This is a genomic window from Niabella terrae (assembly GCF_054783135.1).
Window position 1 is genome coordinate 57672 of the sequence record NZ_BAAGRD010000041.1, and the last position, 83545, is coordinate 141216.

Consider the following 83545-nt stretch of genomic DNA (forward strand, 5'->3'; position numbering starts at 1 on the left):
GGTAGACAGGGGGCCGGCTTCTGACATGGGAATATCAAGGCTTTTGGAAAACAGGGTAGGCAGCCAGTTCTTGGTCGCCCAGCCCGGTAGACTGGGTGCCGCAAAATAAAACAGAATGATCCAGAAAGCGGTGGTCGTAAACAGGATGGAAAGCCCTTTGGTAAAAGGGATTTTGGCGGAACGGCCCGGGTTCAGGCGCGGTTCCCGGTGTTTGTCTTTTAAAAGAAAAACCAACAGCAGGGCGTAACCAATTCCGATGATACCAAACCAGTGAAAAGCCGTATGCCAGCTGTAAGCCGCCGCAACTGTGGCACCGAAACCGCCAAGTGCCTGACCTGCATACAGACCTGTCATATGGATACCCACTGCCAGAGATCTGGTTTTTTCACTGTGGTAATCAGCGATCAATGCCAGCGCCGTCGGTATGTACAAAGCTTCACTGATACCCATGATCCCCCTGAGCCAGAGCAACTGCTGATAGCTGGTCGCCAGACCCATACCGTAGGTGACGGCCGACCATACAAAAAGGCTGGCCACGATCAGCCATTTACGGTTCAGCCGATCCGCGATACTGCCGGCTACAGGGCTCATAAATCCATAGATGTACAGAAAAATGGCCATCAGAAATCCGAAACTTTCGGCGGACTTTAATTCGGCGATGTCCAGCTGCATGGCTTCCTGCATGGTGCTCAGCATCTGCCGGTCCATATAATTCAGTAAGGCCACGACCCAGAGCAGTCCTACAACCACCCAGGGATAAGCGGATTTATTTTTTCCGGAATCTGTCATTGCATGCATCATTCTGTAATGGGTTGAGTGGGTGAAATTTCCTTTGTTTCATCCGGCATCAGGATCCTGCCTTCCATAATCCGGGGGGTACGGACGCCTGCCCGGATCTCACCGCCGGAAATGAACATTCGCTGGTTGGTTCTTACGGCGGTCGTGGTCACGGCGGTCGTGAATGGCAGGTCCGGCCCCTGAATCCAGTGATCCCGGCGGATATCATAATAGAGCAGTTCCCTGCTGAATCCGGGATGACTGGCCTGCAGGGCAGCCTTGCGTTCCAGCAGTTCCTGCTGCTGCAGGGAATCGGAACTGTTATGGATGTCCCGGATGAGTAATTCCGTCTGATGGAATGTTTCGCCCCGGTCGCCACCGAATAAGGCGATAAAATCTTCATCGATCCGCAGCGCCGTACCGGCACTCAGGCTATAAGGCAGGGGGCTTCGGGCCGTCCAGCGGTTTTCACTGACCGAATAGGCGTCTACCTGTTGATATAGGGTACTGACGCCGTCCGGATTGGATTTCCGGCCACCCATCAGCAGGAGCTGATCTCCGGCAGCAATCAGCAGGCCATGGGTGACCGGCCGGGGCAGGCGCGCCAATTGCTGCCAGCCGGCCGTCGGTTGATCGAGATCCAGTTTCAGGAACAGGGTCGTACTGCCTTCCGGACCTTGACCTCCTGCAAGATACAATACCCTTCCGATGGCCGCGATCGCGGCATTGCTGAGCGGGAGGGGGAGTGCGGGCAGCCGTTCCCCATGCAGGGAATCGCCCTGCCAGCGCAGGAGCAGCACCTGATCCAGTGGCCCCGATTCGTTTTCTCCGCCGGCACAAACAATGCCGTCTGCCAGACTACAGTTGGCCGCATAAGCCAGCGGATAAGGCAGGCGGCCCTGCAGGAAAGCATCTGGTGGACCGTCCAGCGGCAGCATAAACGCCCGGTCATAATATTTTTTATGACCGCCTTCCCAGGGCATGGCATCCGGAAAATTGGCACCGCCGGCCGTCAGCAGCATATGATGATAAATACCGGTGACCGGTCCTGCATAACCCGGCGAAGGATGACCATCCTGGCCAGGCAGCTCGCTATACACGGTCCATTGAATCTGTGGGATCTTTTCAGGCATAGAACTACAGGCATTTAAAAGGAATACCATTCCGGCGATCAGACAGGGCCGGATACCAAAGCAGGGATGGGAATTACCCTTCATTTCCCGATGTTTTGGAACAATAATTTTCAAAACCTAAAGCCAGGGCATCTTTTTTGAATGCTGCAAAGGCAGGTTCATCCATATTGAGTACCGGTAACCTGAAGCTGCCGCAATCCATACCGATCAACTTCATAAAAGCCTTTCCGGTAGCGATGCCGCCATATTTACCCAGGAGCCGGATCATTTCAATCGACTGATGCTGCAGGTCCCGGGCCCGGTCGAATGCGCCGTTCTTAAAGGCTTCGATCAGTTCCAGGTATAAAGGTGCAGCATAATTATAGGTACTGCCTACTGCACCAAAGCTGCCCAGTATCAGTGCAGAGAGCATGTTTTCGTCGCGCCCCCAAAGCATATCGTATCGGCCATTTTCCAGGTAGATACAGGAGAGAAAATCCATAAAATCCTCATGGGTATACTTGATACCCGCAAAATTGGGAATCCTGCCGTTGACGGCCTGCAGCAGCTCATACATGGAAATATGACAGCCGGTAAGTACCGGAATATGATAATAATAAAAAGGCGTTTCCGGTACAGCGGCCGCCACTTCGGCACAGCAGCTTGCCAGTGCAGCTGCATGGGCAGGCTTAAAATAATAAGGCGCCGTATAGGCCACGCCAAAGAGACCGATTGATGCGCTGTGGGCCGCCAGTGTCTGACTGCTTTTCAGGGAAGTGCCTCCCACGAGATTAATGACTTTAAAGGCCGGATCCTCCCTGGTGGCATCCGCCCAGGCTTCAGCGACCGCTTTTTTTTCGTCATCGCTGAGGGCGACACCTTCCCCGGTGGAGCCATTGATAAAAGCGCCAATCACTTTGTTCTGCCGGAGCAGCCGGAAATAGGCCGGAATCAGATCCGTATTCAGACTTCCGTCGGGGTGCATGGGTGTAAAGGGTGCGGCAATAAGGCCCACCAGCTTTTCTGTATTCATATTTGATAATATAGCGCGTGAATGATTAATTTTTTAGTACCTGTCTGTTTATTCAGGTTTTGCCGTGGGATAACCCGGCGTCTGATTGACCAAAGGATCATTGGTCCAGATCGCGGGTTCAATAGGCCACAGCACTTTATAAGCTTCCGTACTCTTGTCCAGCACACCATAAGGCTGATTGACAGTTTTGAATACCAGCGGTTCGTTGCCCAGTTTCATACGGCGCAGGTCATACCAGCGTTTGCCCTCATGAACAAATTCTTTGCTGCGTTCCGCAAATATAGCCAGTTCGTTGGCATCTTTTCCGCCATTGACAAAGGGATGGGGATCTGCATTTGCAAAAGCCCGGTCCCGGATGGCCTGGATATAGCTGGAAGGATCTCCTCCTTCGGCATTTACAATTTCAGCGAGCATCAGCAAACGGTCCGCTTCACGATACACGGGCCAGTCGTCGGAAAAATACCTTTTGTTGGCATCGATGGTTCCCAGGAATTTGACCAGTGCGGTATTTCTGACGGTGACCAGGGGCGGGTTTTTACTTTTATCCACTTTGTAATAGTCGTAAAAAGTGGCGTCCCTGCGTTGATCGGCGGGGTCATAAGCCTGAAACATCTCAAAAGTGTAACCATAGCGTTGAATGATCTGCCGGGAATTGGTAGCGGCGATTTCAAGGGGATCTACCAGGGTAGAACCGGTCCCTAAAGAATCCTTATAATGCTGGCCATCGAAATTGAATGTGGAATAAAGGAAGGCTGCGACATTGGTCATTTCGGCTTCCCCCACCCGGAACCGGATCGACATGATAACCTCATTATTGTTTTTATGGGCATAGTCGAAAACAGTGGAGAAATCGGATTGTAATGCCGGGCCGGAGATCGCCGTCAGTGCTGATTTAGCTTCTGCAAGATCCGCCGTGTTATTGTACACTTTTGCGGACCAGAGATAAACTTCTCCTTTCAGCATCTTTGCTGCCTGAGGGTTCCAGGTACTTTTCTCTGCCGGGCCGGTTGCCGTGCCAAAAAAGCCGATGGAACTGTTGATATCATTTTTAATGACATCCAGTACTTCTGCCTCTGTAGCCCGGGCTTTGCGCAGCTCCACGGGATCAGTCGTGCCATTCAGTACTTCCGGTTCCAGCCGCAACGGAACGCCGCCATAAGTCCGCAACAGGTGGAAATAATAATAAGCCCGCATGGCGTATGCCTGTCCCAACAGGTAGTTTTTACGGTCTTCGGCCAGAAAACTGATTGCTGTAACTTTCTGTATAAACAGGTTGATTTGCAGAATCGGTCCGTAAAAACCGGCCCAGGAACCGACGCCTGAGGAGTTCTCATCTATTCTTTGTTCAATGATCGGTAACTCGTTCAGTGAAGTATTCTGCCGATCCACATTACTGAAGCCACCGCCCCGCATTTCACCCAGCCGGACAAACTGGAACTGGTTATTGCGGAATTGATTGTGCAGGCCGACCATAAAATTGGAAACCTGAGATTCGTTCTGCCAGAAATTACCGTCACCAAAATAATCTTCCGGCGAGATATCAAGCGCTTTGCGGCAGGACAGGATCGAGCACATCAGCAGCAGGACCCCGAGCGTATATTTAATTTGTTTCATGTCAAAAATATTTATGCATGTTTTAGAAAGTAAGTTTGGCGCCGAAAATCAGCTGCGTGGGAATGGTATAGGCACTGTTCTGATTGCCCGTACGTTCCGGCAGGTTCAGTAAGCTATTGGTGATATAACCCAGATTCTGACCGGTCGCATTCAGCGTGAGACCACTGATAACCGTATTTTTCAGCAGCGAAGCCGGCAGGGAATAACTCAGTGAGACTTCCCGGAAGGCCAGATAGCTGGAGTTCACCCAGAACATACTGCTGGGGCGGTCATAGTTCTTGGTATTGAGCTGGTCCGCCCAGGTATACCTGGGAAATGCGGCATTGGGATTTTCGGGTGTCCAGGTATCTTTTACAATATCTGTCGCATTAAATTCTCCCTGAAAGCTGCCGAGTGCCCACATTTGCATCATGTCCTGCTGCACATGACCCAGGGCAAAATCCAGTCGCATAAAGAGGCTGAGTCCCTTGTAGCTCACAGTGGTATTAAAACCACCGGTCCAGCGGGGCAGGGTGCGTCCCAGGGAAGTCATATCCCGGTAATCGATTGTATCATTCTGATCAAAGTCCTTCCATTTCATATCCCCCAGCTGGGTGGCAATAAAGTTGAAGCCGCCGGCATTCAATCCCCGCTGATCAATGAGCTGCTGACTGGCGACCCTTTTTCCGGCAGAAGCGCCATACCATACCTGTCCGGCAGCCAGATCGACTTTGTTGTAATTGGCCAGGTCTTCCGCAGTGCGGATAATGCCTTCCGATACAAAGCCAAATTGTTCGCCCCATTCCTGACCCTCCTGCAGACCGCCTACCCAGATGATGCGACCGCTGGCAGGGTCAAAGACCTGTTGTCCGCCCTGGCGGTTCCGCTCATTGCCGTTAAAGGGCAGTTTCAGGACCGTGTTTTTATTCCAGGCGGCATTCGCTGCTACCTGCCAGCTGAAGTTTTCGCGTTGGATGAGTTTATAGCTGAGTTCGAGTTCCACCCCTTTATTGCGCATGCTTCCGTTATTGGTACGGATGCTGCTGATACCGGAGGACGTCGGCAGTACTACATACGCCAGTTTGTCGTCAGTTACCCGGTTATAATAGGCCACAGAACCATTGAGTTTGTTTTGCAGCAACCCGAATTCCATACCAATTTCCCTGGTATTGGTGCTTTCCCATTTCAGGTCCGGCAATCCGATACCGGTCTGCAGAAAACCAATGGTGCCGTTATAAGGGGTCTGGGAACCATAGGAGCCCTGTACCTCATAAAGTCCGATGGCATTACTGGTTCCAATACCGATATTCCCACTCTTACCCCAACTGGCCCTGAGTTTCAAATAAGATAACCAGCTTTTTAAAGGCGACATAAAATCTTCCTTGCTGATAAGCCATCCCAGTGAAGCTGCGGGGAAAGTTCCGTATTGATTATTACCGGTCAGCCGGGATACACCTTCCCGTCTCAGGGTGAAAGAGGCCAGGTATTTGCCGTCCCAATTATAATTCAGGTGACCAAAACCCGACATGATCCGATCCCGGTTATGATAGGAATCCGTGCCCCGGGTCTGGGTCGTGGCATTGTTCAGGGTTAAAGCCAGATCAGCGAAATCATCCGTGGGCGCCAGGCTGCCGCTGGCAGATAATCCCCTGGAATAGGCATTGTAGTACTCCATACCCACCATCGCGTCGATATGACTTTTACCCAGGAAATCCAGGTTATAATTCAAAATGGCATTATAGGTCTGATACAGGGTTCTGTCAAAGGAAGCCGAAGAAGCACGATCTCGGTTCCAGCCCCGGTTGGGATCTGTGGTGCTCATGATGCCGGTACGGAAATCATGGTTAAAGGATTCCAGGTATTGCTCATCATATTTCCAGATACCGCCGACCCGGGCATATAGATTCCGCATAAAGTCAATTCTGAAGAACTGATTGATCGTAAACTTGTCGGACTGATAGTCTCTTTCATATTTATCTATATTCATGATGGGATTACCATCACTGGCGTCACGTCCTAGGATGAGCTCCCCATTGCTATTATAGCCCCGCATGGTAGGTGGCGCAGATAACATCCGGCCCCAGTAATTGGATTCTCCGTTAAACAGGGACTGGTCGCGCCAGTTGGCTTTATTGAACTGCAGCGAACTTTCGGATTTCAACCAGGGTTTGATCTTATAATCTGCATTCAGCAGAAAACTGAGCCTTTTGTAAAAAGTCTTCAATGAAAGGCCGTCTTCATCATAATAGCCCAGATTGGCATAGTAGGCTCCTTTATCGTTGCCACCCGTCATACTGATATTATAGTCCTGCAGCACGGATCGCTCCTGCAGCCCGTAATCGCCATAATTGAAATCGCGGAAAATAAGGTCCGCATAGCTGCCATTTGGATCATAGTTGCCGTCCATATTGGTCAGCACTGCATCCTTCATGGTCTTCCAGCCGGGCTGGCTGAGCAGTTCCCGGTTCTCATCTGTCAACCGCATGACACTCCAGATGGCGCGAGAGTCATAATTACCGTCCAGGATGGCACCGGTATTCGGATCCTTATACAGGTTCCCGGTACCCCGGGGGCCTACTGCTGCCAGTGCGGAGTTGGAAGCTACCGTACCGAAAGTACCGTTGATAATGGCCTGTACCACACCTTTCCGGGTCCAGCGGATATAATCCTCCGCACTTAGAAAATTATAGGGAAGGTTCAGGAAATTGGTGCCCCGGTTGGCTTTCAGGGTCAGTGATGAAGTTCCGGCCTTGCCTTTTTTGGATGTGACCAGAATGACACCGTTGCTGGCCCGGGCTCCGTAAATGGCCGTAGCGGAAGCGTCTTTGAGGACTTCCATACTGGCAATATCCTCGGGATTAATATCACTTAGGGAGTTCCAGACCTGGCCGTCCATTATAATCAGCGGACTGCCGGAACCGTCAAAATTGGTACCGCCCCGTAAAACAATAGAAGCAACAGATCCGGGCCGGCCTGTTCCGGCCGCCACCCGCAGACCGGGTATGGTGCCCGCCAGCGCCTGTGCCGGGTTCGACCGGGTGCCGGTTTCCAGAATCCGGTTATCCAGTTTGGAAATGGAACCTGTTAAAGTCGACCTTTTCTGGGTGCCATATCCTACTACCACAACTTCATCCAGCTTCGTGGCTTCGGCGTTGGCAAGGGTGATAACAATGGGCGTGGGGCTGTTTGCAGTTACTTCCCTGGAAGTATAACCTGCATAAGAGATGACCAGTACATCCGATGGAGATGCATTAATACTAAACTGGCCTTCACTATCCGCCCGTACAGCTGTGGACGTGTTTTTGATGGCGATAGTCGCTCCGGGTAATGCGGCACCGGTGCTTTCGTCAAGCACGCTCCCGGTGATTTCCTTCGTCTGGCCAAAGCCCGCCAGTGAAGTAAGCAGCAATAAAATGGCCAGACCGTATCGCAAGCAATTTCGCAGCATAAAAGATTTTTTAAAATTTGAAAGTATTATGTATGACATAATAAAAGTAAACCCTTAATTTTACCAAACCAAATTTTTTTCCGTATTTTTTTCCACTGGGTCGGAAAACAGGGGACCGGTTGCCGCGGCGCCTGCCTTCTTTTCGACTGATTTCAGCGGATTCATGCGGTTGGAGTCCATTAAATATTAGGAACTATGTCTTTTAAAATGTTTAGATCGATCAGTTGGCAGCCCATCGCGGTACTGGCCATCATCCTTCTTGGTTGCAGCGCCTGCCGGTCTACAAGAATCGGCGGGGCACAGCAGGTGACAAAAAACGGGCGCCAGTTGATATTTCAGGATGAATTCAATGGTTCGGGCCAGTTCGATACCTCCAAATGGTCCTTTGCCGCACCTGGAAAGCCCGCCTGGATGCTTTATTTAAAGCCGGATACCCAGTTTGCCAGGGTTTCGGAGGGCCGGTTGCGGTTAAAAATGGATAAAACCCCGGCCGGCTACCAGTCGGTAGGCATAGAAACAACCGGCAAATTCAGTTTTCAGTATGGCAGGCTGGAAGTCCGGGCCCGTTTTAACCGGGGAAAAGGCTCCTGGCCGGCGATCTGGATGATGCCGGAATTTCCCGTGGCCTTCGGTGACTGGCCGGCCAGTGGCGAGATTGATGTTATGGAACATGTAAATAATGAAGACCAGGTGCACCAGACCATCCATAATGCCGCTGTCACGGATCTCAATTCCGGCAGCAGTACCGCCACCAGTCAAATGCCGTACCGTACGGAGGACTTTAATGACTATGCCATTGAATGGACGCCGGAAGCAATCATTTTTTTTGTGAATGGCATCAGCCGCTATTCCTATAAGAAGGCAGCCGGTGCTGACAGCCGACAATGGCCATTTGATCAGCCCTTTTATATCATATTGAATCAATCGGGTGGCGCAGGATGGCCTGGTGCGATAACAGATGCAGACCTGCCCTTTTGGATGGAAGTCGATTATGTACGGGTGTACCAATAACCCACAGCAACACCCACCCGGCGGGCAGTAAAGAATTAAATATTACATAATTTTTTCAGTTTTGAACCACAGCCGTTAAATTTACCAACCTTTTATTCATCTTACTGGACATATGGAGAACGTTTTTAAATCAATAGATACCAAGAGTCTTGTCGAAAAAGTAGAAGCCAGACTGATAGAATTATTACACCAGCGAAAGTTGAAAGTGGGCGATAGCATACCCAAGGAACTGGAGCTGGCCAGCGCATTGGGTGTCAGCAGAACCGTGATTCGTGAAGCGTTAATGCGTCTGCGGCTGATGGGGCTCATTGATTCTAAAAAGAAGAAAGGGGCTGTCATAACCAATCCCGATATTTTCGGTACCCTGGCCAAGAGCATGAATCCTTTTATTCTTAGTGAGGATACGCTGAAGGAAATTTTTGAGATCCGGCTGATTCTCGAGATCGGCATGGCGGACCTGCTATTCAGGCATATTACGGATGCGGATATAAAGGAACTGAAACAGATCGTCAAAAATGAGCCGGCTTCTTCCAGGAATCGTATGTTCGACCCTTCCTATGAGATTGCTTTTCATGGGAAATTATACGAGATCTCACATAATGAAACCTTAAAGAAATTTCAACAGTTATTATTTCCCATATTCGGATTTGTTGAAAAAAGTTCGCTGTTTAAGTCGGTCAGCAGCCCGAAAAAGTTTGTTTCACATAAGCAACTGGTAAGCATCCTGGAGAAAGGCGATCCGGATGAATTCAGAAAGGGCATGCGGAGTCACCTGGATAACCATTTTTTGCGTTTGTCAGAATAACCGGGGAATGCAACCGACGCCGCCACCTTCTTTATGCGCGAAGGTTTTGTTACAGCAGGCTGCTTGGTGGTCAGGAATAAGCCTGCCAAGAACCATTTTTAATTTTTTGAAACTGATCATAATTCTGGTAAACTATGCGTCTTTTAAATTTTAGCAAGCCGAAAGGATATTTTCTATTGCTACTGTTGATTACCGTGGGCAGGTTATCCGCCCAGGAGCAGCCCAATATTGTATTTATTATTTCGGACGATCATGCTTTTCAGACCATCAGTGCCTATGGCAGCCGATGGATGCAAACCCCCGGAATTGACCGGATCGCCCGGGAAGGGGTTTTATTTACCGGCGCCTATGTGACCAATTCCATCTGTGGCCCCAGCCGGGCTTCGATTATGACCGGGAAATACAGTCATAAGAACGGATTCAGGGACAATGAGAATTCCAATTTTAATTTTAACCAGGATATCTTTTTGAAGGGCCTGCAGCAGGCAGGATACCAGACGGCCTGGATCGGTAAAATGCACCTGGGTGACAGTATCCCCCAGGGCTTTGATTACTATAGCATCCTGCCTGGTCAGGGACATTATTATAATCCCGATTTTATCGAAACCGGCAACCTCAGGAAGCATTATACCGGTTATGTGAGCAATATAATTACCGACCTGTCCGAGCAATGGCTGGAACGACGGGATGAAGACAAACCTTTTTGTCTGGTAATTGGCCATAAGGCCACCCATCGGACCTGGATGCCGGATCTGGAAGACCTGCATCGTTTCGATAGCGTGAAATTTGAAATGCCGGCCACTTTCTATGATGATTATGCGACCCGCCAGGCAGCTGCTGTTCAGGATATGAGCGTTGCCAAAACCCTGATCATGGGTTATGACCTGAAAATGTTTAAGGATCCTGCCGAAGTCGACAAACAGGGTTCTATTGCCCGCATGAATGCGGACCAGCGCCGGGTATTTATGGGTTACTATGACAGTATCCGCCAGGTCCTGGACCGGCAGCAGCTGCAGGGCGACGAGTTGATCCGATGGAAATACCAGCAGTACATGCGGGCGTATCTGTCCACAGCAGCCTCCCTGGACCGGAATATCAGCCGGGTACTCGATTATCTGGACCAGCAGCAACTGACCCGGAACACGGTAGTAATATATATGTCGGACCAGGGTTTTTATATGGGAGAACACGGTTGGTTTGACAAACGTTTTATGTATGAGGAATCCTTCAGAACCCCCCTGGTGATGCGTTATCCCGGAGTGGTTCAACCAGGCACCCGGATCGATGATTTTGTAATGAATATTGATATCGCCCCGACCTTACTGGATCTTGCCGGCGCCCAGGTCCCCGCGGCCATTCAGGGGAAATCCTTTCTGCCCCTCCTGCGCCATCAGCCCTATAAGAGCCGGGAAGCCATGTATTACCACTATTATGAGAACGGCGAGCATTCGGTGTCACCGCATTTCGGGATCAGGACAAAAAGATACAAGCTGATCCGTTTTTATAAGCGGGTGGAGAGCTGGGAACTGTTTGATCTGGAGAAAGATCCCCGGGAATTACATAATATTTATGACGATCCGTCTTCGAAGAAACTGGTTGCTGATTTGAAAGCCCGTTTGCTCGGACTTATCGAAGACTACGATGACCAGGAAGCGAAAACCCTTTTTTACAAAGATATCTGAGCTTTTAGAAGTAGTCGAAAAGCAAACCGGACCAGGGCAGGGCTCGTTGGCACAGATGCGTCAATTGAATATTACAGCCAAGCTCCGTTACCTGAAAGTTTTTCTTATTGTCAAAATACAGGATATGAAAAAATTTTGGTTTTTAAGCGTTCTTTTTGCCGGACTTTGGAATGTTTCGGCCCGGGGCCAGTTGGCGCCGGCATCGAAACCCAATATCGTATTGATTCTCGCGGATGACCTGGGTTATGGCGATCTGGGTTGTACAGGACAGCGGATCATCCAGACACCCCGGATAGACCAGCTGGCGGCAACGGGCATGCGCTTTACCAATTTTTATGCAGGTACGTCTGTCTGTGCGCCTTCGCGGTCTTCGCTGATGACGGGACAGCATACCGGCCATACCTATATACGGGGCAATAAGGAGATCCAGCCGGAAGGGCAGGAGCCCCTGGCCGATTCCGTGGTGACCCTGGCGGGACGACTCAGACAGGCGGGTTATACTACCGGTGCTTTTGGTAAATGGGGTTTGGGAATGGTGGGCAGCAGTGGCGACCCTATTAAAAAAGGATTTGATGTATTCTTTGGCTATAACTGTCAGCGCCAGTCACACAGCTACTATCCGGATCATCTCTGGAGCAATCAAACCCGTGTGGAACTGAAAGGGAATAGCAGTGAAAGCCGACGAACATATGCACCGGCACTGATCCAGGCCCAAACCCTGGCTTTTATTGAAGAAAATAAAGACCGTCCGTTTTTTCTATTCGTGCCTACGATCCTGCCACATGCGGGTCTGGAAGGGCCGGATGACCAGTTTTATAAAATGTATGCCGGAAAATTTCCTGAGCAACCTTACCAGCGGGGCGGTGGCAGCTATGCCTCCCAGGCGGAGCCACGGGCCGTATATGCGGCGATGGTAAGCAGAATGGATGCCTACGTGGGCCAGATTCTGGATCAGCTCGAGACACTCGGCCTTGCTTCCAATACCCTGGTGCTTTTTGCCAGCGATAACGGCGCCCACAAAGAAGGCGGCGCCGATCCCGCTTTTTTTAACAGTAATGCGGGGATGCGGGGACTGAAAAGAGATTTGTATGAAGGGGGCATTAAAACGCCGTTGATCGTACGCTGGCCGGGCAAAATTAAAGCAGGCAGCCGGTCCGGCTTTATAGGCGCTTTCTGGGATATCATGCCCACTTTACTGGAAATAATCGGTGCCGGGACTGATCCCCATACCGATGGGATTTCCTTTATGCCCACACTTCTTGGGAAACGCCAGGCGACGCATCCCTACCTGTATTGGGAATTTCATGAAGGCGGTGGTCGCCAGGCGGTGCGTTCAGGAAAATGGAAAGCCGTCCGTCTGAATGTTTCCAGGGACCGGAACGGGCCGGTTGAATTATATAATCTTGAAAAAGATCCGAAGGAACAGTTCGACCTGGCGAAGGCATACCCTCAGGTAGCCGCTCGCCTGGAAGGCTATATGCGCCAGGCACACCGGCCCAGTCCGCTCTTTCCATTTTAAGAAGCTGCCCGGAAAGATCCGCATGGTATTTCGATGGGGTTGCTGAAATCAGGTCCCTGCATTTTTAATAACTATCTATCAAGAAAAGAAATGATGGCCATTTTTTCCATCACATCCATAAGAAAAAGAAAACGAAGGTCCACCTGCTTATTATTGGCTGTATTTATTTTCAGCAGCGGGCTGTTCAGCACCCTCCGCGCCCAGTTACCATTGCCGCATTGGCCGGACAGTTTGTTTTCACCCTACTATCACCAACGGGTAAGTCAGTTTGAACTGTTGCCCGCAAGCAGGGGTGCTATCATTTTTCTGGGCAACAGTATTACCGATGGTGCGGAGTGGACGGAGCTGTTTGGAGATGCCCGCATCCGGAACCGGGGTATCAGCGGTGATCTCAGTGCCGGCGTACTCAACCGGCTGGGAACAGTTTTGGACAGAAATCCCGCCAAGGTTTTTCTGATGATCGGAATCAATGACCTGGCCCGCGGCATTACCGAAGACAGTATCCTGAACAATATCAGCCGGATCGCGGCCCTGGTGCACGCGTATCGTCCGGCTACCCGGCTCTATATTCAAAGCCTGCTGCCGGTCAATGCTGCCTTCGGCAAATTCAGCAACCATACGAATAAAACCGCTGCTATCCGGCGGATCAACAAGGTACTCTCCGCCCGGGCCCGGGAAGGGCATTATGTTTTTATTGATCTGTATACGCATTTCTGTGATCAGGCGGGACGCCTGCAGCCGGCTTATACCAATGACGGCTTGCATTTGAAAGGCCGGGGATATATGGTATGGAAGCAGCTGATTTTTCCCCATGTTTTCGATCTGCAGGAGAAGCCGGCATTGATTCCCGCACCCCGGGAACTGGACTGGAATAAAGGATTTTTTCCGCTCTATCAATGCAGGGACCTGGTAGTGACCGATACGGCCCTGAAATCAGAAGCCCTGCAGTTGCAGCAGGATTTGGCGCAGCGGGGCATCCGGGTGGCGGTGCGAGACAAGAAAAGGGCCGGACAACCCTTTATCGAACTACGGCTGGATCCTACTTTGAAAGGAGAGGAAGCCTATCAGTTGCTGGTGGATACCGCGTATATAATGCTCCGGGCAGCTACGGCCCATGGGGTATTCAACGGCATCCAGACCCTGCGACAACTCTGTCGCAACGGGACTACCGTGGATGCCTGCCGCATTAATGATGCGCCGGCTTTCTCCTGGCGCGGTTATATGGTTGATGTCGGTCGCAATTATATGTCAATGGAATTGCTCAAACAGCAGATTGATGTAATGAGCCGCTACAAGTTTAACGTCTTTCATTTCCATGCGACCGAAGATATTGCCTGGCGTTTTGCCTCCGATAAATATCCCCAGCTGAACCGTCCGGAGCATATGCTCCGCAATAAGGGCATGTATTATACAAAAGCCGATTTGCAGGAACTCATCAGTTATTGTCGGCAAAAACATATCACACTGGTACCAGAGATCGACATGCCCGGCCATAGTGCTGCCTTCAGGCGGGCCATGCATACAGATATGCAATCTGATACCGGGATGCACTATGTCAAGGAGCTGATCCTTGAATTTTGCGAGAACTATGACTTGCCCTATATACATATGGGTGCCGATGAAGTGCATATCAGCAATCCCGATTTTGTGCCGCAGATGACCCGGCTACTGGAAAGCAAAGGCAGAAAAGTGATTGGTTGGCAACCGGGAGGTAATTTTCCTTCCACCGTTATGCGACAACTGTGGATGCAGGATGAAACCCATCTCAGAAGCGGCGACAGCATCCAATGTATTGACTCCAGGCATTTGTACCTGAACCATATGGATCCGCTGGAAGCCGTCGTAACCATTTTCAACCGACGTATCGGCGATGTGGACCGGGAGACTTCATCCATGAAAGGGGCTACCCTCTGTATATGGCATGACCGTGCAGTGCGATCGGAGCTGGATATCTTGCGCATGAATCCGGTGTATCCCGGTATGCTGGCATTTGCCGAAAGAACCTGGGAGGGTGGGGGAGCGCCCCATTGGATTTCCAATATCAGTGAAGGAGACGTCACCGGATTCCGGGATTTTGAAAACCGGTTGCTGGAGCATAAAACCCTGTATTTTCAACATCAACCATTTCCCTATCAGCGGCAATCCATGCTGCAATGGGAACTTATTGGCCCTTATGACAATGATGGCCTGCTCAGCCGGAGCTTTACACCGGAGACCCTATCAGAAGCTGTCCCGGCTGCATCGGCCAGGGCGATGGGTGGCACGGTGGTGCTTCGACACTGGTGGGCACCATTGATCCAGGGCGCCTTGAAAGAACCCAGGGAAAACAGCACCTGGTATGCCCGAACCCGCATCTGGTCCGATACCGCCGGTACCGGAAAATTCTGGGTGGGCTTTAATAATCTTTCACGATCCACAGCCACCGACAGTCCTCCTGCAGGTGCCTGGGATGAAAAAGGCAGCGCTGTCTGGGTTAACGGGCAGTTAGTGCCGCCGCCGCAATGGGCGCATCCGGGCTGGAAAGGCCATGCAGAAATACCGCTGGCAGACGAGGATTATGCTTACCGGCCGGCCACCCGGATCCCGCTGAAAAAAGGCTGGAATCAAATCCTGTTGAAAATGCCGGTGGGCAGCTTCAGGGGCCGTGACTGGCAGCATCCCGTAAAATGGATGTTTACCTTTGTGCCCGCAGCAGATGACGAAATTCATTAAAAAGAAATCAGAGACCCATGTTTAAAAGAATCCGGATTTTTATAGCCCTGACGCTCTGCATGTCAGGCGCGGCGATACAGGCCCAGGAACTGCCGATCATTCCGGCACCGGTATCCCTGCAGCGTACCGAAGGACAGTTTACTATCAACCAGCAGACCCGCCTGAATTATGACCAGGGGAATGCGGCGCTACAGGCGGTAGCCGGTTATTTGTCGGATTATCTGGGAAAGATATCCGGCCTGCATCTCAATACCGGCACCGGACAGCAGAATGCGATCGTATTGGAGCTGACGGCCCTACCGGAAATCGGTAAGGAAGGTTATCTGTTGGATATCAGCGCGAGGGGTGTGCGCATCCGCGCCAGCCAGAAGGCGGGTATTTTTTATGGCATACAATCGCTGCTGCAGTTGCTGCCTGCCATGCGAACCAATCAAGACCTGACATTGCCGGCAGTGTCGATTAAGGATTATCCACGATTTGGCTGGCGGGGCCTGCACCTGGATGTGAGCCGGCATTTTTTCGGTCCGGACTTTATTAAGAAATATATCGACCTGCTGGCAACTTATAAACTTAACAGCTTTCACTGGCATCTGTCGGATGATCAGGGCTGGCGGATCGAAATAAAAAAATATCCCCGGCTTACGGATGTCGCTGCCTGGCGGGTAGACCAGAACCACCTGCCCTGGAGCAGCCGGCCACAGGCAAAACCGGGCCAGCTGGCTACTTACGGCGGATATTATACCCAGCAGCAGATCCGTGATATTGTACAATATGCTGCGGACCGGTCGGTCAATATCGTACCTGAAATTGATATGCCCGGCCACAGTGCAGCAGCCATCGCCGCCTATCCAAACCTGAGTTGTAGTCAGGTGCCGCAATTGCCCATGACGGGTGGTGATTACCATCATATGAGTTCCAATTTCTGTATCGGCAATGACAGTGTATTCCTATTTGCGGAAAACGTTTTGAAGGAGCTGATGGAATTGTTTCCTTCCCGGTATATCCATATCGGCGGAGATGAGGTGGATAAAACTTCCTGGAAAAATTGTCCCAGGTGTCAGGCCCGAATGAAGGCGCTGGGGCTGCGCAATGAAGAAGAACTCCAGAGCTATTTTATCCGGCGGATGGAAAAGATCATTGTTGCCCGGGGAAGGACCATGATTGGTTGGGATGAAATTCTGGAAGGTGGCCTCGCACCCGAGGCGACCGTAATGAGCTGGCGGGGCGAAAGAGGGGGCATAGAAGCAGCCAAAATGAACCATGATGTTGTGATGACACCCGGAAGTCCCCTGTATTTTGACCATTACCAGGCAGGACCGCAGGGAGAACCCCTGGCTTTCGGGGGTATGAATACACTGGCGGCCGTGTATCAGTATGATCCCATACCTGCGGAATTGCCTGCCGATAAACGGCGGTATATCCTGGGCGCCCAGGCCAATCTCTGGGCGGAGCATATTACCAGCGGTTTACATGCCGAGTACATGATACTACCGCGGATGCTGGCTTTGGCGGAACTCGACTGGACGCCACCCGCCAGGAAGAACTGGGATGATTTTAATGCCCGGGTCCAACAGCATTTCAAGAGGTTCGATCAACAGGGCCTGAATTACAGTAAAGGTAATTTCACGGTTCGGATACAGCCCGGATTTCAGGACGGCCGGCTCACCGCCACGCTGTCTTCGGAAATTCCCGGAACGATTATCCATTATACGACGGATGGCCGTGAGCCTGATCTACAGTCCGCCATATACAACGGACCGATACCCATTGACAGTTCGATGCTGTTGAAAGCATCCATAGAACAATATGGCGTCATAAAAGGCAATGAGGCGGCACGTCAGAATTTTGTGAAACATCAGGCCATCGGCGCGGAACTGCATTATATCCATCCGGTCAGCAATTATTATAAGGCGGAAGGACCTTCAACGCTTGTAAACGGCATCCGGGGCAGTATGGCCATCAACCGATTCTGGCATGGCTTTTCAGCTAAGGATTTCGAAGCCGTCATCGATCTGGGCAGGGAAACCGTACTCCATGAGATCAGCCTGGGTTGTCTGCAGAAATACAAGGACTGGATTTTCCTGCCCGGGCAGGTGCAGTTTTCGATTTCATTGGACAGCCTCAATTTTAAACAATTACCGGTGGTAGAAAATCCCGTAGATATTCACACCCCCGAACAGATTTTTGATTTTACCAGTAAGCTGGAAAAGGGAACCCGGGCACGGTATATCCGGGTGCATGCCACCCATACCATTTGCCCGCCGGGACATAGCGGTGCCGGCCAACCCGGATGGATCTTTGCCGATGAATTCATGGTCCGGTAGGGGTGCCGGAGGTGCAGCCAACAAAAGCGCAGCTCCGGTTTCACTGTTTTTTAATAATTTCCGGTTTGTAAAATACTTGTCAATGAAAAATCAGATTTCCCGAACCCTGTTGCTTTTTTTGGCCCTGCTGGTCGTCTGTACCGGACTGCGGGCTCAGGAAAAACGTCCCAATGTGATCCTGATTTATGCGGATGACCTGGGTTATGGCGACCTGAGTTGTTACGGTGCCACCCAACTGCGTACACCGCATCTGGACCAGCTGGCCGCCGAAGGCCTGCGCTTTACCAATGGACACAGCAGTTCTGCCACCTGTACACCTTCCCGGTATGCCCTTATGACCGGACAGTATCCCTGGAGGGTGGGTGCCGCCATTCTGCCGGGCGATGCCGCCCTGATCATTCCCGTGGATAAGATGACCCTGCCCCGGATGTTTAAACAGGCCGGTTACCAAACAGGCATCGTAGGCAAATGGCACCTGGGGCTGGGCACCCAGGTCGCCAAGGACTGGAACGGCGAAGTCCGCCCCGGACCCCTGGAACTCGGCTTTGATCAGAGCTTTATTTTTCCGGCGACAGCCGACCGGGTTCCGACGGTATTTCTGGAAAACCACAGGGTGGTAGGTCTGGATCCCGGGGATCCCATTGCGGTAGATTATCAGCAAAAAATCGGTCATGAGCCCACCGGCCTGGAGCACCCGGAATTACTGAAACTCCTGTCTTCTCACGGGCATAATAATACCATCGTCAACGGCATCGGCAGGATTGGATTTATGACCGGTGGAAAGACCGCCCGCTGGACGGATGAAGAGCTGTCGCTGACTTTTCTGAACAAAGCGCAATCTTTTATTGAGACCCATAAAGCACAGCCATTTTTCCTGTTTTTTGCCCTGACGGAGCCCCATGTTCCCCGCATGCCGGCAACCATATTTAAAGGCAAGAGCGGCATGGGACTGCGGGGCGATGCCATTCTTCAACTGGACTGGACCGTGGGTGAGATCATGAAACAACTCAGGTACCTGGGCCTGGAAGAAAATACCCTGATTATTTTTTCGAGTGATAATGGTCCCGTCCTGGATGATGGGTACCAGGACCAGGCCGAAGAACTGGTAGGCACCCACCGTCCGGCGGGCCCCTTAAGGGGCGGTAAATACAGTTCCTTTGAAGCCGGTACCCGGGTTCCCCTGATCATTCGCTGGCCTGCCGTCATACAGCCCGGAATTTCTGATGCCCTGGTCAGCCAGATGGACTTTCTGGCATCCTTTAACCGACTCCTGCAACAACCCGCCCTGCCCTCAGGTCAGGACAGTGAAGATCATCTGGCGGCTTTTCTAGGTAAATCCAATACGGGACGACAGGACTATGTGCAGCAGGGGCCGAGTCTTTCGATGATCCGGGGACATTGGAAATATATCCCGCCAAGGGCAGGGGTGGCCATGACCAAAAACACCCATACAGAAACCGGAAATTCCAAAAAAGCCCAGCTCTATGATCTGCGTAAGGACCCCGGTGAGAAAAATAACCTGGCAGTGCAGTATCCGGAAAAAGTCGCCGAACTGGCGGCGGCACTGAAACAGATCCGACAGCAGTGAGGGGTAAAGGATGGCCCGCCTTTTAGTAAAATTATTCAGGGTGAAGTTGGGGACGGCAGATAAAAAAATCCGGCTATGCATGCATAACCGGATCAGGTATTTTTAGCGAAGTTTGTTATTTGTTGATAATATCAGCCATGGTTTTCCCAATATCTGCAGGGCTGCTGACCACATGAATGCCGCATTCGGTCATGATTTTCATTTTTGCCGCAGCGGTATCATCAGCGCCACCTACGATAGCACCCGCATGACCCATCCGGCGTCCGGGAGGCGCTGTCTGCCCTGCAATAAAGCCTACTACCGGTTTTTTATTGCCACTGTCCTTAATCCAGTTGGCGGCTTCAGCTTCCATACCACCGCCGATTTCTCCAATCATTACGATGGCGTCGGTTTCAGGATCGTTCATAAAAAGTTCTACGGCTTCTTTGGTTGTAGTACCAATGATGGGATCCCCTCCGATGCCGATGGCTGTGCTGATACCCAGACCTGCTTTCGCTACCTGATCGGCGGCTTCATAAGTCAGGGTGCCTGATTTACTAACGATGCCAATGCGTCCCGGGATAAATACAAATCCGGGCATGATACCTACTTTACAGGCACCTGCTGTAATAACGCCCGGACAGTTGGGTCCGATAAGGCGCACATTTTTACCCTGCAGGTATTGCTGTACTTTAATCATATCCTGTACCGGAATGCCTTCGGTAATACAGACGATCAGTTCGATACCGGCATCAGCAGATTCCATAATGGCATCAGCGGCAAATGCCGGCGGAACAAAAATAATGCTGACATCGGCGCCTGTATTTTTTACACAGTCTGCAACGGTATTAAAAACAGGACGGTCCAGGTGCGAAGTGCCGCCTTTACCCGGCGTTACGCCACCAACGACATTGGTGCCGTATTCTATCATTTGAGAAGCATGAAAACTACCTTCAGTGCCGGTAAAGCCCTGCACCAATACTTTTGAATCCTTATTAACTAATACTGCCATTGTTGATTTTTTTCAGATTGGCTGCAAACGTACATAAAATTTTTTAAGGTCAGGGATACTTTATGAGACGGTGCCTGCCGCCACAGGGTCCGTCCGGACCGGACCAGCAGAGGGCTTCGCTGAAAAATCGATTTTTGGCGCAGTTTTTTCCCTGCCATGGGCAGGGCGGACTCCAGCGGAACGCCTATTCCGTGAAATCGGCGTCATGGCGGGAAAATTTCAGGGGGATCGCCAATGGTGTTTAACTGGTACCTACAATCCCGTCTCCATCCATATCGGTCCGGAATTTATCTTCCAGAATGTCACGGACTTCACTGCTGACGTTTTTCGGGATTTCACCGGTTTCCTGAATGGTGCGCATATTTTTGGCATCCTGGAGAAACTCAGATGCAAAAATAAATTCGTTCAGCTTTTTATTGTCACTGTAGATGATTTCCTTATTGGTGCCTTCCCATTCCTTTTCCCCTTTATGCATATAGACAATATGGTCGCCGATCTCCATCACGCTGTTCATGTCATGGGTGTTCATGATTGTCGTGGTATTGAACTCCTGGGTGATTTCCTGAATCAGCTTATCAATGACCATGGCAGTTTGGGGGTCCAGGCCGGAATTGGGTTCATCGCAAAAAAGGTATTTGGGATTCAATACGATTGCCCGGGCCAGCGCCACTCTTTTTTGCATCCCGCCGCTGATTTCGGAAGGGAATTTCCGGTAGGCATCCTCAGGGATTTTTACCCGGTCGAGGACTTCCTTGATCCTTGCTTTTTTTATCGCATATTTATCATGGGTGAACATATCCAGCGGAAAAATGACATTCTGTTCCACCGTCTGGCTGTCAAAGAGTGCGGATCCCTGAAAAAGCATGCCGATATCTTTACGGATCGCTTTCCGGTCTTCCAGTGACATGGTAATATAATTGCGGCCGTTATACAATACTTCTCCTGAGGAAGGCGGCATCAGACCTACAATGCATTTCATCAGCACGGTCTTTCCGCTACCGCTGGAACCGATAATCAGATTGCATTTACCGGGGTCCAGGACGGCATCAACCTCTCGAAGAACTACTTTGTCGCCAAAACTCTTCTTAATATTTTTTAATTCGATCATACAGGTTGTTTTAATATTCCGGCTGCCGGAAAGTACAAGCGCCGGTGATGCCGGTAATGCTTAGAGCAGTAAGGCCGAAAGCACATAATCAGCCAGGAGCAGCAATACACAGGATACCACGACCGCCCGGGTACTGGAATGACCGATTTCCAGGGCGCCTCCTTTCACATAGTAACCATAGAATGCCGGCACACTGGTGATGATAAAGGCAAATACAAAACTTTTGGTTAAAGCAAAGAAGATATTATACGGGTTGAAATCCAGCAACAATCCTTTATCATATATAGAAGCATCGATAATCCCGGCCGCAGTGCCGGCCAGACGGCCACCCCAGATGCCCAGGGCCATTGACAGAACGATGAGCAGCGGAATCATCAATACACCGGCGGTGATCTTGGGCAGGATCAGATAGGCCTTGGTATTGATACCCATGATTTCCAGGGCGTCAATCTGTTCGCTGACCCGCATATTACCCAGTTCACTGGCGATCTTGCTGCCCACTACGCCCGCCAGCACAATACAGCTCAGGGTGGGTGCAAATTCCAGGATCACGGTATCCCGTACAATCTGGGCAATGGTCTGTTTGGGAATCAGCGGGGAGACCAGCTGATAGGCGGTCTGTACCGTGGATACCGCACCGATAAATACCGAAATGATGCAGATAATACCCAGTGAACCAATGCCGATGTCATTGCACTGCAACATGAATTGTTTCCAGTACATCCGCTTGTTCTCCGGCATTCTGAACATGCCCCTGAACATCAAAATATAACTTCCGAATTCCTTTAATAATTTCAAGTACTGCTGATTTACCGATTATGGATTTTTCATTGTTTTCGGCCGCGTTTTCTGGTTGTCCGGGCGGCGGATTTCATCTGGGCATCCGTAACGGCGATAACCGCCATATTGACGATATTATTGACGCTGCTGCCCAGCTGTAACAAATGTACAGGTTTTTTAAGTCCCAGCAGGATAGGTCCGATGGCGTCGGTGGAACCGATTTCCCGAAGTATATTATAAGCAATATTACCTGAGGCCAGGTTGGGGAAAATCAAGGTATTCACTTCCTTGCCGACCAGTTCACTGAAAGGATACATTTCCTTCAGCAGCGCATTGTCGAGCGCTACATTGGCCTGCATCTCACCATCCACGATCAGCGAGGGCTGCTGTTCCTTGACCAGCGCACGTGCCTTTGATACAAGCTGGGCTTCCTCGGTATTGCTGCTGCCAAAATTGGAATAACTCAGCATCGCCACCCGGGGCTGGATATTGAAAGCTGCCACTTCCTGGGCGGTGAGCCGGACTATTTCCGCGAGTTCTTCCGGGGTGGGGTAGATATTTACCGTGGTATCTGCCAGGAACAAGGGGCCACGGGTCGTCATCAGCAGGTACATACCGGCAACCTTTTTAACGCCCGTTTCCGTTCCAATGATCTGGAGTGCCGGGCGGATGGCATCAGAATAACGCTTGGTCAATCCTGAAATCATACAGTCGGCATCATTGGATTCCACCATCATACAGCCAAAATAGTTGCGGTCTTCCATCAGTTTGGCCGCTTCGTTATAAGTGTAGCCTTTACGCGACCGGTTTTTATAGAAAACATCAATATAGGCCTGCCGCTGTGTTTTTACTGCTTCGGCGCGGGGATCGATCAGTGGCATTTCACTGATATCAATCTGGTGTACCGCCGCCAGATCCCGGATTTTTTTCACGTCTCCGAGCAGAGTTGGAAAACCGATGCCTTCATCAAGTACAATTTGCGCCGCCTTGAGGATATTGATATTATCGCCTTCTGCGAAAACGATCCGTTTGGGGTTGCTTCTGGCCTGGGTGCCCAGCATCCTGAGCACATGATTGTCCAGACCCAGTCGCTTGTTAAGGTCTTCGGCATATTGATCCCAGTCATCGATGGTCACCCGGGCCACGCCGGAATCGATGGCGGCTTTGGCAACAGCGGGTGCTACCGTAGCCAGCAGTCGCGGATCCAGGGGTTTGGGAATAATATATTCCGGTCCGAAATGCATGCTTTGCTGGTTGTAAGCCAGGTTGACCAGATCAGGCACCGGGGTCTTGGCCAGTTCCGCCAGGGCCTGCACTGCCGCCAGTTGCATCTCAATATTGATCTGTGTGGCCCTGACGTCCAGGGCACCCCGGAAGATATAAGGGAAGCCCAGCACATTATTAACCTGGTTGGGATAATCACTGCGTCCGGTGGCCATAATCACATCTTTGCGGGCTTTGGTCGCTGCTTCCCAGGTGATTTCCGGATCCGGGTTCGCCATGGCAAATACGATCGGATTCTTGGCCATGCTTTTGACCATATCGGATGTCAGTACATTGGGGGCACTGAGCCCGATAAAAACGTCGGCACCCTTAACCGCTTCCGCCAGGGTATAATCTTTTTTAGCCAGGGCGAAGGGTGCTTTAAATTCATCCAGCCCGGTACGCCCCTGGTGCAGCGCACCCTTACTATCGAACATGATAAAGTTCTCCGGTCTGGCACCCATCTGCTGGTAGAGCAGGGCACAGGCCATCGCGGCCGCGCCGGCCCCATTGATCACAAATTTTGTTTTTTCTATTTTTTTCTTCTGTATGATCAATGCATTCTGCAGGGCGGCCGCACTGATAATCGCGGTACCATGCTGGTCGTCATGCATGACCGGTATATTCAGCCTTTTTTTCAGTTCCCGCTCGATATGAAAGCAACCCGGCGCCTTAATATCTTCCAGATTGATGCCGCCGAAAGTAGGTTCCAGTGCCTGGATGATTTCCACCAGTTTTTCCGGATTTTTCTCATTGATTTCAATATCAAACACATCTATATCGGCAAATATTTTAAACAGAACGCCCTTACCTTCCATCACCGGCTTGCCGGCTTCAGGACCGATATCACCCAGTCCCAGCACGGCAGTACCATTACTGATGACAGCGACCAGATTGCCCTTGGCGGTGTATTTATATACGTCTTCTTTGTTTTTGGCGATCTCCAGACAGGGAACAGCGACGCCGGGGGAGTAGGCCAGTGACAGGTCTCTTTGTGTTTTGGCTTCTTTGGTGGGAATGACCTGTATTTTCCCCGGTCGACCCTTGGCATGATACTCCAGGGCCTGGCTTTTTCTCAGTTCGTTTTTGCTCATATTTAATCAATTAAAAGCGGCCCGAAAAGTAAACCAAATTGGTGTAATGGGCAAAAGTTAATTAATTTCAGTTTAGGATTGATTATCCGGTAATTTTAACTAAGTTTAATTTGTTAAAATCACCGCATATATGAAAAAAATCATTCCGGCACTGGTGGTGCTGATGATCACGCTGACTGCCTGTCCTGATAAAAAAGATGTCATTGATAATCGTCAGGATAGAAAAGTAGGTTACCTGTTTTATACCGAGTTTATTGATAACTATAACAGCAGTCTGGAAGCGGCATTTGCCCGGTTTAAAAAAGCGGGTGTTACCGACCTGATCATAGACCTGCGGTATAATCATGGCGGTTCCCTGAACGCGGCCAGTTACCTGGCTTCCCTGATAGCCCCCCAATCCGCGGTATCGGGCGAGTCTGTATTTACCCAACTGGATTTTAACAATTTCATGAACGATTTATATGGCACCCGTAATCGTCAGGTTCGACTAAAGCCGGATGCACTGGCCTCGAACCTGGACCTCGAGACCGTATATATTATTGCAACCGATGATTCCTATTCGGCAGCAGAGCTCCTGACTTATTGCCTGCGGCCGTATATGAATGTGGTCCATATCGGCAGCGAGACAGGGGGTAAGTTTACCGCTTCGGTTACGGTAACCGCCTACGATGACTATAATGATGCCGCCTGGCCCACCTATGATCCGGAAGATTTATCTGCCAGTGCCAAAGACTCGCTGAAGGATTGGGCGATGCAACCCATCGTGGCCATTTATAAGGATTCGCGGGGCAATGATTTCTCTGAGGCCGCCACTCTGGTGCCCGATATAAAAATAACTTCTCAGGAGAATGATCCCAGTTATTACCTGCCCCTGGGCGATACGGAGGACTACCTGCTGGCAACTGCCCTGGACGAAATTAAAGGCACACCGCTTGTCGCAAAACAGCGGGCGGTAACCCCTGCGGGTGGCAGAAAGATTGGTGTGGCACCCGCTCGGATTTTTAGTAAGAAAGACCAACTGCTGACCCGGAGTGTGCTAATGGCACCGGTCTTTGCGGCTGATGCCGGAACAACTGCCGCGGGCATCAATACCGTTTCCCAGTTTGTTTACGATGGCCTATCTGTATATTATAAATGGTCGGATTATGTCGTAGACAAGGCGCCCAACAGCGCAGATAATGACCCCGAAGCCTATTTTTATGATATCCTTTATCCCCTGGATACCGATCATGGATGGTCCTGGATTACCGATGATGTCTCCTCTTTATTTGCAGATTTCTCCGGCGAACCCAAAGCCTTTGGTTGGGGACTGGCTTATTTCTGGACCAATAGCGATCGGACCCAGCTGGTAGCGGTCGTCAAATATGTATATCCCAATACGCCGGCTGCACAGGCAGGCATCAAAAGGGGTGACGTTCTGGAACAAATCAATGGCACCATTATTACCGCAACACCCGGTGATGCGGGCTTTTATGGAAAGCTCTCCGGTCTGGATCCCATCAGTGTAGGTGTTTCCAGAGGAGCATCTGGCCAGACAATCAATATTGCTCCGGTAACCATCAATACCAATCCGGTACTCAAAGACACGATTTATACCCTGGGCAATTCCGGGAACTAATCTGAGGTCAAAACTCCGATAGCCTAAATAAATTCTTTCGGTGATATACGGTCAGGCCCGGCATTAGTTGGATCTGATCGGTACATTGGGGTTGGGCCCGCCCTGTTCCCATATTTTCCATTGGAGGTATTGCTGGTGACTCAGTAATTCCCTGAACTGATCGGCGCGCAGTTCCCTGATTTTTTTCAGGGCAGGTGCATCGGTGGCCGTATCTTTTAATTTTTTTGCCTGGGAGAGGTAATCTGTCTGTATGGCCAGCGCTTTGTGGGTCTGATCCGCCCGCAGGTCGATAAGGGTAGTGAGTTGATCTATGTCTTTTTGGGCCTGCTTTCTAATGGCGGCTTCCCTTGATCCGGTGCAGGAACAACAATACAGCAGGAAGGCGATCAGTGATCCGTAAATGATACGCATAGGGATATGATTTAATCTGAATACAATCGCTGGTCGTACCAACTGCGGGTGAGGTCGCCAGACGGACCGGGTATCTGTTTAATGAGCAATCCATACCGTCTTCCCGGAAAGCGCCGTCAGGGAGTCCTTGACATGGGTGGTATCTGCTCCGGCTTTGGGCAGTAACATATATAAGGTGAAATTCACCGAATCCCGGGTTTCGAGTTGTACCGGCCAATTTATGGTCTTCAGTTGATTGAATCTTTTGGAAGCCCTGGGCTCCTGCATGATTTCCAGAATATATTTATACTGGTTGGCCGGAACACCGGGTGTAGTTGCCTTTGGGGTGGTGGTTGACGGGCTGGTCGCCGCCGTCGCACTGGTATCCGATGCCAGCGCTGATTCGGTAATATCTTCCAGTTTCTGTTGATCGGTCTGCGAATTTTTGACGTAAAACCAGATGATGGCTACGATGGCCAGCAGGACCAGGGTCATGATCAGTGCGGCCGGTTTATTATTGCGCGGCCGTCTGGAATTGTCTATATAGCTCTGGGGGATCGAATTTTTTTCGGTAATGGCGGATTCTCTTTTCTTCTCTACATGATGGTATTTTTCCTTATGAAATTCATAAGTGCCATCCGGTTTTCGGGTCAGGGTGCCGATTCCCTGAAGGAAATAAGGCTTTCCCGTATTTAAAAAATCGATCATCCCATCAGTCTGTGACCGGATATCGGATTCTGACAGCACTTTCATTTTGCCTGTTTCCTTGGCAACAAAACTGATCAGTTCATCGTCCAGCTCGCTGACCTTATTTTGTTCAAAGTTGACACTCAATAGGGTAGCGCCTTTTTTCCCATAATCTATCTCAGGATCATAGGCGTTTTCCGCACTGAAGGTACCAATGCCGGGTAAATTTAAAGTTTTGTGGATAGCCAGGTATTGGGCTAAGACAGGGGCAAGTTTCACAATTAATTGATTATTTGTAGCAATTTGAAACAGACACACGCACATTTCGGTTGGAAGGAATTGCCGGGTTGTTTGTTTTGCAATGAGAAACCCGCCTCATGTAAGTCCATTCCTTCCGCGTTCACTCTCGTTACCACCAGGATTTTGCTGCCTGGAAGGGTCCCTGCGAATATACAATAGTTCTATTGAATTTAATTTTTCTGAAGGGTTTAAAAGGGGGCAGGCAGTTGTTTTGTCTTTCAAAATGGAGCATTTTTGCAATAAATGGACCTGAATTTCCGGTTTTCGATGAATTTTATGCATTCCGTCAGCCGGGTTCAACAGTTTTCCGTGGGAAAGCCAGTATTTTTGCGGCGATGTATACGGAAGAAGAAGCAGCCTTTATTAAGTATTGGGAGGCCAACCGGCTGAAAAAGAAGAAATATTTTAAACAGTTCTGGCTTGGGCTTCCTGCCGGCCTGCTGATCATGATCGGGATATTAATTAATTTCTTCAGCGGCTGGTACAAGCGGGCCACCATGCAGGCCAATGCCGACCCTTCTTTTTTAATAATATTATTGATTGCTGGTATTATTATTGTTGCGTTTGCGGGTGTCTTTACGTCCCATCACAAGTGGGATATTAACGAAACCCGCTATCAGGAATTATTGGCCCGAGAAGAAAAAGAAAACTTTAAAAACTAAAAAAAAATTAATGAAAAGAAAATTTTGGATTCCCTCTTTGGTACTGGGATCTGTGTTAACGCTGGTTGCTTGCATCAAAAATGAAGATACAGTACAATGTACACCAAATACAACAGCTCAGGATCAGCATGTCATTGATTCATTCCTGAATGCTACCGGTCAAGGGGCTTATATCAGCTATAATTCAACCTATGGCGCTTACTACGGCATCACCAATCCCGGTTCCGGCCAGACAGCCGCAAGCGATTCCATCGTGGCATTCAAGAGGACCATCAGCACTTTTAGCGGCAGTTCTGTTGTAACCCTGGGTACGGATAGTCTGTCTCAGAGTGCCAGCAACGGCACTTATCTGCATTATTCTGATTTTTCCAATGATGTGGCCTTGAAACATTTTCTGGACAATGCCGGCGTTGGCGGCAAACTTCGGATCATCTATCCTTCGAATACAAATGTGCTGGGTTTCTGGGGCTGTCAGCAACAAAGTCTGACTTCGGGTGAAGTTATACCTGCCTATTCCCAGGTAATGATCGATTATGAATTGACCGGCGTAAAATACGGCAACTAGTCCCCACCATTAAAATAGAAAGAAAGATGAGAAATTGGATAGGAGTGCTGTTCACCGCCCTGACGGTGACCGCAGCAGGTTGTCTGAAAACTGAAACCGAGGAGCCCTGTACGCCCAATACCGTTGAGGAGGAAATGCCTGCCATGGAGCAGTTCGCAGCAGACAGCTCGATTACAACGACACAGGACGCTACCGGAATATTGTATGAAATTATTGAACCAGGGGATGGAGCTATTCCATCGGCGACCAGTAAAATTACGATTCATTATACGGGTAGACTGCTCAATGGACAGGGATTTGATTCTACAACGACAACACCCAGAACCTTTCAGTTGAACCAATTGATTGCAGGCTGGCAAATAGCCATTCCGAAGATCAAGGCAGGAGGAAAAATCAAAATGATCATTCCTTCCTCGCTGGCATATGGATGTGACCCTTATTATGGTGTCGTTGCTGACCGGCCGCTATATTTTTATGTAGAATTGCTGGATGTTGAATAATGTATAGCATCCAGGAATTTTTAAAAAGTCCCCAACCGGGGACTTTTTTTTAAGGCTCATTTCAATGAAAAGTCGGTGACCGGTATTGATATATCCTGCTGGTCTGCACCGCAATCAAAAATCATCCGGGTATGGTTATCTTCGCATGAATATTTCGGGATAAAGATGCAGTACGAACCAATATCGGTATTTGATATGTTGAAGATCGGGGTGGGACCTTCCAGTTCTCATACCCTGGGACCCTGGCGTGCGGCAGAACGGTTTTTGGAGGAACTGCGCACGACGGACCGGCTGTTCCGGGTCAAAGCCGTCAAAGTATTGCTCTACGGTTCGCTGGCCAAGACCGGGGTAGGACATGGAACCGATATTGCGGTCCAATTGGGCCTCTGCGGACTGGATCCCGTCAGCTTCGACCTGGAACAAATCCAGCCCAGGATCCAGACCATTGCCGACTGCTGCAAACTGCTTCTGGGTGGGGTTTCAGAAATCAGTTTTGATCCTAAAAAAGATATTGAGTTTTTGGTTACCGAAACCCTGCCTTATCATTCTAACGGCATGAGTTTTCTGGCGACCCTGGACCAGGGTGAGGCCGTAGCTTCCACCTATTATTCAATTGGCGGTGGATTTGTAAAAAAAGAGGGTGAAGAACCGGGGATGGCCGGTTCTGTGAGTCTGAGTTTTCCCATCGATGATGCCGATGATTTGTTGAAATGGTCTATTAAGACCGGGTTGGCCATTCATGAGATCGTATATGAAAATGAACAGGCCTGGCGTAGTGAAACGGAGATTCAAACCGGCTTGTCGGATATATGGCAGGTAATGAAAGACTGTGTTTACCGGGGTTGCCATACCCAGGGTATTTTGCCGGGCGGACTGAATGTGCGACGTCGGGCAGCTGAGCTGAACCGAAAATTATTGGGGAGTCAGTCCTATGACAATTATGATTCCTGGATAAGGGCCATCAGGTCAGGTGGCAGTAGCTTCAAATATATTCTGGACTGGGTAAGTTGCTTTGCACTTGCCGTCAATGAGGAGAACGCCTCCTTTGGCAGGGTGGTAACGGCTCCCACCAATGGGTCAGCCGGTGTGATTCCCGCAGTACTCCATTATTATACCGTTTTCTGTAATGGGGATCAGCCTGAACAGGTATTTCATTTCCTGATGACGGCTGCCGAAGTGGGAAGTATTTTTAAGAAGGAATCCACCATTTCGGCCGCCATGGGCGGTTGTCAGGCAGAAATCGGTGTATCTTCTTCGATGGCGGCAGCCGCACTGACGGAAGCCATGGGGGGTAGTCAGAAACAGGCTTTAATGGCAGCTGAGATTGCGATGGAACACCACCTGGGCATGACCTGTGACCCCGTGGGGGGCCTGGTGCAGGTGCCCTGCATCGAACGTAATACCATGGGGGCCATCAAAGCTATTACGGCTTCGCAACTGGCGCTGCAGAGTACGCCGGATTTTGCCCGGGTATCCCTGGATGAAGTCATCAAGACAATGTGGGAGACAGCCCAGGATATGAATTTCAAATACAAGGAAACTGCAGATGGGGGATTAGCGGTGAATGTGCCTTTAAGTCTTCCGGAGTGTTAGTGGATATACAAAAATGAACTTTTAAAATTAGTAGATTAATGACAGCAGCACAATTAGTAGCACTAATTAAAGACCGACAGACATATCTCTGTGTCGGACTGGATACCGACCCCAATAAAATCCCGGATCATCTGAAAGGGGATCCTGATGGGGTTTTACAATTCAACAAAGCCATTATTGATGCCACCCGGAAGCACTGTGTGGCCTATAAAATAAATACTGCATTTTACGAAGCGCAGGGAGTGAGGGGTTGGGAAATCATGCAGCGGACTGCCGAATATATCGGCGGCGACCATTTTAAGATAGCGGATGCCAAAAGGGGAGATATCGGCAATACTTCCGATCAGTATGCCAAAGCTTTTTTTGAAGCCCTGCCTTTTGACGCTGTTACGGTAGCGCCTTATATGGGGAGCGATAGTGTACAGCCATTTCTCCAATATAAAGGGAAATGGGCAATTGTGCTCGGATTGACATCCAATAAGGGTGCGGCTGATTTTGAACTGCAAAGCGCCGGTGAGAGCGGGCTATTATATGAGAAAGTCCTAAGGACGGTTGCTGGATGGGGCACGGCTGAGAATACCATGTTCGTTGTAGGGGCCACCCAATCCGAAGCGTTTTTGAATATCCGCAGTATCATCCCGGACCATTTTTTGTTGGTTCCGGGGGTAGGCGCCCAGGGGGGGAGCCTAAAAGATATTTCTGAAAAAGCGATGAATGACCGATGTGGCCTGTTGGTAAACGTCAGCCGGGATATTCTATATGCTTCTTCATCCACGGATTTTGCAGCAGTTGCCGGGGCCCGGGCCGCCTTATATCAGGCAGAAATGGCGAAGTATTTGGAAAAGCTTCCTTGAAAATAACTATATTTGCGCCTCAGAATTAAAGGGTCCGGTAGCTCAGCTGGATAGAGCAACTGCCTTCTAAGCAGTAGGTCATTGGTTCGAATCCAATCCGGATCACTTGATGGGACAAATTCAAAAATGATGAGTTTGTCCCATTTTTATTTCCATTTAAATCTTTGTCAATCAGTGTGATATACTTGATTGCTTCATTAACCCGGGTGGTTCGATATTCAAATCCGTCAAAAGTCAGATTTTCAGGAAAGACCGAACCAATGATCTTTCTTTTTTGTGTAATCGTCCCGGTTTCATACAAGTAGCCCAACTGTGAAAGATTGCTGATCGCCTTGTCCCACAGGGGTTCTACGTTTTGAGTGTCGGTTATCGTGCTTGTCAGTTTAGCTTCCAGCCTGTTTATTTTTTTATCGGCATCCGCTTTCATCATTCGGTAATCATCCGCTTCAATATCACCACACAAAAGCAATTCCCTTGCTTTACTCAGTTTATTGTTTTCGTCCTGTAAACGGATTTTCAACTGCTGTATATTTCCAATCCTGTCTCTGGTTTTTGTTTTATATACCGAAGTAATGACTTCTTTAAATAGATTCAGCTTAGGAATGGAATACACATATTTCCCAATTTCGGAAACGATCTTTTCATTCATATCTTCAGCCTTGTGTCTGAATTTACAGCCACCAGAGCAATGGTAATAGTAATAATACTGGGAACGCCCTTTCGACTTGCTACCGGTCAGCATACGTCCGCAATCCGGGCAAATCACAAATCCACGTAATGGAAAATGACCATCCACCTTCATTTTAGCCCGCATCACTTTTTTACGACCGTCAAGCACATCCTGTACATCATAAAACAAGGCTTCAGATATCAGGGGTTCGTGTTGCCCCATTACCAATTGACTTTCTTCATCTTTGTATTTAGGAATAAATATTTTACCGCAATACATAGGATTACGGATAGCTGTCCAGAAATTATTCTTACTGCATTTCAGCCCCTTTTCCTTTGCCATTTTCCAAACCTGCTCGGTACTGAACATATTTTTTGCCAACTCTTTGAACGCCCATTTCATAATATCGCTCTGAACTTCCCTTGGGGCAATATATTTTTTACCGCTTTCGTTGGTTTTATTGACGTATCCAATCGGCGCTGTTCCCATCCAGCGACCTTCTTTTTTAGCCATGCGCATCCCATGAAATACATTCAATGCCCTTCTGTCATTTTCCACTTCAGGAGCAGCCAAATAAAAGGCGAGCATCATTTTATTTTCAGGGATTGATAAATCGAGCGGTTGTTCGACTGCCTGCGGTTCTACCCCCAATCTTCTCAACGTGCCGATCATCTGATAAGCATCTCCCGCATTTCGGCTGAACCTGTCCCATTTGGTAAATAATATCAAATCGGACTGCCCTCTGGATTTACGAAGGATGCCCAACAGTTTTGTCCAGGAAGGACGTTTAAAGGTTTTTGCAGAATGATCCTCATAAATCACTTTCCGTACCTGAATATGGTTGATTTCACAATACTTACGCAAACGCTCTTCCTGATCCCGTTGTGAGTATCCCTTATCGGCTGTCGTTATGAGAGGTGTGTTTTTGGGAAACAATCCTCAAAAAATACAGATATATGGAGCGGTGTTATCGCTCTATGTAAACCGGTTAATTAAGCTGGTGAACAAAAAAGGAAAGCTAAAGAGCAGTCTTATTTTTGATGAGTTCCCAACTATCTACCTGAACAATATGGATAGTTTGATTGCCACTGCCCGGAGCAATAAAGTTTCTACCTGTCTGGGAATTCAGGATTTTAGTCAGCTTCGTAAAGATTATGGCCGTGAACAGGCAGATGTGATTATGAATATTACGGGGAATATCGTTAGCGGTCAGGTTACAGGTGATACGGCCAAACAACTATCGGAACGCTTTGGGAAAATCATGCAGGACAGGGAGAGTTATTCCATCAATAGTGGGGACACTTCTATTAGCCGATCCAAACAATTGGAAGCAGCCATACCACCTTCCAAAATATCGGGGTTAAGTTCCGGTGAATTTGTGGGTATGGTGGCCGATAATCCCGATTGTAAAATTGATTTAAAAGCTTTCCATTGTGAGATTATAAATGACCATGATAGCCTTAAGAGTGAGGAACAAAATTACCTGGATATTGAAGTGATTCGAAAGTTGGATTCCGGTATGGTGCAGCGAAATTATTTCCAAATCAAACAGGATATTCAGGACATTATACAATCAGAAATGGAGCGGCTACTGAATGATCCGGGATTGAGCCATTTGGTGGTAAGGAAATAATAGCATATTCGTTTTTTTATCCTTGGGTAAGAATCATTACTTTGTAGAGTTTTCATATTTGAAAAACTCTACAAAGTAATTTTATTGAATATTGGGTATTTTTTATATATTTGTATCAAATTTGAAATAAGCTACAAATTAAATGAAGGTAAAATTAGGGGATATCGCTCAATTACAATTTGGTTTATACGTGAAGCCTAAGAGTATTGGTGATGCGGTCTATTTGCAGGCTAAGCATTTTGATGATTGGGGGAATCAAACGGATGAGGTTGACACTTTTGTTCAGATAGATCAAAAAAAGAAAGCTCACCTTCTTGAAGATGGAGATATTCTGTTGGTTGGAAAAGGAATGAGGAACTTTGCTTGGACTTATAATAAAGAATTCGGTCCAGCAATAGCGTCTTCAATTTTTTTTGTTATCAAACCTGATCCTTTAAAAGTAATACCTGAATTCTTGACTACCCTATTTAATATGCCACAAACGCAGGCTTATTTTCAGACTCTTGGTGCAGGGAGCTCTATTCCTTCCATTCGTAAGTCTGAATTGGAGGCTTTTGCAGTGAAACTTCCTCCTTTGGAGTTACAACAAAAAGCAATAGCTATTAAGTCCTTGCATTATAGAGATATGGAAATATCAAAACAGATCATTTTAGAAAAACAAAAAGTATATCAAGCTATCATTAAAAATATAATTTATAAAAAAGCATGAGTAAAAAACCAATTACACAAAACGAGATTAACAATATTGTTTGGAAGGCATGTGACACCTTTAGAGGGGTTATTGATCCATCACAGTATAAGGATTATATCCTTACTATGCTTTTTGTGAAATATGTATCAGATGTATGGAAAGATAAAAAGAATTTCTATGCAGAAAAGTATAGCGGTGATGAAATCAGAGTGCAAAGAGCTTTGAGGAATGAGCGTTTCCAATTGCCCGATACCTGTACTTTCGACTATTTGTTTGAGAATAGGAATGCGGCAAATATTGGAGAATTGATCAACACTGCACTGGAAAGCATGGAGGATGCCAACCGAAGTAAACTGGAGCGTGTATTCCGAAATATTGACTTCAATTCAGAAGCAAATCTTGGTCAGACTAAAGATAGAAACAGAAGACTCAAAAATCTATTGGTTGACTTTTCTGCGTTAGATTTACAGCCTTCCCATTTAGAGGATAATGATGTTATTGGTGATGCATATGAATATCTAATTGAAAAATTTGCTAGTGATGCCGGAAAGAAAGCGGGGGAATTTTACACGCCAGCACAAGTATCAAATCTATTAGCCAAGCTACTCAACCCACAGCCTGGCGATCGTATCATAGACCCCACCTGTGGTTCAGGTTCGCTATTGATCAAACTGGCAAAGCAGGTAGGTAGTAAAAACTTCTCACTTTTTGGACAGGAAATCAATGGAAGCACCTGGGCACTCGCTCGTATGAACATGTTTCTGCATGAGATTGATGACGCTACCATTGAATGGGGTGACACCTTAAACAATCCAAAGCTACTTGAAGAAGATAGCTTACTGAAAGGAAACATCGTTGGGGCAAATCCTCCATTCTCTCTTGATAAATGGGGAGCAGATGATGCTATGGCAGACCAGTTCAATCGCTTCCACAGAGGTATTCCACCGAAAAGCAAAGGAGATTATGCTTTCATTTCTCACATGATCGAATCTACCTATCACGATACAGGTCGTGTAGGGGTCATTCTGCCTCATGGGGTACTCTTTAGAGGAAGCAGCGAAGGCAAAATCAGGCAACAATTGATTGAAGAGAACCTATTGGAAGCAGTGATTGGCCTACCTTCAAACCTCTTCTTTGGTACTGGTATTCCTGCAACCATACTCATATTCAACCGAGCCAAAGGTGAGAATAAGGACATACTCTTTATAGATGCCAGTGAAGGCTATGAATCTGGGACCAATCAGAATCGCCTGCGGGACAGGGATATTGACAAGATCGTCAACACTTACCGTGCATTTCAAGAAGCCACTCCTTTGACTACTGAGGAAGGTGAAGTAGTAGAGGAAAAATATGCCTACCGTGCTACTATTCAGGAAGTAGAAGAAAACGAGTACAATCTTAATATTCCTCGATATGTGGACACATTTGAAGAGGAAGAAGAAGTTGACATCCCCGCTGCACAAAGCAATATCAACGAATTGAAAAAGGAGTTAATGTTGGTTGAACAAACGATGAATAGTTACCTAAAAGAATTAGGATTTTGATGAAAGAAAATGATGGAAATACAATATTGAAATCGACTGATTTCGGTGAAATTCCAAATCACTGGAAATTTGATCGCTGCGAAAAAGCAATTACATTTTTTGGGGGAGCGGCATTCAAAAGCACAGATCAGGTCGAAGAAGGCATTCCATGGCTTAAAATAGCAAATGTTGGAATTAACAAAGCTGTCTGGGATTCTAAATCCTTTTTACCTACATCATTCATTGAAACATCCAAAAGATATTTACTTAATGAAGGAGACTTGGTTATGGCTTTAACCAGACCTGTATTAAATGGAAGGCTAAAGATCACTAAACTAAAAAAAGAGGAAACCCCAGCCCTTCTAAATCAAAGGGTTGCTAAAGTGATTGTTAAGAACGGCAATGATCTTGACTTTATTTATCAATTATTACAAACGCCATATTTCTCCTATAATATGGAGGTAAGAATGGCTGGTACAGATCCTCCGAACATTGGAAATAAGGACTTGTATCAAATAAAAATTCCACTCCCTCCACTCCCTGAACAACAAAAAATAGCCGAAATCCTCAGCACCTGGGATCAAGCTATTTCTGCTTCTGAAAAGCTGATAGAAGAACTTAAGCTCCGCAATAAAGGGCTTGCTCAACTATTGTTTACTGGGAACAAACGGTTGAAGGGATTTGATAAAGATTGGAAGAAGTACCACTATTCTGATATACTCAAAAAAATAAAAAGACCGATAGAGTGGAATGATGAAACGCTTTACAACCTAATAAGTGTGAGAAGGCGTTCGGGTGGCATATTTTATAGAGATGCTCTCTATGGTCATCAGATAAAAGTCAAAAACTTGAATACGGCCAAGACAGGAGATTTTCTTTTCTCAAAAATGCAAATCGTCCACGGTGCGTCTACTTTGGTTACACCTGAATTTGATGGAGCTAAAATATCTGGTTCATATATCTCAGTAAGAGCTAAAGATGAATCCATTTTGTCAATGGAGTTCTTCAACTGGTATTCAAAACTACCAAGGTTTTACCATCAAACTTTCATTTCTAGTTATGGTGTGCATATTGAGAAAATGACCTTCGACTTTGAATTGTTTCTTACTGAGACAATTCATCTCCCCTCGTTAGAAGAACAACAAGCTATTGTGTCAGTGCTAAAAGAGGCGGATAAAGAGCTTCAACTAAATCAACAACAGTTAGACACCCTGAAAGAGCAAAAGAAAGGCTTAATGCAAAAACTATTGACAGGTGAGATTAGAGTTAAACCCGGTAATGAATGATGGATAAGAAGAATTTTAAAATATTGTCCATAGACGGAGGTGGGATTAAAGGTCTCTATAGTGCTTCGGTACTTGCTCGTATTGAAGAGAAGACTGGCAAGCAGATAAAAGACCACTTTGATATGATTTGTGGCACTTCAACAGGAGGATTAATTGCACTTGGACTTAGTATTGGTATTTCTGCTCAACAATTAGCCGACCTGTACTACAAAAGAGGGAATGAAATATTCCCTGTCTCTAATGTAAGACAAGTAAGATTTATCCAGCGTAAATGGCAGTTTATCAAACAACTTATACTTAGAGGTAAGTTTTCTAACCATGCATTAAGACGCATTCTTGAGGAGGTTTTTGAAAATAAAACAATGGGGCAAGCTGAAACTCTATTATGTATCCCAAGTTTCAACCTAATCAAAGGCGAACCAAGAGTTTTCAAATTTCCTCACAAAGAAGGAAAATTTTTCATGGATAAGGACATTCCAATGGTAGATGTAGCATTGGCTACATCTGCTGCGCCCACATATCTGCCCATTCATGAGTTAAATAATATTCTCTATGCTGATGGTGGTATTTGGGCTAATAATCCTTCCTTATGTGGCCTTCTTGAGGCATTAGACCATTTTGTGGGTGACGGAAAAGCATTTGATAGCTTCAGCATACTTTCAGTAGCAAGCGTTGAACAACCGAGTGGCTGGGCGTCTACTTCGAAAAAATCAAGATCTTTTAGACACTGGGGAAATAAACTCTTTCAAGCATCAATGGATGGTCAAGCCTTCTTTAATGATTTCTTTCTGAAAAAAGTCATTAAAAACATAAATCCGCCAGGTAAATATTATCGAATCCCGTCACCCAAACTCTCAAAAGAACACACCGGAATTATCGACATGGATGGAACCGACCAAAAAGCATTAAAGACCCTCAAAGGAATGGGCGATCAAGATGGCTATCACTACGCCATCCAAGATGAAATTCTGGAATTTTTCAATGAAGAGAAACTTTACAAAACCCAATAAGATATGTCAAACTGCCACAATCTTTTTCAAACCTTTAACGGTAATCTGAATATCACTTCAACCAAGAAGTCTAAACTCATGACTTCTCGGGACACATTACGGGACAAGATTCGGAATTATTTTAAGGAAAAGCATCCTGACTACAAACCAAAATTTCGTGGACAGGGCTCCTATTCTATGGGTACAATGATCCGAACTAAGGAGGACACTTGTGACCTGGATAATGGCGTTTACTTTTTTCCCAAGCCCAAAGAAACCGCAACTACTATGCAGAATTGGATTTGGGATGCTGTGGAAGATGCAACATCTGAAAAACCTCAGCACAGATCAAAATGCGTAAGAGTCATTTATAAAGGAGACTATCATATTGACCTTCCAGTTTACTACAAGGAAAGCGAAACTAATGATACCGAAAATCCACATCTGGCGGTTAAAAATACCGGATGGTCAAAAAGTGATCCGAAAGAGTTTAAAGATTGGTTCAGTAAAAAGAAAGATACGAAAGGTCAGCTTGTACGAACTGTTAGGTTCCTAAAAGCATGGTGTGAGAATAGGGCTGAGAAGATGCCGAATGGACTAACTATGACTGTTCTGGCAAGCAACCATATCAAATACAATGATCGAGACGACATTGCATTGAGAGACACTCTCAAAGAAATTAGAAGCACGTTAAAATCGTCTTGGACATGCATAATGCCAACAACACCAAAAGACGATCTTCTTGAAAACTACACCGGAGACAAGGACTACTTTTTTGAAGCGATTGATGCGTTTATCGAGGATGCAGATAAAGCAATTGATAAAGAAACAAACCAATTGAAGGCAAGTAAGCTATGGCAAAAACATTTGGGTTCATACTTTCCTGATGGTGAGGATAAAGATGTTGACAAGCAAGCCAATTCATTGGCCGCCCTTGCAACGAGCATACTGGATAAGCGTGCCAAAACGGATAGAGATGGTAAAATTCAGGAATCACAAGGAGTTGATCACAAACCACATAGGAATTACGGAGGATAAATGGCTTTTCACCAAAAATATCGCCCTAATCCAATTGTAATTGTCAATGTCGAGAAAAAGCTCATTGAAAAGCATTATGATTTTCTAGACTGCAAGATCAACAACGGCATCCTTTATTGTTATGGAAATTATCAGCCTACTGAGGAATCAATCACTTATTCCTACAGAATAAAGTATGCCCCATTAAGTAAGCCAAAGGTTACGGTTACTAGCCCCTTAATTGCATACAATGACGATATACACATGTATACCGACACAAGTTTATGTCTTTATTATCCTGAAGATATGACTTGGAATTGCTCTTCACATCACTTGTATGATACTATAATTCCCTGGACTCACGAGTGGTTCGTTTTTTACGAACTGTACCAGTTCACAGGTAAATGGTTGCATCCTGAAGTACGACACAAAAAAGGCGAGAAAAAATGAATCCTTGGTTAATACGACTTATAGTTCTAGGAATTGCCTACGTGGTTGGTAAAGAGGTATTTAAATCTGATGAAAAATTCGAGATAACAGATGACTCAGATTGTGATGACTTGTTCAAAAAGTTCAATCAGGCCATAACCATACATCCTGATAAAGTAGCCAATCTAAGACGTGCGCACAATACAATCCGTTCAAAGGTGAGTACTTACTTTGAAAAGTATACGAACCTTCCAATCCCAAATTTCTACATACAAGGTTCTTATAAAATGGGAACTGTCATTGAAATTAGAAGCACAATTTGTGATGTCGATCTCGGTGTGTTTTTTCCTCAACACCCAAATATGAATGTTGAAACCATTCAAAATCACATAAAAAAAGCTCTAATAGGGCATACCAGTAAAGTAGTGACCATTAAAGCGAATTGTGTACGATTAAACTACGTTCGAGACTTTCACATTGACCTTCCTATCTACTACGTAGATTCCTATTCAAACAAAACATATTTTGGATCAAGGGGATATGAATGGGAACATTCCGAGCCGAAAGCCTTTATTGAATGGTTTAAAAAAGAGACCAGCAATAAGCCACAGCTAATTCGGATCATTCGCTACTTGAAAGCATGGTCTGATCACACTAAAGCTAAAACTGGGAAAAAGTTCCCGAGTGGTCTTGCATTGACTCTTTGGGCTATACAGTGCTATGAAAAAAACGGTCGTGATGATGTAGCATTTTTTAATACGTCATCAGCGATCATGGAGTATTTACTCAATAAGAAGACCTGGAATGCAATTATGCCTGTCCCCCCAGGTGATGACGTTATGCATCGTCTTACTTCATCTCAGAAGGACGCATTTTATGAGGAAATAGGCGAAATGGTTTCATTGGCAGCAGATGCTGTTAGTGCTCCTAATAAATTAAAAGCCACAACTAAGTGGCGAAAAATATTTGGTAATCGGTTTTAAATAACTTGACAAAAGTGTTTCTATGAGTAACTGGAAAGCATATAACACATCAAATCCAAAAAGTAAGTATCTCCTAAGATTCTTATCAGAGGAGAAATTGAATTTATTCTTAAAATCCGGATCTATTTGGTTTCCAAGAGCCATTGATTTTGGAGACCCTTTAGAATGTATAACTGCTCATGATCTTAAATCATATGGAATTGACTTTAAGAAAGTTGATTCCAGAAAGAAGAAATATTTAGTAAGCTGCTGGCATGAAGCTACTTATGAATCTGTCGCCATGTGGGACACATATTCAGTATCTAAAGAAGGGAGAAGAAGGTATGCCATTAGATTTAAGAAAGACCAGCTAATACAGTATGTAACATCCACTTCATCTAGCAAATACCCAAATATAAAAATTGATGAGTTCATGCATGGGTCAGTTCGATATAAAAACATGATAACTCAAAGCCCTGATCTTAGTCAACAAAACCTGATGAAAAGGTCTGTTTTTAGAAAAGAATACGCATTCAAGTATGAGAAAGAATTTCGTTTTGTATTTAGACTTCATAATGAAGCAGAAAAAGGGTTTGCATTGAAGATTGGTAATATTGATAATTTACAGTTCGATATTCTAGTAAATCCCTTGTTACCAGATAACGAATACATAGAAGCAAAAGATAGTGCACCAGCAATTACCTACAAAAACAAGGTCATTGACTCCAGACTCACAAAATGGTTTAAACCACATCTCAATAAGTAAAACTATGACAGTACCATCATTCAAAGAAGACCATATATCGCAGCTTCCCGCACTTAAGCTGCTTATTAATATGGGCTGGAAATACCTCTCTCCCGAGCAGGCTTTAGAAGCCCGTGGAGGTAGGACATCCAATGTGCTGTTGGAGACCATTTTGAAGGATCAACTTCAAATTATCAACACCATTGAATATAAAGGAAAAGAGTTCCCCTTTTCTGATGCCAATGTAAACAACGCCATTCTCGCCATTCGTGACCTACCGGTTCAGGATGGTTTTATCGCTGCGAATAAAGCCTTTTATGAACTGATCACATTAGGCAGAAGCTTTGAGCAATCTATTTTAGGAGACAAAAAAAGTTTCTCATTTCATTATATAGATTGGAAACATCCTGAAAACAACACTTATCACGTATCAGAAGAGTTTAGTGTGCTCAGAAGTGGCAGCAGTGAACATTACCGCCCTGATATTGTATTGTTTATCAATGGTATTCCAGTTGTGGTTATTGAGTGTAAGAGTCCAAAGATCAAAGACCCAATCGACAAATCAATTGAGCAACATCTAAGGAATCAGCAGGAAGATGGAATACGTGCATTATATCAATACTCCAACTTGGCCATGGGACTGGCCACCCATGAAGCCAAATACGCCACAACTGCCACTCAGAAAGAGTTTTGGAGTTTTTGGAAAGAACTCTTTAAAACAAAAGCGGAAGAAACTGCTTGGCTCGATAAGCTCCAAGCTTTAAAAAATCAGCCACTACCTACCAACGAAAGAACAACGCTTTTTCAAGAACGGTATAAAAACGTTTGGACTTTCCTCCAGAACCTCGAAAAGGAAGAACAGGCGGTAACAGAGCAGGACAAGCTACTATTTAGCATTTGTCAGCCAGAGAGACTTTTAGACCTATTCTTCAACTTCACTCTCTATGATGATGGCATCAAGAAAGTCACTAGGTATCAGCAATACTTTGCTGTTCACAATACCTTGGATAAGGTTGTAAAAACAGATAGCGAAGGATTAAGAAAAGGCGGTGTAATCTGGCACACTCAGGGAAGTGGCAAATCTCTCACTATGGTCATGTTGGCTCAACTGATTGCTACGCATCCTCAAATCAAGAATCCTAAAATCATCTTAGTTACTGACCGTATTGATTTGGACGATCAAATCACAGAGACGTTTAAAAAATGTCAAATACCAGTAGAGAGTGCTCAAACAGGCAAGCACTTGGTAGAGCTTCTTTCCGGCACAGGTGATACAGTTATCACTACTTTGATTCATAAATTTGAAGCGGCTGTTAATCAGGCCAAAGAAGGGTTTGATTCACCCGACATTTTTGTTTTGGTAGATGAAGGGCATAGAAGTCAATATGGTACATTCAATATCAAAATGCAAAAGGTATTTCCTAAAGGTTGTTTTATAGCCTTTACAGGAACCCCTTTAATGAAGAAAGAGAAAAGTACTGCAAATCGCTTTGGAGGTTTGATAGATGTTTACTCTATTACCGATGCAGTTGAAGATGGAGCAGTAGTCCCCCTACTTTATGAAGGTCGCCACAACTTAATTGAAGTGAATGAAAAGCCTTTGGATAATTATTTTGATCGAATATCCGAACCTCTAACCCCTTACGGTAAAGCTGCTCTCAAGAGAAAGTTTAGTTCCACCAATCAGCTTAATAAAGCGGAAGAGATTATCTACGCCCGTGCTTGGGATATTTCAGATCACTACGAGCAAAATGTTCAAGACATACTTTTTGGAAGTTTAAAGGCTAAAGGTCAGTTAGTAGCTCCAAATAAGACGACGGCTATACGATACCGTGAGTTTATCAGGCAAATAGGCAAAATAACCTGTGAAGTCCTCATTTCCCCTCCTGATGTTCGAGAGAATTACGAAGATGCCTTTGAAGAAAGTGACGACTTAATATTAAAGTTTTGGAAGGCCATGATGGATAAATATGGTAGTCCTGAGAATTATGAAAAGTCACTAATAAGTTCATTTAAGAAGCAAGATCAACCAGAAATCATCATAGTAGTAGATAAATTACTTACTGGATTTGATGCTCCTAATAACTACGTTTTATATCTCACCCGACAACTTAAAGAGCATACTTTACTTCAAGCTATTGCTAGAGTGAATCGTTTAGCTCCAGGCAAAGAGCATGGATTGATTATTGACTATTATGGTAATTTGGAAAATCTGGATATGGCATTAGAGAGCTACTCTGGAGCAGATAACTATGATGCAGCGGATTTGGAAGGGACATTAACCAATATTAGTGAAGAAATAAAGAGATTACCTCAGGCTCACTCAGAAGTATGGGATATTTTCAAGGAAGTGAAAAATAAGTATGACGAACCTGCTTACGAAGAACTATTGCAAGATGAAGCTATTCGACACATTTTTTATGAAAAAGTATCGGCTTTTTCTCGCTTGTTAAAGCTAGCCCTATCGAGTTTTGAGTTTATCAGTAAAACTCCGGAGCAGCAAATAAATAAGTACAAACAGGATGCTAAATTTTTCCTTGGATTAAGAATTGCGGTCAAACGAAGATACTTTGACGATCTGGAATATAAGGAATACGAGCCACAAGTTCAGAAACTCATTGACAAGCATATTACCACAGAAGGTGAAATTCTTCGTATTACTGAAATGGTCAATATTTTCGATAAAGAAGAAAGGGATCGAGAAGTTGAGAAGATAACAAGTAAGGCAGCCAAAGCCGATCATATTGCTAGCAGGACTATAAAAGCTATCAATGTGAAAATAAATGAAGACCCAGTTTACTATAAAAAACTTTCAAGACTTATTAGAGATACTATTGAAGACTATCACCAGCATCGTATTTCAGAAGCTGACTATTTAAATAAAGCGAGAGAATATGAAGATCGATTTCATAATGGTAGACAGGACAATGTACCAGAGAACCTTACTGGAAATGATACAGGTATTGCCATTTACAATTTAGTGAATGAGATTTTTAAAGGAAACTTAAAGCGTTCGGAAGGCTCACAAAACATTGCAGCATTGATGGCTGAAGGTATTGACGAAGTTATTAAGTCTATTGTTTTTGAAAACGGGAAGCCAATAATTGATTGGGTAAATAAATCAGATATTGAAGGAAGAATAAAAATTGATATTGATGATTATTTATTCGATTTAAAGACGAAGCAAGGTATAGAATTGCCCTTTGTTCTAATAGATGAATTGGTTGAAGAAGGAATTAAAGTAGCTAAATTGAAATATGTCTGAAACACTTAACATACAATCTATAGATTTTGGTTCGAGAAAAATCACCTTTGAGCTTTCTTATCAGGATCGTAAAACCCTTGGTATTAAGGTGTATCCTGATTGTAAAGTAAGGGTGATTGCTCCATATAATACCACAGAGGAAAAACTGGATGGCAAACTTCGGGAAAAAGCACCTTGGATTATTAAACAGCAGCTTGAATTTTTATCCTATCATCCATTAACACCACCAAGAAAATATGTTAATGGAGAAACTCATCTTTATTTAGGTAGGCAATATAAACTTAGAATAGAGAAGTCGGAAACTAATGAAGTAAAGTTATTTAGAGGAAGATTATTAGTGTTGAAAAAGGATAATACATCCGCTAAAAGTCTATTGTCTGAGTGGTATAGAGAAAAAGCATTCGTTCATTTTGCGGAAACATTAAAAAAAACAATTCCACTTTTTAAACGATTTGAGATTGATGAACCTGAGCTCCAAATTAGACTAATGGCCACTCGCTGGGGAAGTTGTACCTCTCAAGGCAAAGTAATTTTAAACCCTGAATTGATAAAGGCTCCTAAAGGAAGTATTGAATATGTCATTATTCATGAATTATGCCATTTGGTTCATCATAATCATACCCGAGCATTTTATGCTTTACAAGAAGCAATCATGCCAGATTGGAAAAAATGGAAAGAAAGACTTGAAACGTCTTTGATATGATTTTAAGAGATTTATAAAATGAAATTTATGGGAAGTATGCTTTGATAATAGTACTAGGGTTAATATAAACAAAGAGCCATGATTTTTGAGGTATCTACAATGTTATTTATTTGAATCCTTACAAAATAAGTTAAACATCTACATTATGAAAATAACACTACCGTCTTTAAAACGTATAGTTTATGAGCCGCTGGTTTTCGTTCGATAGAACCGGGTGAAAATGCTGTTTTAAGCTGTGACTGTTTGCCTGTTAGCGGCAGCCACAATCTCATTTTGAAGATATTGCTTATAGATCACTTATTGACAGGATAAGACTTCAGTCATTCCCAGTTTTTTTTCTGCCATTGGGTACAAAAAAAACTGCCTGCTCGGTTTGGAGCAGGCAGTTTGGATAAAGGCATTTGAGCTACTCTTTGGTAAACCTGAAATTGGCGAAATAATAAGTGATTTCTTCGGGGCCGGGCCAGGTAAGCGACGGCTCCCCGCCGATATTTATCACGATGACCCGGTTATGCCGGCCCACCGCTTGTGACATATCCACGGTTACATCCACCCAGGTTTGTAAATTGGCATCGCTGATGGGGTGACTATCTTTGCCGGGATCCCAGATTTGCTGTCCATAGGTACTTTCTCCGGCATAATTCCACAGATAGTTCATGAACCGGGGCCAGATACGCTGGTAGACGGCATAGGTACCCGTCACTGCCGATTTGGGCGGCCCGTAGACTTTAAATTTTAGGAATTTATAAGTATTGACATCGAGTTCATAATCTTTGGGCAGACTCAGGGCGAATGAACTGTTTTTGGACTGCAATGTAGCCTTGATAACATTTTCCAGCCCGGTGCCGGCAGGGTAGGTGGTGGCGGGTGTTTCGAGTCCCATTTTCCAGGAATTGGTCTGAATCAGACCGTCCAGTAAAAACCGGAAATCTACCAGTATTTCATCCGGTTTTTCTATCAAATCTACGATACCCGATTCCACAAACGGGGCCAGTTGCTCGTCAATACCCAATGAGTGCGGCAGATAAGTAACTTTTGTCAAAGTGCCTGACTCCAACAGGTCAATCAGGTACTGGGCACTGGAGGCCGGCATATCACCCACCCGGCGTGCGAAAGGTGCCAGGCTGCCACCGCCGATCACATCGGTTACGCCATTGGCGGTGTAGCTTTGAGATTTCATTTCAAAAAGACTACCCCCTGTCAGATCAATTTCTTTCAGGTTGGAGAAGTAAAACAAATCCTGCAGGGTAGTGGTGGTCACCGGAAAAGTAAGTTTTTCAACGTTCGATACCGCATCGGCAGTAAATGTGCTGATACCATTGGCGAGCAGGGTTGTTTCTTCTGCCGGACTGAAGGAACTGCTGCCGGTGGGAATATTTACCGGCAGGGTCTGGGACAGTATCAATGTATCAATAATCGGCGTTCCATTCACCTTCGGAATTATTTTATACTGGATGTTGAAATCTACCGCACTACCCGAAGGCAGATTAGCGGCGAAAATCCTGGGATTTGCGTCCCGCTGGCCCGTCTTTTTAACGCCGTTATTATCAGTGTATTCAAATATAAGACTGTAATAATCCAATAATATGGAAGACAGTCCTGAGGGCCAGCTTAAAACGGCTGAAACCGGGGAAGTAAGCACCTGGGGTGATTGCACTACCAGGGCGTCCAGATCGGTTTGTGTATAGGGAATTAGCGCAATTTCCTGAGGAACAGATTTATTGCCCTGGTCATCGAGTGTGTAGACATTAAAGCGATACAGTTTGGACATCTTCAGGTCGGTAATATTCACCCAGGAGACCAGCGAGTCGATAACGAGTTCCTTATTGTCGTACTCGATCACGGTTTTGATGGCTTTCCCCATCCGGATGTCCCGGGAAGGAATTCTGCCGGCTTTCATCAGGTCGATTTCCACGCGTTCGTAGCCAACATGCCCGATAATGGTATCATACCTACCCGGATAAACGGTCTCTCCGGTATATTGTTCTATATTGTCATACATTTTACCGCAGGATACAATACAACCCAGTAAGGCAAGCAGCAGTAAATAGCGTTTCTGATACATAAGATCTACTTTAAATGTTTTTATTATTGTGCTTTACGACCGTATAAAGTGATTTCTGAAAGACAGTTGGCATCGTCCAGGGTGTAGTTGCCGTTAAAGCTTTTCAATGCTTCATACCGGAACCAGCGGGTACGCTTGGTATAAGCCGGATTATCAGGGAACATATAGGCAAGGTCCCCCGCTTCTCCCTGTTTTACAAATTCCAGTTCTGTCAGGCCGGTGGGTACCGGGATTTTGTGTTGGGTTATATATTCCCAGGAAGAACTGGCATCGTCCCAGATATAAACATTATAGAGTCCCACATTTTCATTGCGATAATACTGACCGCGATTGACATTGGCCAGTCCTCCGGAATGGCGCTGAACGGTAATAATCCGGCTGATTTCATAATAATCACCCAGATCGATGATAAAGTTCCAGGGCATATTGCCGTTTGCTTTCAGTCCGGTACGACCGCGACTGTTGGTATGCATGAAGTTCAGGTTATCGCCTCTGTCAATCATGCCATCGATGACTTTGGCATTTCTGCCTTCCAGGCCATCTCCAAATACCATGGGCACACCGCCTATGGAGTCATTGGGGTTGGGCAGCACCCAATTAGTTTTGGGTATTTCTATATCTTCCAGTAGCGTCAGTTGTCCTTTGTCCAGGGTCTCAGTAACATTGCCAAATGCATCCTGTACCCGCACTTTTACATTAACTTTTCCATTGGTACCCAGTCTGAGGTTATTGACAAAGCGGCGGTCTGCCGGCAGGTTGGAGGAGAAAACTGTAGTCAGGTTGCGTTCCTGGCCGTTCTGGGTGAAATTGTAGTCAACATATACATTTACATTCTGCTCCAGTTCATTGATCCAATCCAGGAAAAAGGAGCTGAACCCGGCTTTAGCCGTGATGGTCTGTGCCACCCTTTTATAGGCAGGTTCCAATGGTGTAATATTGACTTCAATGGGTTCCGACTCATTTCCGGCGCGATCGACCGCATAGAGTTTCACCATGTATTCATCGGTACTCGCAAAACCATATACATCGATAGAATCCACAAAATAGGAGGCCAGGAATTCGAAGGATTTATTGGCTTCATTCGTATAGACCGCTTTGACGCCCAGGAGGTCTTTGTCCGGGGGAATGGTATAATAGAAACGGGCGCCGCCGTAGAGCGGCATATCGCCCCGCAGGGTTACCTTACCCGGAGGCGTACTGTCGCCTTTTTCAGACTGGTAGCGCTCCGATTTTTTGCAGGCGGCCAGAAGCAGCAGTAATACCGGCAATATGAAGATATTTTTTTTCATTCGTCGAAGTTTAGTTTGTTTGACGCATAGCTGCCGGCAGCATCCTGAACTTTGGAATATGGCCGGATGACCAGGGTCATGGGTTTGTGGTCGCTTGTTTTATTTATAATTCTTGGCACTCGGTTTATTTTTACTATTGCCATCCCGGATTCTGAATCAGATTACCGTTGGTATTCATTTCATTCAGATCAATCGGCGTCAGGCAGTCCGTGATGGTAAATTTCCGTTCCTGCTTGATGGACAGGACAAAGAAACTACTGGCCGTGGTGCCCGTATGATCCCAGCCCCAAACGGGAGCCGAGAATTCAGATACCGCCCTTTTGTGACGGATCATATCCCAGAAATGCTGTCCTTCGAATGCAAATTCAATGGCTCTTTCGTCCAGTATGATATCCCGGAGGCCTTCCTTGGTCAAGTGTTTGTTGGGTGTTCGCGCCAGCGAAGGGTCGCTCCAGACGGTTTGCAGATCGGGGATCCCCGCTCTGCGACGCACGAGATTCACCGCTTCGTACGCTTCAGCTGAAGGACCGGAATATTCATTCAATGCTTCTGCTTTCATGAGATAGAGATCGGCCATCCTAATCAGCGGATAAGGGAATTTAATGGTCCGTTGCCAGGCATTGGATTGGGATTCCGGATGTACCAGTTTCTGCACACCGATACCCGTACAAAGGAAGTCGGTCGTATGCTGCGAGGAATTAAAGCCGCCATCGGTATTGGCAAACATGATGGTATTGATCCGTACCGTATGTGCGCGCCAATAACCTCCGGTAATACCCAGGTTGGCGTAGAAGCGGGGCTCCCGATCCAGGTATAACCGAACCGTCTGCACACCTGGTTGCATGATGCCGTATAAAGGGATATAAGCTTCTTCGCTCTGGCCAGGCGTCGTGACCAGCTCATTCTTCTTACTGATATCAAAGGTCAGGTCTTCGGTAATTGGTAGTCCGTTTTTGGTATAATAACGTTCAGCCATTTTATAGGTAGCGGCCATCCACTGCCAGGAATAGGCCGGCGTATTGACCACCCCATCTCCGTAGCCCTCAGGGAGGCGGATATTCGAACCATGGGAAAGTTCCCCCTGGTTGTAATAATCCAGGTTGGAATAGCCCCATACAACTTCTTTATTCCAGGGATCGCATATCAGCATTCTCAGGTCGTAGATTTTTTTCATGTTCTCGGGATTCTTTTCCAGCGCTTCCCGGTCGTAGAGATAGGGTTCACCCTGGAATGTATAAAGTCCCTTGCCATTGGATTCGGCAATCGTGATGGCTTCATTGATGGCATCAATCGCCTCTTTCCATTTTTCCTTATCGTATTGAATGGGGAAGAATGGCTGGCCATCATGATCCAGGAAATCCCCAAAATACTCCTGATTGCCATTAAAGAAAGGACTGGCCCTGTAAAACAGTACCCGGGCCTTGATGGCTTTGGCAACGACCTGATCGATTTGGCCCAGCTCAACTACGGTCACGATTTCTTTTAGATCCGGAATGGCTTCATTCATCAGGTTGAGGATATAATTGAAACAGTCGTCGACCTTGGAGCGGGGAATAAATAACTCATCCTTGTCGGACTCCGGCGATGCGGCTACGGTAGGTATTACTATGGGGCCGTATCTTCTTACCAACAGGAACATATAATAAGCTTTGAGCATCTTGACCTGGGCTTTCCAGTCTTTCAGTTCCACTTCAGTCATATCTTTTACCTGATCAATATTGGCCAGGAAGACATCGGCCTGCCGGATGGCTTCGTATAGTCTTTTCCCTCCCTGGGTACCTGACCAGACGCCTAATTGCGGTGAGGATACCGTCTGCAGACCACGCATGATGCGCATAGCGCGCAGATCGCCGGTATTATTATTCAGATCCAGACGACCCACCCACTCATCGCCCAGGGTCCAGGTAGTTAAATGCACTTTATCGTCCTGTGGCATATAGCTGTAAACCTTGGCCAGGGCATCCCAGGCGTTTTCTTTGATATTGAAAATGCTTTCCAGCCTGAGTGTATTGTCCGGGACAATATCCAGGTATTTTTTACAGGATATTGATAGCGTTAAGAGTAGTGATGCGACAATTATTTTCGTGCGGCTCATTGTAATTAATTTTAAAAGTTCACTTGAAGGCCAATATTGTATCTTTTATTCGGAGGATAAGCCAGACCGTTCTCTCTGACTTCCGGATCCCATAATTTAAATTTGGAGAACACCACCAGGTTTTCACCTGAGACATAAATCCGGCTGCCCTGCTTGATGCCCCAACGCTGGAAGATCTTGGGACTGTAGCCGAGCTCTACCTGTTTTAACCGGGTAAAGGAACCGTCGCGCAACCACCAGGAGGATCGCCGGGTATTGTTGTCAATAGGTTCGGTTGAAAGCCGGGGCCAGAACGCATGTACATTGGGATCCGTTTCACTCCAGTAATCGTTTCCAATGATGGCCAGTGCGTTTCTCCGGTTGGCAAAGGGGGCAATACCGTAATTGCCGTTGGAGGCAGAAGCCGTTGCATCAATAAAGAAAGAGGTCCGGGCACTTCCGTTAAAGAAAAAGGAAAAATCCACCAATTTGTAAAGAACGGAGGCCCCAAAACCGTACTGGATCTCCGGAACGGTCGGGAAGCCCATGGCTACCCGGTCATTATCATTAATGACACCATCATTGTTGATATCCTTGTACTTGATGTCTCCTGCCAGATAAGGACCAAAATCCTGATAAGGGGAGTTCTGTATTTCGTATTCATCCACAAAGAGCCGTTCCGCCACAAGACCCCATTGCTGATTGATATTACTGCCGAGCCGTTTCAGGTACTCATCAGGGTAATCTTTCTCATCAATCTTCACCAGCTTGTTGGTGGCATAAGTGAAATTACCTCTGGCCGATACCCAGATATCAGGGGTAATGTTTTTTGAATAATCGATAGAAGCTTCAAAGCCTCTGGACTTTACTTCACCCACATTGCCGCTGATGGTTGCTTCCAGCCCGGCGGTAGCAGGAAAGTTCTGCCGGACCATGTATATTTTACTACGGGTGTCATGATACAGATCAAAAGTGGTTTTCAGTGATTCATGGAAAAGATTCATTTCCACACCGAAGTTGATTTTTTCAGATTCTTCCCAGGTGATATTCGGGTTGGCATAGCGGTTGACGGAATAACCGCTGTAAGAGTTCATAAAATCACCGCCCCAGCGGTAACTGCCACCACCCAGGCTGATATCAGAAAGGTAGAAGAACCTGCCCGAACGGCCTGCAATGGCATCATTACCCACAATTCCCCAGGATCCTCTGAATTTCAGGGTACTGATGGTGTTTTTGATCGATTCCCAGAAAGCTTCGTTGGATACCGTCCAGCTGCCTCCGACGGAGGGAAAGAAACCGTATTGTTTGCTACCGGTAAATTTCTCGGATCCGTTATAGGCATATGCGAATTCCACGGCATAGCGACGGTCATAAGAGTAAGTCGCCCTGCCTGAATTACCCATATTACGCTGGGGGAGGGTCTCATAGATCGAAGTATTGTTACCTCCTGTCAGTAGTTCTTCCTGCATCATGCCCACAGTCATCAACGATATATTATGTCTGTCGATGATCTTGTCCCAGTTGAAGCGCATTTCGAAATAGGTCAGGCCATTGGCATCCCGACCCGGAATGACATCGCCCAGGAAAAGATTGGTATTGGTAGGGTTCAGCGGGAAAAGGGTGTGTTCCTGGGTGACCTGATCATAGGATTCCAGATCGTAGAAAGAGGGGGAATAGTACCGAAGGCCGGCGTATTTACCCCAGGTCTGGATTGAAGCTTTACCCTGGACTTTCAACCCTTTTAAGATAAAATCCAGGTCCTGCATCAGGGTCGCCTGTGCGATAATGGTACTCTCATTTCTTTTCTCATAACCCCGGATCATTTCTGCATAGGGGTTAACTTTTATATTGCCATTCACAAAGGAACTGCCGAAGAGAATGTTCTCGGTATACAGATTGGCACTGTCCGGCTCGTAAACCGCCGGGAAATCAACGGGGTTGCTCTGCATGACCATACGGAATACATCACTTGCGCTACGGTAGGGGCCGTTATAATTCTCGAAGCGTCCGCTGATCCTAGTGTCCAGTTTGGTCGTTGGCGTGAGTTTGAAAATAACATTGGAACGGATAAAGGACCGGTTGATCTTAATATTATTATTGAAATTACTGCGCTGGTCTACTTTGAGCAACCCCGATTCCCTGTCAATACCGGCAGATACATAGTAGGTGGCGACCTTGCCGCCCCCGGTAAAATTGATATTGGCTTTCGCGTTGGTGACTGAAGGATTGAAAAGCTGGTCGTACCAGTCCACGTTGGGGAAAACCATCGGGTTTTCACCGGAAGCGGTAGACTGTATTTTCTGCTCTGAATAATAAGGTCCGAGAATCGGATCCCGGGTAAGCCGGGCTTCATTGTACAGTTTCATATACGTCACCCCGTCCAGCATTTCTATCCTGCGTACCGGACTGGTGACATTCACATCCACCCTTGCGCTGACACCCAGAGGTCCATCCCTTCCGGATTTGGTATTGACAATAATAATACCATTGGCGCCGCGGGCGCCGTAAAGTACCGTAGCCACCGCATCTTTCATGATGGAAAAGGATTCGATATCATCGGGCTGGAGCCGGGCCAGGTTGTCAGTGGTTGATTCAAATCCGTCGATCAGGATCAGCGGCGAGGCCTGATAGCCGAAGGTCGTAACCCCCCTGACGAAGAACTGGGCGTTGTCAGCACCAGGTTCACCCGATAACTGATAGGATATCATCCCCGGAATCCGGCCTGCGAAGGAGGCGGTCAGGTTGGAAGAGGGGATGCGCAGGTCTTTGGCATTTACCGAGGTGATGGCGCCCACCACACTGGCTTTTTTCTGTTTACCGAAGGCCACGACCGCAACTTCTTCCATCTCGGCCTCATCATTGTAGAGCAGCACTTCGATGATGTTTTTCTCACCGACGACCTCCTGTTGGGTTTTCTTCCCTACAAAGGTGAAATTAAGGGTATCGCCTGGGGCAGCCATAATGGTAAATTCCCCGATATTATCGGTCTGGGTTTGTATCAAAGTGCTGCTGACGCTGACACTAACTCCCGCGATAGGGGTGCCGTTATCGCCATTTTTGACGATCCCTGAAATCGATTTTGCATTTTGAGAAAAGCAAGCGGTATGCAATATCCCGCATAGCAGAATTCCTAGAAATCTCTTTCTCATTTAGATAATTATTAAATTTTAGTTTAAAGCGGTCCCATCGATTTTCCGTAGCAAGTCGAAAGAACGGTTGGGCTACTCAAGTTTTTCCTGCAATCGTTACAGGGCTAAAGATAGGATAAAAAGAATATTCGCCAACAAAAAGTTAAATTAATTTTTTGTAAACTGAAAGAAAATGTAAGTAGAAGAAAGGATATCCGTAAGGTTTTTACTGTTTACGGGCATCTTAGGTAGTCGAACTTTCGAAAGTTTTTCTTTTGTTGGTCATCCAGCCGGGAAGCAGCATATGAATTCCTATAAGACCCGGAACCCGGATGGGGCGGCCTTGCGGCCATCTGGTCTAAAATGAACAGGAGATTCCGATCCTGTAAAGGGTGATGGGGTGTAATGCTGTGGATTTTCTCATCGGCCTTTTAATATTGTAGAACCCGAGAACCCGGTCGGCCGCTGAATTGTTGAGCGGTTCTTACTAAGCTGATTGGAATTTTCAATAGCTCATAAAGCTGATCCGGCCGTATTCAGGGTAAGGATCGTTTATGACAAGATAATTGTCAGGCGCTGATATTTAATTTTTTACAGATATACATCAGTTCTTCCAGTTTATGGATGCCGTTAATTTTCACGTCATTCACAAAGACGTCAATAACCCTGTTTTCATCGATCTGCACTTTTACCAATCCATTGATATAATGGTTATAAGAATTGGAATAATCTTTCTGAAAGCCGATACTTTGAATTTCATTGGTAGTCATAGTAGTAGATTTAGGCAGTATAGTTCAAAACGAATGCCATTGTCGTCCAAAATAAATTCAATTTCTCTCAGTCCCTTGCCGGATTCGATGAATCGGGGTGTTTTTTCGTTAAAAGCGAAACCGGATCCAATCAGATAAGCGAAGAAGGGTAGTGGCTGTTGGCGCCGATAGCGTTGATGATCAATGGTTATGATTTCCGGTTCGCAGTGTAAACAAATAACGACTGCATTGCAGGGCAGATCCATCCCTGTTATAGGGTTGCATAACGGAAAAAACAGCCAATCATGAGACCGGAAAGCCGGAACCTGCCAGATGCGGCACCGCTGTGGTAGCAGACGGCACCTATCTTTCTTTAGCTGATCATTATTTCAGCGGATTGATCTTTACCCTGGATCCTTCGCTATGCGCGGTAAACTCAGGCGCATACATACACTGTATACTGGTTATCCCGTTACTGAAGTTTCCGGCAGTCGATGCCCGCAGGGTATATTCAAAAACATAGCTGCCTTTGGAAAGATGATTGATAAAGAAATTGGTACTGGCATCCCTGGTCGTTTCATAGTAACCCAGTCCTCCCTGCCAACGGTAACTACTCAGCACATTGACGGGTTCAAATCCGCTGGCCCGAAGGTCTTTCATATGCAGGTATTCCATTTCCCTGTCGGCCCGCAGTTCGATGCGCACTTTTATTTTGTCGCCCACCCGAATGCGTGTTTGCGCTGTGACCGGTTCCAACTCGGGGCCGCGATCACCTACGGTTTCTATAAAAAGTTGTTTGCGCAGTTGCAGGGGCGTTTCAGCAAAACTGATTTTATCCATATTCTCATGGTATTGCCAGTAGACGGCGCCCCAGCTTGGCAGCCGGCTTTCGGTGGCCTGCGCTGCAGTATCGGTGATCGTCACTTCAATAGCGCCCATGGTCGGATTTACTTTACTGCCCGGAATCACCCTTTTGAAATATCCCGTACCGGCCGTGGAAGCTTCCGGGCTGATGGTGGTATTTCCCAGTTGAATCCTTACACGGGGCTCCCGGTTCAACCAGTCATTGCCGTTTAAAAGCAGGGCATAACAGGCTTCCGCTGTCGCACGGGTACTTTCCCAATGATTGGTTTGTTTATTTTTCAGCAGCCAGGTGCGCAGTGCATCTGTAGTCTGCCGGTCACCGGCGATTTCATCAAAAGCCTCAATGATGAGCGCCTGTCTTTCAACCGGTGCGTCGTACCACCACCAGCTATGTCCCTGCGACTGGTAATACATGCCCATTTCCTCATCATGAACTGCGGTCTCTTTCAATGAATTCAGAATGGCGGTCGGGGTGACCCGATCCTGGTCCCGGTGCCGGACCAGGGCAATCATGGCCTGCATATATTTGTTTTGCTCCACCCAGGTAGCAGCGGCCCGTTCTTTGAAATAGGCTACCGCTTTGGTGGCAGCAGCCGGAATGGGAAGATCGGGGAAAAAACTGCGCATGTAGAGGTACTGAATCACATAATAATCAGGGCGGTATTTTTTCAGGTCGGTTTTCTTACGGATCAGACGAGCATAATTTTCATTGATCCGTTGATCCAGATAGGGCAGGGCCGCCTGCACCAGCGCATGCAGTTTTGTTTTCTGAGCCGCCGGTATGGCTTTTAACTGCTGTAAATGGCCGATGCCGGTAACAATATACTGCGTCATGTACTGATCGTCCGGCCCGCCTTTGAACCACACAAAGCCACCATTGGGACTTTGCAATTCCTTCAGTTTGTCATAAGCCTTGTCCAGCTCGCGGCTCATGCGCACCAGATCAAAGAGCAGGGCGATATTTTTTTTCTGGGCTGCTTCGGTCCTTGCCTCCAATACCCAGGGAGTTTCTTCCAGCAGCACCGAGCGAAGGTTTTCATTTTTTTGCAGGTTGCTCAGTAGTGCTGTCGTGTCTGCTGTGGCCCATTGTTCGAATACCTTTCTGATTCGCGGTGCGCTGTTAGCGACCCTTGTGGCCAGGCTATTGGCGTAATATTTATTCCAGGTCTGCTCCGCACATTCATAAGGATACTGCATCATATAGGGCAGGGCCTGCACCGCATACCAGGCGGGGTTCGCGCTGTATTCAATGGTAAGGGATTCGGTGGTCAGGGTCTCACTGACGGCGCTGTTTTTCAGCTTGTCAAAACTGAATCTATGTGTGCCGGTTCCCCGGACCGCCAGCGGCAGGCTCTCAGTGACCAGCATGCGGTTGCTCAGCACCGGAAGAACATTGGTCTCTCCGTCAGAAAGCGCAACAGTCTTAGGGTCGGTGACACGGGCAATAATACGCCAGCTCAGAGCCTGGCTGAATTGAAATGGTACTTCCAGCGGGAAGTTTACAGCCTGGCTCTGACCGGCCGCCAGGGTAAAATACTGTTGCGGAATTACATTTTTGAACCAGCCGTCAACAGCTTCTCCGGTCGAGGTATTAAAGAGTTCCAGGCTGGCAATACCGGTAATTTCTTTATCGGAAAGATTGACAATCTTGGTACTGAGTTCGAGTCGGTCGCCTTCCCGCAGAAACCGGGGAATATTCGGCTGCACCATGAGTTCTTTCTGGGTTACCATTTCACGACTGCTGTATCCAAAAGCCAGTTCCGGGGTATGGGCCAGTGCCTGGAATTTCCATCGGGTCAGTGCTTCGGGCATGGTAAAACTGAAACTGATATTACCCGCGCTGTCGGTCTTGAGTTCCGGAAAGAAAAAAGCGGTTTCATTAAAGTTCTGCCGGATTTGTGGTTCATCAGCCGCGGCTGTTTCGGTTGGCGATTCGGTATCCAGGCCGGCTGCCTTACCCTCCAGATTATCTGCCATTTCGGGTGCCGGGGCGGCTGCCATATCGACGCTTCCGGTAATGGCCATCTTGCGTTGTGCGCCATATCCGACCACCATTACTTCGTTCAGGCTGGTGCGGCGGTCAGCCAACAGGTTCAGCGCATCATATTCCTTGTCAAAATGCACCGAAGACTGGTTGATTCCATCATTGGTGCGGGACTGGGTATGAATGAAATTCTGGGTGCCCGTCCAGTGAAAGTCCGACCGGTTGGGGTTCCAGAGTGCGGGGATAGACCAACGGTGCGGATAGAACTGATCCAGTGAGGCATCATACATGCCGGCCAGCATTTCAGCCGCCAGTTTTTCGTTCTTCTTGCCGGCAATATGGACCGTCCATTTTTCAGCAGCACCGGGCAGGGTCTTGTCTCGGAAACTGCTGTAGGTTATATTGAGTTCTTTATTGGTCCAGGGGACTTCTATGCCCGGGTTCAGGGTAAATACCCGGTTGTTTTTGACGAAAATATAACTCAGTCCATAGCCGCCACGATCCGCTTCCGTGGCAGTAAAATCAAAAGTTTTGGCTTTCCCGTTGAGCCGGTAGAAACTGTATTCCGAGCTGCCCTTGTCGATCCCCTGAATCAGAAATACATTGGTGGCGGCCGTACTGATATTGACCCGGGTATGCGCGCCGGGTTCTATCGGTTGCGGCCCCTCAAAGTTGAGGTAACGGGGAACGATAGCTGTACTGCTGCCCGGCTGATACAATTCCAGGTGGCGGACAATCTTTACCGGTGCGGCTGAGGATCCCGGATTGAGGGCGCTCAGTTCTATGGCATAGTATCCCGGCGGCAGTTGCTGCTGCAGGGACAACTGACCGGCCGAGTCCGTTGTGAATTCACGGCTCAGCAGTTTTTCTCCTCGTTTCCAGCTCGAAGGCTGGTCTTCATCATCATAAATATCATGGGGGAAATAACGAATATAATCCTGTTTGGACAGCACAAAAGTATCCGGCGCTTCCCAGTATCGTGGGCGCAGGAGCCGCTGTTCGGGTTCCAGGCGGTAGATCTCTAAACGGACCGGGGTCTGCAGTCTTTGCCCCGACATATTTTCACTGTGCACCGTCAGGGTCTTAAGACTGTCGGCTTCCATACGTTCGGGCAATGGCAGCTGCAGTATATAGGGTTGATACCCTACGGCCAACTGTCGGGAACTACTACGGGTTTCGCCATTGATATCCGTTACATCGGCATAGATCATATAGTTGAATATCGGGCTCAGCGCCGGATCTACGGAAGCATCGGGCAGGGCTTTGAAACGAACCTGGAACCTGCCCTGCTCATCCGTTTGCGTACTGCCGCTGGAGATTTCTGTCGGACTGACCCGTGGCCACCAGCCACGATGGAACAGCCAGGGATAAGGAAAACGGGCCTGCCGGACGACCCGGTATTTTACCATGGCGGCATCGAGCGGATTACCCGCGTAGGCCATGGCCTGTCCGGGAACTGTCACCGAATCATTCAATTGATAACCGTCTTTATTCTCTTCTAGTTCCACATAGAATTTCGGGCGTTTGTACTCTTCCATCCGGATACTGGTCCTGCCGGTATTTCCCGGACCCTGAAGTTGCAGCAAGCCGTTTAATCCGGACTCGGGTAGCCGGAAACTGCCATTAAAAGAGCCATAGGCATTGGTGCTGAGCCGTAGGCTGTCTATACGCTGGTGATGGGCATCGAATAAGGTGATGGTGGTGGTATGATCGGGAAGGACTTTCGCATTTTTGCCATCCTGCCCGCGACTGATCGTGATCCCCTTAAAGAAAACCGTCTGGCCGGGGCGGTAGAGGCTTCTGTCGGTGAACAGGAAAATATGGGTACTGTTTTTGGAACTGGCATCGGGCGAACGGTCCCCGTTATAATAATAATAATGTGCGGCCTCCTCATCCAGGAAAAGACGGTCATCGCCGTGGCGGATATCGAACAGGTATTCTGAACTGCTGACAAGCCCGTTTTTCGAACCTGCAGCCATCCGAAAATATCCCTGCTGATCCGTGTGATACTTGCCTTTCCGGGTATAGGTATATTTTCTTGTATCATAATCGTAGGCCCTGGTATAAGTTTGGATCGCCGCCTCGGCCAGCGGCTGGCCACTGTCCCGGTGCAGGACAAAAAAATCCCGCCCTGTATGTACAAAGCTGATATTGGAACTGTTGATCAGGGATCGACCCAATATATTATCCGCGATACTGAAATCCGGTTTCAGGGAGCCCAGCAGATAATAGGCGCCGACAGGCAGCCCATCGGCTTTGATTTCCACACGGTGTTCGACCAGGTCTCCGCCGTCAGGTAGTTCCTGCTCCCAGGATTTGAACGATGGCGCGGCTGCTAGCTGTTGAAAAAACCGATGCTGCTCGCGCTGCTCCCGTGCTGCTTTTAAAGCCGGTGTTTCACGAACCACACGCAGGTACAGTTTGTCCATGTTTTTAAACTTCACCAGTACGCGAAAAGGTTGTTGGGGAATATTCACTTTTTCTGCCTCGAACTCAAATTGTGGCCGGACCAGCTGGTGGTAAAGGTTGGCGGCATTGGCCCTGCCTTCGGAAGCGCTGTCGGCATGCATAAGCCCTAAGGCCAGTTCCCGGGCCCGGATCAGTTCCGCACTTTTTTTCCGGGGGGATCCCTCGGGTTCCGATCCTTGTTGCTGGTGCCATAAAGCCATCAGGTATACCGCCTGATCAACGGCCGGCTGGCCGGTATAGCTCGCTGCGAGCTGCTGTAAGGCCTGATAATATAAACTGTCCTTATCGGGATGTACGGCATTTTCATAAACAAACTGCAGCCTTTCTATATCGAGATCGATCAAGGCTGCCGGATCCCGGTCTTTCAAATGAAAGGCCAGTAATTGCTGGTAGAGCTGCAATGCTTTATGGAAGAGTGAAAGAGAATCTGCAGTTTCGAAATGAGCAGTTGCAAATTCCCGGGCGGAGCTGAATGCAGCCGCGTCCCTGATTTCGAACTTATAGGCTGGTCGGCTCAGGTCCCTTTCATTGTTCTTAAAATAGTCAAGTGCCAGGTGCGCGAGCAGGTCATAGAGGGTAGGGCGCAGGTTCCGGCTGTTGCCCTTTTCGATCAGGGCTTCCCAATCTGTGAGTCGGGTCTGCTGCAATACAGTCGCATCCTCCAGTGAAGCCAGGTATCCGGCGCTTATTTTCCTGTGAAAGTCATCGATCGTCCAGGTGGCCGGGTCTTCTTTGACAAAATCCACGGTATTGGTACGGTCATACAATAGGTAGCGGTGTTGCTGAAAATATTGCAGGTACAGGCCTGCCAGATAGCTGTTGAGCAGGGAACGTACCGGCGGACGGGTCTGTGCGATTTCTTGTTCCGTTTCCCGGATACTGGCCAGGAGGTTGTCTTCCCGGTTCTCTTCCTGTAAGGTACTCATGTATACCAGGGCCTTTACCAGCTGTGCACCCTGCTTGTCTTTTCGGGCCTGGTCATAGATCTTTTTGACGGTCTTCAGGGCAGATGCCGGCAGGCCTTTTCGGATAGCCGAGTCCGCTTTTTTCCAATCGGCTTCGTAATTTTTTATTTGTTGTGCATTGCTGGTCATTGTTAATAACAGGGTACTTATAATCAGTAGTAGGTATTTCATGCGTTTTGCTTGTGTATGATTTGTTATATACCGGAACAAAGATGCAAGATGCATTAAAAATACACAAATTCTGCTGGTGGCCGGTCGGCAGGAGCGGGGCGAAAAAAGGAGCAGGCAGCAGTAGCTGATCCCAACGGATGGTGCGCGGGGTTAAAAAGGCCCGGGCAGCGGGCAGGTGCTCCCCGGACGGTCCGCCCGGGGAGCTGGATTTTAACTGCGGATTTCCCGGCGCATGAAACCGTAATAAGCGCCTGCGAAGCAGACGGCCGTTGCCGCCAGCAAGCCACTGATCTGCGGCCAGACAATCATCAGGCTTTCCTTAAAAGGCAGGGGGGCAGGGATGGCGCCCACCATCTGTTCCATGGTCAGGGGCCCCAGACTGCGGACCGATGGTATCAGCAGGGTCGCCGTGGCGTCGGTATATAACTGGCTGGGTGCGATCCGCAGCAGGTTCAGAAACATATTATTGTATTCAAGCATCTGCGCCTGGGAAAGATAACCCGGGTCCGGCAGGATCAACTTGACAATCAGGTTGACCAGGATGGGATAGAAAACGGTAAAGAAAAGCCAGATGCCAATCGCTGTCAATGCGGAAGTAGCGGCCTGTTTGAATTTCACCGATAGCAGGATGGAAAGGCTGAGCCAGAAAGCCACATACAGTATGCTGATAGCGGTGAAAGCCAGGATGCGCAGGACTTCCTGTGCTTCAATGCGGACACCCGTTAACAATAAGCCGGCGCCGATCATCAGCAGGGACAGGGAAACAAAGAGCACCGTCACCAGGATCAGGGCACTCACGAATTTTGAGAGCAGCAGGTTATCACGGTATACCGGCTGCGCCATCAGACGGGTCAGGGTGCCGCTGTTATATTCCGAATTGATGGCGTCGAAGCCCAGTCCGATTCCCAGCAGCGGACCCAGAAAACTCAGAAATACATGAAAGGGCGGAATGGAATTGTCGGTGGTGGTCAGCAGTTTCAGGTACAGGAAACTGTGATCCGGATCCGCGGTATTGGTAAAAGCCGCCGCAATATGACTGAGGGATACATACAGCGAGGCAAAGAAAGTAAGCAGAATCAATGCCATCAGCACTATAAAACGCCAGCTGCGGATATTATCTGCGATTTCCTTAAGGACCATGACCCGGAAAGGAGTCGGGATCCCGGCATTGGGTTTATTTTTCCTTGCTGAACTTTTTAAAAGACCGTTGAATAAAACTGCCTGACTTTTCATGAACGGGGTTTTCAGTTGAATTGTTTTCAAAATATTTTTGGTAGATATCATCCAGCCCATATTCTTTTCTGTGTACGCCGGTTATCTCCATCTGGTTTTCTACAAGAAAACGTACGAGTCGGGCTGTGATGTCCTGACTGCATCCGAAAGTGACTTCGTTTTCAGTAAGGGTCAGTTCCCGGATTTCCTCCCAATCCTGCAAACGGGATTCCGGTTCCCAGGGCCGGGGCAGGGGACTGGCAAAGCGGATGGTGGTCACCACGCCGTCTTTCTGGAACAGATTCCGGGACAGGGTATTGATATTGCCTTCGACCAACAGCTTACCCTTGACGAATATGCCCACACGGTCACAAACCTGCTGCACATGGTGGAGGTGATGACTGGAGAGCAGTACCGTCAGGCCCTGCTGCCGGCTCAATTGCCGGATCAGGCTCAGAAATTCCCTTACCCCGCTGGGATCAATACCCAGGGTAGGTTCGTCCAGTATGATGACTTCGGGATTTTTTATCAGGACCTCGGCCAGTCCCAGTCTTTGTTTCATCCCCCGGGAAAAGGTAGCTGCTTTCTTATGCAGGACCTCTGAAAGGCCCACCTGGAGCAGCATTTCCCGGGCTCTTGACTGCAGTTCCTGCTCCGGTATGCGGTTCAGACGACCGATATACATCAGGTTCTCCAATGCCGTCATGCCATCGTAAAAGCCCACGCTGTCCGGCATATAACCGACTTTTCTCTTTACTGAGATCGGGTTTTTGGTCGCATTGTAACCGCAAACATAAGCGGTACCGGCACTGGGATCCGTCAGCCCCAGCATCATCAGGATGGTGGTGGTCTTGCCCGCGCCATTGGGTCCCAGCAAACCGAAGATTTCCCCTTTCTGAATATTCAGATTCAGGTCATCGACGGCTTTCAGCGTCTTGTATTGCTTGGTTAAACCCTTCAGTTCTATGATAGGTTGTTCCATTTTTTTTGATTAATGACAGGTAACAGGTATTGGAAGCGATCTTTCGGGATAGATTGCCGGCCGCTGAACGGCATCAGACTATCGCCTTCCATATTTACGGATCAGGTAATAGACCAGCGCCACCGCCAGCAGGATGACCAGAATACCGATCCAGCCGGAAAGTAAGGAGGTTTTAACTGTTATCCGGAAAGTCGTGTCGCTGTTGGCATTGGCATTCTTGGCGGTAAATTTGGCTTCGTAGTCGCCCGCTATCGTTTTGTCGGGAACGGTTAGTGTTGCAGTTACCGCCGTCGTTTTACCCGGATCCAGCTGTGCTATTTTGGCGGGTTCAAAACTGCTTTCCCATTTTGAAGGCGCCTGACCGGAGAGGGTGATATCCTTCAGGGCAATGGTACCCGTATTGCGGACTTCCAGCTGTATCTTCCGGTCACTACCGGAAGTGACATCGTCGCTGAGTCGCCCTGTCGGCGTCGTCAACTCCAGCTTATAAGTCCCCTTAACCACGGCTTCCAGATTCAGGGTCAGGCTGTTGTCCTGGCTGACCGCTTTTACCGGTATCTGGAATTTGCCCGGTTTGGCATCGGCACTGGCATTGATCTCGATGACAATATCCTGGGTTTTGCCCGGATCCAGGTTCAGGGAAGTCACCTGGCTGCCATCCACTTTGAAAGCGGCCATCCAGCCTTCGGGCAGACCGGCAGATAACTGGTAGAGCCGTACGGTTGCGGCGCCATTGTGCAAACTGGCATTATAGCGGAAGGTTTCGGTGGAAGCCGCTTCCAGATTAATGAGCTTGGCAGTTAGGGTCTGCTGGTTATCGATTCCCGGGGTCCCTGACTGGGCGCGCCCATGGTAGGGTGCCAGGCCCACAGCGGCCATCATCAATACTGCAGCAAAAAGCTGTTTTAAACTGCTGAAACGCAAGGAAAAAGGTTCTGGTAACATAAAGACTAAAAATAAATATTAAACAATCTGTTATCTAAAAATACGGGCAATGCTTAAAAACGAAATTGTTCGTATTGGTGCGCTAAATTATAAAAGGCTGCCAATTTTCAAAATGGTTAAGTAAATTTTAACATTCAGAAAACACTTGACTGCCTTCATCGGAAGGGTGGCGGAACTGTTGTTCCGGTTCGGGGATCAGTGGGACTGGCGGTTGATTTAAAAGGACATTTCCGGTACCTGGGCGGGTACCTGTAAGCGACCTGCAGTGGCTGCCTGGATGGTTTCGATACTCACGCCTGGTGCGCGTTCCAGAAGTTCAAAGCCCGCCGCTCCGACGGCCAGAACCGCCAGATCGGTGACAATTTTTTTGACACAGGCGACGCCGGTCAATGGGAGGCTGCATTGTTTCAGTAGTTTGGAAGCGCCATCCCTGCTTGTATGCTGCATGGCGACAATAATATTTTTCGCTGCGGCAACCAGGTCCATGGCACCGCCCATCCCTTTCACCATTTTTCCAGGTATTTTCCAACTGGCGATATCGCCCTGTTCGCTGACTTCAAAAGCGCCCAGTACCGTCAGGTCGATATGGCCGCCACGGATCATCGCGAAACTGGTGGCGGAATCAAAAAAGCAGCCGCCGGGCAGCAGGGTAACGGTCTGTTTGCCCGCATTGATCAGGTCCGGATCTGCCTGTCCCTTGTCGGGGAAGGGACCCATGCCCAACATCCCGTTCTCGGATTGCAGGACGACTTCTATTCCCGGGGGGATAAAATTGGCCACAAGAGTAGGAATGCCAATGCCCAGATTTACATAATAGCCATCCTGGAGTTCCCGGGCGATCCTTTGAGCAATTTGTTCTTTTGTCAGCGCCATTTCAATCGGATTTGGGTTCTTATTTTTCGGTAAGTTTTTCGATTCTTTTTTCATAGTCCCTGCCCTGGAAGATGCGCTGGACAAATACGCCAGGCGTGTGTACCTGCGCCGGGTCCAGGCTGCCCGCCGGCAGCAGTTCTTCCACTTCGGCAATCGTGATGCGGCCTGCCATGGCCATCGGCTGGTTAAAATTATTGGCGGTTTCCCGGTAGATCAGGTTGCCGTAGCTGTCACCTTTCCAGGCTTTGACAATCGCGAAATCCGCCACCAGCGCATATTCCAGTAAATGCGGCTTTCCATTGAACGCACGGACTTCCTTGCCTTCGGCGACTTCGGTGCCATAACCTGCCGGGACATAAAAAGCCGGGATTCCCGCACCGCCTGCCCGGCATCGTTCCGCCAGGGTGCCCTGGGGTGTCAGGGCAACTTCCAGTTCGCCGGCCAACAACTGTCTTTCGAATTCCTCATTTTCACCTACATAGGAAGCAATCATTTTTTTGATCTGCTTTTTCCGCAGCAACAGCCCCAGACCGAAATCGTCGACACCGGCATTATTGGAAATGCAGGTTAATTCCCTGATGCCGCTGGCGGCCAGTGCTGCAATACTGTTTTCGGGGATACCGCAGAGCCCGAAGCCGCCGACCATCAGGGTCATTCCGTCCCGGATGCCGTCAATGGCTGCTACTGCGTCCCTGACTGTTTTATCCATATGAACCTTGTTTCGTTGGGATAAAGGTAGCGTATTTGAAAGTGAAAATAACGGTTGTTAGTTTTTTGGCTGGCAGCCCTGCCTGGAACAGCAGGGGGCGAGGGGATTGGCAGTTCGTCTCCATCAATCAGGAAGTCTGACTGGTACCGATCATTACCGACCGGATTCGGCGTACCGCCTGCTACAAAAAAAAATCCGCTGAAAGCGGATCTTATTAATTAGATGAGAGAACAGGTCTAGCGACCGGTATAGGACCGGACCACTTCATTCGGATTGAAAGTGACCTTTCTTAAAATAACTTTTTTCTTATAGGGCATTAAGTAACTGTTCTGCCCCTTCTGATAACTGATAGAAGTATTGAAGTTGACATAATTGGTGGCCGGTGCTGCCTGAATCAGGTTTTCGCCTTTAAAAGACATATTCGATCTAAGCGAAAAAGAAGTTAAATGTTTTTCCTGTTTATTGTCCAGGGAAAAACCTGATTTAGGTTTCTCCTTTCCGTCTTTTCCTAAATCATTTATATTACCTTCCCCTTCCGCGCGTGCTACGCCGGAAATCGCAAGGGCAAACACCATATTAAGTATAATAGCTTTTAACATAATGTTAAGTGTGGTTAATGTTTCCTAGCAAAGATACAAAATATTAAGAATAATTAACAAATCCTTTAGCATTTTTTTAACACCCACACTTTTAATACCAAAATACGGGCCAAAAAAGTTTTGCACAACAGAGGAAAACTAAATAAATCAGGAATTGTTATTAAGTTCTATATTGTTAATGGAAATCGTATACGGACAGGATTTAAGTTATTTAAACGTTTAGTTATGAGAGAGTTATCGCAGCACAGTGAAGGAAGATCAGACGAACTGGAAGAATTGTTACAGCGGTTTGAGAATCTGAAAAGGGGCCGGTCCAATGCATATTTAGAAGAAGAAGCTTTTGAAAGGCTGATCGAATATTTTGAATCCCAGGAAGAATTTGCCAAAGCAGGGCAGGCGGTGGCGCTGGCAATGGCCCAGTATCCCTATTCAGCCAGCTTCCTGATCCGCAAAGCGGACCTGCTTTTAAACAGCCGGCAATATGACAAGGCCCTGGAGCTGCTGGAGCAGGCTTCGATCCTGGACAGCAGCAGCATCGATATTTATATCCTGAAGACGGAAGCTTACCTGGCCCTGGATAAACAGGAACAGGCAGTGGTCCTGCTGAATGAAGCCCTGGAATTATTTTCAGGAGAAGAGAAAATTGACCTGCTGTTTGAACTGGCCGATGTCTATGATGACTATGAGGATTTTGACAAGGTCTTCGATTGTCTGAAGACCATTCTGCAGCTGGAACCTTCCAATGAAGAAGCTTTATACAAAATTTGCTTCTGGACCGATTTTATCGGCCGGAATGCAGAGAGTATTGAACTACATCAGTGGATCATCAATGAGCAGCCTTATTGTGAGCTGGCCTGGTTCAATCTGGGTGCGGCCTATCAGGGATTAAAGCTGTATGAGAAAGCCATTGACGCTTATCAGTACGCCCTGGCCATTGATGAAAAAATGGACTATGCCTACCGCAATATCGGTGACGCCTATATCCGGCTGCGCAAGTACCGGGAAGCGATAGAGCATCTTGAAAAAGTACTGGAACTTTCCAAACCCGAAGATGTGATCTTTGAAGCCATCGGCTATTGTTACGAAAAGCTGAAAAACCACGCCCAGGCAAGGTTTTATTACCGGAAAGCTTCGCACCTGAACCCCGAATACGGACACCTGTTTTATAAAATTGCTTACTCCTATTACCGCGAGGATAAATTTGAACAGGCCAGCCGGCAGCTGGAACAGGCATTGAAAATAAAACGCAACAGGGCAGAGTATCATTTACTGATGGGTGAATGCAAGATGCAGCTCGGTTCCTATAAGGAAGCCTTGCAGTGTTTTCTGACCGTCGTAAAACTCAAACCGAAATCCGTGACCGGTTGGGAGGCGCTGCTGAAATGCTTTTACGACGAACATTTCTATGATGATGTGCTGGAATTTGCAGACAAGGCCCAGGCCCTGATCGGCAACAAGCCGGTATTGCTTTATTTTAAGGCCATGGCCTGTTTTGGTCTTGGTAAGAAGAAAGAAGCGCTTCTTTTTCTGGAGGCTGCCTTAAGAGAAGGACCACAGCAGCTTAAGAAAATGCTTCAGCTCAATCCGTCTATCCTCCAACAGCCACAGGTGGCTGCACTGATTCTTCAGTATAAGAAAGGCCGCCATAAATAAGTCGGCAACTTCAGGAGTGGCCGGAGTACCCTCAAAATGATAGTTTGGGCAATAAATGATACATTTGCCGCCGTAACAATCGAATCCTGCATGACAAAATTCAATTTATCCCAGTTACCGGAAAGAAAACAACAACCACGTAACTCAGGGCTGACCATGGTGATGGATAAAGGCCTCAGCCTGGAAGAAGCCGGTTTTTTTATGAGTGCTTCCGCTCCACATGTGGATATTGTGAAATTGGGATTCGGTACCGCAGTCGTCACCCCGAAGCTGGAAGAAAAAATCGCCCTCTACAAATCTCATGGGATGGCGGTTTATTTTGGCGGAACCCTGTTTGAGGCCTATCTGGTCCGCAATCAGATACAGGATTATATAGCGGTTTGCGGATCACTGGGAATCGATTATATGGAAGTGAGTGACGGCTCGATCGTTATTCCCCATGCCGAGAAATGCGGCTATATCGAGAAAATGACCCGGTATGGGACCGTGCTCAGTGAAGTGGGCAGTAAGGATGCTACCCATATTATACCCCCCTATAAATGGATCGAACTGATGCGCGCCGAACTGGAAGCCGGTTCTTCCTATGTGATTGCCGAAGCCCGCGAAGCCGGGAACGTTGGTATTTACCGCGGCAGCGGCGAAGTCCGGGAAGGCTTGGTGCAGGAGATCCTGACCCAGATCCCCGAAGAAAAAATTATCTGGGAAGCGCCACAAAAAGCCCAGCAACTTTACTTTCTGGAACTGATCGGTTGCAATGTGAACCTGGGTAATATCCCGCCCAATGAAGTCATTGCGCTGGAAGCCATGCGTATCGGACTGCGGGGGGATACCTTTGAATTATACCTCGATAAAAAAAATAATTCCTGATGCGGCTCTTTGGTCTGATCGGCATGCCCCTGAGCCAGTCTTTTTCCAAGAAGTATTTTACGGAAAAATTTGCGCAGGCGGGCATCAGCGACACCGTCTATGAATTATTTCCCCTGGATGCCATTACCCAATTACCGGCGCTGCTGGAGCAATATCCGCACCTGGAAGGACTCAATGTGACCATTCCCTATAAGGAAAAGGTTCGTGCTTATCTGGACAGCGAAGATGCCCCGGCCGCAGCGATAGGCGCCGTTAATTGTATCAAAATCGAAGCAGGACGCCTGAAAGGCTATAATACGGATGCACCTGCATTCCGGCATTCCCTGCTGCCCCTCCTGCAACCCCACCATAGCAGGGCCCTGATTCTGGGCACCGGCGGCGCTGCCAAAGCGGTACACTGGGTATTGCAGGAAATGGGGATTGAGACCGCTTATGTATCCCGCAGTCCCGATAAGGGCTACACTTATACGCAGCTGGATGCCGGGCTGATGGCCGCCCATACCCTGATCATCAACTGTACACCACTGGGTAGCTTTCCCAAAACGGAGACTGCGCCACCCATACCTTATGAATTACTGACAGCCCGCCATTATCTGTATGACCTGGTCTATAATCCCGCCGAAACCCTGTTTCTGAAAAGGGGAGCGGTGCAGGGAGCCGCCGTCAAAAACGGCTATGAAATGCTGGCAGGTCAGGCAGAATTAAGCTGGGAAATCTGGAATACCGCAACGGGTCCCGGTAGCAGGTCCTAGCACGAATCCCGGACGGACGGATGCATTATTCAGGAGACTGTTCCAGCTGCCGGCTGCGCAGCAGGTATTTTCCGATAAGATCAAATTCAATATTGACCGGATCACCGATCCCGATCAGCCGGATATTGGTATGCTGATAGGTATAGGGGATGATAGCAACTTTCAGGGTGTTGCGGGTCACATCAAAAGCGGTCAGACTGATGCCATTCAGACATACTGAACCTTTTTCGATCACCAGGGCGGCGAATTGCGCATCAAATTCAAAACGGTATTCCCAACTGCCATCCCGGTTATTGATTTCAAGACAGCGGGCGATGGCATCCACATGGCCCTGTACCAGGTGTCCGTCCAGACGCCCGTTCAGGGGCAGGCAGCGTTCCAGGTTGACCAGGTCACCGGCCTGAAGGGTCGCAAGGTTGGTTTTTTTAAGGGTCTCTTCGATGGCACTGACGCTATGGGTGCCATCTGCGACCGCCTCTACGGTCAGGCAGACGCCGTTATGGCTCAGACTCTGATCAATCTTTAGTTCAGGGGATAGGGGACTTTCAATCAGATAGGTTCTGTTACTGCCCTGGGCAACAACGGATTGGACCCGCCCTGTGGTTTCAATAATACCGGTAAACATGCTGCTAATTTGCGTAGAATAACAAAACCACCAAAATATTTGTTTTTGAAATTAAATGCCTTATCTTTGCGCCTCAAAAAATTGCCAAAGGAGGTATATATTTATTATGTTAATTATTGATTCTAAAGACTGCGAAAACATAGACAAGGCACTGAAGAAGTACAAGAAAAAGTTTGAGAAATCAAAGGTCTTATTGCAACTTCGTGAACGTCAGGCTTTTACCAAACCTTCTGTCCGGAGACGCGGTGAAGTATTGAAAGCCATCTATAAACAGCAGATCGCCAGCGGTAAAATAGAACCCTGATAACATCAATATTTTGAATAAATTGCAGTCCTGTAACCCGCTTACAGGACTTTTTTTATGGCAGTACCCTTCACAGCGCATATTGCTTCCTTTATCAGCTATCTTCAGTTTGAAAAGCGGTATTCCAGGCATACCATCATCGCTTATGAAGGTGATCTGAAGGATTTTGAGCAGTATCTCCGGGATCAGTATGAAGGCCCGGACCTGGCATCCATCAACTATCAGCAGGTGCGCAGCTGGCTGGCGGAACTGCGGCAGCACCAGACGAATAAAACCATTAACCGGAAAATTTCCACCCTGAAATCCTTTTTCCGTTTTCAGCATAAAAAAGGCGCTGTCCCTTCCAATCCCATGACCAAAATCCTGTCACCCAAGACCGGCAAACAATTACCGGTTTTTGTCCGGCAGGACGATATGGAGCGACTGCAGGAGACGCTGAGCAGTGCTACAGAAGACTGGAAGACCCTGAACGGGTATATGCTGGTTCACCTGTTTTATGCCACCGGTATGCGGCTGAGTGAACTGATCGGACTCAGGGAACAGCAGGTGGATTTTGCCCGCCGGCAGGTCAAGGTCCTGGGTAAGGGAAATAAGGAGCGCAGCATTCCGCTGGCCCCCCAGACCCTGGAGGCCATCCGAGACTATATCGGGCAGAAAAACAGCCGTTTTGAAAATCCGGAGCCCGCACTGCTACTTACCGAAAAAGGCCGTAAACTCTATCCTAAATATGCATATCGTATGGTAAACCTTTATTTATCAACGATTCCCACGCTGGATAAGAAAAGCCCCCATGTCCTGCGGCACAGTTTTGCCACGCATCTGGTCAATCAGGGAGCGGAGCTGAATGCCGTAAAAGAGCTGCTCGGACATGCCAGTCTGGCGGCCACACAGGTCTATACCCATACCACGATTGAACAACTCAAGGAAGTGTATAAAAACGCCCATCCCCGGGCCTGAGATTTATACAAAAGTTTCACAGTTTTAATTTTGAAAATGCCTGTAGTTTATACTAACTTTAAGGCAGCGACAGATCTTTGACAGGAGGGTAAACTACCAGATTATTTCACTTTTAAATATATACATTATGAATGTGAACATTCAATCGGTTAATTTTGAAGCAGACCGCAAACTAGTAGAGTTCGTAAGCCGCAAAATGGAGAAGCTGAACACGTTTCATGACCGGATAATTGAATCGGATGTCTTTTTGAAACTGGACAATGTAGTGCATACGATCAAGGATAAAATTGTGGAGATTAAAGTACATGTACCGCGTCACAGTTTTTTTGTGAAATGTAGCAGCAAATCCTTTGAAGAGTCCTTTGAGTCTGCTTTTGATTCGCTGGTGAACCAGGTGAAAAGACGAAAAGAAAAAATGATTGCTTGAATAAAGATATATACCACCCCGCCTAAAATGGCGGGGTTTTTTTTTAGACTGCGGTCAGGGTATTGCCGGTTTTTAATACCTGCAAAACCTGCCGCGCGGGCAGTAGGGTACAGGCCCTTAAAAATTGTAACAAAAAAAATATACTAAACTTTCTTTCTTTAAAAAATTCCCTTACCTTTGCCTTCCAAATTTTTGGGGTAGGACCTTAGTGCTTTATAAACAGCGGTTTTCCCCTTAAAATGACCGAAAGTTCTTTACATTTTTTGCCGAAGTAGCTCAGCTGGTAGAGCAGCTGATTTGTAATCAGCAGGTCGGGGGTTCGATCCCCTTCTTCGGCTCTTTTGTCAGTTGAGAGATCAGCGCAGGAAGTCCCGCAGCGACGGTTCGTCTGCTGTTGTGATACCAGCCCTTTCAACTTTCAGATCAACGGGTAGGTGGCCGAGTGGTTAAAGGCGACAGACTGTAAATCTGTTCTCTTCGGAGTACGGAGGTTCGAATCCTTCCCTGCCCACGTTGTAAATCAGCAGTAACCGGAATACGGCTGATTTTTTTAGTTCTTTACATGGTACTAAGGTGTTACTGGTCTTTGGACCAGAAATAGAACACCTCCGGAAAGCGGGAGTAGCTCATTTGGTAGAGCGGTAGCCTTCCAAGCTTCAGGTGGCGAGTTCGAGCCTCGTCTCCCGCTCCAACAGGCAGTCGTTCCGGTAACAACCGGAACGCCAATTGCCTGAGTTCTTTAAAATGGATGATGTTGATGTGAAGTGAATGCACTACACACTGTCAGGCCGTTGTAGCTCAGTGGTAGAGCACTTCCTTGGTAAGGAAGAGGTCGTGAGTTCAATTCTCATCAACGGCTCAGATTACCCTGTCCGCTGTCGTTTCAGATGCAGCGCATCGGATCTGCCGACGGAAAGGGATTGCCGGCGGGCAGATGCGGCCGGGAAGACGGGACCCGCCCGGTTGTACGGGAACCGCTATAGAAGAGAAAGTATAGGCGTACCGCCGGAAGGCTGATTTAATCAAGGCTTAGATCCGGGCGAGGTACAACAATAAAAATTTCAAACAACAACTTTAAAACAGATAACAATGTCAAAAGAGACCTTTAAGAGGGAGAAACCCCACGTTAACATTGGTACTATTGGTCACGTTGACCATGGTAAAACAACTTTGACTGCAGCTATTACCGACATCCTTTCTAAAAAAGGTTTAGCACAGGCAAAAAAGTATGATGATATCGACGGTGCTCCTGAAGAAAAAGAAAGAGGTATTACTATCAATACCGCACACGTAGAGTACCAAACTGATTCTCGTCACTATGCGCACGTGGATTGCCCTGGTCACGCTGACTACGTAAAAAATATGATTACCGGTGCTGCCCAGATGGACGGTGCGATTCTGGTGGTAGCGGCTACTGATGGTCCGATGCCCCAAACAAAAGAGCACATCCTGCTGGCCGCTCAGGTAGGTGTACCCAAAATGGTGGTATTCTTAAATAAAGTTGATCTGGTAGACGATCCCGAATTGCTGGATCTGGTGGAAATGGAAGTTCGTGATGAATTGAGCAAACGCGGATTTGACGGTGACAACACACCGATCATTAAAGGTTCTGCTACCGGAGCTTTGGCTGGTGATGAAAAATGGGTTAGCGCCATTACAGAATTAATGGAGGCTGTTGACAACTGGATTCCCCTGCCTCCCCGTCCGATCGATCTGCCTTTCCTGATGTCTGTGGAAGATGTATTCTCTATCACAGGTCGTGGTACCGTGGCTACCGGTCGTATTGAAAGAGGTAAAATCAAAACCGGCGATCCCGTTGAGATCGTAGGTCTGATGGAAAAACCCCTGACTTCTACTGTAACAGGTGTGGAAATGTTCCGCAAAATCCTGGACGAAGGTGAAGCTGGTGATAATGCAGGTCTGCTGCTGCGCGGTATTGAGAAAAAAGATATCCGCCGTGGTATGGTAATCTGTAAGCCCGGTTCTATCACACCACACACTGACTTCAAAGGTGAAGTGTATGTACTGAGCAAAGATGAAGGTGGTCGTCACACACCATTCTTCAACAAATACCGTCCTCAGTTCTATTTCCGTACGACTGACGTAACCGGTGAGTGTACTTTACCCGAAGGAACTGAAATGGTAATGCCTGGTGATAACACCACACTGAACGTTACACTGATCACTCCGATCGCTATGGAAAAAGGTCTGAAATTCGCGATTCGCGAAGGTGGACGTACCGTAGGTGCCGGTCAGGTGACAGAGATTATCAAGTAATTTTGATAGATATTCTTTGAAATAACAGAAATTAGCTAATTAGCAGTTTGCTAATTAGCTAATTCGTTTACGGGCATAGTTCAATGGTAGAATAGCGGTCTCCAAAACCGTTGATCTGGGTTCGAATCCTAGTGCCCGTGCAGAAGTTGATATTCCAGGAAGCTGTTCGCAAGCCAGCCGGATTTTTTCCGAAAAACCTGATGGCGGCAGCTGCGAAGCGATAAAACAAAGCGGATGAAAAAGTTTGCAAATTACATAAGAGACAGTTATACGGAACTGGCAGAAAAAGTTACCTGGCCGGACTGGGCACAATTGCAGCAGTCCACCATGATTGTGCTGGTTGCTACCATTATTATTACCCTTATTATCTGGGGTATGGATTTTGTTGCAGGTGGTGGTCTGAATCTCTTATATAAAATGTTATATAATTAAAATGGAAGAGAATACGGTCGAAAATACGGTTACTGAAACACCGCAACCGGATACCAAATGGTATGTGTTGCGGGTCGTTAGTGGCAAAGAGCGCAAGGTAAAAGAGTATCTGGATAAGGAAATTTCGAGAAGTGGCTATGCCGAGATTGTGAAACAGGTATTCCTTCCCGTTGAGAAAGTATATAAGGTGCAGGCTGGCAAAAAGGTAATGCGGGAAAGAAACTATTATCCCGGTTATGTGATGGTTGAAGTGCTCGACGGTAAGATGAATGATGATCTGCGCGACCTGATTGTAGGTACCAATAGCGTGATTCATTTTCTGGGGAAAGACAATCCGATTTCGCTACGAAAGTCTGAAGTGAACAAGATGCTGGGCCGGATGGATGAAATGGCGGAGAATGGTGGTGTGAACATGATTGAGCCCTATATTGTTGGTGAAACCATCAAGATCGTGGAAGGACCCTTTAATGATTTCAACGGTGTGATTGAGGAAGTCAATGACGAAAAGAAGAAACTGAAGGTGATCGTAAAGATCTTTGGCCGCTCCACGCCGGTGGAACTCAATTACATGCAGGTAGAAAAGATAATTTAATCTATCGAATATATTTTTCTAGTTACGGTCCTCCACTTTTGGGGGACCGTTTTTCTTAACGGATTGATTTACAGTGGTTATTATAATGGTTTCAGGGCGAAGCCGCAGAAGCTGGCTAATTAGGATTTTTTTAAGAAGCGACGGACAACGGATTTGGCATAGTTTTTTGTCTTAATGGGGTAACTAATTATCTGACTAAATTTTGTATTTATGAAAAGGTTTATTTATAGTGTATTGGCATTGACTATGATATTGGCGGTCATCAGCTCCTGTAACAGTCGTAAGGGGCAGGAAACCTCAGCGGAGGGCATGGATACCCTGGGTCTGGCAGAATACCAGCGTTGGAAACTTGAAAATGAAATAAGAGCAGAGATCGATTCTGAGAATGCGGCGGCCCTGGAAGCAGAAGAAATGGCTTCTGCACCGGCCCGGTCCTCGTCCTCCCCAAGGAGTTCTTCAAGCCGTTCCTATTCCTCTCATTCCTCCCAGCCGGCTGGTAATGGTTCTTCCGTTTCCGATGGTTCAGGTTCTTCCGGTTCAGGTACCGTATATGAAGAGCCCGCTCCCGAGCCAGCCCGTAAAAAAGGCATGAGCCATACAGCTAAAGGCGCTATTGTTGGTGCCGTTACCGGAGCAGCTACAGGTGCCATCGCCAATAAAAAGAATCGTGTAGGTGGCGGTGTGGTAGGTGGTGTGATCGGCGCAGCTACCGGTGCAGGAATCGGTGCCATTGTAGATAAAAAACAAAGACAGAAAAACGGTCAATAAGCGATTAAGCATTAGAAGCGGTAGATTTTTTACCGCTTTTAATTTTTGTGCCGGGCGGGGATTATTATTTTCTTAACAGTAATCTCCCCATCTTTGCCAGTGAGAAAGAGCCGTTTGGAATAACACAGAGATTATAGATGCCACCCGGTTGCGCCGGGCCGCTGATGCGCAGGGCAGTTCTTTAATAAATTTTGCAAACTTTACCGATGGACCGTGTCAATGGACCCAGGCAGTCGCCTGGCCGGATCGGTTGTATCCTGAATTTAAAAATATATACAATGAAAAAACTATTTACCATTGCTGCTATTGCAGCCGTTACCGTAGCCTGCAACAATGCCGCAGACAATACCGCAGCAACTGAAGATTCTGCAATGATCGAAACCCTGGATGAAACTGCCATGGAAGCATCTCCGGCAGCCGCCGAAGGTGATATCAGCCGGCAGAACGGACAGGTAGTAGTCTACCAGAGCGGTCAATGGGTTCCGGTTGCGGAAGACATCACACTGGACAATGGACTGGTCGTGAAAGCCAACGGAGACATCGTTGATCCCCAGGGAAATACCGTACAAATCGATGAAGGAGGCCGGGTTACCCGGGCCGGACAATTCTTTGACAAAGCAGGCAATGCGGTCGAAAATGCCTGGGATGCCACCAAGACTGGTGTCAGCAATGCTGCTGAAGCAACCGGTGATGCCGTAGAAAAAGGGGTCGATGCGACCAAAGAAGGTGTGGAAAAAGGTGTGGACGCCACTAAATCTGCCGCTAAGAAAGTCGGCGGTGCGGTCAAATCCGGTGCAGAGAAAGTCGGCGATAAGGCCCGCGATATTAAATCCGATATAAAAGGAGAATAATCCGGCTGGACGGATGACTTAAAGGATATTGTTGATTATGTTTTGATAGGGGTGGTTCAGCCACCCTTTTTTTGGGTCCCTATGCCACCGTCTATTGTGCCGGCAGGTCCCGGTGATCGGGATGCCAGATGCTGCTGAATGCGCCGAGTACCGCCCGGTTATTATGGAAGTTGAGTCTGGTCATTGGTAACAGTTCCAGGTCCTCCTCGCGGACTTTACGATGTCTGGGGTGGAGGGTACCGCCGGTCTGACCCGCCGGAACCATCGGATCGTACTGATAAATCGGATCCACCAGGGTGCCCCTGGGATACATAATTCCGGGGATGCCCTTACCCCGCAGGTCCAGATCGACGGGGTGTTCCAGTCCCAGGGTATGGCCGTATTCATGGGCGGCAGTGGTGGAACCCAGGTAAAGGTTCTCCAGTTTGAAATAACCGGTATTACAGCCCAGTCCGTCGACAAAGGAAATATTGCCGCGGGCATATTCCTCAATCCGGAAATAGTTATTGCGGGGATCATCATTGGTCAGGATGGTATATTCTGTAATATCCGGCTGCCAGGCGGCGGTGATCCGGAAACGAAGCTCGTGAGACGCCTGGCGCAGGGTCACAAGGCCTTTTGGTTCATTCCACAGGGTCTCTATTTCCTGACGGATCTGTTCAGTGATTGCGGCGTCCGAAGCATGTCCGTAAGTGATAATATGTGAGTGAATGGTGAGGATTTCCCCTTCGATTTCCACTGTGCCCATACCTGCTGATTTTTAAGGGAGCAGCTCGTATGGCTGCCCATGATAAAATTAAGGGTTCCCCCGAAATTTCTGGTCCCCGAACCCGGCTTATTCATCGGCCGCAGGCCGGGATAAATTGGATCCGTAGGTATAGACATTATACGGCAGGAGCAGTTCAGAGAATTTCTTGGAAATCAGGCTGGCGGCCAGAACCGGAATAAAAATGACAAAGCCGTTGGGCACCAGGTTGCAGACCAGGAAAAGCGTGGTAAATGGGGCGTAAATGGAAGGCGACAGGGTAGCCGCAGCCCCGACCAGCGCAAAATTGATAAGCACCAGTTCGGTGCCAAAGTAGCGGTTACAGATCCCGGCGAATAGCAGGCCCAGAAAGGCGCCGGCCACGATGCTGGGTGCAAAAACGCCGCCGTCTCCCCCGGAACCCAGGGTCAGGGAAGCCGCAATAGGTTTGAGCAGGGCCAACAACAGCAGCAGCCCCATTGCCACCGGATCGGGCGTCATGCTTTCCCTGAGGATTTCGGTGAGGCCATGGTAACTGTCTCCATATAGTTGTGGCCAGAAAAGCAGCAGGCCGCCGACGATCAGGGCGCCCAGATTGACCCGGATAAAATTATTGTGGATGCCTGAAAAGAAGTTCTTGATATTGATGACCAGCAGGGTAAAGTATACAGAAAGAAAAGCGCCCAGAAAACTCAGCAGGATCACAAAGGGCAGGGCCGCCCATTGCCATTCCTGGGCGGCAAAAGGCAGAATCCTTTCATTTTCAAACAGCAGGATAATACCCCAGGCCACGAGTACCGATGCCGAGCAGGCTACCGCCAGGGAACGGCTGAATTTACGGGCAATCACTTCCATCGCGAACAACCAGCCGGCAATCGGGCTGGAAAACAGCACAGCGATCCCGGAGGCCACACCGGCACAGACCAGCTCCCTTTTGTACATTTTTGCGGAAAAGTCTTTTTTGTAAGCCGCATTCCCGATGGTAGCGGTAGCCACCACGGTGGACACTTCGATACCGGTAGAGCCGCCGAATATTACGGTTAGAAAGCCATTGATATAATGGGAGGGTAATTTAAAAATCGGCAGATGGTCCTTACGCAGGTCCAGGGTCTTGTAAATTTCAGTGATCCCCTTATTCTTACGGTTACGAAACAGGTATTTACGCAGAAAATAAATGGTTGTGATGCCGATCGTGGGTAGTACGATGAACAGCCAGGAATGGTGGGTGCCGGCAAATGCGGAAATCCGGTGTTCCAGGATTTCTGTGATATTCTTCAGTGATAAAGCCATCAGACCAGAGATCAGGCTGATGATCAGGGAAACCAAAATGAGTTTGAAGTTATGGTGGATTCTAATCTTTGTTCTTTGCATACCGGGAACCTGTAATGGGTAATTGGGCGCAAAATTACGATTATTCAGCCGAATAGCTGCATCGGGCCACCCATCGGAGCCATCGCAGGAGCCGCACCGGCTCCGGTTGGCGGAAAGCGCGGATTCCGGTGACGACAGGCGTTGCTCCGTTCGATAACCTAATTACGGATCGGTTTGCCTTTGCTAATGACCGATTGCAGCCGCTCCAGGGTCTTTCTTTCCCCGCAAAGTGAAAGAAAAGCCTGTCTTTCCAGGTCCAGCAGGTATTGCTCACTGACCAGCTGTGGTTCGGACAGATCGCCACCACACATGACATAGGCCAGTTTCCGGGCAACCAGGGCATCATGGGCGGTCGCATAACGGCCCCTTTCCATGCCATGAATGCCGGCCAGCAAGGCACCCAGGGCAGCCCGGCCCTGTACCTTAATGTCGGTACGGGGTACCGGTTGCCGGTAACCGGCGTCCTGCAGGTCGAGTACTGCTTTTTTCGCCCGGTCGATACGTCGGTCCGGATTCATAATGATCTGGTCCTGTCCCCGGCGGTAATAGCCCAGTTCAAAGGCTTCTGCGGCACTGGTGGCGACTTTGGCCGTGGCGATTGTCAGGAACCGTTGTTGCAGCGGAATATTTTCGGGCACGCCTTTCCGCTGTTCATCGCTGGCCCGCAGCACAAATTCCTTGGTACCGCCCCCGCCCGGGATCACCCCCACACCCAACTCCACCAGGCCGGTATAGGTTTCTGCGGCGGCGCATACTTTATCAGCATGGAGGCTGATTTCACAGCCGCCACCCAGGGCCAGGCCATGGGGGGCAACGATCACCGGGATGGAAGAGTAGCGTACCCGCATCATGGTATCCTGAAAGGCCCGGATGGCAAAATCCAGTTCATCGTATTCCTGTTCCACGGCCAGCATGAAGATCATGCCGATATTGGCGCCGGCAGAAAAGTTAAGGCCTTCGTTGGCAATCACCAGTCCTTTAAAATCTTTTTCCGCAGTAGCGATGGCCGTTTGAATACCCGAAAGAACATCGCCGCCAATGGTACCCATTTTGGTATGCCATTCCAGTCCCAGCACCTCGTCGCCAATATCATAGAGCCGGCAGCTGCTGTTTTTCCAGATCGTCTGGTCCTTAAAATGCCGCAGTATCAGCATGCTTTCTGAACCGGGTACGGGTTGATAGCGCTGGCGGTCAATATCATACACCAGTTTACGGCCATTTTCAATCTTATAAAATTGCTGATGACCCGCTTCCAGCATCGCCTCCACCCAGGCTGCAGGTGGTTCACCCGCTGCTTTCATGGCCGCTACCGTGGGCGCCAGTCCCAGCAGGTCCCAGCTTTCAAAAGGACCGATTTCCCATCCAAAGCCGGCTTTCATGGCGTCATCTACCCGGTAAATGGCGTCCGTGATATCTCCCATACGGTGACTGATATAGGCAAACAGCGCCTGGTGAAAAGCCCGGTAAAAATCACCGGCCTGATCCTGGGCATTATAGAGCATTTTCAGTCTTTGACGGAGGTCCTCAACGGGTTTAGCGGCATCTATGGCTGCAAACTTCACTTTCTGGCGTGGGCCGTATTCCAGGGTCTCCAGATTCAGGGTCAGGATCTGCGAAGCACCTTTTTCGTCTTTTATTTTCTTGAAGAAACCCTGGCCGGTTTTATCGCCCAGTCTTTGTTCGGCGACCATCCGGCTGAGCCATTCCGGTACCCGGAAGATTTCGCGGTGTTCGTCCTGCGGACAATTTTCATAAATGCCTTCGGCTACCCGGACCAGGGTGTCCACACCCACCACATCTGCAGTGCGAAAAGTTGCCGATTTGGGTCGCCCGATAATGGTTCCGGTCAGGCTGTCGACTGCGTCAATGGAGAGCTGCCGGGTCTCCATCAGTTTAAAAATCTGCATGATGGAAAACACGCCGATCCGGTTGGCGATAAAAGCGGGACGGTCCTCACAGCGTACGGTTGTCTTACCCAGGATCCTGCTGCCGTAGTCCATCAGGAAATCTACCACCTCTGAATCGGTCTGCGGTGCCGGAATGATTTCCAGCAGACGCAGGTAGCGGGGCGGGTTGAAGAAATGCGTGCCACAAAAATGGCGCTGAAAATCTTCACTACGGTCCGCGGTCATCAGGTGAATCGGTATGCCGGAAGTATTGCTGGTAATCAGGGTTCCCGGGCGTCGGAATTTTTCCACCCTTTCGAAAAGACTTTTCTTGACATCCAGTTTTTCCACGACCACTTCAATTACCCAGTCACAGGTTCCGATATCTTTCAGGTCGTCTTCGAAATTTCCGGTACGGATCAGCCGCTGATCTGCCTGGGTATAAAGTGGCGACGGGCTGCTTTTAATGGCGGCCTGCAGGGCGGCATCGACGTTTTTATTGCGTGGGCCTTCCGGTTTCCCTTCTCCCGCGGTATAGGGCATATCCAGCAGGAGTACCGGAATACCAACTCCGGCAAACAGGCAGGCGATCCGGCTGCCCATAACACCACTGCCTAAAACGGCTACACGTTGAATCGTTCTGTTCATCATTGTAATTTTATATTCCGGGGGCAAGCTCCCGCTGTTGGTTTTTGAAAAGTTACAGCGGATCGGTCCCCAATTGGTTTTAATCCACTCGAATCTATGCCGGTCACCCGATGAATGAAGATAAATATTTTTAATGGGAAGATGTTAAGATGAAAGTTGATTACGAACAAGTTATTGCCGCATAATTCCGGGGTGCAGCGGGTTACTTTTTCCTGCGGGCAGCATTTATAAAACGTGCCGCAAAACCCAAGAGTCTTTAGCTTTTGGGATGTAAGGCACAAGAATAATTTAGCCCTGTGAAAGAATATGCTGGACAGTTCAGGAATTGCTTCTCCAATAGAGGCAAACAAAGTAACCATTTGACCAGAAAGCATGTTCTTTCCGTAAGTTCTTTGTTAATATGTTTTTGTGCTTTTGCCAAATTGCAATAGTGCTTTCCTGCTTTAACTTGCCCGCTTTCAACAATTTGTGGAAGTATAACTGCTTCTAAGGTTTTTTAACCTTATTTTTGTGTATTAATAAGTATCTTTAATTATACTTATTGAAAATATAAGTAGTATATTCTATACATTATATATATCAGTTGATCCATAATTGAAATTAATACATAAGACATACCGTTTTGCATTGTTGCCGACAAAGCAACAGGAACTGCTTTTGAGTAAGCATTTCGGGTGTGTTCGCTTTGTATTCAATCACTTTTTGAACGAAAGAATTGAGCAGTATAAGGAGAATAAAAAATCAGATAATTATCTTAAACAGGCGGGCGCTTTGACCCAGTTAAAAAAGAAAGAAGCAACTGAATGGTTAAAGGAAGTTAACAGTCAAACATTACAAACTGCCCTGCGAAATTTAGACACCGCCTTTGTGAACTTTTTTAGAGGTAATGCTAAGTTTCCCCGATTTAAAAGTAAACGGAGAAAAAATAGTTTCACAGTTCCGCAATTTGTGGAAGTGAGTAATGGAAAATTGTTTTTCCCAAAATTTAAAGATGGCATTAAAATCATCGAACATAGAGAATTAAAGGGTGAAGTGAAGCATTGTACTGTATCTAAAACACCAACAGGTAAATACTTTGTATCCATACTTTGTGAAGTGCGGCATCAACCATTGAAGCCAACAAAAAAACAGGTGGGCATTGACTTAGGAATTAAAGATTTTGCGGTTACTTCCGATGGCATAAGGTTTACAAACAACTGTCATTTAAAGAGATATGAAAGTCAGTTAGCAAAAGCACAAAAACACCTTTCAAGAAAGGTAAAGGGCTCAAGTAGCCGAAACAGGCAAAGGCTTAAAGTTGCGGCAATACACGAAAAAGTTGCCAATACCAGGCTTGACCTGTTACATAAGGTATCTACACAGATAATCAATGCGTACGATATCATATGTC

The 83545-nt window shown here is 47.5% G+C and carries 63 protein-coding genes, 6 tRNA genes and 1 pseudogene (1 of these 70 running past the window's edge); 41 read left to right on the top strand and 29 right to left on the bottom strand.

Annotated elements, in window-relative coordinates; translation table 11 throughout:
* The 5 genes in view from ACYVI9_RS17605 to ACYVI9_RS17625 are tightly spaced (at most 48 nt apart) and all read right to left on the bottom strand, a layout consistent with a single transcriptional unit that may run on beyond the window.
* On the bottom strand, window positions 1–801 hold the 5' portion of the coding sequence (locus ACYVI9_RS17605) for an MFS transporter (protein WP_460767297.1). It extends 459 nt beyond the left edge of the window; only the first 801 of its 1260 coding nucleotides appear in the window; the start codon lies at window positions 799–801; its stop codon lies beyond the left edge, outside the window.
* On the bottom strand, window positions 798–1994 hold the full coding sequence (locus ACYVI9_RS17610) for a hypothetical protein (protein ID WP_460767299.1): 1197 nt from the start codon (window positions 1992–1994) through the stop codon (window positions 798–800). The genes ACYVI9_RS17605 and ACYVI9_RS17610 overlap by 4 nt, the downstream gene beginning before the upstream one ends.
* Window positions 1984–2922 (bottom strand): dihydrodipicolinate synthase family protein, encoded by a 939-nt coding sequence (locus ACYVI9_RS17615; protein ID WP_460767301.1) that lies wholly within the window; start codon window positions 2920–2922, stop codon window positions 1984–1986. The genes ACYVI9_RS17610 and ACYVI9_RS17615 overlap by 11 nt, the downstream gene beginning before the upstream one ends.
* A 48-nt stretch (window positions 2923–2970) precedes the next feature.
* Window positions 2971–4536: a RagB/SusD family nutrient uptake outer membrane protein gene (locus tag ACYVI9_RS17620; RefSeq protein ID WP_460767304.1), complete on the bottom strand. Its 1566-nt coding sequence runs from the start codon at window positions 4534–4536 to the stop codon at window positions 2971–2973.
* Window positions 4537–4558: 22 nt separating this feature from the next.
* A complete protein-coding gene (locus ACYVI9_RS17625; RefSeq protein ID WP_460767306.1) occupies window positions 4559–7963 on the bottom strand; it encodes a SusC/RagA family TonB-linked outer membrane protein in 3405 nt (1134 codons plus the stop codon).
* Between the two features lie 195 nt (window positions 7964–8158).
* On the opposite strand from ACYVI9_RS17625, the gene ACYVI9_RS17630 reads away from it, so the two are divergent.
* The 7 genes from ACYVI9_RS17630 to ACYVI9_RS17660 all read left to right on the top strand — a co-directional run bounded on the left by ACYVI9_RS17630 (window position 8159) and on the right by ACYVI9_RS17660 (window position 19604).
* Entirely contained in the window at window positions 8159–8974 is an 816-nt protein-coding gene (locus ACYVI9_RS17630) for a glycoside hydrolase family 16 protein (RefSeq protein ID WP_460767308.1), read from the top strand.
* 112 nt (window positions 8975–9086) lie between these two features.
* The gene (locus ACYVI9_RS17635) at window positions 9087–9779 is read left to right on the top strand and encodes a FadR/GntR family transcriptional regulator (protein ID WP_460767311.1); all 693 of its coding nucleotides are present in this window, start codon (window positions 9087–9089) and stop codon (window positions 9777–9779) included.
* A 134-nt stretch (window positions 9780–9913) separates the two neighbouring features.
* Window positions 9914–11461, top strand: coding sequence for a sulfatase family protein (locus tag ACYVI9_RS17640; protein WP_460767313.1), 1548 nt, complete (start codon window positions 9914–9916; stop codon window positions 11459–11461).
* Window positions 11462–11585: 124 nt separating this feature from the next.
* A complete protein-coding gene (locus tag ACYVI9_RS17645; protein ID WP_460767315.1) occupies window positions 11586–12980 on the top strand; it encodes an arylsulfatase in 1395 nt (464 codons plus the stop codon).
* Between the two features lie 153 nt (window positions 12981–13133).
* Window positions 13134–15692 carry a family 20 glycosylhydrolase gene (locus tag ACYVI9_RS17650; protein WP_460767318.1) on the top strand — a complete coding sequence of 853 codons (2559 nt, stop codon included), beginning with the start codon at window positions 13134–13136 and terminating at the stop codon, window positions 15690–15692.
* Window positions 15693–15709: 17 nt separating this feature from the next.
* Complete coding sequence (locus ACYVI9_RS17655; protein ID WP_460767321.1) at window positions 15710–18016, top strand: glycoside hydrolase family 20 protein; 2307 nt, start codon at window positions 15710–15712, stop codon at window positions 18014–18016.
* Between the two features lie 82 nt (window positions 18017–18098).
* A complete protein-coding gene (locus tag ACYVI9_RS17660) occupies window positions 18099–19604 on the top strand; it encodes a sulfatase family protein (protein WP_460767323.1) in 1506 nt (501 codons plus the stop codon).
* Window positions 19605–19719: 115 nt separating this feature from the next.
* Here ACYVI9_RS17660 and sucD read toward each other — a convergent pair whose 3' ends face one another.
* The 4 genes from sucD to ACYVI9_RS17680 all read right to left on the bottom strand — a co-directional run bounded on the left by sucD (window position 19720) and on the right by ACYVI9_RS17680 (window position 24840).
* A complete protein-coding gene (gene sucD / locus ACYVI9_RS17665; protein WP_460767325.1) occupies window positions 19720–20595 on the bottom strand; it encodes a succinate--CoA ligase subunit alpha in 876 nt (291 codons plus the stop codon).
* A 241-nt stretch (window positions 20596–20836) separates the two neighbouring features.
* Window positions 20837–21703, bottom strand: a complete 867-nt coding sequence (locus tag ACYVI9_RS17670; RefSeq protein ID WP_460767328.1) for an ABC transporter ATP-binding protein — start codon at window positions 21701–21703, stop codon at window positions 20837–20839.
* Window positions 21704–21763: 60 nt separating this feature from the next.
* Complete coding sequence (locus ACYVI9_RS17675; RefSeq protein ID WP_460767330.1) at window positions 21764–22501, bottom strand: MlaE family ABC transporter permease; 738 nt, start codon at window positions 22499–22501, stop codon at window positions 21764–21766.
* Window positions 22502–22530: 29 nt separating this feature from the next.
* Window positions 22531–24840: an NADP-dependent malic enzyme gene (locus tag ACYVI9_RS17680; protein ID WP_460767332.1), complete on the bottom strand. Its 2310-nt coding sequence runs from the start codon at window positions 24838–24840 to the stop codon at window positions 22531–22533.
* Between the two features lie 130 nt (window positions 24841–24970).
* Between ACYVI9_RS17680 and ACYVI9_RS17685 the strand changes: the two genes are divergently transcribed.
* The gene (locus ACYVI9_RS17685; RefSeq protein ID WP_460767335.1) at window positions 24971–26458 is read left to right on the top strand and encodes a S41 family peptidase; all 1488 of its coding nucleotides are present in this window, start codon (window positions 24971–24973) and stop codon (window positions 26456–26458) included.
* Between the two features lie 63 nt (window positions 26459–26521).
* Here the strand turns inward: ACYVI9_RS17685 and ACYVI9_RS17690 are convergent, their stop codons facing one another.
* The gene (locus ACYVI9_RS17690; protein ID WP_460767337.1) at window positions 26522–26869 is read right to left on the bottom strand and encodes a hypothetical protein; all 348 of its coding nucleotides are present in this window, start codon (window positions 26867–26869) and stop codon (window positions 26522–26524) included.
* Between the two features lie 78 nt (window positions 26870–26947).
* Window positions 26948–27814 (bottom strand): hypothetical protein, encoded by an 867-nt coding sequence (locus tag ACYVI9_RS17695; protein WP_460767340.1) that lies wholly within the window; start codon window positions 27812–27814, stop codon window positions 26948–26950.
* A gap of 356 nt (window positions 27815–28170) precedes the next feature.
* Here ACYVI9_RS17695 and ACYVI9_RS17700 point away from each other — a divergent pair, with 356 nt between their 5' ends.
* The 6 genes from ACYVI9_RS17700 (at window position 28171) to ACYVI9_RS17725 (ending at window position 32114) form a co-directional block, all read left to right on the top strand.
* Window positions 28171–28497 carry a hypothetical protein gene (locus tag ACYVI9_RS17700; protein ID WP_460767343.1) on the top strand — a complete coding sequence of 109 codons (327 nt, stop codon included), beginning with the start codon at window positions 28171–28173 and terminating at the stop codon, window positions 28495–28497.
* A gap of 10 nt (window positions 28498–28507) precedes the next feature.
* A complete protein-coding gene (locus ACYVI9_RS17705; RefSeq protein WP_460767346.1) occupies window positions 28508–29062 on the top strand; it encodes a hypothetical protein in 555 nt (184 codons plus the stop codon).
* Between the two features lie 26 nt (window positions 29063–29088).
* The gene (locus ACYVI9_RS17710) at window positions 29089–29562 is read left to right on the top strand and encodes an FKBP-type peptidyl-prolyl cis-trans isomerase (RefSeq protein WP_460767348.1); all 474 of its coding nucleotides are present in this window, start codon (window positions 29089–29091) and stop codon (window positions 29560–29562) included.
* Window positions 29563–29727: 165 nt separating this feature from the next.
* On the top strand, window positions 29728–31155 hold the full coding sequence (locus ACYVI9_RS17715; RefSeq protein ID WP_460767351.1) for an L-serine ammonia-lyase: 1428 nt from the start codon (window positions 29728–29730) through the stop codon (window positions 31153–31155).
* A gap of 38 nt (window positions 31156–31193) precedes the next feature.
* On the top strand, window positions 31194–32009 hold the full coding sequence (gene pyrF, locus ACYVI9_RS17720) for an orotidine-5'-phosphate decarboxylase (protein ID WP_460767353.1): 816 nt from the start codon (window positions 31194–31196) through the stop codon (window positions 32007–32009).
* A 31-nt stretch (window positions 32010–32040) separates the two neighbouring features.
* Window positions 32041–32114, top strand: a tRNA-Arg gene (locus ACYVI9_RS17725).
* A 580-nt stretch (window positions 32115–32694) separates the two neighbouring features.
* On the opposite strand, the pseudogene ACYVI9_RS17730 reads toward ACYVI9_RS17725, so the two are convergent.
* Window positions 32695–33615: pseudogene (locus tag ACYVI9_RS17730) on the bottom strand (recombinase family protein); the annotation flags it as partial.
* On the opposite strand from ACYVI9_RS17730, the gene ACYVI9_RS17735 reads away from it, so the two are divergent.
* The 10 genes from ACYVI9_RS17735 to ACYVI9_RS17780 all read left to right on the top strand — a co-directional run bounded on the left by ACYVI9_RS17735 (window position 33590) and on the right by ACYVI9_RS17780 (window position 45922).
* The gene (locus ACYVI9_RS17735) at window positions 33590–34312 is read left to right on the top strand and encodes a type IV secretory system conjugative DNA transfer family protein (protein WP_460767356.1); all 723 of its coding nucleotides are present in this window, start codon (window positions 33590–33592) and stop codon (window positions 34310–34312) included. The pseudogene ACYVI9_RS17730 and the gene ACYVI9_RS17735 overlap by 26 nt on opposite strands.
* Before the next feature lie 142 nt (window positions 34313–34454).
* Window positions 34455–35021, top strand: coding sequence for a restriction endonuclease subunit S (locus ACYVI9_RS17740; RefSeq protein ID WP_119648693.1), 567 nt, complete (start codon window positions 34455–34457; stop codon window positions 35019–35021).
* Window positions 35018–36547, top strand: a complete 1530-nt coding sequence (locus tag ACYVI9_RS17745) for a type I restriction-modification system subunit M (RefSeq protein WP_460767360.1) — start codon at window positions 35018–35020, stop codon at window positions 36545–36547. The genes ACYVI9_RS17740 and ACYVI9_RS17745 overlap by 4 nt, the downstream gene beginning before the upstream one ends.
* Window positions 36547–37812: a restriction endonuclease subunit S gene (locus ACYVI9_RS17750; RefSeq protein WP_460767465.1), complete on the top strand. Its 1266-nt coding sequence runs from the start codon at window positions 36547–36549 to the stop codon at window positions 37810–37812. The genes ACYVI9_RS17745 and ACYVI9_RS17750 overlap by 1 nt, the downstream gene beginning before the upstream one ends.
* Window positions 37809–38822, top strand: coding sequence for a CBASS cGAMP-activated phospholipase (locus ACYVI9_RS17755; protein ID WP_460767363.1), 1014 nt, complete (start codon window positions 37809–37811; stop codon window positions 38820–38822). Before ACYVI9_RS17750 ends, ACYVI9_RS17755 begins: the two co-directional genes overlap by 4 nt.
* Before the next feature lie 3 nt (window positions 38823–38825).
* Window positions 38826–39839, top strand: coding sequence for a CBASS cGAMP synthase (locus ACYVI9_RS17760; protein ID WP_460767366.1), 1014 nt, complete (start codon window positions 38826–38828; stop codon window positions 39837–39839).
* A 425-nt stretch (window positions 39840–40264) separates the two neighbouring features.
* On the top strand, window positions 40265–41230 hold the full coding sequence (locus tag ACYVI9_RS17765; protein WP_460767368.1) for a cyclic GMP-AMP synthase DncV-like nucleotidyltransferase: 966 nt from the start codon (window positions 40265–40267) through the stop codon (window positions 41228–41230).
* 22 nt (window positions 41231–41252) lie between these two features.
* Window positions 41253–41975 carry a DUF2971 domain-containing protein gene (locus ACYVI9_RS17770; protein ID WP_460767371.1) on the top strand — a complete coding sequence of 241 codons (723 nt, stop codon included), beginning with the start codon at window positions 41253–41255 and terminating at the stop codon, window positions 41973–41975.
* A 4-nt stretch (window positions 41976–41979) separates the two neighbouring features.
* Window positions 41980–45219 carry a type I restriction endonuclease subunit R gene (locus ACYVI9_RS17775; protein ID WP_460767374.1) on the top strand — a complete coding sequence of 1080 codons (3240 nt, stop codon included), beginning with the start codon at window positions 41980–41982 and terminating at the stop codon, window positions 45217–45219.
* Window positions 45212–45922 carry a M48 family metallopeptidase gene (locus tag ACYVI9_RS17780; RefSeq protein ID WP_460767377.1) on the top strand — a complete coding sequence of 237 codons (711 nt, stop codon included), beginning with the start codon at window positions 45212–45214 and terminating at the stop codon, window positions 45920–45922. The genes ACYVI9_RS17775 and ACYVI9_RS17780 overlap by 8 nt, the downstream gene beginning before the upstream one ends.
* A 406-nt stretch (window positions 45923–46328) precedes the next feature.
* On the opposite strand, the gene ACYVI9_RS17785 is transcribed toward ACYVI9_RS17780, so the two are convergent.
* The 13 genes from ACYVI9_RS17785 to ACYVI9_RS17845 form a co-directional block, all read right to left on the bottom strand.
* Entirely contained in the window at window positions 46329–47987 is a 1659-nt protein-coding gene (locus ACYVI9_RS17785; protein WP_460767380.1) for a DUF4998 domain-containing protein, read from the bottom strand.
* 23 nt (window positions 47988–48010) lie between these two features.
* Window positions 48011–49276 carry a DUF4959 domain-containing protein gene (locus ACYVI9_RS17790; RefSeq protein ID WP_460767383.1) on the bottom strand — a complete coding sequence of 422 codons (1266 nt, stop codon included), beginning with the start codon at window positions 49274–49276 and terminating at the stop codon, window positions 48011–48013.
* Complete coding sequence (locus tag ACYVI9_RS17795; protein WP_460767385.1) at window positions 49273–49395, bottom strand: hypothetical protein; 123 nt, start codon at window positions 49393–49395, stop codon at window positions 49273–49275. The genes ACYVI9_RS17790 and ACYVI9_RS17795 overlap by 4 nt, the downstream gene beginning before the upstream one ends.
* 14 nt (window positions 49396–49409) lie before the next feature.
* Window positions 49410–51371, bottom strand: a complete 1962-nt coding sequence (locus ACYVI9_RS17800) for a RagB/SusD family nutrient uptake outer membrane protein (RefSeq protein ID WP_460767388.1) — start codon at window positions 51369–51371, stop codon at window positions 49410–49412.
* A gap of 11 nt (window positions 51372–51382) precedes the next feature.
* Complete coding sequence (locus ACYVI9_RS17805) at window positions 51383–54499, bottom strand: SusC/RagA family TonB-linked outer membrane protein (RefSeq protein WP_460767390.1); 3117 nt, start codon at window positions 54497–54499, stop codon at window positions 51383–51385.
* A gap of 548 nt (window positions 54500–55047) precedes the next feature.
* Window positions 55048–55248 carry a hypothetical protein gene (locus ACYVI9_RS17810; RefSeq protein WP_460767393.1) on the bottom strand — a complete coding sequence of 67 codons (201 nt, stop codon included), beginning with the start codon at window positions 55246–55248 and terminating at the stop codon, window positions 55048–55050.
* Between the two features lie 363 nt (window positions 55249–55611).
* On the bottom strand, window positions 55612–61680 hold the full coding sequence (locus ACYVI9_RS17815) for an alpha-2-macroglobulin family protein (protein ID WP_460767396.1): 6069 nt from the start codon (window positions 61678–61680) through the stop codon (window positions 55612–55614).
* Window positions 61681–61890: 210 nt separating this feature from the next.
* Window positions 61891–62913, bottom strand: coding sequence for an ABC transporter permease (locus ACYVI9_RS17820; RefSeq protein WP_460767399.1), 1023 nt, complete (start codon window positions 62911–62913; stop codon window positions 61891–61893).
* Window positions 62855–63874, bottom strand: a complete 1020-nt coding sequence (locus tag ACYVI9_RS17825) for an ABC transporter ATP-binding protein (RefSeq protein WP_460767404.1) — start codon at window positions 63872–63874, stop codon at window positions 62855–62857. The genes ACYVI9_RS17820 and ACYVI9_RS17825 overlap by 59 nt, the downstream gene beginning before the upstream one ends.
* 78 nt (window positions 63875–63952) lie before the next feature.
* A complete protein-coding gene (locus ACYVI9_RS17830; RefSeq protein WP_460767407.1) occupies window positions 63953–64819 on the bottom strand; it encodes a COG1470 family protein in 867 nt (288 codons plus the stop codon).
* Window positions 64820–65035: 216 nt separating this feature from the next.
* Window positions 65036–65692: a CoA transferase subunit B gene (locus ACYVI9_RS17835; RefSeq protein WP_460767410.1), complete on the bottom strand. Its 657-nt coding sequence runs from the start codon at window positions 65690–65692 to the stop codon at window positions 65036–65038.
* A 19-nt stretch (window positions 65693–65711) separates the two neighbouring features.
* Entirely contained in the window at window positions 65712–66401 is a 690-nt protein-coding gene (locus ACYVI9_RS17840) for a CoA transferase subunit A (protein ID WP_460767413.1), read from the bottom strand.
* A 236-nt stretch (window positions 66402–66637) separates the two neighbouring features.
* The gene (locus tag ACYVI9_RS17845) at window positions 66638–66976 is read right to left on the bottom strand and encodes a hypothetical protein (protein ID WP_460767416.1); all 339 of its coding nucleotides are present in this window, start codon (window positions 66974–66976) and stop codon (window positions 66638–66640) included.
* Window positions 66977–67225: 249 nt separating this feature from the next.
* On the opposite strand from ACYVI9_RS17845, the gene ACYVI9_RS17850 reads away from it, so the two are divergent.
* From ACYVI9_RS17850 to ACYVI9_RS17860, 3 genes are all read left to right on the top strand, one after another.
* Window positions 67226–68653 carry a tetratricopeptide repeat protein gene (locus tag ACYVI9_RS17850; RefSeq protein WP_460767419.1) on the top strand — a complete coding sequence of 476 codons (1428 nt, stop codon included), beginning with the start codon at window positions 67226–67228 and terminating at the stop codon, window positions 68651–68653.
* 90 nt (window positions 68654–68743) lie between these two features.
* Window positions 68744–69520, top strand: coding sequence for a phosphosulfolactate synthase (locus ACYVI9_RS17855; protein ID WP_460767422.1), 777 nt, complete (start codon window positions 68744–68746; stop codon window positions 69518–69520).
* On the top strand, window positions 69520–70272 hold the full coding sequence (locus ACYVI9_RS17860; RefSeq protein WP_460767425.1) for a shikimate dehydrogenase family protein: 753 nt from the start codon (window positions 69520–69522) through the stop codon (window positions 70270–70272). The genes ACYVI9_RS17855 and ACYVI9_RS17860 overlap by 1 nt, the downstream gene beginning before the upstream one ends.
* A 25-nt stretch (window positions 70273–70297) precedes the next feature.
* Here ACYVI9_RS17860 and ACYVI9_RS17865 read toward each other — a convergent pair whose 3' ends face one another.
* Window positions 70298–70897: a riboflavin synthase gene (locus ACYVI9_RS17865; protein WP_460767428.1), complete on the bottom strand. Its 600-nt coding sequence runs from the start codon at window positions 70895–70897 to the stop codon at window positions 70298–70300.
* 106 nt (window positions 70898–71003) lie between these two features.
* Here ACYVI9_RS17865 and rpsU point away from each other — a divergent pair, with 106 nt between their 5' ends.
* From rpsU to ACYVI9_RS17930, 13 genes are all read left to right on the top strand, one after another.
* Window positions 71004–71201, top strand: a complete 198-nt coding sequence (gene rpsU, locus ACYVI9_RS17870) for a 30S ribosomal protein S21 (RefSeq protein WP_460767431.1) — start codon at window positions 71004–71006, stop codon at window positions 71199–71201.
* Window positions 71202–71258: 57 nt separating this feature from the next.
* A complete protein-coding gene (locus ACYVI9_RS17875) occupies window positions 71259–72158 on the top strand; it encodes a tyrosine-type recombinase/integrase (protein ID WP_460767434.1) in 900 nt (299 codons plus the stop codon).
* Between the two features lie 127 nt (window positions 72159–72285).
* Window positions 72286–72585 carry an HPF/RaiA family ribosome-associated protein gene (locus ACYVI9_RS17880; protein WP_460767437.1) on the top strand — a complete coding sequence of 100 codons (300 nt, stop codon included), beginning with the start codon at window positions 72286–72288 and terminating at the stop codon, window positions 72583–72585.
* Between the two features lie 265 nt (window positions 72586–72850).
* Window positions 72851–72923: transfer RNA gene (locus ACYVI9_RS17885), tRNA-Thr, on the top strand.
* Between the two features lie 90 nt (window positions 72924–73013).
* A tRNA-Tyr gene (locus ACYVI9_RS17890) sits at window positions 73014–73096 on the top strand.
* A 104-nt stretch (window positions 73097–73200) separates the two neighbouring features.
* A tRNA-Gly gene (locus ACYVI9_RS17895) sits at window positions 73201–73276 on the top strand.
* Between the two features lie 96 nt (window positions 73277–73372).
* Window positions 73373–73444: transfer RNA gene (locus ACYVI9_RS17900), tRNA-Thr, on the top strand.
* 230 nt (window positions 73445–73674) lie between these two features.
* Window positions 73675–74862 (top strand): elongation factor Tu, encoded by a 1188-nt coding sequence (gene tuf, locus ACYVI9_RS17905; RefSeq protein WP_460767440.1) that lies wholly within the window; start codon window positions 73675–73677, stop codon window positions 74860–74862.
* Window positions 74863–74931: 69 nt separating this feature from the next.
* Window positions 74932–75002 (top strand) — tRNA-Trp (locus ACYVI9_RS17910).
* Between the two features lie 94 nt (window positions 75003–75096).
* On the top strand, window positions 75097–75294 hold the full coding sequence (secE, locus tag ACYVI9_RS17915) for a preprotein translocase subunit SecE (RefSeq protein ID WP_460767443.1): 198 nt from the start codon (window positions 75097–75099) through the stop codon (window positions 75292–75294).
* Between the two features lies 1 nt (window position 75295).
* On the top strand, window positions 75296–75886 hold the full coding sequence (nusG, locus tag ACYVI9_RS17920; RefSeq protein ID WP_460767446.1) for a transcription termination/antitermination protein NusG: 591 nt from the start codon (window positions 75296–75298) through the stop codon (window positions 75884–75886).
* Between the two features lie 210 nt (window positions 75887–76096).
* Window positions 76097–76654, top strand: coding sequence for a glycine zipper domain-containing protein (locus ACYVI9_RS17925; protein ID WP_460767449.1), 558 nt, complete (start codon window positions 76097–76099; stop codon window positions 76652–76654).
* Between the two features lie 278 nt (window positions 76655–76932).
* Window positions 76933–77505 carry a DUF6799 domain-containing protein gene (locus ACYVI9_RS17930; protein ID WP_460767453.1) on the top strand — a complete coding sequence of 191 codons (573 nt, stop codon included), beginning with the start codon at window positions 76933–76935 and terminating at the stop codon, window positions 77503–77505.
* Between the two features lie 91 nt (window positions 77506–77596).
* On the opposite strand, the gene ACYVI9_RS17935 is transcribed toward ACYVI9_RS17930, so the two are convergent.
* From ACYVI9_RS17935 to ACYVI9_RS17945, 3 genes are all read right to left on the bottom strand, one after another.
* Window positions 77597–78253, bottom strand: a complete 657-nt coding sequence (locus tag ACYVI9_RS17935) for a peptidase M10 (protein ID WP_460767456.1) — start codon at window positions 78251–78253, stop codon at window positions 77597–77599.
* An 87-nt stretch (window positions 78254–78340) separates the two neighbouring features.
* Window positions 78341–79621: a chloride channel protein gene (locus ACYVI9_RS17940; RefSeq protein WP_460767459.1), complete on the bottom strand. Its 1281-nt coding sequence runs from the start codon at window positions 79619–79621 to the stop codon at window positions 78341–78343.
* 158 nt (window positions 79622–79779) lie between these two features.
* Entirely contained in the window at window positions 79780–82155 is a 2376-nt protein-coding gene (locus ACYVI9_RS17945) for a 3-hydroxyacyl-CoA dehydrogenase NAD-binding domain-containing protein (RefSeq protein WP_460767462.1), read from the bottom strand.
* A 657-nt stretch (window positions 82156–82812) separates the two neighbouring features.
* On the opposite strand from ACYVI9_RS17945, the gene ACYVI9_RS17950 reads away from it, so the two are divergent.
* On the top strand, window positions 82813–83545 hold a 733-nt coding region (locus ACYVI9_RS17950), incomplete at its 3' end, for an RNA-guided endonuclease TnpB family protein (protein ID WP_460767468.1).

Bases quoted from the DNA above. Each gene is read 5' to 3' on its own strand.
- ACYVI9_RS17610 (WP_460767299.1), bottom strand. From the start codon at position 1,994: ATGAAGGGTAATTCCCATCCCTGCTTTGGTATCCGGCCCTGTCTGATC.
- ACYVI9_RS17615 (WP_460767301.1), bottom strand. From the start codon at position 2,922: ATGAATACAGAAAAGCTGGTGGGCCTTATTGCCGCACCCTTTACACCC.
- ACYVI9_RS17620 (WP_460767304.1), bottom strand. From the start codon at position 4,536: ATGAAACAAATTAAATATACGCTCGGGGTCCTGCTGCTGATGTGCTCG.
- ACYVI9_RS17625 (WP_460767306.1), bottom strand. From the start codon at position 7,963: ATGCTGCGAAATTGCTTGCGATACGGTCTGGCCATTTTATTGCTGCTT.
- ACYVI9_RS17630 (WP_460767308.1), top strand. From the start codon at position 8,159: ATGTCTTTTAAAATGTTTAGATCGATCAGTTGGCAGCCCATCGCGGTA.
- ACYVI9_RS17635 (WP_460767311.1), top strand. From the start codon at position 9,087: ATGGAGAACGTTTTTAAATCAATAGATACCAAGAGTCTTGTCGAAAAA.
- ACYVI9_RS17640 (WP_460767313.1), top strand. From the start codon at position 9,914: ATGCGTCTTTTAAATTTTAGCAAGCCGAAAGGATATTTTCTATTGCTA.
- ACYVI9_RS17645 (WP_460767315.1), top strand. From the start codon at position 11,586: ATGAAAAAATTTTGGTTTTTAAGCGTTCTTTTTGCCGGACTTTGGAAT.
- ACYVI9_RS17655 (WP_460767321.1), top strand. From the start codon at position 15,710: ATGTTTAAAAGAATCCGGATTTTTATAGCCCTGACGCTCTGCATGTCA.
- ACYVI9_RS17660 (WP_460767323.1), top strand. From the start codon at position 18,099: ATGAAAAATCAGATTTCCCGAACCCTGTTGCTTTTTTTGGCCCTGCTG.
- sucD (WP_460767325.1), bottom strand. From the start codon at position 20,595: ATGGCAGTATTAGTTAATAAGGATTCAAAAGTATTGGTGCAGGGCTTT.
- ACYVI9_RS17670 (WP_460767328.1), bottom strand. From the start codon at position 21,703: ATGATCGAATTAAAAAATATTAAGAAGAGTTTTGGCGACAAAGTAGTT.
- ACYVI9_RS17680 (WP_460767332.1), bottom strand. From the start codon at position 24,840: ATGAGCAAAAACGAACTGAGAAAAAGCCAGGCCCTGGAGTATCATGCC.
- ACYVI9_RS17685 (WP_460767335.1), top strand. From the start codon at position 24,971: ATGAAAAAAATCATTCCGGCACTGGTGGTGCTGATGATCACGCTGACT.
- ACYVI9_RS17690 (WP_460767337.1), bottom strand. From the start codon at position 26,869: ATGCGTATCATTTACGGATCACTGATCGCCTTCCTGCTGTATTGTTGT.
- ACYVI9_RS17700 (WP_460767343.1), top strand. From the start codon at position 28,171: ATGTATACGGAAGAAGAAGCAGCCTTTATTAAGTATTGGGAGGCCAAC.
- ACYVI9_RS17705 (WP_460767346.1), top strand. From the start codon at position 28,508: ATGAAAAGAAAATTTTGGATTCCCTCTTTGGTACTGGGATCTGTGTTA.
- ACYVI9_RS17710 (WP_460767348.1), top strand. From the start codon at position 29,089: ATGAGAAATTGGATAGGAGTGCTGTTCACCGCCCTGACGGTGACCGCA.
- ACYVI9_RS17715 (WP_460767351.1), top strand. From the start codon at position 29,728: ATGCAGTACGAACCAATATCGGTATTTGATATGTTGAAGATCGGGGTG.
- pyrF (WP_460767353.1), top strand. From the start codon at position 31,194: ATGACAGCAGCACAATTAGTAGCACTAATTAAAGACCGACAGACATAT.
- ACYVI9_RS17735 (WP_460767356.1), top strand. From the start codon at position 33,590: ATGAGAGGTGTGTTTTTGGGAAACAATCCTCAAAAAATACAGATATAT.
- ACYVI9_RS17740 (WP_119648693.1), top strand. From the start codon at position 34,455: ATGAAGGTAAAATTAGGGGATATCGCTCAATTACAATTTGGTTTATAC.
- ACYVI9_RS17745 (WP_460767360.1), top strand. From the start codon at position 35,018: ATGAGTAAAAAACCAATTACACAAAACGAGATTAACAATATTGTTTGG.
- ACYVI9_RS17750 (WP_460767465.1), top strand. From the start codon at position 36,547: ATGAAAGAAAATGATGGAAATACAATATTGAAATCGACTGATTTCGGT.
- ACYVI9_RS17755 (WP_460767363.1), top strand. From the start codon at position 37,809: ATGATGGATAAGAAGAATTTTAAAATATTGTCCATAGACGGAGGTGGG.
- ACYVI9_RS17760 (WP_460767366.1), top strand. From the start codon at position 38,826: ATGTCAAACTGCCACAATCTTTTTCAAACCTTTAACGGTAATCTGAAT.
- ACYVI9_RS17765 (WP_460767368.1), top strand. From the start codon at position 40,265: ATGAATCCTTGGTTAATACGACTTATAGTTCTAGGAATTGCCTACGTG.
- ACYVI9_RS17770 (WP_460767371.1), top strand. From the start codon at position 41,253: ATGAGTAACTGGAAAGCATATAACACATCAAATCCAAAAAGTAAGTAT.
- ACYVI9_RS17775 (WP_460767374.1), top strand. From the start codon at position 41,980: ATGACAGTACCATCATTCAAAGAAGACCATATATCGCAGCTTCCCGCA.
- ACYVI9_RS17780 (WP_460767377.1), top strand. From the start codon at position 45,212: ATGTCTGAAACACTTAACATACAATCTATAGATTTTGGTTCGAGAAAA.
- ACYVI9_RS17785 (WP_460767380.1), bottom strand. From the start codon at position 47,987: ATGTATCAGAAACGCTATTTACTGCTGCTTGCCTTACTGGGTTGTATT.
- ACYVI9_RS17790 (WP_460767383.1), bottom strand. From the start codon at position 49,276: ATGAAAAAAAATATCTTCATATTGCCGGTATTACTGCTGCTTCTGGCC.
- ACYVI9_RS17800 (WP_460767388.1), bottom strand. From the start codon at position 51,371: ATGAGCCGCACGAAAATAATTGTCGCATCACTACTCTTAACGCTATCA.
- ACYVI9_RS17805 (WP_460767390.1), bottom strand. From the start codon at position 54,499: ATGAGAAAGAGATTTCTAGGAATTCTGCTATGCGGGATATTGCATACC.
- ACYVI9_RS17810 (WP_460767393.1), bottom strand. From the start codon at position 55,248: ATGACTACCAATGAAATTCAAAGTATCGGCTTTCAGAAAGATTATTCC.
- ACYVI9_RS17815 (WP_460767396.1), bottom strand. From the start codon at position 61,680: ATGAAATACCTACTACTGATTATAAGTACCCTGTTATTAACAATGACC.
- ACYVI9_RS17820 (WP_460767399.1), bottom strand. From the start codon at position 62,913: ATGAAAAGTCAGGCAGTTTTATTCAACGGTCTTTTAAAAAGTTCAGCA.
- ACYVI9_RS17825 (WP_460767404.1), bottom strand. From the start codon at position 63,874: ATGGAACAACCTATCATAGAACTGAAGGGTTTAACCAAGCAATACAAG.
- ACYVI9_RS17830 (WP_460767407.1), bottom strand. From the start codon at position 64,819: ATGTTACCAGAACCTTTTTCCTTGCGTTTCAGCAGTTTAAAACAGCTT.
- ACYVI9_RS17835 (WP_460767410.1), bottom strand. From the start codon at position 65,692: ATGGCGCTGACAAAAGAACAAATTGCTCAAAGGATCGCCCGGGAACTC.
- ACYVI9_RS17840 (WP_460767413.1), bottom strand. From the start codon at position 66,401: ATGGATAAAACAGTCAGGGACGCAGTAGCAGCCATTGACGGCATCCGG.
- ACYVI9_RS17845 (WP_460767416.1), bottom strand. From the start codon at position 66,976: ATGGTGTTTGCCCTTGCGATTTCCGGCGTAGCACGCGCGGAAGGGGAA.
- ACYVI9_RS17850 (WP_460767419.1), top strand. From the start codon at position 67,226: ATGAGAGAGTTATCGCAGCACAGTGAAGGAAGATCAGACGAACTGGAA.
- ACYVI9_RS17855 (WP_460767422.1), top strand. From the start codon at position 68,744: ATGACAAAATTCAATTTATCCCAGTTACCGGAAAGAAAACAACAACCA.
- ACYVI9_RS17860 (WP_460767425.1), top strand. From the start codon at position 69,520: ATGCGGCTCTTTGGTCTGATCGGCATGCCCCTGAGCCAGTCTTTTTCC.
- ACYVI9_RS17865 (WP_460767428.1), bottom strand. From the start codon at position 70,897: ATGTTTACCGGTATTATTGAAACCACAGGGCGGGTCCAATCCGTTGTT.
- rpsU (WP_460767431.1), top strand. From the start codon at position 71,004: ATGTTAATTATTGATTCTAAAGACTGCGAAAACATAGACAAGGCACTG.
- ACYVI9_RS17875 (WP_460767434.1), top strand. From the start codon at position 71,259: ATGGCAGTACCCTTCACAGCGCATATTGCTTCCTTTATCAGCTATCTT.
- ACYVI9_RS17880 (WP_460767437.1), top strand. From the start codon at position 72,286: ATGAATGTGAACATTCAATCGGTTAATTTTGAAGCAGACCGCAAACTA.
- tuf (WP_460767440.1), top strand. From the start codon at position 73,675: ATGTCAAAAGAGACCTTTAAGAGGGAGAAACCCCACGTTAACATTGGT.
- secE (WP_460767443.1), top strand. From the start codon at position 75,097: ATGAAAAAGTTTGCAAATTACATAAGAGACAGTTATACGGAACTGGCA.
- nusG (WP_460767446.1), top strand. From the start codon at position 75,296: ATGGAAGAGAATACGGTCGAAAATACGGTTACTGAAACACCGCAACCG.
- ACYVI9_RS17925 (WP_460767449.1), top strand. From the start codon at position 76,097: ATGAAAAGGTTTATTTATAGTGTATTGGCATTGACTATGATATTGGCG.
- ACYVI9_RS17930 (WP_460767453.1), top strand. From the start codon at position 76,933: ATGAAAAAACTATTTACCATTGCTGCTATTGCAGCCGTTACCGTAGCC.
- ACYVI9_RS17935 (WP_460767456.1), bottom strand. From the start codon at position 78,253: ATGGGCACAGTGGAAATCGAAGGGGAAATCCTCACCATTCACTCACAT.
- ACYVI9_RS17940 (WP_460767459.1), bottom strand. From the start codon at position 79,621: ATGCAAAGAACAAAGATTAGAATCCACCATAACTTCAAACTCATTTTG.
- ACYVI9_RS17945 (WP_460767462.1), bottom strand. From the start codon at position 82,155: ATGAACAGAACGATTCAACGTGTAGCCGTTTTAGGCAGTGGTGTTATG.